We start from the raw sequence: 81,869 nt of genomic DNA on the forward strand, positions 1-81,869 counted from the left end.
GCATCGGGCTCGACGGCGACATCATCACCGGGCGCTCGACGGTCAATCAGGCGCCGATCACCGGCGAGAGCCTGCCGGTGGACAAGTCCGTCGGCGACAGCGTCTTCGCTGGCACCGTCAACGAATCCGGCGCCTTCGAATACCGGGTCAGCGCAGCCGCGAACAACACCACCCTCGCCCGAATCGTTCACGCGGTCGAAGAAGCTCAGGGCGCCAGAGCGCCGACGCAGCGCTTCGTCGACCGGTTTGCCCGCGTCTATACGCCAATCGTGTTTGCGATTGCCATCGGCGTCGCAATCCTGCCCCCGCTGCTGATGGGCGGAGGCTGGTACGACTGGGTCTACAAGGCGCTGGTGATGCTTGTCATTGCCTGCCCCTGCGCACTGGTGATCTCGACCCCGGTCACCATCGTCAGCGGACTCGCCGCTGCAGCGCGTCACGGAATCCTGATCAAGGGCGGCGTATATCTTGAGGAAGGGCGCAAACTGAAGTGGCTTGCACTCGACAAGACGGGCACCCTCACCCACGGCAAGCCAGTGCAGACCGACTTCGAATGCCTTGGCACGATCGATAGCGAAAGCTGCCGGCGCCTGGCTGCGAGTCTGGCAGCACGCTCGGACCACCCGGTCTCGCAAGCGCTCGCAAAGACCGCCAAAGACGACAATATCGCACTCATGGACGTCGACGCGTTCGAGGCCCTTCCCGGTCGAGGCGTTCGCGGCATGATCGACGGCGCGCGCTACGTGCTGGGCAATCATCGTCTGGTGCACGACCTCGGACGCTGCTCGCCTGCACTGGAAGCGCGGCTCGAAGCACTTGAGCAAGCCGGAAAGTCGGTGGTCGTACTGTTCGACGATCTTCAGGTCCTCGCCCTGCTCGCTGTCGCAGACACGGTGAAGGACAGCAGCCGCGCCGCCATCGACGCACTCCACCGTCTCGGCGTGAAAACCGTGATGCTCACCGGCGACAACCCGCACACCGCCAGCACAATCGCACAACAGGTCGGCATCGACGAAGCCCGCGGAAACCAGCTCCCCGAGGACAAACTCAAGGCCGTGGAAGAACTCTCCGCCAGGGGCACCGTGGGCATGGTTGGTGACGGCATCAACGACGCACCCGCACTGGCGCGCGCCGACATCGGCTTTGCGATGGGCGCGATGGGCACCGACACCGCGATCGAAACCGCCGACGTTGCCCTGATGGACGACAACCTGAGCAAGATCGCGACCTTCGTCCGGCTGTCGCAGTCCACCCACACCTTGCTGGTGCAGAACATCGCGCTGGCGCTGGGCATCAAGGCCGTGTTTCTGGCACTCACCGTCGTCGGCATGAGCACGATGTGGATGGCCGTCTTCGCCGACATGGGCGCCAGCCTGCTGGTCGTCGGCAACGGTTTGCGGCTGCTGCGCAAGTAGCAAGCACGATCAACACTGCCCCTCCGCGCCCTCCGCGGCTCCGCAGCTCCGCGTGGAGAATATTTCTGCCGGGAGATGCTTCAGACCACCGGAAGAGCATGACTCACGCGGAGGCGCGGAGAGCGCGGAGGGGAGGCGGTGCGTGTTTCGCTGACAGCGCATGGGGACGACGCATCGTACGGGTGTCGTTCGCCTGGCAGGGAACCGGTTCGACAGGGCCAAACCACCATTCTTACAGCGAGCGCGACGCGCCTCGCACCCGCCCAAGGGCCCAGGACGCAAAAAAGCCAGCTCCACGGAACTGGCTTAAGCGCTTGAATCTATTGGTGCCCCCGGCAGGAGTCGAACCCGCGACCTTCGGTTTACAAAACCGCTGCTCTACCAACTGAGCTACAAGGGCAACACATCAGGTCGCGGATTATAGCCGAACTCGCGCGCAGCGCCAGTGGCACGCATGCCTCAGACGACAGAAAGCACTTCCATTTTCCGACTAACTGTATAAACTTACAGTTATCGAGACAGCGCACAGCCCTGTCTCATTTCCCCACAAGGAGAGAGACGATGGAACCGAAAATCAATCGACTGTTGATGAGCTTTGGTCTGCTGGCTGGACTGATGCTGGGAACCGGAAACACCGGCGGTGCAATCGCGATGGCGCTGGCAGGTGCCACAGGCGCATGGCTGTTGCGCACGCGTCCCGGTCAAGAACGCAGCCTGTGGTAAAGCTGAGGAAGCCCGCCGAAGAAAGGCGGGTTCAGCGACTCAATGGAATTGGCGTGCTGCCATCGACGGCAACAGCGGTCACGCTGTTCTTGGGGCTGCCATCGACCAGCTTGTCCGAGTAGGTGAGATACACCAGCACGTTGCGGCGGGCATCGACCATTCGTACAACCTGCAGGCGCTTGAAGAGCACAGATAGTCGCTCGGAGAACACCTCTTCCTGCTGCGGGATCGGCTCACGGAAGCGAATCGTACCAACCTGCCTGCAGGCGATCGAGGCCTCGGACAGATCTTCTGCGAGCCCGACTGCGCCGGAAAGACCACCGGTCTTGGCGCGGGAGACGTAGCAGGTCACGCCTTCCACACGCGGGTCATCGTAGGCTTCGACAACCACCTTGTGGTTGGGGCCGATCAGCTTCCACACCGTAGACACTTCCCCGACCCGCTCCGCATTGGCCGGCGCGCTCGCGACGAGCACGGCGACCATGGCTGCAGCGGGAAGAAGACGGCCAGGTGACATCATTTTCCGAATTTCGTCATCAGCTGCTGAAGCTTCTCGCCGCGACGACGCTCGGCTTCTTCACGCTTGCGCTCGGCCTCCTCGGCTTCGCGCTTCGCACGTTGCTGCTTGGCAGCTGCAGCAAAACGCTCCTTGAGCGTCGCCGAAGCGTGAGCGCGCTGCTCCTCGGTCACCTCTCCGGCAACGTTGCCTTCGAAGTCGAAGCGCTCTGTCGCCTTTTCCATTGCCTTCAGATACCGCGTGGACGCCGTGTGCATGCGCAGCGCACTGCGCAGGGTCTTTTTCTCGAACTCGGGGAAGCGTTCGAGAATATTGGTATCGATGCGAATGGCCAGCGGCTTGCAATCGCGGAACGTCGGCGACTGCTCCTGCAGCTTCTGCAACAGGGCACGGGGTTCGAGGGCGGGTTTCGCGGAGGGCGTTTCGGTTGTCATGACGCAGCGGGCTGTTCGGCTTGAAGACTGCATTCTACCCGAGCTACGCCGCAGGGTGCCCGATTGCCGACAATACCGTGTTCGCTTCAAGCGCCCGACGCAGTGTGATGCACAGCACAGAACTTTTGATCGCTCCGCCCCCTCTCTTGAGTACCGGGCGGTCTTCTCGGCTAACGACAATCATCGTTTGCTTATATAATGCCGAAAGGCTGAAACGCGCCGCGTTTGAAACGTCCGCACTTGAACAGGACAGACCATGACGACCAAAAACTGGAAGCGCCTGCCCGGATCGCGCACCGAGCCTGCAGGTCAGGAGCGCAAGGTCTTGCGCAAACTGCCAATGATTGCACTTGCCGGCACTGCCGCATGTGTGAGCGTTTCACTCCTCGCGCGTCTGGCCTGGTGGGGCGACAAGACCGACGACACGCTCCGTGCGTTACAGATGATCGACATCTGGGTGATCGCTGCTGTCGTGCTGCACTGGACCGTCGTGCTGACCGTCGCCATCTTCTGTTTCATTGTTTTCGTCATGAAGGGCCCAGGCTACATTGCCGACGGCTACACCCTGCCGGACAAGAATGCGCCCCTCTGAACACATGTCTGACCAGACTCCCCGCGCCTGCCAGCCCTCGCGTCAGGCAGGCACGCAACCCTGCGACATCCCCCAAATACCGGAATAAATCACCATGAAAACCGCGCACGATCTCGTCACCGCAGCCAAGGCCAGAGTTCAGGAAACCCCGCTTGAGAAGGCCGATCAGGCGATTCGGGACGCGGATGTTCTGATCGACGTCCGTGAGACGGAGGAATACGCATCCGGCCACATCCCGGGCGCGGTTCACATCTCTCGCGGCATGCTCGAATTCAAGCTCAGCAACATGCCCGAGCTCGCGTCCCGTGACCTCAAGATAGTCGTTTACTGCAAGACCAGCGGCCGCGCCGCGCTCGCTGCGTGTGCGCTTGCGGACATGGGCTATCTTGACGTGAAATCGATCGCCGGCGGATTCGATGCCTGGGCGGCGGCGGGAAAGCCTGTCGCAAAGCCGGAACTGCCGAGCTTCGAGTAAGACGGACGGGTTGCCACGCCAGATGCGCAGCCGGGCATCTGGCGCATTCGGACCAAGGCCGTAGCGCCGGACCTTGCATTCACCGCGCCGGCCTTGTGGCCTCAACGATCGCGGCAATGATGTCGACATCGTGATCGCGCCGGCTTGCTCGGGCGCCGGCCACTGCCTTTTTGTCGGTCTTTTTCTCCGTCTTTTTTTCCGCCTTTTTCCCTGCACTCCGCTTCTGTTCGGCGCCCTGCCGCGCCCGTTTCGCCGCCGATCCGTTTTCTGTCGCTGCAGCGGCCTGCAATCCGCTGACCGCGGACGCCCCCGGCAGCCGCGTGTCGTCGACTGCTCGCGTCACTGGCAAGGCGCGGATCGTGGCCACACCGCCGTCAATGGCAGCGCCTTGCGGATCGTAGGCCGCCGCCGGGGCGCACGCGGCCGTCGCACCCGCGATTTGCGCAGCGCCCGCGGGCACCGAAGTTCCGCAACCATCACCCGCCACAGCGCTCAGCGCGCGATCCGCAGCGGCTGCGCCCCCATCGGGTAGTAGCGCCCCCTCATCCCCGCTCGCCATGCAGATCATCCCCAGCCGGAAGGCGAGCGCCAGAAGCACGAGCGCCAACAAGCCCCGTGCGGCGCCGGGCAACCCACGCCAGCGCGCCTCGCAAGCGGACACCCGGGGAGGCGGCGACAGGCCGTCGAGAATGCTGAAAGGGGCGGCACTCGATGTCCTCGTGCCGCTCGCGACCAGTGTCGGGCCGGATTCGCCACCCCCAATCCATTTCTTTGTCATTTTTTTGCGCCCGATTATGCCATTTGCACATTCTAATGTCTTAAAATCCGGTTCCACCCGTCGCAGCAGAAGATTTTTCCCTAACCCTCGCGCTAGTCGTTTTGGCGCAACCAGCCGCAAAACACGCAATGACCCTGGTCCTGTCCGCCTATTTCCTGAGCATTGCTGCTGCAATCAGCCTGATTGGATTCGCCTCGCTGCGGCGCGCGCTGTTCGGCTGGCTGCCGCCACTGATGCGAGGAATGAGCGGACCATGGCAGACCGGGTGCGCGAAGGCACGGGACGCATGGCGATTCGCCATCGAAGGATTCCTCGCAGCGGGCGGGCTGATCCGACGCCGCATGACGTTCACGCTCGCAGCACTTGTGCTGATGAGTGCCCCCGCCCTCCTCATCCCGCACTTCATTGCGCCGTTTCCGCTCCCTGAACAGGTCGGAAGCCCGACATCCGGAAGCCGAATTGCGGCGCTTCTCGAAGGTGAGCAACTCTCTCCACCCCCGCCATTGCCGCCCGACATCTTCGCGACCCGTGAGGTCGAGCACCTGCGGCCGGCCACACCGGACGCGAACCGCGACTGGATGCGCCTCGACACCGAGTTTCGCCAGCGCCTGCTCGCCGCATTCACGCTCATGCGCGACCGGCATGGCTACGAAACGGTGCTGATCGAAGGCTACCGGAGCCCCGCCCGACAGAATCAGCTGGCAGCCCTCGGCGACAGTGTCACCCGGGCATCGGCACACCAGAGCTACCACCAGTACGGACTGGCTGCCGACTGCGCATTTCTGCGCGAAGGCCGCCTCGTGATATCCGAGCGTGACCCGTGGGCAATGCAGGCCTACAAACGCTTGGGGCGCATCGCTGAGGAACTCGGACTCACCTGGGGCGGGCGCTGGACCCTGCAGGACTTCGGCCATGTCGAATTACGCCATCCGTCCGCGCACGACCGCAGGCCGCGCACCGCCGGCAACACCCTTCACCTCCCCACGGACGACCAAAGCTGAATTCATGTCCCGATTGCACGCCCCCCTCACAGACGCACGATTTCTCGCCCTGCTCGGGTTTGTCGCCCTGGCCGCTTTCATCGTCTTCGCCACCGACATGTTTGGAATTCCTGCATCCTGGGCGATCACAGCGGGCATCGTGCTCGTCTCAGCCTGGATGCTGGCCACGTTCCTGCACAGGCGAAAGGCACGCCAGCACGCTGACGCCTTGCACGAGATGCTCGATCAGCCGGTCGAGAAGCAGGCCGGTTCGACTGCAGGGGCCCGGCTCGAACAGGAAACCCTGCGCCAGCGCATGCAGGAGGCCGTGACCACCATCAAGCGCTCGAAACTGGGTCGCGTGTCGGGTCGCTCGGCCCTGTATGAGCTTCCGTGGTACGTCACGATCGGGAATCCTGCTGCCGGCAAGAGCTCGGCCATCATCAATTCCGGGCTTCAGTTTCCGTTCGAGGATGGTACCGGCAGCGTGGTCAAGGGCATCGGCGGCACCCGCAACTGCGACTGGTTCTTCACCACAGAAGGCATCCTGCTCGACACCGCAGGGCGCTACTCGGTCTACGAGGACGACAGGCAGGAATGGCTGTACTTCCTTTCGCAGCTCAGGAAGCATCGCCCGCTTGCCCCGATCAACGGCATCATCATCACCGCAAGCATTGCCGAACTCAGCTCGAACCCGCCCGAGTTCGCCATTTCCCTTGCCCGCAGCCTGAGGCAGCGGGTACAGGAGCTTACCGAGCGTCTGCAGGTCTTTGCGCCGGCCTACGTCATGTTCTCCAAGGCGGACCTGATCGCGGGCTTCAACGATTTCTTTCAGGATCTGGACTGGAACGAACGCGACAGGGTGTGGGGCGCCACCCTGCCCTGCACCAGGACGGGGCGCGACAGCGCCATCGACCTCTTCGACCGCCACTTCGACATCCTTCACGAAGGGCTTCGCGAACTCGGCGTGGCCCAGATGGCGCGCGCCCAGGGTGAGCGCATGCCACCGGGCATGCTCGCCTTCCCGCTGGAATTTGCCGCGGTGAAACCTGCGCTGAGAGTGTTCATCGCGACACTGTTCGAGGACAACCCCTATCAGTTCGAGCCGGTTTTCCGCGGCTTCTATTTCACCTCCGCCCTGCAAAACGGCGAGGCGCAGAGCCTTTCCGATCGCAGGATCGAAGCACGCTTTTCACTCAAGGGCGAAGGCCCGCTGCCCGAGCGCGTCGGATCGCGCAACGGCTTCTTTCTCCGCGACCTGTTCTCTCAGGTGATCTTCGCCGACAGACAGCTCGTACGCCAGTATTCGGGAACGCGGCAAGCCCGGATGCGTCAGGTCGCGATCATCGGGGCCATCGCAGCGCTCGGCGTGATGTTCGGCGGCTGGAGCTGGTCGTACTCGAACAACCGCAGTCTGGTCGCTGGCGTCACCGCCGACCTCGAAAGCGCCGCTGCCATGCAGGCGGACAATACCGGACTGCAATCCCGCCTGGCCGCACTCGAGCTCATTCAGGACCGCATCGCCCAGCTTGAGGACTTCGACCACAACCGCCCGCTTTCACTTGGGCTGGGTCTCTATCAGGGCGAGGCACTGAAGGCCAAACTTTTCGACGAATATCACGCCGGCATTCGCAGCGTCCTGCTGACGCCGGTGCGCGAGCAGCTCGAAGCCTTCCTCACCGAGGTCAGCACCTTCGAGGGCGAGCCGGGTCAGGTCGCGCACGATCCCGCAGCAAGTCCCGCGCCCCGCGGCGGAGGACCATATGTGAGTGCGAGTCCGTCCAGCGTCGAAGACGCCTACAAGGCACTGAAGACCTATCTCATGCTCGCAGACCGGGCGCACCTCGACGCAGGTCATCTATCAGACCATCTGACCCGGATCTGGCGCGAATGGCTGGAGGCAAACCGCGGGACAATGGGGCGTGAAGAGATGATCCGCAGGGCGGGGAAGATTCTTTCGTTTCATCTCGCCCACACCGGCAAACCCGAATGGCCGCTGATCGAAAACAATCTGGCGCTCGCTGATCAGGTGCGCGAACGCCTGCGCAAGGTCGTCCGCGGGCTGCCAGCGACCGAACGCATCTATGCGGACATCAGGACGCGCGCGTCGACTCGCTTCCCGGCGGTCAGCATCGCCGGCCTGACCGGGGCGGGCAACGACAGTCTGCTCACCGGCAGCCACGTCGTGTCGGGTGCATTCACGCATGATGCGTGGAAGGCATACGTCAGACAGGCTATTGACGATGCAGCGACAGGCGAGTTGCAAAGCACGGACTGGGTATTGCAGAGCGCCCGCCATGACGACCTTACCCTCCAGGGCAGCCCCGCACAGATCCGCAACACCCTCACCACGATGTACAAGCAGGAGTATGCGGCGGCGTGGGGGCAACTGCTGCAAGGCGTCAGCATCAGCCGTTTCGACGGTTTTCCCATGGCCGTTGCGGCAATGGACCGCCTTGGCGATCCCCAGCGCTCGCCAATCGGAAAGCTGATGCGCACAGTCCACGCTCAGACCGCATGGGACAACCCATCGGCTGCCGCAGCGGGTCAGGCCCAGGGTCAGACGCAGGCAGCCCGCGGGGTCGGCGACTGGTTCAGACGCACGATTCTGCGCACACCCGTCGCCAGCGACGCGACCGATGCTTCGGCCCCGCATGAGGGCATGCCGCCATCGCGAGGTGAGCTCGGAGAGGCGTTTGCCGGCGTCGACAGGCTGCTGGCTCCGCGCGATGACGGCGGAAGCCTGCTTGAGCGCTATCTGCTGCAACTGTCACAGCTTCGCTCGAGGCTGAACCAGATTGCCAATCAGGGCGGCCCCGGACCGGGTTCGATCAGACTCATTCGCGACACCCTTGATGACCGAGACTCGGAACTCGCCGCCACTCTGCGCTTCGTGGATGAGCAGATGCTCGCAGGCATGGAAGATGCCCAGCGCGCGGTGCTTCGGCCATTGCTGATCCGCCCGCTGCTGCAGACTTTCGCCGCCAGTGCCCGGCCTGCGGAAGACGAGCTCAACCGCATCTGGCTGGCACAGGTCCATGAGCCATTCACCCGCCGCCTCGCGCTCAAGTACCCGTTCTCCGCTGAAGCCGATATCGAGGCCACACCGGCGGAGATTGCGCAGATATTCGGCCCGGACGGGGCGATTGCGCACTACGTCGACGGCGCGATGGCTGCGCTCGTGGTGCGCAGGGGCAACACGATTGCACCACGCACATGGGGGGATCTCGGCATTCGCCTGCAGCCCGACCTGGTCGCAGGCTTTCCGCGCTGGGTCGGCGCGCTTGAAGGTGCTGCAGCCTCTTCCACCAACAACGCCCCGCAAACCACCTTCATGCTGATGCCGCACCCCGTGTCCGGCACGACCGGATACCTGATCGAGATCGACGGGCAGCGCCTGCAGTACCGCAACGGCGCTGCGCAGTGGGCGACCTTCATCTGGCCCAACCCCGACGCCAACCCGGGCGCACGCATCGTGCTCACGCGTTTCGACGGCAGCACGGTCGAAGTCGCAGCTTTTGCCGGCCGCTTCGGTCTCGAGAAGCTGATCAACTCCGCACAACGGATTCGCAAGCCCGACGGCTCATTCACGCTGTCATGGGGCGCAGACGAACTCCAGCTCAGCGTTGGTTTGCGCATCATCAGCAGTGCTCAGGCACAGGCCGGTAATGGCGCAACGCCGCGGGAAGGGCTGGGCGAACACTTGCCGCAACGTGTTGCCGGCCTTGATCCTGCGGCGGCGCCTGAGCCTCCCTCCACAGACCGCGCCGCCGTTGCACGGGTGGTCCTGAAATGAGCGTCGAACCGGTCTGCGGCGTCAGCTATTTCGGCAAACTGCCCGCGCGCGGAGATTTTCTCAGAGGTGGCAACCAGATGCAGTTGATCGGGCTGCTCGACCGCTGGACCTCCGCCTGCATGGAGGCTTTTGCGGAGAACCCGCGCTGGAAGCTGCTGTTCGACAACGCCCCGGCGCTGGACTTTGCCTTTGTCGGGGCTCACAGCCGACTGTCCGTCATCGGGCACCTCAAGCCGAGCCGCGACGCAGCCGGACGGCGCTTCCCGTTCATTGCTGCGGCAGCAGTCGAACGCAACGACCCGCTCCCCTTTCGCTGCGGCCCGGTCGGCTTCACCGCGCTATGGGGCATCCTGCGCCGCGTCGTCGGTCAGGCCTGCAGCGCGGCCACGCCCACCGATGCGCTTGGAGAGCTCGCCTCCCTCGATTGCGGCGCCAGCATCGAACATGCACTCAAGCGCCGACCGCTCGACACCTATGTGCGTAGCACCACCCTCGGCCAGCTCGCCACAAGCCTCGGCGCCCACGCATCGCCACAATCCGTGCGGCGCCAGATTCTTGCCATCGGCCTGCTGATGCGCCCCCTGCTCGGTCGCAACACCCTCAAGGTCGAAAAAGGGCTTTGCCTCCCATTGCCCGCCAATGTTTGCGAGCGCAACCGCGTCGCCGCCCTGTGGCTGTTCCTCGTCACCTTGGTGCTGAGCGACACGCCGTGCGAGCTGCAACTGCTGCTGGGCCGAATCAATGGCCAGGAGCGGATGCTGATCGGCTTTACCGGTGCGTCGCCACGACCACTGCTGAGCCTGCTCTCGCCCCTGAGTCTCGAGGAACACATGATTGTCCTCGACGACCCCGAATGGATAGAACGGCATCCCGACCTTGCTGCGGATCGCGGGGTCGCCCGGCTCTCCAGCTATCTTGCGCAACCCGCGATCACGCTTGAATCCGCGCTGATCACGTTCAAGGAGGTCTTTACCGGATCATGAACACGATCACCAGACGGCTCGCCCGCATCGGCTTCGCGCTCGCGCTCTCCTCCCCGCTCTCCTGCCTCGCACAGTCAGCACTGCCCGCACCGGGGGCACCGGTGATACTCAGCGGCACCGTCCCCGACGAATCCTCGCGTGCCGCCATTGTGGCAAGTGCGCGCACCCTCTACGGCACGGAGCGAGTCGTCGATCGCTTGCAGGTGGGCGGGGTCACGCCCCCACCCAACTGGAGCACTCACGTCCAGCGCTTGCTGGGCCCGGATCTCAAACATGTTCACCAGGGAGAACTGCAGGTCGTCGGCACACGCGTCACACTGCGTGGCAAGGTCGCCAACGAAGCCCTGCGACAACAGGTCGTCAGCACCACGGCAGCCTCGCTTACCCGGGCCTACGTCGTGAATAACGCACTGGAGGTGGGCACCAATGCTCAGGCCGTGCTCGATCAGACCCTTGCCGACCGTGTCGTCGAGTTCGAGAGCGGATCGGCCGTACTGACGGCCCAAGGCCGTCTGCTGCTCGACGAGATGGCGGCCAGCATCGTGAGCCTCGATACGCCGCACGTTCAGGTGGTTGGGCATACCGACAGTGCAGGCAATCGCCTTGCCAACATCGGCCTGAGTCTGGAGCGCGCCAACGCCGTGCGTGATTACCTCGTAATGAAGGGGGTTGCAGCGGATTGCATAGCCGCGCTGGGCGCAGGCCCGGACCGGCCAGTTGCGGACAATGCAAGCCCGGAGGGGCGGGCGCGAAACCGGCGCATCGAGTTCAGGATCGCCCGCTGATCAGCCTCTGCCGTCAGTCGTCGCGCCCCCCTCCCTCACCCCGAGCAGTTCCTCGACCCGACACAGTGTCCCGTCGTCACTGACAACCGCCCGCAACCATTCCAGCAGGGACATCTCGCCCCAGTGCGCGGCCTTGTCCGCGAGATAGGCCACCGGACTATGGGGCTCGGTATGACGGAAGAAGGACGCCACCTCGCGCAGTTGAGCGAGCGCCTGCGTCCGGTTGCAGATGGACGATCCGCCGGCTACAGACGTGGCAGGCGTCAGTGGCGTCATCGGCGCAACCCCTTCCGCAGCCCCATTCGCAGCCCCGTTGCCGCCAGCTTCCGCCGGCCCGGTTTCAGCCGCTTCCCCGTCACCCGCTTCCAGTGCAAACCGGCGCAGGGTGGCGATCAGCGTCTGCAGCGCCTCCCGTGCGGGCTCGAAGCTCGGCCCCTCCGCGCCCAGGTGGCCGTCGATCACGCGCTGCAGTGCATCGAGCGCGTCCAGCGCACGCACTGCATGTTCGCGACTGCTGCGATAGAACGCTGCGGGCGTTTCGCTTCGTGCGGCATCGAATGCAGCAGGGCTCAGCGGCGCATCGCGCAGGATCGCCTCGGCCTGAGCGGGATTGCGCTCGATCTCACGGCTCACTGCACGGACACGTTCAAGGTCGATCCCCGTGCAGGCCTCAGGCCCGGACGCCGTGAGCGGCAGTTCTGCGACCATCCGTACCGATTGAGCGAGCAACCAGGCCAGACTCCCCACACGCAAGGCCTGATCCCCATCATCCGGCAGCGGATGGATGTCGGACCAGTACAGTTCGCACAAATGTGCAAGAAGGCTGTAGCCATCGGCGAGTCCGGCGACGCCCCGGGTTTTCGCAAGCCCCTCCACCAGCCACACCGCAACCCTGAGATCCTTGGTGCGCGCAGCGAGCAATTGCGTGCACGAGGACACGACCGCAGGCCAGTCCGCCTCCTTGCGCGCCGTCACCCACTCGCCCTGGTTCAAGGACGGGTCATCGAAACGACGCGCCTCCTGAACACTGTCAAACTCGGGTGAGAACATCATGTCCTGGCCGCAGCGCGATTGCCCCGCCAGCGGACGAAGAAGAATTTCGAGCTCCATTTTCCGGCCTTCAGATAATGACATCAGGATTATATCCACGTCAGCCCGACTGCGCCGGTTGCGCCCGCAGTGCCGCAGACAGGCAACACTGGCGGCCGGGGCAATCGCGGATCGCAGCCTGCATCACACACGCCGGCATCCGATTTCGGGGACGGATGCCGGGACTTGGTCGGTGATGCGGTAAACTGCCGGGTTTGTCGCACTCGACGTCCGACCGGACCACAACGGAAGAAAACAGACCTTGAAAACCCGGCAAGACACCGCGCCCACTGCAGACGATTTCCCCGGCCACACGCCAATGATGCAGCAATATCTGCGCATCAAGACGCAGCACCCGGACACGCTGCTCTTCTACCGCATGGGCGACTTCTACGAGCTCTTTTTCGACGATGCCGAGAAGGCCGCGCGCCTGCTCGACATCACGCTGACCACCCGCGGCCAGTCCGCCGGCAAGCCGATCAAGATGGCCGGCGTGCCCTTCCATGCGGTCGAGCAATACCTGACGCGCCTGGTCAAGCTGGGTGAATCCGTGGTGATCGCCGAGCAGGTTGGCGAGCCCGGCGCCACCAAGGGCCCGATGGAGCGCGCCGTCAGCCGCATCGTCACGCCCGGCACGCTCACCGACGCGGCGCTGCTCGACGATCGCCGCGACGCGCTGCTGCTGTCGGCCAACATGCATCGTGGCGTGCTCGGTCTGGCCTGGCTCAACCTCGCCAATGGCGATCTGCGCCTGATGGAGTGTCCGGCCGAATCGCTGCAGGCCCAGTTCGAGCGTCTGCGTCCGGCCGAAGTGCTGATTCCCGACGGCCTCGCCCTGCCCTTGATCGAGAGCCTTTCCCCCGCGTTGCGCCGCCTCGCCGACTGGCAGTTCGATGCCGAAACCGGCGTGCGCCTGCTCACCGGACACTTTGCCACCCGCGACCTCGCCGGCTTCGGTGTTGATGAACTGCCGGTGGCGCTCGGCGCAGCCGCGGCACTCTACGACTACGCCAAGACCACCCAGCGCCAGAGCCTGACCCACATCACCGGCCTCACCGTGGAGCGCGAGTCGGAATACCTCCGTCTCGACGCCGCGACCCGGCGCAATCTGGAGCTCACCGAAACCCTGCGCGGCGAAAGCTCACCCACCCTGCTGTCGCTGCTCGACACCTGCGTCACCAGCATGGGCTCGCGCTGGATGCGCCACGCGCTGCATCATCCGCTGCGCGACCGCAGGCTGCCCGCGGCCCGCCACCATGCAGTTGCCGAACTCGTCGGCGAGGGCGACGGCCAGATCGCATCCGCTGTGCGCAGCGCCTTGCGTGGCGTGGCCGACGTGGATCGCATCACCGCCCGCATCGCCCTGCGCAGCGCGCGCCCGCGCGATCTGTCGGCCCTGCGCGAGAGCCTGGTGCGCTTGCCCCAGCTTGCTGAAGCGCTGGCCTCGACCCGCAGCGAACTGCTGGCGGGCATCGCTGGCGGGCTGGCGATCTCGCCCGACGCACTCGACCTCCTTGCCCGCGCAATCACCGACGAACCGGCAGCCATGGTGCGCGACGGCGGCGTGATCGCGACCGGCTTCGATGCCGAACTCGACGAACTACGCGACATCCAGACCAACTGCGGCGAGTTCCTGATGGCGCTGGAGGTGCGCGAACGCGAACGCAGTGGCATTGCCAGCCTCAAGGTGGAATTCAACCGTGTGCATGGCTTCTACATCGAAGTCAGCCGACTGCACGCAGACAAGGTGCCGGAGGACTATCGCCGGCGCCAGACCCTGAAGAACGCCGAGCGCTACATCACCCCCGAACTCAAGGCCTTCGAGGACAAGGCCTTGTCGGCGCAGGAGCGTGCACTTGCGCGCGAGAAGCTGCTCTACGAACAGATCCTCGACGCGCTGGCCCTGCACATCCCGCCGCTGCAGGCCATCGCCCGCGCACTGGCCACGCTCGACGGGCTCGCCGCCTTTGCCGATGCCGCGCTGCGCTACGGCTATGTCGCCCCGGTGTTCTCCGAACAACCCGGCATTGCGATTGCAGGCGGACGCCACCCGGTGGTCGAGCGCCAGGTCGAGGACTTCATCCAGAACGACGCCCGGCTCGCACCTACCCGGCGCATGCTGATGATCACCGGCCCCAACATGGGTGGTAAGTCCACCTTCATGCGTCAGGTCGCGCTGATCTGCCTGCTCGCGCACGTCGGCAGCTTCGTCCCGGCCCAAAGCGCCACCCTCGGGCCGCTCGATGCGATCTTCACCCGCATCGGCGCCTCGGACGACCTCGCCTCGGGCCGCTCCACCTTCATGGTCGAGATGACCGAAGCCTCGGCCATCCTGCACGGCGCCACCGAACACAGCCTGGTGCTGATGGACGAGATCGGCCGCGGCACCTCCACCTTCGACGGTCTCGCGCTGGCCTTCTCCATCGCCCGTCACCTGCTGGAGAAGAACCGCAGCCTCACGCTGTTCGCCACCCACTACTTCGAGCTCACGCGACTCAACACCGAATACCCCGAGTGCGCCAACGTGCACCTGGACGCAGTCGAGCACGGCCATCGCATCGTCTTCCTCCATGCGCTGGAAGAAGGCCCGGCAAGTCAGAGTTACGGGATCGAGGTCGCCGCGCTGGCCGGCATTCCCGCCACGGTCATCCGCGACGCCAAGCGCCGCCTGCGCGCACTGGAGAATCGCGAGATCGGCAACGGCCCCCAGGCCGACCTCTTTGCCACCCTGCCCGAACCCGAGACGACCCCGCTGTCGCACCCGGTGCTCACCGCGCTGGCCGACGTCGACCCGGACAGCCTCAGCCCGCGCGAGGCGCTCGAACAACTGTATGCACTGAAACGGATGAGTACATGAGTACGCCGATCGACATTTCCGAAGAAGCCGGCGTCCGCTATCTTCACTTCGGCTCGGAGTGGGTGCAGGGCGCCATGCGTATCCGCAAGCCGAATGCACTGGAGCTTGCCTATACCCGCGAGATGATGGCCGGCCTGCTCCTGCGCGACGGCCTGAACGAAGACGCGGGCGAGTGGCCGCGACGGGTGCTGCTCATCGGATTGGGTGCAGCCTCGCTGACCCGTTTCATCCATCATCATCTGCCGCAGAGCCGGATTCAGGTGGTCGAGATCGCCCCGTCAGTGGTGGCCGCAGCCCGTCAGTTCTTCCGCCTGCCGCAGGAAGATGCGCGCTTCTCGATCCACATTGGCGACGGCGCCCAGTACGTGATGGAAAAGGACGCCCGCTACGACTACATCCTTGTAGACGGTTTCGACCGCAACGCGCGCGCCGGCGTGCTCGGCACCCTGCCTTTCTACCAGGCGGTACGCACACGGCTGTCGGACCAGGGCCTGATGTCGGTAAACCTTTTCGGGCGCTCGCGCGGCTACAAGGCCAGTCTCGAGCGCATCCTCACGGCTTTCGACGATCGCGCCATTGCGTTCCCGTCCTGCGACAGCGGGAACGTGGTCGCCTTTGGCGCCGCAGGCGACAGCCTTAACCGCCCGATCGCGGAGTTGCGAGAACGCGCGATCATGCTGAAAGCTGCGACAGGACTCGACCTGCTGCCCACCGTCACCCGCCTCGAGCAGGCCGGCAGCCTGCCGGGCGGCACACTCGTTCTTTAAGAACGCAGCCGCTCGCGGTATTGTCCACCCCGTATATCATTGCGACTTCAACTGGAACCGACATGAGTACATTCATTCTTGCACTGCTTGTCGTTGGCATCGTGATTGCTGCGATGGCCATCGGCGTCATTTTTGGGCGCAAGCCAATTGCCGGCAGTTGCGGCGGGCTTGGCGCGGTCGGCCTCGGATGCGAAGGCGGCTGCGAGAAACCCTGCCCCAAACGGCTGGCCCGCATGAAGGCACAGGCCGAACAACAACAAACCTGATCACCATTTAGGAGGCGCGATGCTCCATTCACTGCTCGTCAAGGACTACATGATCGGCGACCACCTGGCGCTTCATCCCGAGGACGAGGTTCTGCATGCCATCCACACTCTTCTTGAACACGGTCTAAGCGGTGCTCCGGTGGCCAATAGCAACGGTCATCTGATTGGTTTCCTTTCGGAGAAGGACTGCCTGAAGGTCGCACTCAATGCTTCCTACTTCGAGCAACAGGCCGGACTCGTCCGCGACTACATGAGCAAGAACGTGGTGTCAGTCACCGGCGACAGCAGTCTGATCGACGCCATCGAACTCTTCCTCGGACAGACCTACCGCTGCCTGCCGGTGGTGGAAGGCCAGCGGCTTATCGGACAGATCTCGCGTCGCGACATTCTCAGAGGTCTGGAAAAACTCCGGATCAGCCACAAGACAACCCGCATCCGCGGCGGCTGACGCCTACCCGGCGCGCCCATTACGGGCACGCCGGGCATCGCTGTCCTCAGGCAGCTTCCTCAACCGCCGGCTCTGGCGGCAACCACAGACACAAACCCTTGTTTGCCTTGGCAATATCGGCCAGCAGCTGATCGTGGGCTTCAAGCTCGGCCGCAGAGGCACGCTGAATCAGCTGCGGGGGCCGCTCGAAGCCGCCGCCGGCAGCGTCGGACTGCGCCGAACCGGGCTCTTCCTCAAGCGTCATGATCAGGCTCTCCTGACCACGCGTCATTGCCAGATAGACCTCGGCGAGCAACTCCGCATCGAGCAATGCACCATGCAGCGTCCGATGGCCATTGTCGATCGCAAAACGGTCACACAAGGCATCGAGCGAGGCCTTCTTGCCCGGGTTCTGCTCTTTCGCCATCTTCAACGTGTCGATCACGCCGCAGCACAACTGGTCGATCGGCGGCCGCCCCAGCAGGTTCAGCTCGTGATTGAGAAAGCCCACGTCAAAGCTGGCGTTGTGAATGACCAGTTCCGCATCGCGCACAAACTCCTCGAAGCTCTGCGCGACGCCGGCGAACTTCGGCTTGTCGGTGAGGAACTCCAGCGAAATGCCATGCACCGCCTCAGCCTCGGCGTCGATTGCGCGCTCGGGGTTGATGAAGACGTGGTAATGGCGTCCGGTCAGATTGCGGTTGAGCAACTCGACACAGCCGATTTCGATCACCCGGTCACCGTTGCGCCAGTCCAGACCGGTGGTTTCGGTATCGAGAACAATCTGTCTCATCAGTACTTTCCTTCGTGTTTCATGCCTGCGCCGTCCGGCCCGTCTTGCGTATCTCTTCGACCCCGCGCCGTGCGAGTTCGTCGGCGCGTTCGTTCTCGGGGTGGCCCGCATGTCCCTTCACCCACAGCCACTTCACCTGGTGCATGGCGACCGCCGCATCCAGCGTGCGCCACAGGTCTGCATTCTTGACCGGCTCCTTGGAAGCCGTTTTCCAGCCCCGCGCCTTCCAGCCCTTGATCCACTCCGAAATGCCCTTCTGCACGTACTGACTGTCGGTATGCACGCGCACCGTCACCGGCCGCCTGAGGAGTTCGAAAGCGCGGATCACAGCCATCATCTCCATGCGGTTGTTGGTGGTCTGGAGCTCGCCGCCCCAGATTTCCTTCTCGTGGCCACCGCTGCGCAGAATCGCTCCCCAGCCGCCCGGACCGGGATTGCCGCTGCACGCACCATCGGTGTAAATATCGACTTCTTCCATTTCTATTGGGTTTTCCTTGTACTTCCCGGATGAATTTCACGCTGGGCCACGGCCGACAGACGTTTTGAACGGGCACGCCGCTCGTTCCAGTTGGGCATGATCAGCCGCGTGCCCTGCACGCGCTTGATGCCCTGAACCACATATGCCGCCCCGCACACCGGCCACCAGCGGGGTCCAAACCTGTCCATGAAGCGCCACCGGTCCAGCCATTCGGGCGTGGTGACGGCGGGTACATAACAGCCAAAACCGCCTGGCTGGGTTTCGAATCCGAGCAGCGAGAACCAGTCCCTGATTCGCGGCACCGACAGATACTGTCCGGTCCACGGCATGACCCCGCCCTTGCGCGCCGCCAGCCGGCGCACACCCCACAGGCTGTAGGGATTGAAGCCACTGATCACCACACTGCCTTCCGGCACCAACACACGTTCGACCTCGCGCAGCACCTGATGGGGGCGAGCGGAAAACTCGAGCACGTGTGGCAGCACGACCAGATCAAGGCTGGCGCTGGCAAAGGGCAGGTCTTCATGCGAGGCAACAACCGCGACATCGCCGCGGCTCGCGCAGCGAAAACGGAACGGCATGCGGTTCGCGCTCAGGAAGTCCTGACCAGGCAATCCGAGCTGGATCGCGTTATAGCCAAAGATATCCGCCACCACCGCCTCAAGGCGCTTCTGCTCCCACTCGAGCAGATAGCGTCCTGGGGGTGTTTCCAGCCATTCCGACAAACCGGGGATTGACACGAATCGTCAGCGCTTCAAAATCCTGAAGATGCACATTATCCCTCTTCCTGCCTTCCGCGATAACTACATCTGGCTGATTCACGACGATCGCCACGCGGTCGCTGTCGATCCAGGTGATGCCGCGCCCGTCCTCGACTATCTTTCGGCGCATGGCCTGACGCTGTCCGCCGTGCTCGTCACCCACCATCACGCCGACCACGTCGGCGGCCTGGCAGCGCTGCTGAAAGCCTGGCCCGTACCCGTGTTCGGCCCCGCCAGCGAACGCATTGCCGGCGTCAGCAACCCGCTGTCCGATGGCGACAATGTCACCCTGCCCGGACTCGGCCTCAAGCTGACGGTACTCGATGTCCCTGCGCACACGGCCGGGCATATCGCGTATCACGCCCCCGGCCTGCTCTTTTGCGGCGACACCCTGTTCTCGGCGGGCTGCGGCCGCCTCTTCGAGGGTACGGCGGAGCAACTGGAAAAGGCACTCTCCCGTCTCGCCGCCCTCGATGGCGACACCCGGGTCTATTGCACCCACGAATACACCTTGTCGAACCTGGCCTTTGCCCGCGCGGCCGACCCCGACAACCCCGAACGTGACCGCTACGCCGCGCATTGCGAAACCTTGCGCGCAAAGGGTCGCCCCACGCTGCCGAGCACGATCGCGCTCGAAAAGGACATCAACCCCTTTCTGCGCACAAGCGAGCCCAGCGTGATCAAGGCGGTAAGCGAACACACGGGGAAGACGCCGGAAAGCCCACTGGACTGTCTGCGCGCGCTGCGCACCTGGAAGGACACCTTCTGACAGCCGGAAGGCTGGGGGAATACCTCGCCACGCAAGCCTGGATCGCGCGCTGCGGAGCCCGGCCTGGGCTCAATGCGGGCAGCGTCGACGCACCTTGGCCGCCGCGCCGCTGCAGGCGCCTTGCACCCGGAGAACCCGCTGCCCTACTCCGTCATGCTCAGGCCGAGCACGCGCGACACCGTCTCGATCACGCGCGCCGAGTTGAAGGGCTTGAGCACCATCCCCACCGCCCCCTGATCGACCACCGTAGTCACCGTCTCACGATCGCTGAGACCGGTAATCATCAACACCTTCAGCGTGGGAAAACGCTCACGCAGCTCGGTCAGAACCTCAAGCCCGCTGCGCCCCGGCATCATCACATCCAGGCACACCAGATCCGGCCCCAGTTTCTCGACCAGCTCGATCACCGCCTCGCCGTCGCGGGCCTCACCAACGACGTTGAAGCCCGCCTGCCGCAGAATGGCACGCAGCGCCATGCGGATGACTTCATTGTCATCCACAACAATGATTTTCTTGGACGCTCTCGTCACGCTTGCAATCCGATTTCCATATCATCTTGCAGACCCGCTGCAACCCGGTTCCGGCCTGACTTCTTGGCCCGGTACAAGGCATCGTCCGCTGATTTCAGCAAACGCTCAAAACCGTTCTCGTCACCTCGGGCAGGCACCATGCTCGCCACGCCCGCGCTGATCGTCACCACGTTTGCGGCCACCGAAAAGCGGTGCGTAATGGCAAGCGACTCGACACCGTCGCGCATCAGTTCCGCGACCCCAAGCGCGCCTTCGAGCGCGGTTTCGGGCAGGACGGCAGCAAACTCCTCGCCGCCGTAACGTGCCACAAGATCGGTGGGGCGGCGCAACTTCTGTTCAAGCGTACGCGCCACCGCCTTGAGGCATTCGTCGCCCACCTGATGCCCGTAGTTGTCATTGAAGGGCTTGAAGCAATCGACATCAACGATCACCAGCGACACCGGCGACTGCGCGCGCGATGCACGGCGCCACTCACGTCGCAGACTCTCGTCGAAACGACGGCGGTTGGCGATTCCGGTCAGACCATCGACTGCGGACAGGCGGGTCAGTTCCCGGTTGGCATCATCGAGCTTGCGTGTGAGAACGAGCAGCGAATAGCGCATCTGCGCGATCCGCTGCATCGCCCCGACCTTGGCCTTGAGCACGACCTCGGACACCGGCTTGACCAGATAGTCGTCTCCGCCGACCTCGATGGCCCGCTGCAGGTCGCCGTCGCTCGCGCGCGCGGTGAGAAAGATGATCGGCGTCCAGTCGCCGTCCCGCTCGAGCTGACGGATGCGGTGCGCAACCTCGAACCCATCCATGCCGGGCATGATGATGTCCAGCAATACAAGATCAGGGCGTTCGCGCTTGAACATTTCGATCCCGCTCGCCCCATCCCGCGCGTGCGACGCTGCCAGTCCCATCTTGGTGAGCTGATGACAGACCAGTGTCGCACTGGTGACAGTGTCCTCGATAACCAGAACTTTCATGTTTCCCGCAAGACGTGAAATAGGGGCATCCCGCAATCCTACCAAGGGAACACCCAAACTGTTGCGTCTTTCCGTATGTGTAAGTCCGTTTGACGCCCTTCCGGGTGCCCGATAGACTCCTTCGCTTTTCGCCGGTTGGGTCCGATGGCGAAGCTCTTTTCGCTGCTTTTCCTCGTCTTTGCGCTCCAAGCGTTCGCACCCGTTCAGGCTGCCGACAGCACGGACACGTCTGCGACGCTGCCATCCACCCCGGCGCCGAGCCCCCCGCCTGTTGCCGAGCCGCCCCCCGCACGGGTGCTGACGCTCGACCTGACTCGTGACGCCAACGATATCTGGGACCGCATCCGGCGTGGCTTTGGCATGCCAGATCTCGACAGCCCACTGGTGGCCGAGCAGCAGATCTTCTACCTGAACCGCCCGGGCTTCCTCAAGCAGGTGTTCTCCCGCGGCGGGCGCTATCTCTACTACATCGTCGACGAACTCGAACGGCGCGGCATGCCCACCGAGCTGGCCTTGCTGCCGATGGTAGAGAGCAGCTACAACCCCCTCGCCTACTCCCGGGCGCACGCATCCGGGCTGTGGCAGTTCATCCCGTCCACCGGGCGCAACTTCAACCTCACCCAGGACAGCTGGGTGGATGAGCGCCGCGACGTGATCGCGTCCACCAACGCTGCACTCGATTACCTGCAGACCATTTACGAGATGCATGGCGACTGGCAGCTTGCACTCGCCTCCTATAACTGGGGTGAAGGCGCAGTCGGACGCGCCATTCAGCGCAATCGCGACGCCGGGCTGCCGGCCGAATACAGCGAACTGAAGATGCCCAACGAGACCCGCAACTACGTTCCAAAGCTGCAGGCCATCAAGAACATCGTCGCCGAGCCGGAACTGTTCCATCTCGAACTGCCCTACGTCGCCAACGAACAGCACTTCGTCACCCTCAACGCACCGCCCGGCATCGACCTCGCAACTGCGGCGACATTTGCAGACATGTCGCTGGAAGAGTTTCTTGCACTCAACCCGGGATACAACCGTCCCGCCATCACCTCGCCGGGACAGACCCTGGTCGTGCCTGCCGACCGTGCGAGCAGCTTCGAAGCCCGCCTCGGCGAATTCGCGCTGTCGGGCAAGGGCTGGCGCACGCATGATCTGGAGCCCGGCGAAAAGCTCAACACCATTGCCGACCGTCACGGCCTCACCCTCGCGCAACTGATGCAGCTCAATGGCCTGGCCTCAGGCAGCCGGCTAAGCGCCGGTCACACCCTGCTGGTACCTGACGGCATCGATCCGAGCGGCGCCCTGGCAATCAGCCGCCTGCTGCCGGGCAACAGCCGCCTCTCCTCCCCGCCGGCCGTGAAGCTCAACACCAGCTCGGTCCCCAGCAAGAAGGCTAAGACGCCCGCAAAGGCCACGGCCAAGTCGTCGAAGCGCACGAACAACACCGCGAAAACACCATCCAGGGCGACTCAGCCGGCAACAAAGAGCACGGCGAAAACAAAACCTGCGCCCACCGCCAAGTCCGCTACTGCCAAGCCCACTACTGCCAAGTCCGCCGCAGCAAAGCCGGCCGCGACCAAGCCGGCCAAGGCAACGACGAAGCCGGCGTCCGCGAAGAACTGAACGCCAGCAGCCGCTTCGCCACAACAAGCGCGCAGGCAGCTGTCTGCCCCCGCCCTCGCTCAACAGTTGAAGCGCTGACCAACAGGACGAATGACTGCTGTGCTATCGTTTGATCAGAGGCGAGGGAGCGGCGACGGCATGCCAATTGGCATCGCATCGAGCCGAACATTGTGCACACCGCCTCCTGCAAGCAAACCACTAACGAGGAGATTGCACATGGCTACGAAACAACAGGATCAGTACAACGAACTCCAGAAGAAAAACCTTGAAGCTGCCATGCGCCTGGCACAACTCTCTATCGAGAATTCCCAGCGCGTCATGGAGATTCAGGTCGCCACGGCCAAGTCACTGTTCGAGGAAGGGGTGCAGAACGCCAAGGCGCTCGCAGCAATCAAGGACCCCAAACAGGCCGTCGAACTGCGCACCCAGTACGCGCAGACCACAACCGAAAAGATGCTCGCCTGCGCACGTGACATGGCTGAGATCACCTCGCGCACCCAGGCCGAGGTCGGCAAGCTGGTCGGCGAGCAACTGAGCACCGGCAGCCAGGATGTGTTCGAGGCCATGCAGAAGATGTTCCAGGGCATCCCGATCTCGGATCAGAATGCAATGAGCGCAATGCAGACGGCCATGGACACGACCCGCGCCGCCTTCGAACAGATGACCCGTGCCTCGACCCAGGCCTTCCAGGCGTTCTCCCAGCCGCCCTCCAAGGGCCGCAAGTAAGGCACAAGCTGGTCCGCAGCAAAACGGCGCCCGCAGGCGCCGTTTTTCTTGATGGTCCGCGTTCCAGGACCATCACATCACACTGCACACCGCCTCAACGGCGCTGCTCGATTTCGTCCCAGTCTTCGGACCAGCGCTCGGCAGCAGAGTCATCGCTCTCGCGCGCATCCACCCAGCGCGCCCCTTCCGGCGTTTCCTCCCGTTTCCAGAACGGCGCCCGGGTCTTGAGGTAATCCATGATGAAGGCGCAGGCCTCGAAGGATTCGCCCCGATGTTCGCCGGCAACGCCGACAAACACGATCTGGTCTCCGGGCAACAAGGGCCCGTAGCGGTGAATCACACGCACGCCATGCAGCTTCCAGCGCCGCCTGGCTTCGGCCACGATATCTTCCAGCGCCTGCTCGGTCATGCCGGGATAATGCTCCAGCGTCATCGCCGACACTTCGCTCCCCTCGCTAATGTCGCGCACCAGCCCGACGAAACTCGCGACGGCCCCCACTTCCGGGCGCCCGGCCGACAACGCGGCAATCTCTGCCCCCGTATCGAAATCTGCCTCCTGCACGCTCACGCTCATGGCTCAGCCTCCGGTAACCGGTGGAAAGAACGCCACCTCGTCACCCGCGGACAGTGCTGTGTCCGCCCCCGACATGCGCTGGTTGAGCGCCGCCCGCACATTGCGCCCCACACCAAGCGCCTCCCAGCCCTCTCCGCGTGCGGCCAGAAACGCGCGCAAGGCCCCAAGCGTGCCAACATCTGCGGGCACGTCGAGCTCCTCGCTGGCGCGGCCCACGGCCTCGCGAAGGCTGGCGAAATAGAGAATTCTCACTTTCATGGAACTCACCATAGCAAATCGCCGTAAGGCAGGAAACGGACCTTTTCGCCACGCGCGATCTTCGTGTCCGCCGGAATATCGACCAGACCATTGGCCCAGGTCGTTGAATTGAGCGCCGCAGCGCCCTGGTTGGCAAACAGTTCGACCGTGCCCTCGCTGGTCATGCGTGCGCGCAGGAACTCACGCCGGCGGTCGGGGCGGGTCCAGTCAAAGGCCGCAGTAAGCGTCACATCCTGCGACGCGACTTCGCTCACCCCCTGCGTGGCAAGAATGAATGGCCGCACCATCAGCAGGAAGGTGACGAAGCTCGACACCGGATTGCCCGGCAGACCGATGAAGGCCGCGCCATGCACCCGACCGTAGGCCAGCGGCTTGCCCGGCTTCATCGCGATCTTCCACATGTCCAGGCTGCCTTCGGCCTCGACCGCAGGCTTGACGTGATCCTCCTCGCCCACCGACACGCCGCCACTGGTGACGATCAGATCATTACCGTGGGCCGCCTCGCGCAAGACCTTGCGCGTGGCATCAAGATTGTCCGGCACGATGCCGAGATCAACGACCTCGCACCCGAGCTGGCTCAGCAGCGCGCGCAGCATGAAGCGGTTGGAATTGTAGATGCCACCCGGCGGCAGGGGCTGGCCGGGCATCACCAGCTCGCTGCCGGTCGAAAACACCGCGACCTTCATCCGTCGCAGCACCGGCAAGCGGGCCAGGCCCACGGATGCGGCCAGCGCCAGATCCTGCGGACGCAGGCGCGTACCTGCGGCCAGCACTTCGGCACCGAGCGCGACGTCTTCGCCGGCACGACGCACGGCTTCGCCAAACTTTGGCGCGTGATTGACGATGACCGAGTCGCCGTCGTGTTCGCACAACTCCTGCATCACGACCGCGTCCGCCCCGTCGGGCAGTGGCGCGCCGGTAAAGATGCGCGCAGCTGTGCCGGGCTCGAGCGTCGTCCCCACCGAGCCCGCCGGAATGCGCTGGCTCACCGGCAGGCGCGTGCCCGGCGCAGGCACATCGGCCACGCGCAGCGCATAGCCGTCCATGGCGGAGTTGTCCATCGGCGGCTGGCAGATCGGCGAATGCTGCGCAACGGCGAGCACCCGGCCGGCGGCCATCATGGTGTCGATCTCGTCGATCTCGTGCACCGGTCGTGCGTAGCCGACAATGCGGCCGAGCGCTTCATCAAAACTGAGCATATTGGCGTTCATGAGGCTTCCGGATAATCAAGAATGAATTGAACCACGACCGCCGGATCGTTCAGGGGCAGGCGCGGCATCGGGCAGTCGATATCGGCATCGCTGGCCACCGCCACCACATGCGGATTCTCCGGCCACAAGGGCGGCTTGCCGTGCGCCGGGCGGTGAATCTCGATCTTGGGCACGGCCGCGGCCTTGTAACCCTCGATCAGAACCACGTCGCAGGGCGCGAGCAGGCGCAACTGCTCCTCGAGCGTCGGCTCGGCACGCCCGCGCAGTTCATGCATCAGCACCCAGCGATCGTTGGACAGCATCAGCACCTGGGTGGCGCCCGCCTCGCGATGTCGATACGAGTCCTTGCCCGGGCGGTCGAGATCGAAACCATGGTGGGCGTGCTTGATCACCGATACGCGCAGACCGCGGGAGGTGATCTCGGGGATCAGCTTCTCCACCAGCGTGGTCTTGCCCGAGCCGGACCAGCCGGCAATACCAAATACTTTCATCATCGTGCGTCTGACCGACGTCTCGTTGTTCGGGACGAAGAGCATACAACAAGCCGGCACAGGCCGGACTTGATCGCGAACAGGCTGTGCCGGTGTGCGGCGCAGCCGGATTCAGTCGGCACTTCGCGGTGGAGGCAGGTTTTCGAGAAAGGCGACCGCCTCGCCCTCGACACGGGTCCTGCGCATCGGCGGCAGGCTGCGCCACACCACCTTGCCGTAGGACTTCTCGATCATGCGCGGGTCGCAGATGCACAGCACGCCGCTGTCACGCTCGGTACGGATCAGCCGCCCGGCGCCCTGCTTCATGCTGATGACCGCACGTGGCAACTGATGGTGAATGAAGGGGCTCAAGCCCTGACGCTGCATGTGCTCGACGCGGGCGGCAAGCACCGGATCGTCAGGCGGCGCAAAGGGCAGCTTGTCGATCACCACCAGCGAGAGCGCGTCGCCGGGCACGTCGACGCCTTCCCAGAAGCTCTGGCTGGCCACCAGCACCGCATTGCCGAGCTTGCGGAAACGGTCCAGCAGTTCGGTGCGTGACCCTTCACCCTGCAGCAGCAATGGCAGCGGATCATTGGCCTGCTGCAGCCCGTCCGCGATCAGCTCGTGCACCCGGCGCATCGCGCGCAGGGAGGTGCACAGCACGAAAGCACGCCCGCGCGCGGCGCGGATCAGCGGCAGCGCGGTACGGGCAACCGCCTCGATGTAGTCGGGCGAGTTGGGGTCGGGCATGCCTTGCGGCGCATACAGGAGCGCCTGAGTGGCGTAGTCGAAGGGGCTGCCCCAGACCGCGGTTATCGGCGGCGGGTCCATCCAGGCCAGCCCGAGCTCGCGGTTGTAGTGACCGAAGTCAGCCTTGCCCACCGCGAGCGTGGCCGAGGTAAACACCCAGGCCCGCGGCTGTGCCTCGAGCTGACGCTTGAAGACATCGGACACATGCAGCGGCGTGGCATTGAGCGCCAGCGACTGGGCAAAGATCTCCACCCAGCGGATCAGGTCCTTCTCGTCAGGGCTGAGCCAGCGCCGCAGCCGCTCGCTCATCTCCTGCGCACGGCGCAAGCAGTTCGCGAGCCCTTCCGAGCGTTCGGCCTGGGTGTCGAGCACCGCCTCCATCTTGTCGAGCGCCGCTGCCAGCGCATCCACCTGCGCGGTGAAGTCTTCCTTCTCTGCCGCCTGCGCCGCAGCCATACGGGTGCTCTCAGGGCCGAACACCAGTCGCAGGTCACGTGCCGCCTTCTCGAGCGCCCGCGTCTCGTCGATCAGGGCGATGCAGTCGCGTGCGCCGGATACGGTCTCCGAGCGCGTATCGCGCGCCAGCTCCAGCACCTGTGAAGTCGACACCGTCTCGCCAAAGAACAGGCTGGCCGTCTCGGGCAGCTGGTGTGCCTCGTCGAAGATCACGGCATTGCAGGCAGGCAGCAATTCGCCCATGCCTTCGTCGCGCAGCATCACGTCGGCAAAGAAGAGGTGATGGTTCACCACCACCACATCGGCCTCCATTGCAGTGCGTCGTGCCTGCATGACGAAGCACTCCTTCACCTGCGGGCAGTCCTGTCCGAGGCAGTTGTCGCGGGTGGAGGTCGCCGCGATCCACGCTGCGGAGTCTTCTCGCACATCGGTGCATTCGGCCTTGTCGCCGCTCTGGGTGACGCGGGCAAAGCGCGAGATGGCGCGCAGGTCGGCCGCGTCCTGCGGCGTCTGGAAGCGCCCGTCGCGCTCGTTACGCTCGAGGTGGTAATGGCACACGTAATTGGCGCGCCCCTTGAGCAGCGCAATCGACACCGGCACCTTGAGCGCGGCCCGCACCGTGGGCAGGTCGCGATTGAAGAGCTGATCCTGCAACGTCTTCGTTCCGGTGGACACGATCACCTTGCCGCCCGACATCAGTGCCGGCACGAGATAGGCGAAGGTCTTGCCCGTTCCGGTGCCCGCTTCGGCCACCAGCACCCGGTTGCCACGAATGGCCTCACCGATCTTCTGCGCCATCTCGACCTGCTGCGGGCGCGGGCGATAGCCGGGAATCGCCTGCACCAGCGGGCCATCGGACGAAAAGAGATGGGCGAAGTCGGTCATGAAAAGCGCAGGCAAAGCGGCATTCTAAGCCAAGCGCCCTGCCCGGTGCCCGTTGGCACACGCGTAATCGCACGAATGTGGAGCAGACTCGATCATGTCCCCGGGCGCCGGGACCGTCGCGCAGACACGGCATCGCCAGGCGCCAGACACACTAATTGGGGCGCGGATGAGGTCGCCGCGCTCCGTTTCACGCCATTGCAATATGTCGTGCCCAGAATCCGGATCTCTTATCCCCCCGGAGAACCCGAATGTCTCAGTCAACGCCGCTCGATTCCGAAGACCTGCCGACCAATACCTCCAGCAACGAACACTTCCAGTCGGTCGTAAATCGCGCCGTCAGCCGCCGTGGCTTTTTCAAGACCGGTCTCGGCCTGTCGGCCGCAGCCTTCATGTCAGGCGGTCTGAGCGGCTGCATCATCGAGGTCAATCCCAAGCCGCCGGCTGGCCCGCTCCTCGGCTTCACCGCCATCCCGACGTCGACCGACGACAGCGTCGCCGTCGCCCCGGGTTACACGGCAACCGTGTTCGCGCCGTGGGGCACGCCGCTCTTTTCCACCGGCGCAGGCTCGACCTGGGCCAGCGACGCCAGCGACGATGCCGCAGCGCAGGCACGTCAGGTCGGCGACAACCACGACGGCATCCACTACTTTGCGCTCAACGGCAGCAAGGAAGGCCTGCTGGTGATGAACCACGAATACGTGAACACTCGCCACCTGTTTGCCGATGGCGTGTCGAACAGCGCTGACGATGCGTACAAGGCCATCCACGCCCACGGCGTATCGGTCATCCACATCAAGCTCAAGAGCGGCAAGTGGGAGATCGTCATCGACTCCCAGTACAACCGTCGCATCACCGGCGACACGCCGATGCTGATCACCGGCCCTGCTGCAGGCGACGCGCTGATGAAGACCAGCGCCGATGCGTCGGGCACCCTGGTTCGCGGCACGCTGAACAACTGCGGCAACGGTTACACGCCGTGGGGCACCTACCTGACCTGTGAAGAAAATTTCAACCAGTACTTCGGCACCCGCAGCGGCAGCGACACGCGCACGACTGCGCAGAAGCGCTATGGCGTCAGCGGTCAGACCACCGGCTACGGCTGGGAGGAATACATCGACCGTTTCGATTACGCAAAGGAGCCCAACGAATCGAACCGTTTCGGCTGGATCGTGGAGATCGACCCCTTCGACCGTCATTCGACACCGAAGAAGCGCACCGCACTCGGTCGCATCAAGCATGAGAACGCTGCCTACACCCTGACCCCCGACAATCATGTCGTGGTGTACATGGGTGACGACCAGGCCAACGACTACATCTACAAGTTCGTATCCGATGGTGTCTACACCAAGGGCAACGACCGCGCCAACGCCAACCTGCTGGACTCGGGCAAGCTCTATGTTGCCCGCTTCAACGATGGCTCGACCACGGGCGACTTCATGGGCAATGGCGAGTGGATCCTGCTCGACAAGACGGCCAATGCCACCCTGGCCGCCGATTCAAGCTTTGCCAGCCAGGCCGAAGTGCTGATTCATACCCGCCTTGCTGCAGACGCTGTCGGCGCCACCAAGATGGATCGCCCGGAATGGGTCACCGTTCATCCGAGCACCGGCGAAGTCTATGCAACCCTGACCAACAACTCGGGCCGCTCCGTCACCGACGACGCCAACCCCCGTACCGCCAACCGCTACGGCCAGATCGTGCGCTGGCGCGAAACCGGTGGCGACGCAGCCGCACTGACCTTCGAGTGGGACATCTTCGTACTGGCCGGCAATCCGAACGTCTACCCCGATCGCAGCAACCTCAAGTCGGGCTCGGACAATGTCACCGTCGATAACACCTTCAACAGCCCGGACGGCCTTGCCTTCGACGACGTCGGCCGCCTGTGGATCCAGACCGACGGCAACTACAGCAACAGCGGCGAGTACGCTGGCCAGGGCAACAACCAGATGCTGTGCGCCGACCCCACGACCAAGGAGATCCGCCGCTTCTTCACCGGCCCGAAGGAGTGCGAGATCACCGGCGTCACCTTCACCCCGGACAGCAAGACGATGTTCATCAACATCCAGCATCCGGGTGAAGGCGGCAACAGCAACTGGCCGGAAGGCGGCAGCGCACGCCCGCGTTCGGCCACGATCATCATCACCAAGAACGACGGTGGCGTGATCGGCACCTGATCGTTCCAGCCCCGCCCTTGCCTCTGCGGGCAAGGACCGAGCCCGGCGCTGCATTCCCGAGTAAGGGGATGCAGCGCCGGGTATTCCTGCACTCCTGAACCCGAGCCCGATACCCCCCGGTCTCGATCCACTCTCAACCCGCTCTCAACCCATGCCTTCATGTGCTTGCTCCACCCTGCTGCAAGCCCGGCAGCCTCATTCATCGCAATGATCTCCCTGCCCGCCATCGTCCGTCGCCTTGAGGCCTGGCTGCCTGCACTGGCCTGGGGCCTTGCGCTGAGTGTCGCGGCGTGGACGTGCGCGACGCTCTTCTGGCAACTCACCGCGCCCGAGCCGGTCAGCGCACTGCCGTCGCACACCGCAGACCCCAGAAGCGCGGCGCGCGACATCGTGCGTGCGCTCGGCAGCGGCGAAAGCGAACCCGCGCCCCGCGCGCAAGTGCACACCGACTATCAGCTGATCGGGCTCGCGACCGGCTTCGGCCAGCGACCGGGCTTCGCCCTGCTGCGCAGACCAGACGGAGAAACACTTGCACTCCTGCAGGACGAAACGCTGGCAGACGGGCTGCGCCTGGTGCGAATCCTGCCCGACCGCATCGAACTCGCTGCGGACGGACGCACCGTGGCGCTGCGCATGACAGGGGCGGACAGCACGATCTCGCCCGTCGCCACCAGCGACACCCGCACCGATGCCATCTCAACGGATTGAACCCAAACCACCATGCTGCTTGTCTCCCGCCTGCGTCGTCTCGTCCTGCTTGCCGCCTTTCTGCCCTTGCCATTGTTCGCAGCCGACGACCCGGTGTCGCTCAACTTCCAGAACGCCGACATCGATGCGGTCATTCAGGCGATCGGCAAGCTCTCCGGCACGAACTTCCTTGTCGATCCCCGGGTAAAGGGCAAGATCAACATCGTCACCAACACGCCGGTGGCACGCGAGCTTGCGTATCAGATCCTGCTCTCGGCCCTGCGCCTGCAGGGCTATACCGCCGTCGAGGACAAAGGGGTAACCAAGATCGTCCCCGAGGCCGATGCCAAACTGCATGCCGTTCCGGTGGGCAGAAACGTCGCAGCAGCCGGGGGCGATCGCCTGGTGACACAGGTCTTCGCACTCCGTCATGAGTCGGCAGCGCAGATGGTGTCGGTCATTCGCCCGCTGGTTGCGCCGAACAATTCGGTGAGCGCGTTTCCCGCGAACAACGTGCTCGTGGTCACCGATTACGCCGGCAACATTGCCCGCATCGCCAGCGTCATCGAATCGCTCGACGTCGTGCAGGGCGACCTCGGCGTCATCGAACTGCGCCACGCTGCGGCCGTCGACCTCGCGCCCCTGCTGTCACGCCTCCTCGCCGAACGCGGCGCAGCGGCCGGCGGCACCGGCGCCGTGCAGATCCTCGCCGAACCCAACAGCAACAGCCTGCTGGTGCGCGCCGACACGCCCAGCCGCATCTCCGCGGTACGCCAGCTCGTGGCAAGCCTCGACCGCCCCGGCGCCGCAGGCAACATCCATGTGGTTTACCTGAAGAACGCTGACGCCACGCAGGTCGCCGACACGCTCAATGCCACGCTGAGCGGCAGCGGCGTCACCGATACACAGGGCAGCGCCATGCTGAGCAGCACGGGTGCGAGCAGCGCCAGCGCAGCACCGGGCGGCGACGCGATGGGCATCGCCGCGTCGGCCTCGCGCAGCAGTTCGACGAACAAGCGCACGCGAAGTGACACCGGCACGGGCGGCGTGGTGCAGGCAGACCCGGTCAACAACGCGCTGATCATCAACGCCCCTGAGGCCATCTACCGCAACCTGAGAGTGGTGATCGACCAGCTCGACCGCCGCCGCGCACAGGTATACATCGAAGCCCTGATCGCCGAGATCTCGACCGAGCGCGCTGCCGAATTCGGCATTCAGTGGGCGGCGGGCGACAACAGCGGCAGCGCCGCCATTGTCGGCGGCACGTCGTTCAGCAGCGGCGGCAACAACCTCATGCAACTCATCACCGGCGCAGCAAGTGGCACCATGGCCACGCCCGGCAACGGCCTGACACTCGCCGTAGGCAACGGCAAGGTAACCATTCCCGGTGTTGGCGAGATCATCCGCCTCGGCATGCTTGCCCGCTTCCTCGAAAACGAGGTCAGCGCCAACATCCTGTCCACGCCCAACATCGTCACCCTCGACAACGAGGAGGCCAAGATCGTCGTCGGCCGCAACGTGCCCTTCGTCACCGGCCAATACACCAACACCGGCTCCGGCAGCACCGTCAGCAACCCGTTCCAGACCATCGAGCGCAAGGACGTCGGTCTCACGCTCAAGGTCAAGCCGCAGATCTCGGAAGGCGGCTCGATCCGCCTGGCGATCTACCAGGAAGCCTCGGCCGTGGTCGCCAGCACCGACACCGGCAACGGGCCGACCACCACCAAACGCTCGATCGAATCCATGGTCATGATCGACGACGGCGCCATCATCGCGCTCGGCGGACTGGTGGAGGACAGCTACAGCGGCGGAGAGGAGAAGATTCCGCTGCTGGGCGACGTCCCGGTGGCCGGCGCCCTGTTCCGCTACGACACGCGCAAGCGCACCAAGACCAACCTGGTCGTGTTCCTGCGTCCTGTCATCCTGCGCGAGCGCGAGGACTACGCCGGCATCACCCGCTCGCGCTACGACTATGTGATCGGCGAACAACGCGCCTCCGCCAGCAAGCGCGATCTGCTGAGCGGCGAACCCGGCACGCCGGAGCTGCCCGCCTTCGGCAGCCCCGCCCCGGCGGTTCCGCGCACCGCGCCGGCACCGGTCGAGGAAGCCGAAGTCCGTCGCATCGACTAGGCGATGAACGTGAATCCCAACCTGCCCTACGCCTTTGCCCGCCGCCACGGCGTGCTCGTCACCGCGATCGGCGCTGAACACGCCGACGTGCTGCTGCGCGAGGATGCCAGCCTCGCCGCAGTGGCCGAGGTGCGTCGTCATCTCGGCCTGCCGCTGCAGCTCGCGACAGTGCCAAAGGCGAGCTTCGACACGCATCTGGCGGAAACCTACAGCGCCGGAGACGGCAGTGCCGCCGAGATCGTTGCCGACGTCGGGCTCGAGGTCGATCTTGCGCAGCTGATGACCGAACTGCCCGCGGTCGAAGACCTGCTCGAATCGCAGGACGATGCGCCAGTGATCCGCATGATCAATGCGCTGCTGACTCAGGCGGTGCGCGAAGCGGCTTCGGACGTGCATATCGAACCCTACGAGCATCATTCGGTGGTGCGCCTGCGCCGCGACGGCGTGCTGCGTGACATCGCGCGCCCGCACCGTGGCCTGCATGCGGCGATGGCCTCGCGCATCAAGATCATGGCCAGCCTCGACATCGCCGAGAAGCGTCTGCCACAGGACGGCCGCATCACGCTGCGGCTTGCAGGCCGCCAGGTGGACGTGCGCGTCTCCACCCTGCCCACCACCCACGGCGAGCGCCTGGTGCTGCGTCTGCTGGACAAGGGCAACGCGCTGATCGGGCTCGAACGCCTCGGCATGGCGGACGACATTCGCGGGCGCTTCGTGGACCTGCTCACGCAGCCTCACGGCATCCTGCTCGTCACCGGCCCCACCGGCTCGGGCAAGAGCACCACGCTGTACGCCGCACTGCAGACCATGGACTGCGAGCGCCAGAACATCGTCACCGTCGAGGACCCGGTCGAATACGACCTCCCCGGCGTCGCCCAGATCCAGGTCAATCCGCGCATCGAACTCGACTTCGCCCGCGCCCTGCGCGCCATTCTGCGCCAGGACCCGGACGTGATCCTGATCGGCGAGATCCGCGACGTCGAAACCGCGCGCATCGCCGTTCAGGCCAGCCTCACCGGCCACCTCGTGCTCGCCACGCTGCACACCAACGACGCGGCGTCGGCCATCACCCGTCTGGTCGACATGGGCATCGAGCCTTTCCTGCTCGCTTCCAGCATCCGCGGCGTGCTCGCGCAGCGACTGGTGCGGCGCCTGTGCCCGACCTGCCGCAGTCCGCAGTCTGCCAGCGACAGCGAACGCACCCTGATCGGCTCCGACTGCCCGGAGACCCTGTGGCAGGCCAGCGGCTGCGCCGAGTGCGGGCATACCGGCTATCAGCGCCGCAGTGGCATCTACGAGTTGCTGACGGTGGACGTCGAGGCTGCCCGCCTGATCCATGACGACGCCGGCGAAGCCGCCCTGCGCACCCATGCGCGCAAGGGTGGCGCCCGCGGACTGCGCGAGGACGGCCTGCGACTGCTCGCCGACGGTACGACCACGGTCGAAGAACTGCTGCGCGCCACCCGCGACTGAGGCCCGGATGACAGCCTTCCGCTACAGCGCACTCGATACCAGCGGCCAATCCACCCAGGGGGTGATCGAGGCCGAGAGCGGCCGTGCCGCGCGCACCCTGCTGCGCGAGCGCGGGCTGTTTCCGCTCGATGTCGTCACCGTATCCGCCGCACCCGGCAGCGCCCGGCGGCCACGCCGGCTCAAGGACAGCGCGCTCGCGCTGCTCACCCGTCAATGGGCCACCCTGCTCGCCGCAGGCCTCACAGTGGAACAGGCGCTCGCCGCGCTGATCGAGCAGGCCGAGGACGAAGGTCCCCGTCAGCTGCTTGCAGGACTGCGCTCCGAGATCCTGTCCGGCTACAGCCTGCGCGCGGCGCTGGACCGCTATCCCGCAGCCTTCCCCGCGATCTACCGCGCCTCGGTGGCGGCCGGCGAGAAGTCGGGCGAACTTGCCGAGGTCATGAACCAGCTTGCCGACTATCTGGAGCAGCACGGGCAACTGCAGCAGAAGACGATGCAGGCCCTGCTCTATCCGCTGATCGTCGCCGCCGTTGCCCTACTGGTGGTGATCGGCCTGATGACCCATGTGGTGCCCCAGGTCGTCGGCGTATTCGCACAGACCAAACAGGCGCTGCCGCCACTTACGCGCGGCCTGATCGCCGTCTCTGACCTTCTGCGCGACTGGGGCTGGCTGCTGATGCTCGCGCTCGCCGGCGCCGGCCTCTGCGCTCATTTCGCCTTGCGCAACACCGCCGTACGCAGACGCTGGGAGACCCGCCTGCTCGCCCTTCCCGTCGTTGGCCGCCACCTGCGCACGCTCGACGCCGCACGCTTTGCCAGCACGCTGTCCATCCTCGCCGGCAGCGGCGTGCCCCTGCTGACCGCGCTCGAAGCCGGGGGCCGCGTAATCGCGCGCCTGCCGATCCGCGATGCGGTCGAGGCCGCTGCCGCCCGCGTGCGCGAGGGACAGAGCCTGGCGCGGGCGCTCGGTGCCACGCGCGCCTTTCCACCGCTGCTGGTGCACATGATCGCCAGCGGCGAGACCACCGGCCGGCTCGACGAACTGCTGGCGCGTGCCGCCCGCCTTCAGCAACAGGAACTCGAAAGCCGCGGCGCCGTGCTCGCGAGCCTGCTCGAACCCGCACTGCTGCTGGCGATGGGCGGCGTCGTGCTGGTGATCGTGCTGGCGGTGATGCAACCGATCATCGAAATCAACACCCTGATGAAGTGAAGACCATGAAGACAGCCCTCCCCCCGTCCTGCCGCGCAAACGGCCCGCAAGCACTGCGCCAGCGCGGCTTCACCCTGATCGAGGTCATGGTGGTGATCGTGATCCTCGGTGTGCTCGCCGCACTTGTCGTGCCCCGCGTCATGAGCCGGCCGGATGAAGCGCGCGTGGTTGCCGCCCGCCAGGACCTCGCCTCCATCATGCAGGCGCTCAAACTGTATCGTCTCGACAACCGGCGTTACCCCACGGCGTCGCAGGGACTCTCGGCCCTGGTCAGGAAGCCGGACACGACGCCGATCCCCGATAACTGGAAGCCCTATCTCGAGCGCCTGCCGGCCGACCCCTGGGGCGGTGACTACCAGTACCTCAACCCGGGCATCAATGGCGACGTCGACGTCATGAGCTTCGGTGCCGACGGCAAGACCGGCGGCGAAGGCTTCGACGCAGACATCGGGTCGTGGCAGTTCTGATCCACACCCGCCACCTCGCACGCGGCTTTTCGCTCGTCGAACTGATGGTGGTGCTGGCGATTGCCGGCATCATTACCGGCGGCGCCAGCCTGGCAATCGACGGCTTCCGCGCCAACGACTCGGATCTTGCCGTCGAACGCCTGCGCAGCGTGCTCGAAGCCGGAGCCGAACGTGCTGCGGTCCAGGGTCGCCCACTCGCGGTTGAGTTTCTGAGCGACGGCTACCGCTTCGCCCAGCTAGACGCGGATGGCCGCTGGCGTGTCGTGGACGACGATCCGCTTTTCGCCCCGCGCACGCTTCCCGATCCACTCAGTCTCGGCGCGCTGCAGGTGCATCAGCGCGTACCCGCACTGAACACCCAGCCCGCGGGTCAGGAACGCCGGCGCCTGATCTTCGGGGCCCGCGCGCCGCACTTCGATCTCGTTGTGCTCACCGGGCACGGCAGCGAGCTGCTGCGCGGACAGCCGAATGGCCAGGTGACTCGGATTCGTCGTGGCGAGGCGATGAGATGACTGCTGCCACACACCGGATAGCCCGGCCGGCACGCGGCTTCACGCTGCTCGAAACCCTGGTCGCCCTCGCCATTGTCGCCATTGCCCTTGTGTCGGCGCTGCGTGCCATGGGCAGCACGGCACTGGCAAGCGCCGAGCTGCGCGATCGCACCCTCGCCGACTGGGTGGCCCACGACCGGCTCGCAGCATATCGTGCCAGCGCGAGCTTTCCTGCTACCGGTGTGCACCAGGGGCGGACGCGCCAGGGACCCTTGGAGTTTCAGTGGCGCGAGCGTATCGCCTCTGCATCGAACCGCTCGTTTCGCCGCATCGACGTCGAGGTCATGGACACGGAAAGCGGCCATGTCCTGGCCCGCGCCACCGGCTACATCACCCGGGTGCCGCAATGAGCACACCCCTGCGCAAAGCCGCGCGCGGCATGACCCTGATCGAACTGCTGGTCGCCCTCGCCCTGTTCTCGGTGCTCGGCATGCTGACCTGGCGCGCCACGGCGCAGATGATCGACACACAGGCACGGGTGAGCAGCGAGGTCGAGCGCTGGCGCAGCATCGCGCGTGCGATACACCTGATTGAACTCGAGATCCTGCAGATCGCCGCGCCTGCGCTCCCCGCCACCAGCACGGCATCGCCGGCACTGGCGTTGCTGCGCAGTGCAAACGGAGCCGACAGCGAGCTGCGTCTGATCGCACTCGGCGGCGAGGGAGAAGGTGCGCGCCGGGTCGGATTCCGCTTCAGCAACACCCGCCTCGAATGGCTGATCTGGCCCGACCGTGAAGCCCTTGGCGCACCCGAGATCTACCCCCTGCTACAGGATGTCCAGGCCGTGCGCTGGTACTTCCTGACCACCGACGTGGGCAGCGCGCAAACACGAAGCACGCACTGGCCGCTCGCAGGCGGCAAGGGCGACATCTTACCTGCCGCGATCGAACTCGAACTGGACCTGCCCGATGCCGGCACGATTACCCGCCTGTTCGCGCTGCGCTGAGCGTCAGCGCGGCGCCGCCGTCGTGCTCGCCCTGCTCACGGTCACCTTTGCCGCGATGCTGGCCGCCGCTGCGCTGGCCGATTTCGGGCGCGGCCTCGAAGCGGTCACCGGCCGCCGCGATCAGGCACAGTCACGCCAGCTCGCCCGCGCCGCAGTTGACTGGGCACGCCAGGTCCTCGCCCTGGACATGCTGGAAAGCAATGTGGATCACGGAGGCGAAAACTGGACCATCAGGATTCCGCCGACGCAACTCGGCGAGGACGCTGCAGACGGGACGATCGCAGGCGAGATCATCGATCTCTCGGGGCGCTTCAACCTGAACGACCTCGCGCCCGCTGGCCTGCGCAGCAGTGCGGCAGGCGCGCGACTGCAGCGCCTGATGGAGCTGCTCGGCACGTCCCCCGAGTCAGCGCGCGCAAGCGTGATCGCAATGACGGAATGGATCGCAACAGCCCCGCGTGGAGACACTGACCACGCCCCGCACTCAGCACTCGTCGTTGCCGACGAAGTGGCTTCCATTCCGGGCATCGATCACGCGCTGCTGGCGCGGCTCAGACCCTATGTCACCGCCGTGCCGGCACCGGCGCCCGTGAATGTGAACACGGCTGCGGCCGAGGTTCTGTCCAGCCTGGTCCCGGGCCTCGGCATCGACTTCGCCCGGGTGCTGGTTGCCGAACGTGAGCGCGCATGGTTCCGCGACCTGGCCGACTTCAACGCGCGGCTACCGCAAGACACAACACCGCCTGCGGCGCAGCTCGCCAGTGTCAGCAGCCGCCACTTCCTGGTCACGATACACGCCAGTCACGGCATCTCCGTCACCCGGCTCGAAGCCCTTCTCGATCGCCAGAAACCCTGGCCCGAACTCCTGTGGTACCGCATCCCATGACGACACGCCTGCTCATCCGCATCGACGAACACTGGCCACGCGACCCGGCTACCCACTGGGTTCTGCTCGACGCAGCAAACACGGTAGTGCAACAAGGCCACAGCGGCCCCGCGCACTGGCCGGCAGCGGATGTCTGCGAGGGCGTGCTCGCCGGCGCGCAGAGCACCTGGCTTGAAGTCCTGCTGCCCGCAAGCCCGCGACGCGAGCGCCCACGTCTGCTGTCCTATGCGCTTGAGGAGCATCTGGTTGGCGATCCGGACACGCAGCATGTGACCGTGACCCACAGCCACCCCGAAGACAAGCTGAATCGCACCGGGGTCATCACCGTCGCACGCGCACGCATGACGCAGGTCCTCGCCCAGTTCGCGCAGATCGGCCGCCCGCTGCGTCGCCTCTGCAGCGCGCTGGAAACAGTCCCGGCTGCGGAAGCACACTGGGTGTTGGCGATCGACGCACACTGCGCCATCCTGCGTCCGGGCCTTGAACCGGCGATTGCTTTCGACGGCTCCACGCCTGAGGCGTTACTGGCTGCGCTGTCATCTGCCCTGCCCATCGCGCTCTCGCGTCGCCGCGCCAGCACCGCGTTTCCGGCAGCACTGCAGCTCCGTATCGCTGACACGTGCACCACACCCGATACAGGCGCCACTGCGTCGCTGCCACTGCGCATCGAACCGGGTCCGGCCTGGCACTGGTGGGAACACGTCGATGCAGCCAGTAACCTGCTGCACGGCGAATTCGCCTCACGGCAGGGCCGTGACGCACAGTGGCAGCGGTTTCGGGCGCCCGCAACAATCGTCGCCATCAGCGCAGTCGCCCTGTTCGTCGTCAACCTCACTCAAGTTCTGGGTCAGCGCCAGGCCCTGGCAGAACTCGAAGCACGCAGCGCGCGGCTGTTTGAACAAGCCTTGCCCGGCACACCGGCCGTCGCGCCCGCGGCACAGCTCGGCCGCGCACTGGACCGGGCGCGCAGGCAGGCGGGCCAGCTCGGCACCGATGATCTGCTTGCGCTGCTGCACGGCCACCTTGCCGCCACCGGCGTGACACCGCTGACGGTCTCATACGAAGCCGGCACGCTAAGCCTCGCACTGCCCCCCCAAACCGAACTCAGCGTACTGCTCACCCGCCTCTCGCTGCACGGCATCAATGCGCAGGCGCGTGAAGGCAGCCTGTTGTTGAGCGCCGCACCTCAGCCCTGAGCATCGCAGCCCTGAGCGCCGCAACCGCAAACACACCTTCAGGACCGATCATGATCAGCCTCTCACGCTCACGCCTGTACGCCTCCCTTCAGGCGTGGCTCGCAGCACGCGCACCGCGCGAACGTCAGTTAATGCGGGTGGCCGGCTTGCTCCTGCCGCTCGCCGCGGCGTGGGCCGTGTTCGACTGGACGTGGTCTGAACAGCAGCGCCTTGCCCTGCGTCTGCCCGCTGCGCGGGCCAGCTTCGAGCGGATGCAGGAGGACGCAGCCGAGCTCGCCCGTCTGCGCGCGCTGCCTCCGGTCACCGCCGTCTCATCCACCGCACTTGTTGCTGCGACAAGCACTGCAGCGGAAGCGCGCGGACTGCGTGTCTCTGCCGCGACGAGCGCTGAAGGCGTCGTCGTCAAAGGCAGCGCCACACTTCCCGCACTGGTGGACTGGCTCGCAAGCATTCAGGCCGACCTGCGCCTGCGCCCGATCCGCATGAAGACAACGCCCGGGGGTGACGGACAGTTCGAGGTGGTCCTGCAAGCGTATGACGACGCGGGACTGAACGGCGGATGAAACGGGTTGCACTCTTCGTCCTTGCGCTCCTGTGCGTGACCGTCGCTGCCGCACCGTCCGTGTTGCTGGACACTGCACTGGCATCGGCAAGCGAAGGTCGTGTCCGGCTTGCATCGCCCGATGGCAGCCTGTGGCATGGGCAGGGCTATCTTGCGCAAGCAGGCGAAGGCAAACACCTCAAGCCCTGGCTCAAGCTCGGATGGCGTTTTGACCCACCTGCCCTGCTGCACGGTGAAGGCGCGTGGGACGTGGAGGCCGACGGGAAGTCCGCCGCGCGCGTCGTACTTGGCCTGGATGGCTGGCGAATGGAGGGGCTTGAAATCACCTTGCCGGCGCAGCCCCTGTTCAGGGCACTGGCCCACCCCGCCTTTCATTTTGGCTGGCGGGGATGGCTGGAGGCAGACGGCAAGGGTCTCGAATGCGATTGGCGAAGCGTATGCACCGGCAATTTCGCCCTGAGCTGGCGCGCAGCCAGCACCGACATCCTGCTCGAACCCCGGCTGGGTGACTACCGGGCCGAAGTCGACGCGGACGGCAGCTCGCTGAGCCTGCAACTATCAAGCACAGCAGGCAGCCCGCTCCAGATCAGTGGCCGCATCCACCTGAGTCCGGGACTGTCACCGGCGCTTGACCTGACCCTGGATGGCAAGCCGGCCATCATCGACCGCCTCGCACCGCTGATCAACAGCATCGCGCAACGCGATGGCACACGCCTGCGGATCCGGTCACCGTAACGAACCCGCATGCATGTGCGGCTTACTCCACGCGGTGCGGTTCCGCGAGGTAGTCGCGGGTCCGCATTTCCATCAGCCGACTGACGGTACGCACGAACTCATGTGCGTTGTGCCCTTCGGTATACAGGTCGTGCGCTTCGACCTCCGCGCTCATGATGAGCTTGACCCGATGATCGTAGAGCACATCGATGAGCCAGGTCAGACGCCGCGCCTCGGACGCCTCCCCACCGCGCATCCGTGGCACACCGGAGAGCAGCAAGGTGTGATGCTCGCGGGCAATCTCGAGATAGTCGTTCTGCGAGCGGTTGCCACGGCACAGCGTGGCGAAGTCGAACCAGATCACGCCTGCTGCGCTTCCGAGTACGGGCAGGCTGCGGCCGAAGACTTCGATCTCGCCCGGGACGACGTCGGTCGCTGCGAGTCGCTTGAAGTCGTCGCGCATTTTCTGATCCGCTGCCTCGTCGGCAGGCACCAGATAGATCTCGATCTTCTCCAGCGTGCGCAGTCGATAATCGGTGCCGTGGTCGACTTCAAACACATCGAAGCGACGCTTCATCATCTCGATGGTGGGCAGGAAATTCACCCGCATCAGACCGTTCGGGTACAGCCCCTCGGGCGGGTAGTTCGAGGTCATAACGAAGATCACGCCACGCGCGAACAAGGCGTCGAGCAAGCGGCCGAGAATCATTGCATCGGCAATGTCGGAAACGTGGAACTCGTCGAAACACAGCAGACGCGTCTGCCGGGCGATACGGTCGGCAACCTTCTGCAGCGGATCCGCTTCCTGATTGTGATCCTTCAGGTCGTTCTGCACTTCCTGCATGAACGCATGGAAGTGCACCCTGCGTTTGCGCTGATACGGAACCGAGTCGTAGAAGCAATCCATCAGAAAGCTCTTGCCACGCCCCACGCCACCCCAGAAATACACGCTGCGCGGCATGCGCGGCCGCGCGAACACCTTGCGCAGGGCCGTGCGTCGTGCGGCCTTGAAAGTCACCAGCTCGGTGTAGAGCTGCTGCAGGCGCTGAACGGCAGCGCGTTGCGCCGGGTCGGATTTGTATCCCCGCGCCTTGAGCTGCGCATCGTAGGCATCGAGCATGCCTCGTTCGGGAACATTGAGGGTACGGTGAGGCATTGAAGTGACCGCTTAATGATTGACGAATGATGAGCACAATCATGCAGCCCGCGAAGCGGAGTGCATGGGTAAAAAAGCACAAGGGGTGAAAAACAGGGACAGCGCCCCTGTTTCCCACCCCCTGCTTGCTTAAGCGAACGCTTAGAAGTGCAGCGGGCGCTTGTCGCAGGCGAGCGCTGCTTCGTGCACCACTTCCGACATCGTCGGGTGAGCGTGGCAGATACGCGCCAGATCTTCGGAGCAACCGGCAAACTCCATCGCCACCACGGCCTCGGAGATCAGCTCCGAAGCGCCGGCACCGATGATATGCACGCCGAGGATGCGGTCGGTGTTGGCATCGGCCAGCATCTTGACGAAGCCCGTGGGCTCGCCCATGCCAAGCGCGCGGCCGTTGGCGAGGAACGGGATCTTGCCGACCTTGTAACCGACACCGGCAGCCTTGAGTTGCTGTTCGGTCTTGCCGACCCAGGCAATCTCCGGGCTGGTGTAGATGACCCAGGGCACGGTGTCGAAGTTGCAGTGTCCGGCCTGACCCGCCATCAGTTCGGCGACCATCACGCCTTCTTCCATTGCCTTGTGAGCCAGCATCGGGCCGCGCACCACGTCGCCAACCGCCCATACGCCCGGCAGGTTAGTACGGCAGTGGTCGTCGACTTCGATCATGCCACGCTCGGTGATCTTCAGCTCTACCGCTTCGGCGTTGAGGCCGTCGGTATTGGGCACACGACCCACTGACACGATCAGACGATCGGCTTCGAGCTTCTGATCCGCGCCGTCCTTGTCCTTGTAGGAAATGACGACGCCCTTCTTGCCAACCTTGACCTCACCGATCTGGACGCCGAAGTTGAACTTCAGGCCCTGCTTGGTGAAGACCTTGAGCGCTTCCTTGGCGACATCCTGGTCGGCTGCGGCAAGAAAGTCGGGCATGGCTTCCAGCACCGTCACTTCGGCACCCACACGACGCCACACCGAGCCCATTTCGAGGCCGATCACGCCGGCGCCGATGACTGCAAGCTTCTTCGGCACCGCCTCGATATCAAGCGCGCCGACGTTGTCGCAGACGATCTTGTTATCGACCGGAATGCCCGGCAGGTGACGCGCCGACGAACCGGTGGCGATGATGACCTGCTTGGCCACGACAAGCTCTTCACCCACCTTGACCTGCCAGCCCGCATCGGACTTGCCGATGAAGGAACCGTGGCCGTTGATCAGGGTGACCTTGTTCTTCTTGAACAGGCCCTTGATGCCGCCGGTGAGCTGATCGACGATGGTGCTCTTGCGGGCAACCATTTTGGTGACGTCAATCTTTGGGGTACCGACGTTGATGCCCTGCGCCTCAAAGCTGTGGCCGGCTTCTTCGAACAGGTGCGAGGTGTGCAGCAATGCCTTCGAGGGGATGCAGCCCACGTTCAGGCAGGTACCGCCAAGACGCGGCTCACCCTTGGGGTCGGCATAGGGGTTCGACTCGCAGCAGGCGGTCTTGAAACCCAGTTGAGCAGCGCGGATGGCCGCTACGTAACCGCCGGGACCACCGCCGATGACGAGTACATCGTATTCATGTGCCATGAAAATCTCCCTTGCAGAATCGAAAAGGGGCACACCCGCTCACGGCGAAAACGGCCGGTTCGAATGTGCCCCTGAAGCGTGTTGTTGTTATACGTCGAGGATCAGGCGAGCCGGATCTTCCATCGCTTCCTTCATCGCCACCAGACCCAGCACGGCCTCGCGACCGTCGATGATGCGGTGGTCGTAGGACATGGCCAGGTAGTTGATCGGACGCACCACAACCTGACCGTTCTCGACCACGGCACGATCCTTGGTGGCGTGGATGCCGAGAATGGCGGACTGCGGCGGGTTGATGATCGGGGTCGACATCATCGAACCGAACACGCCACCGTTGGAGATCGAGAACGTGCCGCCGGTCAGCTCCTCGAGCGAAAGCTTGCCGTCCTTGGCCTTCTGGCCGAACTCGGCAATCTTCTTCTCGATGTCGGCGATCGACATCGACTCGACGTTGCGCAGGATCGGCACGACCAGGCCACGCGGCGAACCGACAGCGATACCGATGTCGATGTAGCCGTGGTAGACGATGTCGTTACCATCAACCGAAGCGTTCAGGATCGGGTACTTCTTCAGTGCGGCCACTGCGGCCTTGACGAAGAAGCCCATGAAGCCCAGACGCACGCCGTGCGCCTTCTCGAACTTCTCGCCGTACTGCTTGCGCAGGGCCATCACCGGCGCCATGTTCACTTCGTTGAACGTGGTCAGGATGGCATTTTCGTTCTTCGACTGCAGCAGGCGCTCAGCGATACGGGCACGCAGACGCGTCATCGGCACGCGCTCTTCGGCACGGTCGCCAGTCGCCACGACAGCCGGGGCAACTGCAGCCGCTGCGGCGGCCTTGGGCTGCGCACCAACGGCGTCTTCCTTGGTCACACGACCACCGCGACCGGTACCGGACACGTCTGCAGCAGACACGCCCTTCTCATCGAGGATCTTGCGTGCGGCCGGGCTTGCAGCACCGGCAGCGCTCGAGGTCGCAGCGGCGGGCGGCGGCGTAACCGGCTGAACCGGGGCGGCTGCCGCGGCAGGCGCAGCACCGGCTGAAGCCTTGGCTTCGGTGTCGATCTGGGCAATCAGGTCACCAGAAGCAACGGTATCACCGTCACCCTTGATGATCTTGACCAGCACGCCATCAGCGGGCGCCGGCGTTTCGAGCACGACCTTGTCGGTCTCGATGTCGATCAGGTTTTCGTCGCGTGAAACCGCTTCGCCTTCCTTCTTGTGCCAGGTCACCAGCGTGGCTTCAGAAACGGACTCGGACAGTTGCGGTACTTTGACTTCGATCAGCATGTGGTTTTCTCCCCTTTGTGCTTATACGTTGGGCGACTGAGGCGTGGCGTCCTGGATCGGACCAAAGGCGTTCTCAATCACTTCTTTCTGTTGCTGGTTGTGTTTGGCGTAGTACCCCACTGCAGGCGACGCGGCGGCCGGACGGCTGACGAGCAGCAGCTTGCGCTTGGTGCCGAGCACGTTGACCAGGTGCTGACGCGAGGCCAGCCAGTACCATGCACCCTGGTTACGCGGCTCTTCCTGAACCCACACCACTTCCTTGGCGCTCGGGAACTGGTTGATCGCCTTGCCGAACTCTTCGGCCGGGAACGGATACAGCTGCTCCAGACGCACCAGTGCGGTATCGGTGATGTTGTGTTCGCGACGGTAGGCAAGCAGCTCGTAGTAGATCTTGCCCTGGCAGATCACCACGCGCTTCACCTTCTTCGGCTCGAGCTTCTCGACTTCGGGAATCACGGTCTGGAAGTGGCCGTTGGCGAGCTCTTCCATCGACGAGATCGCTTCCTTGTGACGCAGCAGCGATTTCGGCGTGATGATGATCAGCGGCTTGCGCAGCTTGCGAATCATCTGACGACGCAGCAGGTGGAAGATCTGAGCCGGCGTGGTCGGAACGCAGACCTGCCAGTTGTTCTCGGCAGCCATGTTCATGAAGCGCTCGGGACGTGCAGAGGAGTGCTCCGGACCCTGACCCTCGTAGCCGTGCGGCAGCATCATCACCAGACCGCTCAGACGCCCCCACTTGGCCTCACCGGAACTGATGAACTGGTCGATCACGACCTGTGCACCGTTCACGAAGTCGCCGAACTGCGCTTCCCAGACCACGAGTTCGTTGGGCTCGGCAGTGGAGTAGCCATATTCGAAACCGAGCACCGCCTCTTCGGACAGCACGGAGTCGAAACACTGGAAGCCGGCCTGGCCTTCCTGGATGTGGGCCAGCGGCATGTAAGTGCCTTCGTCCCAGCGCTCGCGCAGCTGGTCGTGGAGCACCGCATGGCGGTGGAAGAAGGTGCTGCGACCGACGTCTTCACCCGAGATGCGAACGGCGAAGCCCTGCGCCAGCAGACTGGCGTAGGCGAGGTTCTCGCCCATGCCCCAGTCCAGCGGCAGCTCGCCGCGGCCCATCGCTGCGCGATCCTGGATGATCTTCTTGACACGCGACTGCAGGGTGAAATTATCCGGAATCGCCGTCAGGCGCTCGGACAGGCGCTTGACTTCCTGCACCGGAATCGACGTGACCGCTTCGTCGGTGTACGGCTTCTTGAGATAGGGACTCCAATCCACCGAGAACTGACGGTTGTGACCGGACAGCACCGGGTTGTAGAGCAGCTCGCCCTTGTCCAGATGTTCGCGGTACTCGGCGATCATCTTCTCCGGTTCGTCAGCCGCCAGCGTGCCTTCGGCAACCAGGCGATCGGCGTAGATCTTGCGCGTGCCCGGGTGCTGCTGAATCTTGCGATACATCAGCGGCTGGGTGACCATCGGCTCGTCCTGCTCATTGTGGCCGAGCTTGCGGTAGCAGACGATGTCGATGACCACGTCCTTCTTGAACTCCTGACGGAACTCAAGCGCCAGCGCGGTCACGAAGGACACGGCCTCCGGATCGTCACCATTGACGTGGAAAATCGGTGCTTCGACCATCTTGAAGATGTCGGTGCAGTACAGCGAAGAACGGTAGTCGCGCGGATCGGACGTGGTGAAGCCGATCTGGTTGTTCACCACCAGGTGAACCGTACCGCCCGTGCCATAACCGCGGGTCTGGGAGAAGTTCAGCATCTCCTGGTTGACACCCTGGCCGGCAACGGCGGAGTCGCCATGCACCAGCACGGCCAGCACCTGGTTCTTTTCCTTGTCCTTGCGGCGCACCTGGCGTGCATAGACCGAACCCGCCACTACCGGGTTGATGATCTCTAGGTGGGACGGGTTGAAGGCCAGCGTCAGGTGCATCGGGCCGCCCGGCGTCATGACGTCGCTCGAGAAACCCATGTGGTACTTCACGTCACCCGCGGTCAGGTCCGAAGCGGCCTTGCCCTCGAATTCCGAGAACAGCATCGACGGCGACTTGCCCAGGGTGTTGACCAGCACGTTCAGACGACCGCGGTGAGCCATGCCGATCACGGTCTCGGCAACGCCAAGGCTGCCGGCAACGCGGATCAGTTCGTCCATCGCGACGATGGTGGATTCACCACCTTCGAGCGAGAAGCGCTTCTGGCCGACGTACTTGGTATGCAGATAACGCTCGAGCGTCTCGGCCGCAGTGGTGCGCTCGAGGATGCGGCGCTTCATGTCGGCGGAGAACTTCGGCGTGCCGCGCACGCTTTCCAGACGGCTCTGGATCCAGCGCTTCTGGGCGATGTCCGTGATGTACATGTACTCGGAGCCGATCGAGCCGCAATACGTCTGGCGCACGGCTTCGAGGATCTCGCGCAGCGTGGCGCGCTCGGTCGAGAAGCCGTGGAAGGAGCCGACGTTGAAGCTGCGCGACAGATCCGCTTCGGTGAAGCCGTAATACGACGGCTCCAGCTCTGCAATCTGCGGACGCTCGGTGCGCTTGAGCGGATCGAGGTTCGCCCAGCGGTTGCCGAGGAAGCGATAGGCATTGATCAGCTGCAGCACTGCCACCTGCAGCTTGTCCTCGCCACCTTCCGACATGACCGTGCGCACGGGGCCACGCTTGGCCATCTGCTCGAACGCAGCAATGATCGGTCCGTGGGCGACATCGCGCACAGCGGCACCGGCCTGCGCCTGGAGCTTGTCGAAGTAGTCGCGCCAGGCGTCCGACACGGACGCCGGATCAGCCAGATAATTCTCGTAGAGTTCTTCAATGAACGGCGCGTTTGAGCCGAACAAATGAGATGTGTTTTGAAGCTGCTTCATGATGAAAGCCACCTGTTGTGTTCTGAGACCCTGCTTTCTGAAATTTGGGTGAACCAGACCGTAAGTGCCGCACGATGAAAAAACGGGACGGCCGCAAGCGAAGCGACCATCCCGTAGCGGCTAGCGCCGATCCCGTCTCCCTCCCCTCTCCATCGTCTCTTACGGACGCTGACCGATCGGCGTTACGTCGCGGCGTGCCGCGCCAACATACAGCTGGCGAGGACGGCCGATCTTGTACTCCGGGTCGGTGATCATTTCTTCCCACTGGGTGATCCAGCCCACCGTGCGCGCAAGCGCGAAGATGCAGGTGAACATGGAGGTCGGGATGCCCAGTGCCTTCTGCACGATGCCGGAGTAGAAGTCCACGTTCGGGTAGAGCTTCTTCTCGACGAAGTACGGATCTTCCAGCGCGATCTTCTCGAGCTGCATGGCCAGCTTGAACAGGCGGTCGTTCTCGAGACCGAGTTCCTTCAGCACTTCGTTGCACACCTTGCGCATCAGCGTGGCGCGCGGGTCGAAGTTCTTGTACACACGGTGACCGAAGCCCATCAGCTTGAAGCTGTCGTTCTTGTCCTTGGCGCGTGCGATGTACTCATCAACACGCGAGACGTCGCCGATTTCTTCCAGCATGTTGAGGCAGGCTTCGTTTGCACCGCCATGTGCCGGGCCCCACAGGCAGGCGATACCGGCCGAGATGCAGGCAAACGGGTTGGCACCGGAAGAGCCGGCCAGACGCACGGTCGACGTCGAAGCGTTCTGCTCGTGATCGGCGTGCAGCGTGAAGATCACGTCGAGCGCACGCACCAGCACCGGGTTCGGCTTGTACTCTTCGCACGGAGTACCGAACATCATGTGCATGAAGTTCGCCGTGTAGCTGAGGTCGTTACGCGGGTACATGAACGGCTGCCCGGTGTTGTACTTGTAAGCCATGGCGACGATGGTCGGCAGCTTGGCGATCAGGCGGTTGATCGACACGTTGCGGTGCTCGACGTCCGAGAAGTCCATCGCGTCGTGGTAGAACGCAGACAGCGCGCCAACCACGCCGACCATGATGGCCATCGGGTGGGCGTCACGGCGGAAGCCGTTGAAGAAGCGGGTCAGCTGATCGTGAACCATGGTGTGGTTCTTGATCGTGGTTTCGAACTCGGTCTTCTGCGCGGCGTTCGGAAGCTCACCGTTCTTGAGCAGATAGGCTACTTCGAGGAAGTTGCACTCGTCAGCCAGTTGCTCGATCGGGTAACCGCGGTACAGCAGTTCGCCCTTGTCACCGTCGATGAAGGTGATCTTGGACTTGCAGCTCGCGGTGGAGAGAAAACCGGAGTCATAGGTAAAGAGGCCGGTTTTTGCGCCCAGCGTGCGAATGTCGATGACATCCTGACCATGGGTCCCGGTCATCACCGAAAAATCGACGGTCTTGCCATCGACGGTTAGGGTTGCAGTGCGTTCAGTGCTCATAATTCGTCCCTTTTCCTTGCCCGTTTAACTTCCAACTCCCTCATTCATCCCCGACCGGGCCCGTCATCGCTGACTGAGCAGTCCGATCATCTCTTTCCAGCGTTCCACCTCGCATGGCTTGCTACCGTTGACCATCCCCCAGATATCATAGTCGTCGGCACGCAACAGATCTTCAAGATCGGCCAACTGATCATCCGAGAGCTGATCAAAATCCCGCTCCAGGAAGCGCGTGAACACAAGGTCCAGCTCCAGCAGTGCCCTGCGGCACTGCCAGCGCACACGCCCCCTGTTGATGGTCAGCGCATCAGATCGCACGGCGAACCATCATGTCCTTGATCTTGCCGATTGCCTTCGTCGGGTTCAGATTCTTCGGACATACGTCAACGCAGTTCATGATGCTGTGGCAACGGAACAACCGGTACGGATCTTCCAGGTTGTCGAGTCGCGCATTGGCGTCCTGATCCCGCGTGTCTGCCAGGAAGCGGTAGGCAGCCAGCAGGCCGGCCGGACCAACGAACTTGTCCGGGTTCCACCAGAACGACGGACACGAGGTCGAACAGCACGCACACAGAATGCACTCGTACAGGCCATTGAGCTCTTCACGCTCTTCCGGCGTCTGCAGGCGCTCGCGCTCCGGCGTCGGCTCGTTGTTGACCAGATAGGGCTTGATCGAGTGGTACTGCTTGAAGAACTGGGTCATGTCCACGATCAGATCGCGGATCACCGGCAGACCCGGCAGCGGACGCAGCGTGATCGGCTGGGCCAGGCTGTCGACGTCGGTCAGGCAGGCCAGACCGTTCTTGCCGTTGATGTTCATTGCGTCGGAACCGCACACGCCTTCGCGGCAGGAACGACGGAACGACATCGAATCGTCCTTCGCACGCAGGCGCACCAGCGCGTCGAGCAGCTTCTTGTCGGACGGCTCGAGCTCTACGGTGATGTCCTGCATGTAGGGCTTTTCGTCACGATCCGGGTCGTAACGATAGATCTTGAATGAAACGCTACGTTTGCTCATATCGAATATTCTCCCGAGCCGTTAGTAGGTACGCTTGGCAAGCGCAATCGCCTTGACGTCGTCCGACATCGGCTTGAGGTTGACCGGCTTGTAGTCGAGACGGTTGCCTTCGCTGTACCACAGCGTGTGCTTCAGCCAGTTCTCGTCGTCACGACCGTTGGGGTTCTCAGCCGTGTCCGGGGCATCGTCACGGACGTGCGCACCGCGGGATTCCTTGCGTGCCTCGGCCGAAACGATGGTTGCGCGGGCGACTTCGATCAGGTTGTCGAGTTCGAGCGCTTCCATGCGGGCGATGTTCCACACCTTGGACTTGTCCGCGATTTCGGTCCGCTTGGCGCGCTCCGCCACTTCGGCCATCTTCGTCACGCCTTCCTTGAGCAGGTTGTCGAAGCGGAACACACCGGCATGCTTCTGCATGGTACGGCGCATTTCCAGACCGACGTCGAACACGCTCTCGCCACCGGTCTGGTTTTCCAGACGGGCCAGACGGGCAAGCGAGACGTCAGCGGCATCCGCAGGCAGCGGCTTGAGGCTGAGGTTGCCGGACTGGAAGTCCTCGACCACGGTCTCGCCGGCCGACTTGCCGAAGACCAGAAGGTCGAGCAGCGAGTTGGTACCCAGTCGGTTTGCACCGTGCACCGAAGCACAGGCACATTCGCCAGCGGCGTAGAAACCGACGATCGGCGTGTTGGGATTGCCATCCTTCGGCACCACGACCTGACCCTTGTAGTTGGTCGGAATACCGCCCATCTGGTAGTGGCAGGTCGGCACGACAGGAATCGGCGCCTTGATCGGGTCAACACCGGCGAACTGGATCGCGATCTCACGAATGCCCGGCAGGCGCTTCATGATGTTCTCGGGTGCCAGGTGGGTGATGTCGAGCAGGACGTGGTCCTTGTCCGGACCGCAGCCGCGACCTTCGTTGATCTCGGTGGTCATCGCACGCGAAACCACGTCACGCGAAGCCAGATCCTTCAGGTTGGGCGCATAGCGCTCCATGAAGCGCTCGCCGGAAGCATTACGCAGAATGCCGCCTTCGCCACGCACACCTTCGGTGATCAGCACGCCCGCACCGGCCACGCCGGTCGGGTGGAACTGCCAGAACTCCATGTCTTCGAGCGGAATGCCGGCACGCGCCGCCATACCGACACCGTCACCGGTGTTGATGAAGGCATTGGTCGAAGAGTGGTAGATACGACCGGCGCCGCCCGTGGCGAAAATCGTCGCCTTGGCGTGGAAAATCGTGACTTCGCCGGTTTCCATCTCCATCGCCGTCACGCCGAGCACGTCGCCGTTCTCGTTGCGGATCAGGTCGAGCGCCATCCATTCGACGAAGAACTGGGTGTTGGCACGCACGTTGCGCTGATACAGCGCATGCAGCATGGCATGACCGGTACGGTCGGCAGCAGCACAGGAGCGCATCACCGGCGCCTGGCCGTAGTTCATCGAGTGGCCGCCGAACGGACGCTGATAGATCTTGCCGTTGTCGGTACGGTCGAAAGGCATGCCGTAGTGCTCGAGCTCGATCACGACCTCGTTTGCCTTCTTGCACATGAATTCGATGGCATCCTGGTCACCCAGCCAGTCCGACCCCTTGACGGTGTCGTACATGTGCCAGTGCCAGTTGTCTTCGGTCGAATTGCCGAGCGATGCAGCAACACCGCCCTGTGCAGCCACGGTATGCGAGCGGGTCGGGAAAACCTTGCTCAGAACAGCCGTCTTCATGCCGGCTTCGGAAAGTTGCAGGGCTGCCCGCAGACCGGCACCACCGGCGCCGACAATGACCGCATCAAAGGTACGCTTCGCGACGTTCACGCTTACAGCCTCCAAAGAATCTGGGCTGCCCATCCGGCATAGCCGACGAGCAGAAAGAGAGTAACCAGGTGCAGAGCAAGACGCGCACCGGTCGGCTTGACATAGTCCATCCAGATGTCACGAACGCCGATCCATGCGTGATAGAACACCGAGAGGAAGAACAGGAAGCTCAGGAACTTGAACAGTCCGCCCGAAAACATCCCGGACCAGGCTTCGTAGCTCAACTCGGGCAGCATGAGCGCAGAGAATGCAAAGATGACGGTATAGATCGCCATAAAGACGGCGGTACCGCGTTGCGCAATCCAGTCCTTCAGACCGTAGTGCGCGCCAACGACTTGACGCTTCACCATAGTGTCACCCCGATGATCACGGTGAGCACGAGGCTCACAATCAGAACAATCCGTGCAGAACTGCGGGCGGCCTGAAGCTCGACACCCTTGTGCATATCCAGCAGGAGGAAGCGGATGCCTGCACAGAAATGATGCAGGTAGGCCCACAGCAGACCCAGAAGCAACAGTTTGGCAAGCGGATGCGACACCACTGCCGAGAACACTTCAAACGACTCTGCCGAACCCAGACTGCGATCGAGCAGATAAAGCAGGAAGGGCAACATCAGAAACAAGCCTGCCCCGCTGACCCGATGAAGGATCGATACGAAACCCGGCAAAGGCAGCCGGATTTCATTGATGGCCAAGTGTTTCGGCCTCTGTTTGCGCACTGTCACTTCTGACATGAAGACTCCCCTCAACATGCGCGGCGAAAATCCGCCGCAGACTCCCAAAAGCTTGAGATTATAGCGATGAAACACCCGTCATTGCGGCGTTTGACCGCATCAATTCAGCTCATTCAGATAGTAATGCTCCGCCGTCGAGTACAAACCACGACGCCATTCCACCGGCTTGTCGCCGTACGTGTAGGTCACCCGTTCGACCGACAGCAAAGGGGTACCCTCTGCAACTTTCAATGCTTCGCTGGTGGAGCGATCGGCCGCGACCGCCCTGATGCGCTCCTGAGCCCGGATCATGCGAGAGCCGAAACGGCTCTCAAGCAGCGAGTAGAGCGAACCATGCCAATCCTGAAGCGTTTCGAAACTCAGGCCCTGAAAGAGTTCGCCCGGCAAATAAATCTCGTCAACCACCACAGGTTTGTTCGCAAACTTGAGCAGTCGGCGCAGAATGATGATTGGTGCACCGAGTTCGATCGCGAGCATGCGGGATGCTTCCTGACCGGCCTTTGCACGCCAGCAATCGAGCGGCACGCTTTTCGGATGGGACAGATCACCATCGATGGGCACCAGTCGCAGAAACCGGAACAAGGCTCGCGGGTCGTTGTGGGAGGCAACATAGGTACCCTTGCCCTGCTTTCGTACCAGAAGGTTATCGCCGGCAATCTCGTCGATCGCCTTGCGCACCGTACCCTGGGACACGCCGAAGCGTGCGGCAAGTTCCTGTTCGCTGGGAATCGCCTGCCCCGGACGCCATTCCCCCGCCTCAAGCGCCTGAAGAATCAGGGTCTTGATCTGGCGGTAAAGAGGGCTGAATGTGGGGGATTCCTGAGCCATCCGTGTATTTCAGCACAAAATTTTTCATGCGTCTATGGGTCATCATATGTCTTATATAAGATAAAAGACACGATTTGACAGCGCAGGCAGATGATCCTAAGATTTCCGCGCCTCGAAATTGCCGCCAGAGCGACGCACATTGATGCGTATTCCCGCCACCGGGGGTTGCGTCGAGAGCACGAACAATTCACCCAGACCGTCTTGTTTTGAGGGAGTACACACATGAGCAAAGCCCCCGTACGCGTTGCAGTCACCGGCGCCGCCGGCCAGATCGGCTACAGCCTGCTGTTCCGCATCGCCAGTGGCGAAATGCTGGGCAAGGACCAACCCGTCATCCTGCAACTGCTCGATCTGCCCCAGGCCCAGAAGGCGGTCAAGGGCGTGATGATGGAACTCGAAGACTGCGCATTCCCGCTGCTCGCTGGCATGATCGCCACGGACGACCCCAACGTTGCCTTCAAGGACGCCAAGGTTGCCCTGCTCGTGGGTGCCCGTCCGCGCGGCCCCGGCATGGAGCGCAAGGACCTGCTGACCGAAAACGCCAAGATCTTCACCGTTCAGGGCGCAGCGATCGGCCAGTACGCCGACCCCGACTGCAAGGTGCTGGTTGTCGGCAACCCCTGCAACACCAACGCATACATCGCCAAGGAAGTGGCCCAGAAGTTCGGTCGCGTTCCGGCCAAGAACTTCACCGGCATGCTGCGTCTGGACCACAACCGCGCACTGTCGCAACTGGCCTCCAAGTCCGGTCGTGACGTTGCCAGCCTGAAGAGCCTGGTCGTGTGGGGCAACCACTCGCCCACTATGTACGCTGACTATCGCTTCGTCACCTCCAATGGCGACAACGTGAAGGGCATGATCAACGACGAAGCATGGAACCGCGATGTGTTCCTGCCCACCGTTGGCAAGCGCGGCGCCGCCATCATCGAGGCACGTGGCCTGTCCTCCGCCGCTTCGGCTGCCAACGCAGCCATCGACCACATCCACGACTGGGTGCTGGGTTCGAACGGCGAATGGGTCACCATGGGCGTTCCGTCCGACGGCTCCTACGGTATCCCGGAAGGCATCATCTACGGCTTCCCGGTCACGACCGAGAATGGCGAGTACAAGATCGTCCAGGGCCTCGAGATCGACGCATTCTCGCGCGAGCGCATGACCCACACGCTGAACGAGCTGCTCGAAGAGCGCGAAGGCGTGAAGGATCTGCTCGGCTGAGCATTCGCAATCAGCTGCCGGGCATCAGTCCGGCAGATCGCTCGAAGGCGCGCACCCCAGGGTTGCGCGCCTTCTTCGTTTCCCCCCCTGCTGCTATGCTTGCGCCCGGTTCTCAAGGGAAACGCTCATGACAGCAAGCTGCACCACTCACCCGCGCGACATCCTCTTCGCCGGCGAAAAATCTTTCCCCAATCTGCCCGCAGTGGATCACTACGCCGGATCCGAGAAGATGATCGGCAAGGCAATGACACTGCAGCATCAGCTCGGCCCGATCTTCGACATCACCGGTGACTGCGAAGACGGTGCGCGCGCCGGCGCCGAAGCCGAACACGCCGCGATGGTCGCGAGCCTGGTGATGAGCAAGGAAAACCGCTTCGGGCGCATCGGTGCGCGCATCCACGACATCACCCATGCACACTGGCAGCGCGACCTCGAGATTCTGGTCGGGCAGGCAGGAAAGCAACTTGCATTCATCACCCTGCCCAAAGTGCGATCGGCCGCAGATACCGCAGCCCAGATCGCCGAACTGCGTCGCATCGAACAGACCGCCGGCCTGAGTCATGCATTACCGGTACACGTCCTGATCGAAACCCACGGCGCGTTGCGCGAAGCATGGGAAATTGCAGCACTCGACGGCGTCGAATCGATCGACTTCGGGCTGATGGACTTCGTTTCCGGCCACCACGGCGCCATTCCGGGGTCGGCAATGAAGAGCCCGGGGCAGTTTGAACACCCCCTGGTCGTGCGCGCAAAGACGGAAATTTCGGCCGCAGCACTGGCGAACGGCGTTGTGCCGTCACATAACGTTACAACTGAACTCAAGGACCTTGCCGTCATCCGTGCAGACGCGACGCGCGCGCGCAAGGAGTTCGGCTATCTCCGCATGTGGAGCATCCACCCCAACCAGATTCAACCGATTGTGGAAGCCATGCGTCCGGACTTTTCCGAGGTGGAAGAAGCCGGAGAAATCCTGAGCGGAGCCCAGAACGCATCCTGGGGGCCCATCCAGCACAACGGCCGTCTGCACGACCGCGCCTCCTACCGCTACTACTGGGAGTTGCTGCAGCGCGCACGCAGCACCGGCATGCCGCTTTCGGAAGAAATCGCAGAGCGCTTCTTCTAGTCCCGGGCAATACGCCTTGCCGCGCCTGTTCGACGCGGCAAGGCCATTACGTCAGTCACATCAGGCCGAGCATCAAGCCTTGTCTGCCGGCGGAGCGGCCGGTTTGCGCACACGGCGCGGCGCCGCCTTGGCCTTGACTTCGCCAGCGGTCACAGGCGCTGGCGCGGGCTTCGCCGCTGCAGGCTTGGCTGAGGCAGTCTTCGCTGCGGTGGTCTTCGCTGCGGTGGTCTTCGCTGCCGTGGTCTTCGCTGCCGTGGTCTTCGCCGCCGTGGTCTTCGCCGCAGCAGCAGGCTTCCTAGCCGCCGGCTTTGCGCGTGTGGTGCGCGATGACGCTGCCTTGGGTGCCTCGACCGGTGCAGCAGGCTTCGGGCTCACCACCTCGGCATCGACAACATTCGATGTGCGCGCAACGAGATCCAGCATGCGCGCCGGCCCTTTCTCGCGAACCGGTTCGACCTTGACGCCCTCTGCCTCCGTGCTGGTTCCTGCTGCAGCACCGAACAGCGGAAGGGCAGCCCGCATCATCAGTCGCATCGCGGTTTCTGCACCGTGAACATCCAGCGGCACCACGCTGCTCTCGCCACGCGGCAACCACGGCAGAAAGAAATCGATCGCTGGTGGCTGGCCTCTGCGCTCGGCTGCCAGTGCAGGCAGCCACACGTTTGGCACCGACCCCACCGTTTTCAACCACTGCTGCCATTGACTGCCCATCAACTGGGACCAGCCCTGCCAGGCAGTCCACGGCTGCGCACAGGCCGAAAGCCATGCAGATGAAAGGGCCTCAAACGTGGCCGAGGGTGTGGTGTAAGCCGTTCTCATGGCAAATCTCCGGACGTTGAAAATTGGGGCGTTGACGAAGGATACTCCTGCAACGCGCCGCCGGCTGCGCCTGTCACCTCATCCAGCACCTTCAGAAACCCGCGCAGCAACGGGCTCGGCTCACCGTCCTGGTGCGCGACTGCCACCGGAAAAAAGGCGCCATCACCCGCAATAGGGAGGTAGCGTACGCGTGGAATGCGCACACACTCCAGCGGCGCCGGCAGCAGCGCGAGACCAAGACCCGCCGCAACGAGGCCGATCTGCGTCGTGGCCTCGCGTGCAAGCTGGACCACCCGCGGCTCGAAGCCTGCCGCCCTGCACAAGCCTCGCAGAATCATGGGCAAACCGGTGCCCGTGTCCGTCGGAAAGGTAATGAAATCCTCATCTCTGAGGTCGGCAAAGTGCACTGCAGCCACCCCCGCCAGTGGATGCGCCGCGTTGATGACAATGCGCAACGGGTCGCGCCCGATCTCCCGCACGGCAATACCACCCTGCCCGCTCGGTGCCCCCGTACGGACCAATCCGATATCGAGGCTGCCGCGGGCAATGGCATCGAACTGCTCGGCAGAGAACATCTCTCGCAACTGCAGATGAACGTTGGGGTAGCGGCGCCGGTAGGCGTAGAGCACGTCAGGCAGGGTATTTGTATATGGCAAGGACGACGTAAACCCGATTCGCAACTCCCCCGCCTCGCCGCTCGCCACCCTGCGCATCTCCTCCGACGCCTCGACTGCGGCCGACAGAATGCTCCGGGCACGCACCAGGAAACGCGCGCCGGCCTGGGTCAGCATGACCTTGCGCCGGGTGCGCTCGAACAGGAGAACGCCGAGCTCGGCCTCCAGGTCGCGAATCTGCATCGACAAGGGCGGCTGGCCGATATGCAGACGCTCGGCAGCCCGGGTGAAGCTCAGCTCCTCGGCGACCGCAACGAAGTAACGTAGATGCCGCAGCTCCATTGATATCTTCTGTATATGAATAAGACCGATCGAATATATTGGACTGGCGAAGTGGGCACAACCTAAGATCGGCCATCGAACAACACCTCAACCGGACAGATCAGACGTGCCTCACCCACCAACCACAGAGAAACTCGAATCCGGTTCCGAAGCATTCAAGCGCGCCAACCAGGCAATGTTCGTCGGCGGTTTTGCGACCTTCGCCATGCTCTACGCCACCCAGCCGCTGCTCCCCCTGCTCAGCAGCGAGTTCGGCATCGGCCCTGCAAGCGCCAGTCTCAGCGTTTCCGCCGGCACTGCCGCACTCGCGCTGATGCTGATTCCGGCAAGTGTCCTCGCCGACCGCAGCGGGCGCGAAAAGGTGATGAAGGTTTCGCTGGCCCTGGCTGCGCTGATTGCGCTCGCGTGCGCTACGGTCAATGACTTCAGCCAGCTGCTGATCCTGAGGGCACTGCTCGGCGCCAGCCTTGCAGGATTGCCTGCCGCAGCCATGGCCTACATCGGCGAAGAGGTCTCGCCGCGCGCGCAGGGCAAGGCAATGGGGCTGTACATCGCAGGCAATGCGCTGGGCGGCATGAGCGGCAGAGTCCTGTCCGCGTTGCTGACCGACATCGGCAGCTGGCGCATCGCGCTGCTCATGCTCGGGGTGCTTGGCATCGTGTCCGCCGCCGTGTTCTGGTACCGGCTGCCACCCTCGCGCCACTTCCAGGCGCGCGCCGCCTCGATCTCGCGCATCATCGACGACGCCCGCCACATCAGCCGCGACGCAGGCCTGCCGTGGCTGTTTCTCACCGCCCTGCTCGCGATGGGCGTGTTCATTGGCGTGTATAACTATCTCGGCTTCAGGCTGCTCGAAGCCCCGTTCAATCTCAGCCAGACCGCAATCGGCGCAATCTTTCTGCTCTACGTTGTCGGTTCGTGGGCATCGGCCTTTGCCGGACAGCTCACGGACCGTTTCGGGCGCCGCAAGGTGCAGTGGGTCGTGGTGATGATCATGATCAGCGGACTTCTGCTCACGCTCAGCGACGCACTAGTCCTGCTCATCGCCGGCGTCGCCATCTTCACCTTCGGCTTCTTCGCCACCCATTCAATCTCGAGCGGCTGGGTCGCCCGCCGGGGCCAGGAGCGCCGCGGACTCGCCACCGCCATCTACCTTACGTTCTACTACCTCGGCGCCAGCCTCATCGGCAGCCTGTCCGGCTTCGCCTGGAGTCTCGGGCGCTGGAACGGGATCGCAGCCGTTCTCGGGCTCTGCCTGCTGCTCCTGCTCGCCATCGTTCTGCGCTTGAAGAAGCTGCCAGCAGATCCCGCCTGAGAGATCCTGCTGTTGCATCAAGGGGAGGCGATCGCAGCTGCAGTCGTCGCGACCGCCCTCGCCTGCCGACCCGGAAACGGGGCACACGCACGCAGCAGAACAGCCCGCACAGCACTCAAGCCGGAATACAGAGAGCAAACAGACGGATCAATACGCCAGGCATCGGAAAATCTGCGCGCACGCAACACGCTGACTCAAACGCACAAAAGCAAAAAGCCAACCCCGGAGGATTGGCTTTCTGCTTGAATATTTGGCGCGCCCGGAAGGATTCGAACCTCCTACCCCTTGGTTCGTAGCCAAGTACTCTATCCAGATGAGCTACGGGCGCTTCGTACTGCTTTTTACTCACTGCCTTGCAGCAGAGAAGCGACATTTTAGAGCATTTCTAACGTTTGTCAACTTCTTTTGCGTTTTTTTGAAAACTTCCGTTTTCACTGGAAGACTTTCGTGCTGTCCGTCCAACGCAGGGCGCGAATTATGCATCTACTGATACTGGAGCGCAAGCACCCGAACGAACTTATTTTCATGGCCCATTGCGGCACGGCATTCACCTGCTTGAGATACCCACAGCCTCCCCTCCAGTTGCTATGATCAACGCCCCCTAAGCGGCCCGCCGCAGCAACAGGATAGCGAGAATCTGAATGAGCATTTACGCCTTGGGCGATCGCACGCCCCGCCTGGGTGAAGGCACCTGGATCGCACACAACGCCACGGTAATCGGTTCGGTAGAGACCGGGCAGAATGTGAACATCTGGTACAACGTGGTCATCCGCGGTGACAACGATCCGATCGTGATCGGCGACAACACCAATATTCAGGACGGCTCCGTGCTTCACAACGATGACGGCGTGCCGCTGACGATTGGCGCCAACGTCACCGTCGGACACATGGTGATGCTGCATGGTTGCAACATTGGCGACGGCAGCCTGATCGGCATCAACGCGGTGGTGCTGAACAACGCAGTCGTCGGCAAGGACTGCATCATTGGCGCCAACGCGCTGATTCCGGAAGGCAAGGTGATTCCGGACCGCTCACTGGTCGTGGGTTCGCCCGGCCGCGTCATCCGCGAGCTGAGTGACGCCGATATCGCCGGGCTGCGCGCGAATGCACGCCACTATGTCGAAAACGCGCAGCTCTACAAGGCCGAGCTGCGCCCGGTAGAGCCCTCTGCCGCTGGTTGAGGCGCTTGCGCCGTCGCGTCCGCTGCAGGAGATGCTTCGGCGCGCGTCAGCCAGATCACCGCTGAAAGAATGACGGCGCCGCCAAGCAGCTGATTGGCTTGCAGCGGCTCCGCCAGAAACACCGCTGCAAGCAGCACGGTAACCACCGGTTCGAGGGTGGACAGGGTCGCTGCGTCCGCAGCGCCCAGGCGGCGGATGCCGGCAAAGAGGCTGACCATTGCAACGACGGTCGACACCACCGCGATCGCACCCACCGCCAGCCAACCTGAAAGCGTCGCCGGAAAGGGCGTCGGGAACGCCACGGCAATGCCCCCGAAAACGATTGCGGCCGCAAGCATGACGACCGTTGCGGAAGCGATCGGGTCTTCGCGGTCGAGCACCAGACTTCCGACGAGGAAGTAGACGGAATAGATCAGCGCCGCCAGCAAGCCGAGCGCGATACCAAGCGGTTCGCCCGACAAATGGCCGCCTAGCGTCAACGCGGTCCCGACCAGTGCAAGCAGCACCGCACACATGCGTGCGACGGTCAGGCGCCGCCGCAGCAGAAGCGCCCCGAGTACCGTAACCAGAAACGGATACAGGTAGAGCAGCAGCGCAACGAGACCGGCTGCGGCGTGATTGAGTGCGGTAAAGAAGCTGAGCGACTGCCCCACATAGAACAGCCCGCCCATCGCCCCGAGCACGAGCAGATTGCGCCCCCGTGGCCAGCGCCGGCGAGTAATGAGCATGCTCACAGCGAGGACGGTGCCGGCCAGCAGAAAGCGCAGAAACAGCACCGCGACCGGCCCGGCACCGTCTGCGTAGGCATAGCGGGCGAAGATCGCCATGGCGCCAAATGCGGTAGCCGACAGCGCGACAAGCAGGACACCGACGAGACGATCGCGATTCATGGGGGTGGGTGCAGTACAAGGACGCGCAAGCATGCCCACCGCCCCGCCACGGGTCAAGACGGCTGCGCAGGAAGCCACACGCATTTACCGCTGTCATTTACACCTGCATACCCGCGCGGAGGCGACGATGCGGTATACATTGCGCTCCTCCCCTTCACATGGAGCCCTCATGCGTACAGCCCGCCCGTTGCTTGCAGCCTTCCTCGCCGTGACAGCGCTATCCGCCACCGCCGCCAGCGATGACACGCCGCCGCTGCGTACCGTCGAACTGTCGGCCGAAGCCAGCCAGGCGGCCACCAACGACCTCGGCATCGCCCAGCTCTATGCCGAGCAGTCCGGCCCTGATGCAGCCGCCGTCGCACGCCAGGTCAATCGCAGCATCGCTGCTGCGCTGGAGACCAGTCGCCGCTACGCGGACATCAAGACCCAGTCGGCAGGCACCTCGACCTGGCCTGTGTACGCCAAGGGCGGCGGCAAGATCGAAGCCTGGCGCATGCGTTCGGAGATCCGGCTCGAGAGCCGGAACAGTGCGGCCCTGTCCGAACTGGTGGGCACGCTGCAGCGCGACCTCGCAGTCTCGCAGATCACGCTGCAGCCAGCGCCGGAAACGCGGCGAAAAGCGGCAGACGAGGCCACCGTCGATGCGCTGCGCAGTTTTGAGCAGCGCGCCACGCTGATCGCCAGCACCCTGGGCAAGCGTTACCGGGTTCATCGTCTCAACGTGTCTGAATCGGGCTATCGTCCGCCTGTTTTCGCCAAGATGCGCGGGGCTGCGATGATGGCCGAAGCCGCCCCGGCGCCGATCGAGGGCGGTGAAAGCGAGGTATCCGTCACGGTCAGCGGCAGTATCGAACTGCTGGACTAGACTGAAAACCCCGCAGGGGTGGACGCGTCTGCGCTGATCGCCTATCTTTCAGCGCATGCCGACCTGCCCCCATACCGCTCACATCAGCGCTGCACGCGGCGCTCCGCTAGCGCTTGATGCCTGCACGTCCGCCCCACCCAGTGTCGGGCGGACGCTTTCGTTCACGCTGGCACTTGCGCTGTCGGTGCTTGCCGGCTGCAGCACCACGCCGACTTCCGCACCGGTCTCATCCCTGCCGCAGACCGCACCGCAAACGCCCGACCGCGATTACTTCGCGCTCGACAACTCGGCACAGACTCAGGAGCTGGTCCTCTATGCCCTCGGCCTGCTCGACACCGGCTACCGCTTTGGCGGTCGAAATCCCGACGCTGGCCTCGATTGCAGCGGCATGGTGAGCTACATCGTCGAACAGATCAGTGGGCGCAAACTACCCCACAACGCCGCAAGCATCGCGGACCGGACCCGGCCCATCGACCCGTCCGAACTGCAGCCAGGCGATCTGGTGTTCTTCAATACGCAGAAGAAGCGCCACTCACACATGGGCATCTATATCGGCGACGGCAAGTTCGTCCACGCACCCTCGAGTCGTGGCGTGGTGCGGGTCGAGCGGCTCGACAACCGCTACTTTGCCCCGCGCATCGACGGCGCGCGCAGTCTGCTCGAAAGCAGCTGACCGGCAGCAGGGGGTTTCCCGTCTTTCTTGAATGTCGCTGCACTGAAACCTAAGGTGAATAAGCTGCAGAAACCATAACGGAGGAGACACCAGAATGCCGATGAGAAAGGTGGGAGACGTAATCAAGGGTCAGACGGTGGTAACCGCGGCCAGGTCGCTGACCGTGTTTGAAGCCAGCAAGAAGATGGCGCAGGCACGGGTTGGCGCCATCATGGTCGTGGAGGATGAGCGCCTGACAGGCCTCTTTACCGAACGCGATGCGCTGAACCGGGTGCTTGCTGCAGGGCTGGACCCGACCCGCACGATACTGGGTGATGTGATGACCACCACGCTGCAGACCATCGAGGCCGAGCAACCGCTTGGGCATGCCATGCATCTGATGTTTGAAGGGGGCTTCCGGCACGTCCCGGTGGTAAAGGGCGACCGCCCCATCGGCATGGTGTCGGCACGCGACGCACTCGGCACCGAAATGGTTGCGTTCGAGCACGAACTCGAGCAGCGGGCGTCGATCACCGAACTGCTGTAACGCCCCGCAGCACCACGCCTGATTACTGAACCGGCTCCGGCCGGTTCGTCGCTTTCTGGGGGATCTGCACGAAAATCTCGCCCTCGCGCGTGAGGCCGAGTTCGTAGCGCGCGCGCTCTTCGATGGCATCGTTGCCCGACTTGAGGTCGCGCACCTCTTCCTCGAGGCTGGCATTGCGCTGCTCGAGGCGGTAGTTCTCGTCGCGCTGCGCCTGCAGCTGCCGGTCGACGTCCCATACGCGCAGCCACCCGCCCTTACCCAGCCAGAGCGGGTACTGGAGCACGACGACCAATACGGCAAGAATCATTACAGGCCAACGCATGTCGACATCAGGCGCCAAGAACAACATTCATGGAATAGACAAAAGGCCGGCGGATTATCCGTCGGCCTTTCCTCTGGATCAACGCGGCCGCAGCCGCGTCAGCCGGATCAGCGCAGATTGTAGAACGCGCGCGTGCCCGGGTAGCTGGCGGTATCACCGAGATCTTCCTCGATGCGCAGCAGCTGGTTGTACTTGGAGATGCGGTCCGAACGCGACAGCGAGCCGGTCTTGATCTGCATCGCACGCAGGCCGACGGCGATGTCGGCGATGGTGGAGTCGTCGGTTTCACCCGAACGGTGCGAGATCACTGCGGTGTAACCCGCCAGCTTTGCCATTTCGACGGCAGCAAAGGTTTCGGTCAGCGTACCGATCTGGTTGATCTTGATCAGGATCGAGTTGGCCACGCCCTGCTCAATACCTTCGGCAAGAATGCGGGTGTTGGTCACGAACAGGTCGTCACCCACGAGCTGGACCTTCTTGCCCAGACGCTCGGTCAGGTGCTTCCAGCCGGCCCAGTCGCCCTCGGCCATCGCGTCCTCGATCGACACGATCGGGAACTTGTCGCACAGGGTTGCCAGGTAGTCGGTGAAGCCTTCGGCGGTCAGCGACAGGCCTTCGCCCTTGAGCTCGTACTTGCCATCCTTGTAGAACTCGGAGGCAGCGCAGTCGAGTGCCAGCAGCACGTCACGACCCGGCTCGTAGCCGGCGGCGATGATGGCTTCCTGGATCAGGTTGAGCGCTTCTTCGGTACCGGACACGTTGGGCGCAAAGCCACCCTCGTCACCCACGGTCGTGGGATAGCCCTTCTTGTCGGTGATCTTCTTCAGGTGATGGAAGATCTCTGCGCCACAGCGCAGGGCTTCGCGGAAGCTGGTCATGCTCACCGGCATGATCATGCATTCCTGGATGTCCAGGCTGTTGTTGGCGTGCTCGCCACCGTTGATGACGTTCATCATCGGCACCGGCATCACCATCGGGCTTGCACCGCCGAAATAACGGTACAGCGGCAAGCCGGCTTCTTCAGCAGCTGCCTTGGCCACCGCCATCGACACCGCCAGCATGGCGTTGGCGCCCAGGCGGCCCTTGTTCTCGGTGCCGTCGAGTTCGATCAGGGTGCGATCGATGAAGGCCTGCTCTTCAGCGTCGAGGCCGATGATGGCTTCAGCGATCTCGGTATTGACGTTCTCGACCGCGCGCAGCACGCCCTTGCCGAGGTAGCGCGCAGCGTCACCGTCACGCAGTTCGATGGCTTCACGCGAGCCGGTCGACGCGCCGGACGGCACTGCAGCCCGGCCCATGACGCCGGATTCGAGCAGCACGTCGGCTTCGACGGTGGGATTGCCACGGGAATCCAGAATTTCGCGGGCGATCACATCAACGATTGCACTCATTTTCGTTCCTGTTTCAGTTACGGATTTTGAATCTGTCGTATCCCGACCAGACACATGCGGCGCGAATTAGACACTGTATCCACGAGTCATGTCGACTGCGGCAGTGCACCATTGTGCCTGCAACGCACGCATCAGAGCGTCTGTTCGAGCAAGGGGCCGGCCTTGACCAGCGCATCAATCTGCTTCAGCGTGGCCAGCAGTGCCTTCATCTTGGGCAGCGGCCAGGCGTTGGGGCCGTCGGACAATGCCTTTGCCGGATCGGGGTGGCTTTCCATGAACAGGCCGGCCACGCCAACGGCAACCGCCGCCCGCGCCAGCACCGGCACGAACTCGCGCTGGCCACCCGACACCGAGCCCTGCCCGCCCGGCAACTGCACCGAGTGGGTGGCATCGAAGACGACCGGGCAGCCGGTTTCGCGCATGATCGCCAGCGAACGCATGTCGGAGACGAGGTTGTTGTAGCCGAAGGACACACCGCGCTCGCACACCATGATGGTGTCTGCGCCGCCGTTGGCCTCACGGGCCTTGTCGACGACGTTCTTCATGTCGCCGGGGGCCAGAAACTGCCCCTTCTTGATATTGACCGGCTTGCCCGAGGCAGCCACGGCGTGGATGAAGTCGGTCTGGCGGCACAGGAAGGCGGGCGTCTGCAGCACATCGACAGCGGCCGCCACGGCGGCGACCTCTTCGATTGCATGCACATCGGTGAGCACCGGCACGCCGAGCTGCTTCTTGACGTCGGCCAGGATCTCCAGCCCCTTGTCCATGCCCATGCCACGATAAGACGTGCCCGAGCTGCGGTTGGCCTTGTCGTAGGAAGACTTGTAGATGAAGGGGATGCCGAGTTCGGCGCAGATCTCCTTCAGCGCCCCGGCGGTCTCGAACGCCATGTCGCGCGATTCGATCACGCACGGCCCGGCGATCAGGAAGAAAGGCTTGTCGATACCGACGTCAAATCCGCAAAGCTGCATGCCGTACTCCTTCAGTTCTTGGAACGCTTGCGCTCGATCGCCGCCTTGACGTAGGCGGTAAACAGCGGGTGTCCCTTGCGCGGGTTGGAGGTAAACTCGGGGTGGAACTGACAGCCCACGAACCACGGGTGCACATCCGCCGGCAGCTCGACCATCTCGCACAGATCGGTGACCGGCGCACGACCGGAGACGATCAGGCCCTTCTCTTCGAGACCGGCGAGCAGCGTGTTGTTGACCTCGTAACGGTGACGATGGCGCTCCATGATCTCGCCAGCGCCATAGATCTGGCGTGCCAGGGTACCGTCGCCGAGCTGGCAGACCTGCCCGCCGAGGCGCATCGTTCCGCCAAGGTCGGAATCCGCACTGCGCTTTTCGAGCTTGCCGGTGCGATCCTTCCATTCGGTAATCAGGCCGATCACCGGGAACGCGGTATCGCGCTCGAACTCGGTCGAGTGTGCGCCTTCCATGCCGGCCACGTCACGCGCGAATTCGACCACGGCCAGCTGCATGCCGAGACAGATGCCCAGATACGGCACCTTGTTCTCACGCGCATAGCGAATGGCTGCAATCTTGCCCTCGGTACCGCGCTTGCCGAAGCCGCCGGGCACCAGGATGGCGTCCATCTTCTCGAGCGCAGCGCAACCGTCGCGTTCGATATCCTCGGAGTCGAGGTAGTGGATGTTCACCTTGGACTCGGTGTGCATGCCGGCGTGGTTCAGCGCCTCGATCAGCGACTTGTACGACTCGGTGAGATCGACGTACTTGCCCACGAAGGCCACGTCGACGCTCTGCTTCGGATTCTCGAGCGCACGGATGAGGTTGCTCCACACGCGCAGATCGGCCGCACGGGCCAGGATGCCGAGCTTGTGGCAGACGATCTCGTCGAGCATCTGCTCGTGCAGCATGCCCGGAATCTTGTAGATCGAATCGGCGTCGAGACACTCGATGACGGCTTCCGGCATCACGTTGCAAAACAGCGCGATCTTGCGGCGCTCGTCGGCCGGCACCGGACGGTCGGCACGGCACAGCAGGATGTCGGGCTGGATGCCGATCTCGCGCAGTTCCTTGACCGAGTGCTGGGTCGGCTTGGTCTTGAGCTCGCCCGCCGTCGGGATGTAGGGCAGCAGCGTGAGATGGATGAAGCAGGCCGCATTGCGCCCTTCTTCGATGCCCATCTGGCGGATGCTCTCGAGGAAGGGCAGCGACTCGATGTCACCCACGGTGCCGCCCACTTCGACGATCGCCACGTCTGCGCCTTCGGCGCCACGCTTGAGATAGGTCTTGATCTCGTCGGTGATGTGCGGGATGACCTGGACCGTCTTGCCCAGATACTCGCCGCGACGCTCCTTCTTGATCACGGACTCGTAGATCTGCCCGGTGGTGAAGTTGTTGCGACGCCCCATCTTGGCGCTCGTAAAGCGCTCATAGTGGCCGAGATCGAGGTCGGTCTCCGCACCGTCTTCGGTCACGAAGACTTCACCGTGCTGGAACGGGCTCATCGTGCCCGGATCGACGTTGATGTAGGGGTCGAGCTTGAGGTGGGTAACCTTGATGCCGCGGGACTCGAGGATGGCACCAAGTGAAGCCGCTGCGATGCCTTTGCCCAAGGAGGACACGACACCGCCTGTAACGAAGACGTATTTAGTCATGGGAACTGTGCTGCGGGAAAGCGCGATGATAACCGATCACCCTCCCCCGAGTCAGCACCCGGCACTGTGAAAAAACGTTGCGCCGTGTCAGCGCACCGCCGAAACCGCCACCGCAGTGCGTCAGACGTGTGCTAGCGTGTTGAGTCTGATCCACCTTGAGCCCGCACGGGCCTTGAAAATGCTGCTAAACATCGACCTCGTTTCCGATTTCGTCTGCCCCTGGTGCTATATCGGCAAGGTGCGCCTCTACAAGGCCATCGAAAGCCTGCGCTCCGAGCACCAGACCCTTGATTTCCGTATCAACTGGCTCCCCTACTTCCTCAACCCCAACACGCCCCCCTCCGGCGAGCCATACCGCGCCTTCCTCGAAGCCAAGTTCGGCAGCGCTGCCGAAGTCGATGCCCTGCACGCACGTGTTGCCGAAGCCGGCGCGCCTGATGGCGTTCACTTCGACTTCGACCATATCGCGATCCGCCCGAACACCATGCTTGCCCACCGCCTGACCTACGGACTGCAGGCCCGCGGCGCCCGCCAGGAACGTATCCGTGCGGTGACCGACGGCGTGTTCGAGGCGCACTTCAATCTGGGAAAAAACATAGGTGACGCCGAAGTGCTGGCGGACATCGCTTCCGCCTGCGGCGAGAACCGCGAGAGAACGCTCGCCTATCTCGAGTCGGGCGAAAACCTGACCTCCGTGCGGCGCATGGCCGAACAGGTGCAGAAACAGGGCATCAGCGGGGTTCCCTTCTTCATCATCGACCGCAAACTCGCGCTGTCGGGCGCACAGTCGTCGACGGCAATCGGCGCGGCTATCCTTCAGGCACTGGGCTGACTCACCCTCCCGACCCGGTACGCGCTCCATAGGCATGCGCCTTGAGCGTATCGAGGTCGACCAGTTCCAGCACCGCCTCGTTGGTCGCCTCAAGCACCACGGGCGGTGCTGCCCCCGCATCCAGTGCCTCAAGCCAGCGCAGAGCACAAAGACACCAGCGATCGCCCGGCTTCAGGCCGGCGAAGCGGTACTCGGGCCGTGGCGTCGACAAGTCGTTGCCGGCAGCCGTGGAAAAAGCGAGAAAGTCAGCGGTGACACGGGTGCATACGAGATGCAGGCCACTGTCGTCGGGCCCGGTTTCGCAGCAGCCCGTGCGATAAAAGCCCGTCAGCGGCGAGTAACTGCAGGCCAGCAGCGGGCCACCAAGGACGTTGCGTGAAGAAGACATGATCGGGCGTCCTGCACAGATTGCGTGAACCCCTAATTTCCAACAAACCGGCCCCGCGGGCAAGGCCGATTTGTACCAGACAGGCAAACTGAGTCAAATCACCCCGAATGTGTCGGCCCGCACGATGTCAATAAGTTGCCATCGGGACAAAATGCACGTCGAAGTGAAATCACTTCACATCGACAAACGGCATTTGCGCAAGAATGGCGCGTGGCCTGCCACCCGTTTTTCGTCCGACGTCCGGGGTTGCAGGTCCGCCCGGAGGCGCTGCATGAACGAACCGACTACAACAAGATTACTGGTCGTCGATGACGACCCGGTAACCCGCAGCCTGCTGCACAGCGTGCTGAGCAAGCAAGGATACGAGATCGTCGAGGCCGCAGACGGCGCAGCGGGCGTTGCTGCATTCGCCGAGTGCCGGCCGGCACTGGTGCTGCTCGACGTCATGATGCCGGTCATGGACGGGCACGAAGCCTGTCGTCGCATTCGCGAACTCGACGGTGACGAGGGCACGCCGGTCATCATCCTTACCGCAGCAGAAGATATCGACGCCATCGACACCGCGTTCAACGCCGGTGCCACAGACTTCATCATCAAGCCCATCAGCTGGCCCCTGCTGACCCAGCGCCTGCGCTATGCGCTGCGGGGCGGCCGACTGGCTCGCGAGGTCAGACAGAACCGCCTGCGTCAGTCCTCGGCCACCCGGATTGCCGGCCTGGGCTTCTGGGAATGGGATCCCCGCGACGATGAGCTCGCGTGGTCCGAACGTGCGCCCGAGCTGCTCGGCACCAAGGAATGCGCGCCCGAAAGCATTGATGCGCTGATCCGGAGCATCGTCCCCGAAGACCGCGAACGCTGCCGCAATGCCTTCGATGCCGTCCGCCGCGGCGAAGGCCGCCTCGACATCGAGTTCCGCCTGCAGGCCGACAAGGCAGAACGCATCATTCGCCTGATCGGCGAGCGCGGTGTCGAGGGCAGTGACTCGAACCGCCTGTTTGGCGCATTCCAGAACATTACCGACAGTCGCCGCGCCGAAGCCCTGGTGGACTATCTGGCGATGCACGACGACCTCACCGGACTCGGGAACCGGCGCCTGTTCGGCCACAAGCTCGAGGCCGAGCTCGAAGAAGTCCGGGGCAGCCACGACGGCGTGCTGCTGGTGTCGTGGATCGATCTCGCGCGCTTCCACCGCCACAACGATGCGCTCGGCGAGGCAGCGGGCAACCGGCTGCTGGTTCAGGTCGCGCAGCGCCTGAAGAAGGTAGAGCTTCTGGGTGGCGAAGTGGCGCGCGTCGGGGGCGACGAGTTCGCGGTGCTGCTGCGGGGCGCAAGCGAAGACGAGGTGCGCCACCGGCTTGAGCAGATCCTCGAAACGCTTGAGTATCCGATGCATGTGGATGGGCAGGAGGCCTTTCTGTCACTGACCGCCGGCATCGCCCTCTACCCGGTGCACGGCCACGATGTCGAACAGCTGATCAACCTCGCACAGGAGGCCCAGCGCGCGGCCCGTCATCAGGGCAAAACCGTCGAGATGACCAGCCAGCAGGCTTCGCACAGCGCACTTGCCGCACTTGATATCGAACGCGCACTGCGCCGTGCGCTCGAAAAGGATGAGTTTCATCTCGTCTATCAGCCGCAGATGGATCTGCGCGTCGGAAAGATCGTGGGCGCAGAGGCACTGCTGCGCTGGCAACACCCCGAGCGCGGTCTGATGTCGCCGGTGGAATTCATTCCGGTGCTCGAGGAGATCGGCCTGATTTCAGCCGTGGGTCAGTGGGTGCTCAAGGAAGGCTGTCGCCAGGCGCAGCAGTGGGACGAGGCCGGGCTTGGGATTCGAGTCGGCATCAACCTGTCGGCGCGTCAGTTTCTCGATCCGGCGCTGTTCGACGTCATCACCGGTGCCTGCGAGCATGCGGGCGCCAGCCCCAAACTCATCGAACTCGAAATCACCGAAAGCCTGGCGATGCAGGACCCAGAGCACTCGATCGACCTGTTGCGTCGGCTGCGTGAAACCGGATTCAGGATTGCCATCGACGATTTCGGCATCGGCTACTCCTCGCTCGAGTATCTGCTCCGCTTTCCGCTCGACATCATCAAGATCGACCGCACCTTCGTCTCCCAGATCACCGATGCCCGGGCCGACCGCGCCATCGTGCGCGCCATCACCGCCATCGCGCAGACGCTCGGGCTGTCCACCATTGCCGAGGGCATCGAGACCCTGCGCCAGTGCGACTTCATCGAAGCGCTCGGCGTCAGCGAGATTCAGGGCTACCTGATCGGAAAGCCGATGAACCCGGCCGACTTTGAAGACCTCGTGCGCACTTTCCAGCGCCCGGCCTGAGCGGCCGGCAGGCGGGCGCAGTCAGCCCTCGCAACGCTCGCGGATGAAGGTCTCGAATGCAGTCAGCGTTTCCGGCACCAGCCTCCGGATCTGCTCCATCAGCAGTGCGACAAGTGGGGCGTCGTGCTGCATCGCAGCCTTCTCCAGCGCTGCGGCAGCCCTTGAAAGGGCCACGCCCCCCATGTTGCCCACACTGCCCTTGATGCTGTGCGCCGCACTTCTCAGCGCAACAAAATCGCCTGCCGCCGACGCGGCACATACATCGTCAAACTGGGTGGGCAACTGTGCGGTCAACTGTACGGCAATGTCGCAAAGATCTGCACCCAGCAACTGATGAAGCTCATCGAGAGCAGGCTGGTCCAGTATCGGCTCGAAACGCGCGTTCTCGTCCATTCCGTCTCCAATGGCTTCCGTGAGAAGCCTCCCCGCGAACAAGCGAAAAAAACAGAATCGCGGCAATCACTTGCAGGCTAACGCTAGCACGGGATGCAGCCTCGGCCACGCCGAAAAACTCACGCACAATGTCATATTATCTTGGCGCCAGCCACAAATAACTGCTATTTTTGACGTTGACTCCAGTTATTGGCAATTAACGACTATGGCTTCAGCCGACAACCCTTCAGAGTTCATCAGCACGGCCCAAGCTGCGCGGCAACTCGGCCTGTCGCTGGGTGCTGTGCAACAGATGGTCGAGCACGGCAAACTGGTCGCCTGGAAGACGGCCGGGGGTCACCGCCGCATCAGGCAGGATTCGGTTGATGCCCTGCTTTCGAACGTAACCCCCCAGCCTGCAGCGGCCGCGCCGGTTGCCCGCCCGCACGGCGACAAGCTGAGCATCATGGTGCTCGAAGACGACCTGCTGCTGCAGACCGTCTACCGCGAAACGATGGCAAAGTGGGGACTGCCACTCGAAATCCAGATGTTCGGCAACGGCCTCGACGCACTGCTGGAAGTCGGGCGCAGCATGCCGGACCTGCTGATTGCCGACCTGAGGATGAGCGGCCTTGACGGGTTCCAGATGATTCGTCGCCTGCGCGACAATCCTGCGACCCAGGATCTGCCCATTGTGGTCGTCTCGGTGCTGTCACCCGAGGAGATCGCCGCCGAGGGTGGACTGCCTGACGACGTCACCGTTTACGGAAAGCCGGTTCCCTTCCGCGAGCTGCACGGCTACATTCAGGCACAGATCGCACGCATTCGCCGGCAGCGCAACCTTCGGACTGTAACCAGCCCGCCGCCAGCCTGACCCCGGCGGCCGGGACTTCACGTTTGGCACCCGCACGCGCGTTCTGGCCAGTGGCCCACGGCTTCCCAGACACGGGGTTTGCGCATGACTGAGTGGCTCGCGCGCTTCAGCCTCAGAGCCAAGCTGATCGGCATCTTCATCGCAATCAAGGTCATCCCACTGCTGCTGCTTGCGTGGTTCGCCTGGACCGCCGCACGCAACCTCGGCCAGTCGGTCACTGACGGCGCACAGAGCATGGCAGACGCCATGCGCGACACCCAGCAGCGCATGGCCCGAACCGCAATCGACGATGCAATCGCGGCGCTGGACGATCGCTCCCGCGAAGCAATCGAGACGCTCACAACCAATACCGCGCGCTTTGTCGCCCGCTTCCTCTACGATCGCGACAAGGATGTCCTGCGCGCAGCCAGCCTGCCGACACAGCCCGACGTCTACCGCCGCTTCATCACGAACCATGTGCGCGAGTTTGAGGGGCATGGCCCTTACCGGCCAACGGCAGACGGACGCGCATGGGAGCCAAGCGAACAGATCACGCGCGCGCCCACGCAAGTCGGTGCGCCGCTCCCCGATAACGCCACGAATTTCCACTATCGCGAACCCGAGGTCACCGGGCGCATGCGCACACGTCCGCTATTCCTGGAGATCACTTTCATCGGACTCGACGGCAAGGAGCAACTGAAGGCCGTCGCAGACACGGCGACCGACCTGCTCACGACCGAACTGCGCGATGTCAGCAAGCGCGAGCACACCTTCCTCCATGCCGAAACGTACTGGCGCGACCTGCAGGCACTGAAGCCTGGCGAGATCCATGTCTCGGACGTTGTCGGCGAGCAGGTCCGAACAGACTGGATCGGCCCCTACACGCCTGAAGTGGCTGCTCGGAAAGGGCAGGCATTCGCACCGGAGCACTCCGGCTATGCCGGCCTCGAGAACCCGGTCGGCAAACGATTTCGCGGCCTGATCCGGTGGGCGACGCCAGTGGAACGGAACGGACAGATCATCGGCTATGTCACCCTCGCCCTCGACCATGCCCATCTGATGGCGTTCACCGATTCGCTGCGCCCTACCCCCGAGCGCAGATCGACGATTGCCGATCCGGCATCGGGAAACTACGCCTTCATGTGGGACCACCTGGGCCGCAGCATTTCACACCCACGTGACTACTTCATCGCCGGCCACGACGCACTGACCGGCGAGCGGCCGGCGCCATGGCTCGACACCGAGCTCTACGCGCAGTGGAAACAGAGCGGTCTGCCATGGGAAGCATTCGCAGCCGACATTCCCCCCTTCCGCGACCAGCGCATCAGCCGCGAACCCCACCCAGAATCCACGGCCTCCGGCCTTGTTGCGCTGGACTGCCGCTACCTCAACTTCTCGCCACAGTGTTCGGGCTGGAACGATCTCACTGCGCACGGCGGATCGGGCTCTTTCGTCATCGTTTTCAGCGGCTTGCAGAAGCTCACGACCGCAGCCGCCATCCCCTATTACACGGGGCGTTTCGGCAACTCGCCGCGCGGCTTCGGGTTCATCACCATCGGCGCCAATGTCGAGGACTTCCACCGCGCCGCCACCGCATCCGCCGAACGTATCGGTGCGATGACCGCCGAATCCGACACGCTCATGGCGCTGCAGCGCGACAGCCTGGTGAGCGAGATCCGGTCCAGTCTGCAGCGCACGGCGACTGGCCTGTCGCTGTCGACCGCCTTGATGATCGTGGCGGTCGTGCTGATCGCAATCTGGATGGCCAACCTGCTGTCGAGCCGCATCACCCGCGTGGTGGCCGGTATCCGGCGCTTTCGCGAGGGAGACCTTGCACATCGACTGGACGTTCGGGGGCACGACGAGATGGCCCAGCTTGCACAGTCGTTCAACCAGATGGCCGATGCCGTTCAGGCCTCATTTACCCGTCTCGACGAAGCCCGCAAGACCGCCGAACAGGCCAGCCGGATGAAATCCGAATTCATTGCCGGCATGTCGCACGAGCTGCGCACGCCCCTCAACGGCATCATCGGATTTGCGGATCTTCTGAGTGTCGAACTGCGGGACGAAGAGCAGCGCAGCCACGCCGAGATCATCCGCGACAGCGGCCATCAGCTGCTCGAGCGCCTTAATGACCTGCTCGATCTGGCGACAATCGAGGCCGGGCGCCTTGAGATGCGCCCCGAACCCATCGACCTCTGCGAACTCGTGCGCAGCGTGATCTCGCTGCATGCGATGAGTGCAGCGGGCAAAGGGATAAGCCTGCATGCCGAGCTGCCGCCACAGTGTCCGATCGAGGCCGACCCGCTGCGACTGCGCCAGGTGCTGAACAACCTGCTGTCGAACGCGATCAAGTTCACGCCATCGGGCGATGTATGGCTCAACCTCGAAACCACGCCGGACTGGGTCACTCTCAGCGTCCGCGACAGCGGCGTCGGCATTGCGCCCGCCGAACTTGAACACATCTTCGAACCCTTCCACCGCACCGAAAACTTCCTCACCCGCACCCAGTCGGGAACCGGCCTGGGGCTGTCGCTGGCGAAGAATGTGGTCAGGCTGATGGGCGGACGTATTGAGGCAAACTCGGAAGAAGGCGTAGGATCGTGCTTCCGGATAACCATTCCAACGCGCGCAAGCCTGAACACTGACCAGGAAACAGCATGAGCGCCCTCGCCTTCATCGTCGACGACAACTCCATCAACAGGAAACTGGCGAGCGCGCTACTCAAGCGCCTTGGGTGGTCGACCGAGGAATTCGACGGCGCCGAGCCGATGCTGGCACGCCTCACCACGGTTCGTCCGGTCACCATGCTGCTCGACATTTCCATGCCTGGCATCAGCGGCCTCAGCGCCTGCGAGCGCATCCGTGGCAATCCCGACTGGTCGGATCTGCATATCGTCGCCTACACCGCGCATGCCATGCCGCACGAACGCGACCGTTTTCTGAATGCGGGCTTCGATGACATCCTGATCAAACCCGTCAACCTCACCACGATGGCGCAGGCGGTCGGCAGCGCCGACACCCCGCGCGCACTTCGATCCTGAGCGAGCGAACCCACCATGCCCCATCGTTCCAGCAAGTTCAAACACTTCAGCCCCAAGGCCATGCTCGAGGACTTGATGGACAGCCCGGAAGTGGTGCAAAACGTCCTGACCTACTTCATCTCGTGGCAGAACGACGTTGCCAAGGAACTGCGCTCGGCGGCAGATCCGGCCGACACGCTTCGTCTGCAGCGCATCGCACACTCACTTCGCGGCACCCTGGCGCAGCTTCACGCAGACACGGGCGCGCAACTTGCCAGCGCGCTCGAACTCACCTGCAAGCAGGCCGCAACGGTGCCCCCCAGCCTGCCCAACGACCTGCACGACGAACTCGTCGCCGTCGCAAACGAAGCGAACCTCTACCTGCAAGCGAGCAAGCACTAGCCCCGGATCAGGACGAAGGCAGCGGAAACTCTGACGAGGCCAGCCTCAGGCACGCCTCCCGCTCGCGGATCAGCACCGACAGCACCTCGCCGTCCAGCCGCCCCTCGACCACCATCGAGGTCATGCACAGAATCACCTCGTCCAGCGTAAGTCGCGGACGGTACGGCCGATCCTGCAGCAAGGCCTGAAAGATGTCGGCGACCGAGAGAATTCTGGACTCGAGTTCAATCTGGCTCGCATCACGCCTGAACGGATAGCCCTCTCCAAGCAGATTTTCGTGGTGAGCACCGGCCCACCTCGGAATAGGCGTCTGCGGAAAGAGCTGCAGCAGGATGCGGTAGGTATCGTAGCTGTGACGAGTGATGCACGCATGCTCCTCACGGGTCAGCGCACCGGGCTTCGCGATGATGTCCTCTGGCACGCGGAGTTTTCCGACATCGTGCAGCAGTCCGGCAATCTCGATCATCACGAGATCATCACCGCGACGCCCCATCGCCGCGGCAAGGTGGCGGCTGATTGCGGCAACCCGGCGCGAATGATCGTCGGTGTAATGGCTCTTGGCGTCGATCACCCGCGCCATCAGCCCCGCCAGCTCACGCAGATCCTGCACCGCAACCAGTACCGGCGATGCCTGTTTGCACCGCGACGACAGTTCTTCGTCCAGATAACCGGGCTCCATCGACAACCAGAACGCCTCGGACGCCGCCGTGCGTGCAAACGCCTCCACCAGCACAGGCGCAAACTGATGCCCCGACAGCGGTCTGAGACGCTCCACGATCTGGTGGCTCTCCCACACGATATTGTTGTGCAGGTGGCCGCCACTCAGATAAGGCGTAAGCAGCACATCGGCGCGATCAACCAGACAGATCAGGTTGGCCTCAAGCGCCGTGTCGGGCGCGAGCCCCGACACCTCCGCCAGTTCGCTCCAATTGCGGTGGTGGTACCGAACGATGTCGCGAAATCCGGACAGCGCCGGACATGCCTCAAGGTAAGCCGCACCCCGCACGCAATGCGCCTCGGCACCATCCCACTCCAGCGAATCATTGAGATGGCGATCTTCCCTGACATGGGACACGCCGTAGTCGTGAAGCATGCCCGCATGCAACATGTGCCTGCAGCGCGCCTCCGACCACCCCAGCGTGTGAGCGACGAGAGAAGCCATATGACCAACACGTTTGCCGTGCTGCATCGCGTCTACACCCACGTAATCGAGTGAGTTTGTCAGGGCCAGAATCGTATCGTGGAGATTCAGCTTAATCATCACGAAGACCTTGTTTTACAGGCATGCCCGGGCAAAGCAGAGCAAAATACCGAGAAATGGGGATTGAGTTACCCTGCATTCTAGCCGCCATTTCTCTGAGTGCAGTTCTCATTCTCAACAAAGAGGATGAACGGGCGCGCTGCGCCCCGAATGCCCACTACAGAAAAAGATCCCGGGAACCCTTCCCCTGAGCAACCGAACCCGCTAGAATGCGCGGCTTCCACGGAGAGGTGGATGAGTGGTTTAAGTCGCACGCCTGGAAAGCGTGTTTGGGATAATATCCCAACGCGGGTTCGAATCCCGCCCTCTCCGCCAGAATGCTATAACATCCTGATTTCCATAAGCAGTAAGGGTTTCAGGGTGAAAAGTGGTACAAAACACTAGTACAAAACGACGGATCAGGCGGGCTTCGGAGCCCGAAATGCCTGCACTCCCCCAAGGAACCTACCGTACCCCCCACGGTTTTCAGTTCCGCGTCGTTGTTCCCGAATCCCTGCGTCAAATCATCGGCAAGCGAGAGATCAAGAAGTCCCTCGGTCGCGACTATCGAACTGCGGTCAGCGAAGCACGACTCCTTGCACTGCAGGTCGACCGGCAGTTCGCCGAAGCCAGAGAACATCTCGGCGTTGCACAGGCTGGACCGGACAGCATCGACAGTTTCCTGAACCAACCCATCGATGCGCGTTACAAGCCCATCACCAAGGTCACACCTGAGCTGGTTGCCGGCATCAAGGCGCTCTGGCTGGCCAGCCTGGATGCAGACCTGCAGTGGCGGCGCCAGGGTGTGGATGACGAAGATTTCGACACCCTGCAGCAGAACATCGCCGACTTCAAAGCTCGAATCGCACGCGCCCTCGCGCGCGGCGACGCTGAGCCCTTCATCCCCGCTGTCCGAGGCTTGCTTGCTGGTCGCGGCTACGAACTGGCAGTGGCGCCAGAGGAAGAGCGGCAGCTGACGCTTGACGTCCTGCCGGCGCTGCAGGAAGGCTATGACATCCTCGAACTGCGCCAGTCAGGCCGTCTTGTCGAACCCAGGATCGAAGCCGCCACCCCGCTGCCTGCGGCATGGGAAAAGCCCTCGACGGCCACGACGGGCATCACCTGGGATGCCCTGCTCGACCACTGGAAGAACGATCGCAGCCGCCCGGCCCGGACCGTCCGGGACGTCGAGGCCTTTGTTGTAGCCCTGCGGGCCTGCCTGCCCGCTGCCACGCCGGCGGACCTTACACGCGGGCAAGTCACTGAATGGCTTCGCCACGAACGTGAAAAGCGTGGCAACAGCGCCAAGACGCTGGAAAAGAAAGGCACGCTCGTCGGCGCCTTGTTCTCCGTCGCAGTAAAAGACGAACTGCTGGAGAAGAACCCCTTCGCCGGCTACGACTACAGCCGCTTCGCTGCCAAGGAAGGGCTGGCCCAGCCTAACAAACGCATGCCGTTCACAGAGCCGGAGCTCAAGCGGATCTTCTCGGATAGCGAAGGCGTGTTCTCGGTCCTCAAACCCATCGGGGGCGGCGGATACCACGCCCGGGTCTGGATTCCACTACTCGGCTGGCTCACGGGCGCACGCCTGGACGAAATCGGCAGCCTGACCGTGGAAAACGTCCATCGTGACCCCGTGCCGTACATTTCCATCACCCGGGGCAAGACCCAGAACAGCGTGCGCGACGTTCCCTTGCACCCCGAACTCATCCGGCTTGGTTTCCTCGACTACGTGGACGCCGTACGCAAGGCCGGTCACCACACCTTGTGGCCGCACCTCAAGACTGCATCCAGTGCGATGGCAAGTAGCGAGCTCCTAGGTAAGTGGTTCAACCGCTTCCTGCGTGAAAACCTGAAGCTGCCCACGTCCGTAGTCTTCCACTCCTTCCGCCACACCTTCAAGGACATGTGCCGAAACGCCCTGATCCCGAGGGACGTTCATCACACACTGACCGGCCACGCTGACGACCGTGATGGAAAGGATGAAGGCAGTGTGGGTGACCAGTATGGAGTGGGGTTCTCGATTGAAACCAAAGCCGCGCAGGTCAAGAAGATCGAGATTCCGTTTGTGATCCCTCGGCCGGCAGGTTACGGGGCGGTACGGGTGACCTCGAGGCGCAAGGGCAAGTAACGCAGTGCCGCTGACGTGCGGAACAGCTGCTTACGGACAGGTCGTGAGCAAAGGGCAACTGCTCGCCCAAAGCGGCCCTTCAGCAACGTTTCAGACACTGAGTAGGAACATCTGCGCGTCCTCACGGGTACGATCTGACCGCCCTCGACCGGATTGACCCATAACAAAGTGGCGTATCATGACAAACGAGATCGTAAAGTCTATCGAGTGCAGATGAACTCCTCACACGAAGCAACTTCGCAGGCTTTTGTCGCGTATTCCTCCCGCGATGCGCAATTAGCCAGGATCATCGAAATAGGAGTGTCAAAGGCAAACCGAAAAGTGGGTAAGCGCATTCAGTATGCGCCTTGGATCTTCAACGATATCGCCGGGAATTCCCTAATCTCGCCGATCCTCGAAGGGATCGATGGATCGACGTACATCGTCGCAGATATCACCTACCTCAACCCCAATGTGGTGTACGAGATCGGCTTCGCAATCGGAAGATCACGGCGTTGCTTTCTGTTGCGGCACGCTGGCACCAACGGAGACGAAAGGATAGCCCGTGAGGCGGGAATCTTCGATACGCTCGGGTACGATAGTTACGCCGATGACGAAGAGCTAGCCAATTCTCTAACCGCCTACGTCGATCCGACCCCGCTCCCGCTTGCGCATTCGATAGACCGCCTCGCGCCAGTATACGTAGTCGAGCCTCCGAATAAGGGGGGGATTGCAACACTAATGACTTCTCGCCTGAAGAAGGCGAGGTACAAGTATCGGAGCTTCAATCCGTCCGAAGACTCTCGGCTCTCGGCATCAGACGCAATTAGGCAAGTCGGTAGGTCAGCCGGCGTTCTGCTGTCGCTTCTGGATGGCGACTCCGAGGCCAATATGGTACACGACATAAGGAGCCTTTTTGTCGCGGGTCTGGCGCACGGAATGGGCAAGCCTACCCTAATACTCGCTCACAGCAGCGCACGCATTCCACTTGACGTCCGCGACGCGGTCAAACCTTATTCCCGCCACGAGGATATTGTCCAGCACATCTCCGACTTCTCCCTTGAAATTACGGAGTATCTTCAGCAAGGAGATCCAATTCCGCTAGAGAAATTGTCGCAGCTTCAGTCGCTTCAAATTGGTGATCCGACTGCAGAGAACGAGATGACAACGCTTGCCGGGTATTTCTTGGCGACGGACCAGTTCCGAAAAGCGTTACGCGGAGAGGTCAACCTTGTTGTCGGAAGAAAGGGAGCAGGAAAGACCGCCCTCTTCATCCAAGTGAGGGATAAGATCAGATCCGACAAGCGAAACATTGTTGTAGACCTGAAGCCGGAAGGATATCAACTTCTCAAGCTCAAGGAGGACATACTCGCTCACCTTACTCAAGGAGCCAATCATCATTTAGTCACCGCATTTTGGGAATATCTAATCCTTCTCGAAATTACCTATAAATTACTAGAGAAGGATCAACGCGCCTACAAATTTAATCACGAGATTCGGGACCTGTATATTGAACTTGAACGTACCTATAAAACAGAAGGGTATTCAGTCGAGGGTGACTTTTCTGAAAGATTGTTAGCTCTATCCCAAAAAATAGCTCAGGACTACGGTCAGCGATATGGAAACGCGGATGGCACCAAGCTCTCGACGGACGAAGTTACGCAGCTAATCTATTCGCATGATGTCAGGAAGCTGCGATCGCAATTAAACGAGTACCTTGAACGAAAACAGGGCGCCTGGGTTCTTTTTGACAATCTCGATAAGGGCTGGAGCACGCAAGGAGTCGATGTGGTCGACGCTATGGTTTTGCGATGCCTTATTGACGCGGGTCGAAAAGTCGAGCGAGACATGCGTAAGGCGGGCAACACTGTACATTGCGTCGTTTTTATTCGCAACGACGTTTACGAACATCTTATGCGTCAGAGCGCAGATTACGGCAAGGAGATGCGAGTAACACTTGACTGGACGGATTCTGACCTGCTGAGGGAACTATTACGCCTGCGACTAATCGCGTCATCACATGACGAATCGAGAGATCTCGCCTTTGAGCAGATATGGCCAAAACTCTGCGTCTCACATTACAAAGGCGAAGAGACATCGTCATACATCATTGACCGATCATTAATGAGACCTCGAAACGTTATCAAGATTCTTGCACACGCGAAGGGGTTCGCCGTCAACCTAGCGCATTCAAAAATTGAGGAATCAGATCTCGAGAAAGGGGTCCGGGCGTACTCTCAAGACCTTCTTGTGGAACTTGACCATGAACTGACAGACGTCTTTCCGGCCGCAAGAGACCTTCTTTACCAGTTCATTGATGCACCACCGACAATGTCTCTAGATGCATTGAAAACCCTTATTCAGGAGACTGGAATTGAAGATTCGGAGACTGAAAGGGTAATCGATTTTTTACTTTACTATGGCATACTCGGCGTACGCAATGGAGAGGAGCATGTGCACTATATCTATAATGTGAACTACGATTTGAAAATTCTTCAGGTCCGGGCGTCTAGAGTATGCAATGGTGAAGTGTACGTAATGAACCCCG

Annotated in this window: 78 protein-coding genes and 3 tRNA genes (1 of these 81 only partly in view); 44 read left to right on the forward strand and 37 right to left on the reverse strand. The window is 63.2% G+C overall.

Annotation, left to right across the window (positions count from 1 at the left end):
* Positions 1-1,415 carry the 3' portion of a heavy metal translocating P-type ATPase gene (locus tag AC22G6_RS13280; protein ID WP_487367164.1) on the forward strand. It extends 649 nt beyond the left edge of the window, so the window shows 1,415 of its 2,064 coding nt (coding positions 650-2,064); its start codon lies off the left edge, out of view; the stop codon is at positions 1,413-1,415.
* A gap of 324 nt (positions 1,416-1,739) precedes the next feature.
* Here the strand turns inward: AC22G6_RS13280 and AC22G6_RS13285 are convergent.
* Positions 1,740-1,815, reverse strand: a tRNA-Thr gene (locus AC22G6_RS13285).
* 161 nt (positions 1,816-1,976) lie between these two features.
* Between AC22G6_RS13285 and AC22G6_RS13290 the strand changes: the two genes are divergently transcribed.
* A complete protein-coding gene (locus tag AC22G6_RS13290) occupies positions 1,977-2,138 on the forward strand; it encodes a hypothetical protein (RefSeq protein ID WP_159099354.1) in 162 nt (53 codons plus the stop codon).
* 31 nt (positions 2,139-2,169) lie between these two features.
* On the opposite strand, the gene AC22G6_RS13295 is transcribed toward AC22G6_RS13290, so the two are convergent.
* Together AC22G6_RS13295 and AC22G6_RS13300 are read right to left on the reverse strand one after the other, a co-directional pair.
* Positions 2,170-2,655 carry a CreA family protein gene (locus tag AC22G6_RS13295; protein ID WP_487367224.1) on the reverse strand — a complete coding sequence of 162 codons (486 nt, stop codon included), beginning with the start codon at positions 2,653-2,655 and terminating at the stop codon, positions 2,170-2,172.
* Entirely contained in the window at positions 2,655-3,089 is a 435-nt protein-coding gene (locus AC22G6_RS13300) for a ProQ/FINO family protein (protein ID WP_487367165.1), read from the reverse strand. Before AC22G6_RS13300 ends, AC22G6_RS13295 begins: the two co-directional genes overlap by 1 nt.
* Positions 3,090-3,345: 256 nt before the next feature.
* On the opposite strand from AC22G6_RS13300, the gene AC22G6_RS13305 reads away from it, so the two are divergent.
* Together AC22G6_RS13305 and AC22G6_RS13310 are read left to right on the forward strand one after the other, a co-directional pair.
* Positions 3,346-3,681, forward strand: coding sequence for a hypothetical protein (locus AC22G6_RS13305; RefSeq protein WP_108947784.1), 336 nt, complete (start codon positions 3,346-3,348; stop codon positions 3,679-3,681).
* 94 nt (positions 3,682-3,775) lie between these two features.
* Entirely contained in the window at positions 3,776-4,156 is a 381-nt protein-coding gene (locus AC22G6_RS13310) for a rhodanese-like domain-containing protein (protein WP_487367166.1), read from the forward strand.
* 79 nt (positions 4,157-4,235) lie between these two features.
* On the opposite strand, the gene AC22G6_RS13315 is transcribed toward AC22G6_RS13310, so the two are convergent.
* Positions 4,236-4,934, reverse strand: coding sequence for a hypothetical protein (locus tag AC22G6_RS13315; RefSeq protein WP_487367167.1), 699 nt, complete (start codon positions 4,932-4,934; stop codon positions 4,236-4,238).
* A gap of 128 nt (positions 4,935-5,062) precedes the next feature.
* Here AC22G6_RS13315 and AC22G6_RS13320 point away from each other — a divergent pair, with 128 nt between their 5' ends.
* Genes AC22G6_RS13320 through AC22G6_RS13335 form a run of 4 tightly spaced genes read left to right on the forward strand, consistent with a single transcriptional unit; the run spans position 5,063 to position 11,478 of the window.
* The gene (locus AC22G6_RS13320; protein WP_487367168.1) at positions 5,063-5,935 is read left to right on the forward strand and encodes a M15 family metallopeptidase; all 873 of its coding nucleotides are present in this window, start codon (positions 5,063-5,065) and stop codon (positions 5,933-5,935) included.
* Between the two features lie 4 nt (positions 5,936-5,939).
* Entirely contained in the window at positions 5,940-9,710 is a 3,771-nt protein-coding gene (gene tssM / locus AC22G6_RS13325; RefSeq protein ID WP_487367169.1) for a type VI secretion system membrane subunit TssM, read from the forward strand.
* Complete coding sequence (gene tagF, locus AC22G6_RS13330; protein WP_487367170.1) at positions 9,707-10,693, forward strand: type VI secretion system-associated protein TagF; 987 nt, start codon at positions 9,707-9,709, stop codon at positions 10,691-10,693. The genes tssM and tagF overlap by 4 nt, the downstream gene beginning before the upstream one ends.
* The gene (locus AC22G6_RS13335) at positions 10,690-11,478 is read left to right on the forward strand and encodes an OmpA family protein (RefSeq protein WP_487367171.1); all 789 of its coding nucleotides are present in this window, start codon (positions 10,690-10,692) and stop codon (positions 11,476-11,478) included. The genes tagF and AC22G6_RS13335 overlap by 4 nt, the downstream gene beginning before the upstream one ends.
* Here AC22G6_RS13335 and tssA read toward each other — a convergent pair whose 3' ends face one another.
* Positions 11,479-12,588, reverse strand: coding sequence for a type VI secretion system protein TssA (gene tssA / locus AC22G6_RS13340; RefSeq protein ID WP_487367172.1), 1,110 nt, complete (start codon positions 12,586-12,588; stop codon positions 11,479-11,481).
* 301 nt (positions 12,589-12,889) lie between these two features.
* Here tssA and mutS point away from each other — a divergent pair, with 301 nt between their 5' ends.
* The 4 genes from mutS (at position 12,890) to AC22G6_RS13360 (ending at position 16,905) form a co-directional block, all read left to right on the forward strand.
* The gene (mutS, locus tag AC22G6_RS13345) at positions 12,890-15,424 is read left to right on the forward strand and encodes a DNA mismatch repair protein MutS (protein ID WP_487367225.1); all 2,535 of its coding nucleotides are present in this window, start codon (positions 12,890-12,892) and stop codon (positions 15,422-15,424) included.
* Entirely contained in the window at positions 15,421-16,191 is a 771-nt protein-coding gene (locus tag AC22G6_RS13350) for a fused MFS/spermidine synthase (protein ID WP_487367173.1), read from the forward strand. Before mutS ends, AC22G6_RS13350 begins: the two co-directional genes overlap by 4 nt.
* Before the next feature lie 62 nt (positions 16,192-16,253).
* Positions 16,254-16,457 (forward strand): (Na+)-NQR maturation NqrM, encoded by a 204-nt coding sequence (gene nqrM / locus AC22G6_RS13355; RefSeq protein ID WP_487367174.1) that lies wholly within the window; start codon positions 16,254-16,256, stop codon positions 16,455-16,457.
* A 19-nt stretch (positions 16,458-16,476) separates the two neighbouring features.
* Positions 16,477-16,905 carry a CBS domain-containing protein gene (locus AC22G6_RS13360; RefSeq protein ID WP_108974047.1) on the forward strand — a complete coding sequence of 143 codons (429 nt, stop codon included), beginning with the start codon at positions 16,477-16,479 and terminating at the stop codon, positions 16,903-16,905.
* Between the two features lie 46 nt (positions 16,906-16,951).
* On the opposite strand, the gene dnaQ is transcribed toward AC22G6_RS13360, so the two are convergent.
* From dnaQ to AC22G6_RS13375, 3 genes are read right to left on the reverse strand one after another with little or no spacing between them, the layout of a single operon-like run.
* Entirely contained in the window at positions 16,952-17,677 is a 726-nt protein-coding gene (gene dnaQ / locus AC22G6_RS13365; RefSeq protein ID WP_487367175.1) for a DNA polymerase III subunit epsilon, read from the reverse strand.
* Between the two features lie 19 nt (positions 17,678-17,696).
* Positions 17,697-18,155, reverse strand: coding sequence for a ribonuclease HI (gene rnhA / locus AC22G6_RS13370; RefSeq protein ID WP_487367176.1), 459 nt, complete (start codon positions 18,153-18,155; stop codon positions 17,697-17,699).
* A gap of 2 nt (positions 18,156-18,157) precedes the next feature.
* Positions 18,158-18,895 carry a class I SAM-dependent methyltransferase gene (locus AC22G6_RS13375; protein WP_487367177.1) on the reverse strand — a complete coding sequence of 246 codons (738 nt, stop codon included), beginning with the start codon at positions 18,893-18,895 and terminating at the stop codon, positions 18,158-18,160.
* A 28-nt stretch (positions 18,896-18,923) separates the two neighbouring features.
* On the opposite strand from AC22G6_RS13375, the gene gloB reads away from it, so the two are divergent.
* Positions 18,924-19,685, forward strand: a complete 762-nt coding sequence (gene gloB, locus AC22G6_RS13380) for a hydroxyacylglutathione hydrolase (protein WP_487367178.1) — start codon at positions 18,924-18,926, stop codon at positions 19,683-19,685.
* A gap of 143 nt (positions 19,686-19,828) precedes the next feature.
* Here the strand turns inward: gloB and AC22G6_RS13385 are convergent, their stop codons facing one another.
* Both AC22G6_RS13385 and AC22G6_RS13390 read right to left on the reverse strand, forming a co-directional pair.
* Entirely contained in the window at positions 19,829-20,215 is a 387-nt protein-coding gene (locus tag AC22G6_RS13385; RefSeq protein ID WP_487367179.1) for a response regulator, read from the reverse strand.
* The gene (locus tag AC22G6_RS13390) at positions 20,212-21,186 is read right to left on the reverse strand and encodes a diguanylate cyclase (protein WP_487367180.1); all 975 of its coding nucleotides are present in this window, start codon (positions 21,184-21,186) and stop codon (positions 20,212-20,214) included. Before AC22G6_RS13390 ends, AC22G6_RS13385 begins: the two co-directional genes overlap by 4 nt.
* 144 nt (positions 21,187-21,330) lie before the next feature.
* Here AC22G6_RS13390 and AC22G6_RS13395 point away from each other — a divergent pair, with 144 nt between their 5' ends.
* Positions 21,331-22,806, forward strand: a complete 1,476-nt coding sequence (locus AC22G6_RS13395) for a transglycosylase SLT domain-containing protein (RefSeq protein WP_487367181.1) — start codon at positions 21,331-21,333, stop codon at positions 22,804-22,806.
* 216 nt (positions 22,807-23,022) lie between these two features.
* Entirely contained in the window at positions 23,023-23,532 is a 510-nt protein-coding gene (locus AC22G6_RS13400) for a phasin family protein (RefSeq protein WP_487367182.1), read from the forward strand.
* A 94-nt stretch (positions 23,533-23,626) separates the two neighbouring features.
* On the opposite strand, the gene moaE is transcribed toward AC22G6_RS13400, so the two are convergent.
* From moaE to yoaA, 5 genes are all read right to left on the reverse strand, one after another.
* Positions 23,627-24,106, reverse strand: coding sequence for a molybdopterin synthase catalytic subunit MoaE (gene moaE, locus AC22G6_RS13405; protein WP_108947764.1), 480 nt, complete (start codon positions 24,104-24,106; stop codon positions 23,627-23,629).
* A 3-nt stretch (positions 24,107-24,109) separates the two neighbouring features.
* Complete coding sequence (moaD, locus tag AC22G6_RS13410; protein ID WP_487367183.1) at positions 24,110-24,364, reverse strand: molybdopterin converting factor subunit 1; 255 nt, start codon at positions 24,362-24,364, stop codon at positions 24,110-24,112.
* A 5-nt stretch (positions 24,365-24,369) separates the two neighbouring features.
* Positions 24,370-25,575 (reverse strand): molybdopterin molybdotransferase MoeA, encoded by a 1,206-nt coding sequence (locus tag AC22G6_RS13415; protein ID WP_487367184.1) that lies wholly within the window; start codon positions 25,573-25,575, stop codon positions 24,370-24,372.
* Positions 25,572-26,066: a molybdopterin-guanine dinucleotide biosynthesis protein B gene (mobB, locus tag AC22G6_RS13420; protein WP_108951124.1), complete on the reverse strand. Its 495-nt coding sequence runs from the start codon at positions 26,064-26,066 to the stop codon at positions 25,572-25,574. Before mobB ends, AC22G6_RS13415 begins: the two co-directional genes overlap by 4 nt.
* Before the next feature lie 111 nt (positions 26,067-26,177).
* The gene (gene yoaA / locus AC22G6_RS13425) at positions 26,178-28,139 is read right to left on the reverse strand and encodes a DNA repair helicase YoaA (RefSeq protein ID WP_487367185.1); all 1,962 of its coding nucleotides are present in this window, start codon (positions 28,137-28,139) and stop codon (positions 26,178-26,180) included.
* A 248-nt stretch (positions 28,140-28,387) separates the two neighbouring features.
* On the opposite strand from yoaA, the gene AC22G6_RS13430 reads away from it, so the two are divergent.
* The 13 genes from AC22G6_RS13430 to gspN all read left to right on the forward strand — a co-directional run bounded on the left by AC22G6_RS13430 (position 28,388) and on the right by gspN (position 41,156).
* Positions 28,388-30,313: a PhoX family protein gene (locus AC22G6_RS13430; RefSeq protein WP_487367186.1), complete on the forward strand. Its 1,926-nt coding sequence runs from the start codon at positions 28,388-28,390 to the stop codon at positions 30,311-30,313.
* Positions 30,314-30,520: 207 nt separating this feature from the next.
* Positions 30,521-31,021 (forward strand): alpha-1,2-mannosidase, encoded by a 501-nt coding sequence (locus tag AC22G6_RS13435; protein ID WP_487367187.1) that lies wholly within the window; start codon positions 30,521-30,523, stop codon positions 31,019-31,021.
* Positions 31,022-31,033: 12 nt separating this feature from the next.
* Positions 31,034-33,130: a type II secretion system secretin GspD gene (gene gspD / locus AC22G6_RS13440; protein WP_487367188.1), complete on the forward strand. Its 2,097-nt coding sequence runs from the start codon at positions 31,034-31,036 to the stop codon at positions 33,128-33,130.
* Between the two features lie 3 nt (positions 33,131-33,133).
* A complete protein-coding gene (gene gspE, locus AC22G6_RS13445; RefSeq protein WP_487367189.1) occupies positions 33,134-34,603 on the forward strand; it encodes a type II secretion system ATPase GspE in 1,470 nt (489 codons plus the stop codon).
* 7 nt (positions 34,604-34,610) lie between these two features.
* The gene (gene gspF, locus AC22G6_RS13450) at positions 34,611-35,813 is read left to right on the forward strand and encodes a type II secretion system inner membrane protein GspF (RefSeq protein WP_487367190.1); all 1,203 of its coding nucleotides are present in this window, start codon (positions 34,611-34,613) and stop codon (positions 35,811-35,813) included.
* A gap of 5 nt (positions 35,814-35,818) precedes the next feature.
* Entirely contained in the window at positions 35,819-36,280 is a 462-nt protein-coding gene (gspG, locus tag AC22G6_RS13455) for a type II secretion system major pseudopilin GspG (RefSeq protein ID WP_487367191.1), read from the forward strand.
* On the forward strand, positions 36,268-36,792 hold the full coding sequence (locus AC22G6_RS13460; protein WP_487367192.1) for a prepilin-type N-terminal cleavage/methylation domain-containing protein: 525 nt from the start codon (positions 36,268-36,270) through the stop codon (positions 36,790-36,792). Before gspG ends, AC22G6_RS13460 begins: the two co-directional genes overlap by 13 nt.
* Entirely contained in the window at positions 36,789-37,181 is a 393-nt protein-coding gene (gene gspI, locus AC22G6_RS13465; RefSeq protein WP_487367193.1) for a type II secretion system minor pseudopilin GspI, read from the forward strand. The genes AC22G6_RS13460 and gspI overlap by 4 nt, the downstream gene beginning before the upstream one ends.
* Positions 37,178-37,777: a type II secretion system minor pseudopilin GspJ gene (gene gspJ, locus AC22G6_RS13470; protein WP_487367194.1), complete on the forward strand. Its 600-nt coding sequence runs from the start codon at positions 37,178-37,180 to the stop codon at positions 37,775-37,777. Before gspI ends, gspJ begins: the two co-directional genes overlap by 4 nt.
* A complete protein-coding gene (gene gspK / locus AC22G6_RS13475; protein ID WP_487367195.1) occupies positions 37,740-38,663 on the forward strand; it encodes a type II secretion system minor pseudopilin GspK in 924 nt (307 codons plus the stop codon). The genes gspJ and gspK overlap by 38 nt, the downstream gene beginning before the upstream one ends.
* Positions 38,660-39,859 (forward strand): type II secretion system protein GspL, encoded by a 1,200-nt coding sequence (gene gspL, locus AC22G6_RS13480; protein ID WP_487367196.1) that lies wholly within the window; start codon positions 38,660-38,662, stop codon positions 39,857-39,859. The genes gspK and gspL overlap by 4 nt, the downstream gene beginning before the upstream one ends.
* Positions 39,860-39,909: 50 nt before the next feature.
* Complete coding sequence (locus tag AC22G6_RS13485; RefSeq protein WP_487367197.1) at positions 39,910-40,422, forward strand: type II secretion system protein M; 513 nt, start codon at positions 39,910-39,912, stop codon at positions 40,420-40,422.
* Entirely contained in the window at positions 40,419-41,156 is a 738-nt protein-coding gene (gene gspN / locus AC22G6_RS13490) for a type II secretion system protein N (RefSeq protein ID WP_487367198.1), read from the forward strand. Before AC22G6_RS13485 ends, gspN begins: the two co-directional genes overlap by 4 nt.
* A gap of 22 nt (positions 41,157-41,178) precedes the next feature.
* Here the strand turns inward: gspN and zapE are convergent, their stop codons facing one another.
* The 11 genes from zapE to AC22G6_RS13545 form a co-directional block, all read right to left on the reverse strand.
* A complete protein-coding gene (zapE, locus tag AC22G6_RS13495; RefSeq protein ID WP_487367199.1) occupies positions 41,179-42,291 on the reverse strand; it encodes a cell division protein ZapE in 1,113 nt (370 codons plus the stop codon).
* Positions 42,292-42,432: 141 nt separating this feature from the next.
* Positions 42,433-43,857: a dihydrolipoyl dehydrogenase gene (gene lpdA / locus AC22G6_RS13500; protein WP_487367200.1), complete on the reverse strand. Its 1,425-nt coding sequence runs from the start codon at positions 43,855-43,857 to the stop codon at positions 42,433-42,435.
* An 87-nt stretch (positions 43,858-43,944) separates the two neighbouring features.
* Positions 43,945-45,144 carry a 2-oxoglutarate dehydrogenase complex dihydrolipoyllysine-residue succinyltransferase gene (odhB, locus tag AC22G6_RS13505; RefSeq protein WP_108947748.1) on the reverse strand — a complete coding sequence of 400 codons (1,200 nt, stop codon included), beginning with the start codon at positions 45,142-45,144 and terminating at the stop codon, positions 43,945-43,947.
* A 21-nt stretch (positions 45,145-45,165) separates the two neighbouring features.
* Entirely contained in the window at positions 45,166-48,018 is a 2,853-nt protein-coding gene (locus AC22G6_RS13510; RefSeq protein WP_487367201.1) for a 2-oxoglutarate dehydrogenase E1 component, read from the reverse strand.
* 159 nt (positions 48,019-48,177) lie between these two features.
* Complete coding sequence (gltA, locus tag AC22G6_RS13515; protein WP_108947746.1) at positions 48,178-49,473, reverse strand: citrate synthase; 1,296 nt, start codon at positions 49,471-49,473, stop codon at positions 48,178-48,180.
* 63 nt (positions 49,474-49,536) lie between these two features.
* A complete protein-coding gene (locus tag AC22G6_RS13520; protein WP_108951121.1) occupies positions 49,537-49,773 on the reverse strand; it encodes an FAD assembly factor SdhE in 237 nt (78 codons plus the stop codon).
* 4 nt (positions 49,774-49,777) lie between these two features.
* Complete coding sequence (locus AC22G6_RS13525; protein WP_487367202.1) at positions 49,778-50,488, reverse strand: succinate dehydrogenase iron-sulfur subunit; 711 nt, start codon at positions 50,486-50,488, stop codon at positions 49,778-49,780.
* Positions 50,489-50,509: 21 nt separating this feature from the next.
* Positions 50,510-52,303, reverse strand: a complete 1,794-nt coding sequence (gene sdhA, locus AC22G6_RS13530; RefSeq protein WP_487367203.1) for a succinate dehydrogenase flavoprotein subunit — start codon at positions 52,301-52,303, stop codon at positions 50,510-50,512.
* Between the two features lie 2 nt (positions 52,304-52,305).
* The gene (sdhD, locus tag AC22G6_RS13535; protein ID WP_487367204.1) at positions 52,306-52,653 is read right to left on the reverse strand and encodes a succinate dehydrogenase, hydrophobic membrane anchor protein; all 348 of its coding nucleotides are present in this window, start codon (positions 52,651-52,653) and stop codon (positions 52,306-52,308) included.
* Positions 52,647-53,036 carry a succinate dehydrogenase, cytochrome b556 subunit gene (gene sdhC / locus AC22G6_RS13540; protein WP_108947742.1) on the reverse strand — a complete coding sequence of 130 codons (390 nt, stop codon included), beginning with the start codon at positions 53,034-53,036 and terminating at the stop codon, positions 52,647-52,649. The genes sdhD and sdhC overlap by 7 nt, the downstream gene beginning before the upstream one ends.
* A 99-nt stretch (positions 53,037-53,135) precedes the next feature.
* Complete coding sequence (locus AC22G6_RS13545) at positions 53,136-53,864, reverse strand: GntR family transcriptional regulator (protein ID WP_108947741.1); 729 nt, start codon at positions 53,862-53,864, stop codon at positions 53,136-53,138.
* Between the two features lie 222 nt (positions 53,865-54,086).
* Between AC22G6_RS13545 and AC22G6_RS13550 the strand changes: the two genes are divergently transcribed.
* Together AC22G6_RS13550 and AC22G6_RS13555 are read left to right on the forward strand one after the other, a co-directional pair.
* On the forward strand, positions 54,087-55,079 hold the full coding sequence (locus AC22G6_RS13550; RefSeq protein ID WP_108947740.1) for a malate dehydrogenase: 993 nt from the start codon (positions 54,087-54,089) through the stop codon (positions 55,077-55,079).
* A 127-nt stretch (positions 55,080-55,206) separates the two neighbouring features.
* On the forward strand, positions 55,207-56,202 hold the full coding sequence (locus AC22G6_RS13555) for an HpcH/HpaI aldolase/citrate lyase family protein (RefSeq protein WP_487367205.1): 996 nt from the start codon (positions 55,207-55,209) through the stop codon (positions 56,200-56,202).
* 72 nt (positions 56,203-56,274) lie between these two features.
* Here the strand turns inward: AC22G6_RS13555 and AC22G6_RS13560 are convergent, their stop codons facing one another.
* On the reverse strand, positions 56,275-57,021 hold the full coding sequence (locus AC22G6_RS13560; protein WP_487367206.1) for a hypothetical protein: 747 nt from the start codon (positions 57,019-57,021) through the stop codon (positions 56,275-56,277).
* A complete protein-coding gene (locus tag AC22G6_RS13565; RefSeq protein ID WP_487367207.1) occupies positions 57,018-57,977 on the reverse strand; it encodes a LysR family transcriptional regulator in 960 nt (319 codons plus the stop codon). The genes AC22G6_RS13560 and AC22G6_RS13565 overlap by 4 nt, the downstream gene beginning before the upstream one ends.
* Positions 57,978-58,152: 175 nt before the next feature.
* Between AC22G6_RS13565 and AC22G6_RS13570 the strand changes: the two genes are divergently transcribed.
* A complete protein-coding gene (locus AC22G6_RS13570; RefSeq protein ID WP_108947736.1) occupies positions 58,153-59,292 on the forward strand; it encodes an MFS transporter in 1,140 nt (379 codons plus the stop codon).
* 251 nt (positions 59,293-59,543) lie between these two features.
* Here AC22G6_RS13570 and AC22G6_RS13575 read toward each other — a convergent pair.
* Positions 59,544-59,620: transfer RNA gene (locus tag AC22G6_RS13575), tRNA-Arg, on the reverse strand.
* Positions 59,621-59,933: 313 nt separating this feature from the next.
* Here AC22G6_RS13575 and AC22G6_RS13580 point away from each other — a divergent pair.
* The gene (locus AC22G6_RS13580) at positions 59,934-60,473 is read left to right on the forward strand and encodes a gamma carbonic anhydrase family protein (protein WP_108947735.1); all 540 of its coding nucleotides are present in this window, start codon (positions 59,934-59,936) and stop codon (positions 60,471-60,473) included.
* Here the strand turns inward: AC22G6_RS13580 and AC22G6_RS13585 are convergent.
* Positions 60,428-61,363 (reverse strand): DMT family transporter, encoded by a 936-nt coding sequence (locus AC22G6_RS13585; RefSeq protein ID WP_108947734.1) that lies wholly within the window; start codon positions 61,361-61,363, stop codon positions 60,428-60,430. The two genes, AC22G6_RS13580 and AC22G6_RS13585, sit on opposite strands and share 46 nt — an antisense overlap.
* A 169-nt stretch (positions 61,364-61,532) precedes the next feature.
* On the opposite strand from AC22G6_RS13585, the gene AC22G6_RS13590 reads away from it, so the two are divergent.
* The 3 genes from AC22G6_RS13590 to AC22G6_RS13600 all read left to right on the forward strand — a co-directional run bounded on the left by AC22G6_RS13590 (position 61,533) and on the right by AC22G6_RS13600 (position 63,427).
* Positions 61,533-62,228 carry an SIMPL domain-containing protein gene (locus AC22G6_RS13590; protein WP_487367208.1) on the forward strand — a complete coding sequence of 232 codons (696 nt, stop codon included), beginning with the start codon at positions 61,533-61,535 and terminating at the stop codon, positions 62,226-62,228.
* 55 nt (positions 62,229-62,283) lie between these two features.
* Entirely contained in the window at positions 62,284-62,901 is a 618-nt protein-coding gene (locus AC22G6_RS13595; protein ID WP_487367209.1) for a C40 family peptidase, read from the forward strand.
* A gap of 94 nt (positions 62,902-62,995) precedes the next feature.
* Positions 62,996-63,427 carry a CBS domain-containing protein gene (locus AC22G6_RS13600; protein ID WP_487367210.1) on the forward strand — a complete coding sequence of 144 codons (432 nt, stop codon included), beginning with the start codon at positions 62,996-62,998 and terminating at the stop codon, positions 63,425-63,427.
* A gap of 22 nt (positions 63,428-63,449) precedes the next feature.
* On the opposite strand, the gene ftsB is transcribed toward AC22G6_RS13600, so the two are convergent.
* The 4 genes from ftsB to pyrG all read right to left on the reverse strand — a co-directional run bounded on the left by ftsB (position 63,450) and on the right by pyrG (position 67,760).
* Positions 63,450-63,749, reverse strand: coding sequence for a cell division protein FtsB (gene ftsB, locus AC22G6_RS13605; RefSeq protein ID WP_108951120.1), 300 nt, complete (start codon positions 63,747-63,749; stop codon positions 63,450-63,452).
* A 107-nt stretch (positions 63,750-63,856) separates the two neighbouring features.
* Complete coding sequence (gene eno / locus AC22G6_RS13610; RefSeq protein WP_108947730.1) at positions 63,857-65,140, reverse strand: phosphopyruvate hydratase; 1,284 nt, start codon at positions 65,138-65,140, stop codon at positions 63,857-63,859.
* A gap of 131 nt (positions 65,141-65,271) precedes the next feature.
* Complete coding sequence (gene kdsA, locus AC22G6_RS13615; RefSeq protein ID WP_108973967.1) at positions 65,272-66,111, reverse strand: 3-deoxy-8-phosphooctulonate synthase; 840 nt, start codon at positions 66,109-66,111, stop codon at positions 65,272-65,274.
* 11 nt (positions 66,112-66,122) lie between these two features.
* Positions 66,123-67,760 carry a CTP synthase gene (gene pyrG, locus AC22G6_RS13620; RefSeq protein ID WP_487367211.1) on the reverse strand — a complete coding sequence of 546 codons (1,638 nt, stop codon included), beginning with the start codon at positions 67,758-67,760 and terminating at the stop codon, positions 66,123-66,125.
* Between the two features lie 178 nt (positions 67,761-67,938).
* Between pyrG and AC22G6_RS13625 the strand changes: the two genes are divergently transcribed.
* A complete protein-coding gene (locus AC22G6_RS13625; RefSeq protein WP_487367226.1) occupies positions 67,939-68,592 on the forward strand; it encodes a DsbA family oxidoreductase in 654 nt (217 codons plus the stop codon).
* 1 nt (position 68,593) lies between these two features.
* Here AC22G6_RS13625 and AC22G6_RS13630 read toward each other — a convergent pair whose 3' ends face one another.
* Positions 68,594-68,980, reverse strand: a complete 387-nt coding sequence (locus AC22G6_RS13630) for a DUF2237 family protein (protein ID WP_487367212.1) — start codon at positions 68,978-68,980, stop codon at positions 68,594-68,596.
* A 271-nt stretch (positions 68,981-69,251) separates the two neighbouring features.
* Here AC22G6_RS13630 and AC22G6_RS13635 point away from each other — a divergent pair, with 271 nt between their 5' ends.
* A complete protein-coding gene (locus AC22G6_RS13635; RefSeq protein WP_487367213.1) occupies positions 69,252-71,321 on the forward strand; it encodes a two-component system response regulator in 2,070 nt (689 codons plus the stop codon).
* A 21-nt stretch (positions 71,322-71,342) separates the two neighbouring features.
* Here AC22G6_RS13635 and AC22G6_RS13640 read toward each other — a convergent pair whose 3' ends face one another.
* On the reverse strand, positions 71,343-71,714 hold the full coding sequence (locus AC22G6_RS13640; RefSeq protein WP_487367214.1) for an Hpt domain-containing protein: 372 nt from the start codon (positions 71,712-71,714) through the stop codon (positions 71,343-71,345).
* A 205-nt stretch (positions 71,715-71,919) separates the two neighbouring features.
* On the opposite strand from AC22G6_RS13640, the gene AC22G6_RS13645 reads away from it, so the two are divergent.
* The 4 genes from AC22G6_RS13645 (at position 71,920) to AC22G6_RS13660 (ending at position 75,971) form a co-directional block, all read left to right on the forward strand.
* Complete coding sequence (locus AC22G6_RS13645) at positions 71,920-72,567, forward strand: response regulator (protein WP_487367215.1); 648 nt, start codon at positions 71,920-71,922, stop codon at positions 72,565-72,567.
* An 84-nt stretch (positions 72,568-72,651) separates the two neighbouring features.
* Positions 72,652-75,210: a sensor histidine kinase gene (locus tag AC22G6_RS13650; protein WP_487367216.1), complete on the forward strand. Its 2,559-nt coding sequence runs from the start codon at positions 72,652-72,654 to the stop codon at positions 75,208-75,210.
* Entirely contained in the window at positions 75,207-75,590 is a 384-nt protein-coding gene (locus AC22G6_RS13655; protein ID WP_487367217.1) for a response regulator, read from the forward strand. The genes AC22G6_RS13650 and AC22G6_RS13655 overlap by 4 nt, the downstream gene beginning before the upstream one ends.
* 15 nt (positions 75,591-75,605) lie before the next feature.
* The gene (locus AC22G6_RS13660; RefSeq protein WP_487367218.1) at positions 75,606-75,971 is read left to right on the forward strand and encodes an Hpt domain-containing protein; all 366 of its coding nucleotides are present in this window, start codon (positions 75,606-75,608) and stop codon (positions 75,969-75,971) included.
* Between the two features lie 7 nt (positions 75,972-75,978).
* On the opposite strand, the gene AC22G6_RS13665 is transcribed toward AC22G6_RS13660, so the two are convergent.
* A complete protein-coding gene (locus AC22G6_RS13665) occupies positions 75,979-77,232 on the reverse strand; it encodes an HD-GYP domain-containing protein (RefSeq protein ID WP_487367219.1) in 1,254 nt (417 codons plus the stop codon).
* A 224-nt stretch (positions 77,233-77,456) separates the two neighbouring features.
* Between AC22G6_RS13665 and AC22G6_RS13670 the strand changes: the two genes are divergently transcribed.
* The 3 genes from AC22G6_RS13670 to AC22G6_RS13680 all read left to right on the forward strand — a co-directional run.
* Positions 77,457-77,547: transfer RNA gene (locus AC22G6_RS13670), tRNA-Ser, on the forward strand.
* 106 nt (positions 77,548-77,653) lie between these two features.
* Entirely contained in the window at positions 77,654-79,342 is a 1,689-nt protein-coding gene (locus AC22G6_RS13675; RefSeq protein WP_487367220.1) for a DUF6538 domain-containing protein, read from the forward strand.
* 213 nt (positions 79,343-79,555) lie between these two features.
* Positions 79,556-81,869 (forward strand): P-loop ATPase, Sll1717 family (locus AC22G6_RS13680; RefSeq protein ID WP_487367221.1); only part of this gene is annotated, 2,314 nt, incomplete at its 3' end.

This window comes from Parazoarcus sp. PS-13 R2A (assembly GCF_057621855.1).

Excerpts from the sequence above, each read along its gene's own strand:
- AC22G6_RS13510 (WP_487367201.1), bottom strand. The coding sequence starts at position 48,018 with ATGAAGCAGCTTCAAAACACATCTCATTTGTTCGGCTCAAACGCGCCG.
- AC22G6_RS13555 (WP_487367205.1), top strand. The coding sequence starts at position 55,207 with ATGACAGCAAGCTGCACCACTCACCCGCGCGACATCCTCTTCGCCGGC.
- AC22G6_RS13430 (WP_487367186.1), top strand. The coding sequence starts at position 28,388 with ATGTCTCAGTCAACGCCGCTCGATTCCGAAGACCTGCCGACCAATACC.
- AC22G6_RS13335 (WP_487367171.1), top strand. The coding sequence starts at position 10,690 with ATGAACACGATCACCAGACGGCTCGCCCGCATCGGCTTCGCGCTCGCG.
- rnhA (WP_487367176.1), bottom strand. The coding sequence starts at position 18,155 with ATGGAAGAAGTCGATATTTACACCGATGGTGCGTGCAGCGGCAATCCC.
- kdsA (WP_108973967.1), bottom strand. The coding sequence starts at position 66,111 with ATGCAGCTTTGCGGATTTGACGTCGGTATCGACAAGCCTTTCTTCCTG.
- moaD (WP_487367183.1), bottom strand. The coding sequence starts at position 24,364 with ATGAAAGTGAGAATTCTCTATTTCGCCAGCCTTCGCGAGGCCGTGGGC.
- AC22G6_RS13565 (WP_487367207.1), bottom strand. The coding sequence starts at position 57,977 with ATGGAGCTGCGGCATCTACGTTACTTCGTTGCGGTCGCCGAGGAGCTG.
- AC22G6_RS13550 (WP_108947740.1), top strand. The coding sequence starts at position 54,087 with ATGAGCAAAGCCCCCGTACGCGTTGCAGTCACCGGCGCCGCCGGCCAG.
- AC22G6_RS13395 (WP_487367181.1), top strand. The coding sequence starts at position 21,331 with ATGGCGAAGCTCTTTTCGCTGCTTTTCCTCGTCTTTGCGCTCCAAGCG.
- AC22G6_RS13300 (WP_487367165.1), bottom strand. The coding sequence starts at position 3,089 with ATGACAACCGAAACGCCCTCCGCGAAACCCGCCCTCGAACCCCGTGCC.
- AC22G6_RS13310 (WP_487367166.1), top strand. The coding sequence starts at position 3,776 with ATGAAAACCGCGCACGATCTCGTCACCGCAGCCAAGGCCAGAGTTCAG.
- gspL (WP_487367196.1), top strand. The coding sequence starts at position 38,660 with ATGACGACACGCCTGCTCATCCGCATCGACGAACACTGGCCACGCGAC.
- gspK (WP_487367195.1), top strand. The coding sequence starts at position 37,740 with ATGCCGGCACGATTACCCGCCTGTTCGCGCTGCGCTGAGCGTCAGCGC.
- AC22G6_RS13320 (WP_487367168.1), top strand. The coding sequence starts at position 5,063 with ATGACCCTGGTCCTGTCCGCCTATTTCCTGAGCATTGCTGCTGCAATC.
- gspN (WP_487367198.1), top strand. The coding sequence starts at position 40,419 with ATGAAACGGGTTGCACTCTTCGTCCTTGCGCTCCTGTGCGTGACCGTC.
- AC22G6_RS13295 (WP_487367224.1), bottom strand. The coding sequence starts at position 2,655 with ATGTCACCTGGCCGTCTTCTTCCCGCTGCAGCCATGGTCGCCGTGCTC.
- AC22G6_RS13360 (WP_108974047.1), top strand. The coding sequence starts at position 16,477 with ATGCTCCATTCACTGCTCGTCAAGGACTACATGATCGGCGACCACCTG.
- AC22G6_RS13600 (WP_487367210.1), top strand. The coding sequence starts at position 62,996 with ATGCCGATGAGAAAGGTGGGAGACGTAATCAAGGGTCAGACGGTGGTA.
- pyrG (WP_487367211.1), bottom strand. The coding sequence starts at position 67,760 with ATGACTAAATACGTCTTCGTTACAGGCGGTGTCGTGTCCTCCTTGGGC.
- tagF (WP_487367170.1), top strand. The coding sequence starts at position 9,707 with ATGAGCGTCGAACCGGTCTGCGGCGTCAGCTATTTCGGCAAACTGCCC.
- moaE (WP_108947764.1), bottom strand. The coding sequence starts at position 24,106 with ATGAGCGTGAGCGTGCAGGAGGCAGATTTCGATACGGGGGCAGAGATT.
- gspD (WP_487367188.1), top strand. The coding sequence starts at position 31,034 with ATGCTGCTTGTCTCCCGCCTGCGTCGTCTCGTCCTGCTTGCCGCCTTT.
- gspJ (WP_487367194.1), top strand. The coding sequence starts at position 37,178 with ATGAGCACACCCCTGCGCAAAGCCGCGCGCGGCATGACCCTGATCGAA.
- AC22G6_RS13645 (WP_487367215.1), top strand. The coding sequence starts at position 71,920 with ATGGCTTCAGCCGACAACCCTTCAGAGTTCATCAGCACGGCCCAAGCT.
- yoaA (WP_487367185.1), bottom strand. The coding sequence starts at position 28,139 with ATGACCGACTTCGCCCATCTCTTTTCGTCCGATGGCCCGCTGGTGCAG.
- AC22G6_RS13560 (WP_487367206.1), bottom strand. The coding sequence starts at position 57,021 with ATGAGAACGGCTTACACCACACCCTCGGCCACGTTTGAGGCCCTTTCA.
- AC22G6_RS13525 (WP_487367202.1), bottom strand. The coding sequence starts at position 50,488 with ATGAGCAAACGTAGCGTTTCATTCAAGATCTATCGTTACGACCCGGAT.
- AC22G6_RS13650 (WP_487367216.1), top strand. The coding sequence starts at position 72,652 with ATGACTGAGTGGCTCGCGCGCTTCAGCCTCAGAGCCAAGCTGATCGGC.
- dnaQ (WP_487367175.1), bottom strand. The coding sequence starts at position 17,677 with ATGAGACAGATTGTTCTCGATACCGAAACCACCGGTCTGGACTGGCGC.
- lpdA (WP_487367200.1), bottom strand. The coding sequence starts at position 43,857 with ATGGCACATGAATACGATGTACTCGTCATCGGCGGTGGTCCCGGCGGT.
- AC22G6_RS13585 (WP_108947734.1), bottom strand. The coding sequence starts at position 61,363 with ATGAATCGCGATCGTCTCGTCGGTGTCCTGCTTGTCGCGCTGTCGGCT.
- sdhC (WP_108947742.1), bottom strand. The coding sequence starts at position 53,036 with ATGTCAGAAGTGACAGTGCGCAAACAGAGGCCGAAACACTTGGCCATC.
- AC22G6_RS13665 (WP_487367219.1), bottom strand. The coding sequence starts at position 77,232 with ATGATTAAGCTGAATCTCCACGATACGATTCTGGCCCTGACAAACTCA.
- AC22G6_RS13625 (WP_487367226.1), top strand. The coding sequence starts at position 67,939 with ATGCTGCTAAACATCGACCTCGTTTCCGATTTCGTCTGCCCCTGGTGC.
- AC22G6_RS13655 (WP_487367217.1), top strand. The coding sequence starts at position 75,207 with ATGAGCGCCCTCGCCTTCATCGTCGACGACAACTCCATCAACAGGAAA.
- AC22G6_RS13400 (WP_487367182.1), top strand. The coding sequence starts at position 23,023 with ATGGCTACGAAACAACAGGATCAGTACAACGAACTCCAGAAGAAAAAC.
- AC22G6_RS13590 (WP_487367208.1), top strand. The coding sequence starts at position 61,533 with ATGCGTACAGCCCGCCCGTTGCTTGCAGCCTTCCTCGCCGTGACAGCG.
- eno (WP_108947730.1), bottom strand. The coding sequence starts at position 65,140 with ATGAGTGCAATCGTTGATGTGATCGCCCGCGAAATTCTGGATTCCCGT.
- AC22G6_RS13315 (WP_487367167.1), bottom strand. The coding sequence starts at position 4,934 with ATGACAAAGAAATGGATTGGGGGTGGCGAATCCGGCCCGACACTGGTC.
- AC22G6_RS13580 (WP_108947735.1), top strand. The coding sequence starts at position 59,934 with ATGAGCATTTACGCCTTGGGCGATCGCACGCCCCGCCTGGGTGAAGGC.
- mobB (WP_108951124.1), bottom strand. The coding sequence starts at position 26,066 with ATGAAAGTATTTGGTATTGCCGGCTGGTCCGGCTCGGGCAAGACCACG.
- gspE (WP_487367189.1), top strand. The coding sequence starts at position 33,134 with ATGAACGTGAATCCCAACCTGCCCTACGCCTTTGCCCGCCGCCACGGC.
- AC22G6_RS13435 (WP_487367187.1), top strand. The coding sequence starts at position 30,521 with ATGATCTCCCTGCCCGCCATCGTCCGTCGCCTTGAGGCCTGGCTGCCT.
- odhB (WP_108947748.1), bottom strand. The coding sequence starts at position 45,144 with ATGCTGATCGAAGTCAAAGTACCGCAACTGTCCGAGTCCGTTTCTGAA.
- AC22G6_RS13640 (WP_487367214.1), bottom strand. The coding sequence starts at position 71,714 with ATGGACGAGAACGCGCGTTTCGAGCCGATACTGGACCAGCCTGCTCTC.
- zapE (WP_487367199.1), bottom strand. The coding sequence starts at position 42,291 with ATGCCTCACCGTACCCTCAATGTTCCCGAACGAGGCATGCTCGATGCC.
- tssA (WP_487367172.1), bottom strand. The coding sequence starts at position 12,588 with ATGGAGCTCGAAATTCTTCTTCGTCCGCTGGCGGGGCAATCGCGCTGC.
- AC22G6_RS13570 (WP_108947736.1), top strand. The coding sequence starts at position 58,153 with ATGTTCGTCGGCGGTTTTGCGACCTTCGCCATGCTCTACGCCACCCAG.
- AC22G6_RS13415 (WP_487367184.1), bottom strand. The coding sequence starts at position 25,575 with ATGAACGCCAATATGCTCAGTTTTGATGAAGCGCTCGGCCGCATTGTC.
- gloB (WP_487367178.1), top strand. The coding sequence starts at position 18,924 with ATGCACATTATCCCTCTTCCTGCCTTCCGCGATAACTACATCTGGCTG.
- ftsB (WP_108951120.1), bottom strand. The coding sequence starts at position 63,749 with ATGCGTTGGCCTGTAATGATTCTTGCCGTATTGGTCGTCGTGCTCCAG.
- gspF (WP_487367190.1), top strand. The coding sequence starts at position 34,611 with ATGACAGCCTTCCGCTACAGCGCACTCGATACCAGCGGCCAATCCACC.
- mutS (WP_487367225.1), top strand. The coding sequence starts at position 12,890 with ATGCAGCAATATCTGCGCATCAAGACGCAGCACCCGGACACGCTGCTC.
- gspI (WP_487367193.1), top strand. The coding sequence starts at position 36,789 with ATGACTGCTGCCACACACCGGATAGCCCGGCCGGCACGCGGCTTCACG.
- AC22G6_RS13545 (WP_108947741.1), bottom strand. The coding sequence starts at position 53,864 with ATGGCTCAGGAATCCCCCACATTCAGCCCTCTTTACCGCCAGATCAAG.
- AC22G6_RS13390 (WP_487367180.1), bottom strand. The coding sequence starts at position 21,186 with ATGAAAGTTCTGGTTATCGAGGACACTGTCACCAGTGCGACACTGGTC.
- AC22G6_RS13630 (WP_487367212.1), bottom strand. The coding sequence starts at position 68,980 with ATGTCTTCTTCACGCAACGTCCTTGGTGGCCCGCTGCTGGCCTGCAGT.
- gspG (WP_487367191.1), top strand. The coding sequence starts at position 35,819 with ATGAAGACAGCCCTCCCCCCGTCCTGCCGCGCAAACGGCCCGCAAGCA.
- AC22G6_RS13595 (WP_487367209.1), top strand. The coding sequence starts at position 62,284 with ATGCCGACCTGCCCCCATACCGCTCACATCAGCGCTGCACGCGGCGCT.
- AC22G6_RS13635 (WP_487367213.1), top strand. The coding sequence starts at position 69,252 with ATGAACGAACCGACTACAACAAGATTACTGGTCGTCGATGACGACCCG.
- AC22G6_RS13350 (WP_487367173.1), top strand. The coding sequence starts at position 15,421 with ATGAGTACGCCGATCGACATTTCCGAAGAAGCCGGCGTCCGCTATCTT.
- AC22G6_RS13660 (WP_487367218.1), top strand. The coding sequence starts at position 75,606 with ATGCCCCATCGTTCCAGCAAGTTCAAACACTTCAGCCCCAAGGCCATG.
- gltA (WP_108947746.1), bottom strand. The coding sequence starts at position 49,473 with ATGAGCACTGAACGCACTGCAACCCTAACCGTCGATGGCAAGACCGTC.
- sdhD (WP_487367204.1), bottom strand. The coding sequence starts at position 52,653 with ATGGTGAAGCGTCAAGTCGTTGGCGCGCACTACGGTCTGAAGGACTGG.
- AC22G6_RS13675 (WP_487367220.1), top strand. The coding sequence starts at position 77,654 with ATGCCTGCACTCCCCCAAGGAACCTACCGTACCCCCCACGGTTTTCAG.
- nqrM (WP_487367174.1), top strand. The coding sequence starts at position 16,254 with ATGAGTACATTCATTCTTGCACTGCTTGTCGTTGGCATCGTGATTGCT.
- tssM (WP_487367169.1), top strand. The coding sequence starts at position 5,940 with ATGTCCCGATTGCACGCCCCCCTCACAGACGCACGATTTCTCGCCCTG.
- AC22G6_RS13305 (WP_108947784.1), top strand. The coding sequence starts at position 3,346 with ATGACGACCAAAAACTGGAAGCGCCTGCCCGGATCGCGCACCGAGCCT.
- AC22G6_RS13485 (WP_487367197.1), top strand. The coding sequence starts at position 39,910 with ATGATCAGCCTCTCACGCTCACGCCTGTACGCCTCCCTTCAGGCGTGG.
- AC22G6_RS13290 (WP_159099354.1), top strand. The coding sequence starts at position 1,977 with ATGGAACCGAAAATCAATCGACTGTTGATGAGCTTTGGTCTGCTGGCT.